The sequence below is a fragment of the Natribaculum luteum genome, from assembly GCF_023008545.1.
GTDB classification, from domain to species: Archaea; Halobacteriota; Halobacteria; order Halobacteriales; family Natrialbaceae; genus Natribaculum; species Natribaculum luteum.
This window is the reverse complement of the sequence record NZ_CP095397.1, coordinates 1,407,124-1,517,580: the sequence shown is the minus strand read 5'-3', so window position 1 is coordinate 1,517,580 and position 110,457 is coordinate 1,407,124. Positions and strand designations below refer to the sequence as shown.

At 65.2% G+C, this 110,457-nt stretch carries 116 protein-coding genes, 2 tRNA genes and 4 pseudogenes (1 of these 122 only partly in view); 60 read left to right on the top strand and 62 right to left on the bottom strand.

Going from position 1 to position 110,457, the window contains the following annotated elements; translation table 11 throughout:
• A protein-coding gene (locus tag MU558_RS07800) for a DUF1440 domain-containing protein (RefSeq protein ID WP_246973829.1) crosses the window boundary here: on the top strand, positions 1 to 432 show its 3' portion. It extends 39 nt beyond the left edge of the window; only the last 432 of its 471 coding nucleotides appear in the window; its start codon lies off the left edge, out of view; the stop codon is at positions 430 to 432.
• Positions 433 to 460: 28 nt separating this feature from the next.
• Here the strand turns inward: MU558_RS07800 and argF are convergent, their stop codons facing one another.
• The 10 genes from argF to MU558_RS07750 form a co-directional block, all read right to left on the bottom strand.
• Positions 461 to 1,396: an ornithine carbamoyltransferase gene (gene argF, locus MU558_RS07795; RefSeq protein WP_246973828.1), complete on the bottom strand. Its 936-nt coding sequence runs from the start codon at positions 1,394 to 1,396 to the stop codon at positions 461 to 463.
• A gap of 22 nt (positions 1,397 to 1,418) precedes the next feature.
• Positions 1,419 to 2,495 (bottom strand): [LysW]-lysine hydrolase, encoded by a 1,077-nt coding sequence (locus MU558_RS07790; RefSeq protein ID WP_246973826.1) that lies wholly within the window; start codon positions 2,493 to 2,495, stop codon positions 1,419 to 1,421.
• A complete protein-coding gene (locus tag MU558_RS07785) occupies positions 2,492 to 3,649 on the bottom strand; it encodes an aspartate aminotransferase family protein (RefSeq protein ID WP_246973822.1) in 1,158 nt (385 codons plus the stop codon). The genes MU558_RS07790 and MU558_RS07785 overlap by 4 nt, the downstream gene beginning before the upstream one ends.
• Positions 3,646 to 4,509 carry an acetylglutamate/acetylaminoadipate kinase gene (locus tag MU558_RS07780; protein WP_246973813.1) on the bottom strand — a complete coding sequence of 288 codons (864 nt, stop codon included), beginning with the start codon at positions 4,507 to 4,509 and terminating at the stop codon, positions 3,646 to 3,648. The genes MU558_RS07785 and MU558_RS07780 overlap by 4 nt, the downstream gene beginning before the upstream one ends.
• A 4-nt stretch (positions 4,510 to 4,513) precedes the next feature.
• Positions 4,514 to 5,590, bottom strand: coding sequence for an N-acetyl-gamma-glutamyl-phosphate reductase (argC, locus tag MU558_RS07775; protein WP_246973802.1), 1,077 nt, complete (start codon positions 5,588 to 5,590; stop codon positions 4,514 to 4,516).
• Positions 5,590 to 6,462: a lysine biosynthesis protein LysX gene (gene lysX / locus MU558_RS07770; RefSeq protein ID WP_246973792.1), complete on the bottom strand. Its 873-nt coding sequence runs from the start codon at positions 6,460 to 6,462 to the stop codon at positions 5,590 to 5,592. The genes argC and lysX overlap by 1 nt, the downstream gene beginning before the upstream one ends.
• Before the next feature lie 61 nt (positions 6,463 to 6,523).
• Positions 6,524 to 6,688, bottom strand: coding sequence for a lysine biosynthesis protein LysW (gene lysW / locus MU558_RS07765; protein ID WP_246973790.1), 165 nt, complete (start codon positions 6,686 to 6,688; stop codon positions 6,524 to 6,526).
• Positions 6,689 to 6,916: 228 nt separating this feature from the next.
• Positions 6,917 to 8,371, bottom strand: coding sequence for an argininosuccinate lyase (gene argH / locus MU558_RS07760; RefSeq protein WP_246973788.1), 1,455 nt, complete (start codon positions 8,369 to 8,371; stop codon positions 6,917 to 6,919).
• Between the two features lie 2 nt (positions 8,372 to 8,373).
• Complete coding sequence (locus tag MU558_RS07755; RefSeq protein ID WP_246973785.1) at positions 8,374 to 9,666, bottom strand: argininosuccinate synthase; 1,293 nt, start codon at positions 9,664 to 9,666, stop codon at positions 8,374 to 8,376.
• 282 nt (positions 9,667 to 9,948) lie between these two features.
• Positions 9,949 to 11,052 carry a helix-turn-helix transcriptional regulator gene (locus MU558_RS07750; protein ID WP_246973782.1) on the bottom strand — a complete coding sequence of 368 codons (1,104 nt, stop codon included), beginning with the start codon at positions 11,050 to 11,052 and terminating at the stop codon, positions 9,949 to 9,951.
• Positions 11,053 to 11,254: 202 nt separating this feature from the next.
• Between MU558_RS07750 and MU558_RS07745 the strand changes: the two genes are divergently transcribed.
• Together MU558_RS07745 and MU558_RS07740 are read left to right on the top strand one after the other, a co-directional pair.
• Positions 11,255 to 11,455 carry a DUF7554 family protein gene (locus MU558_RS07745; protein ID WP_246973779.1) on the top strand — a complete coding sequence of 67 codons (201 nt, stop codon included), beginning with the start codon at positions 11,255 to 11,257 and terminating at the stop codon, positions 11,453 to 11,455.
• Between the two features lie 63 nt (positions 11,456 to 11,518).
• Entirely contained in the window at positions 11,519 to 12,019 is a 501-nt protein-coding gene (locus MU558_RS07740) for a 2'-5' RNA ligase family protein (RefSeq protein ID WP_246973777.1), read from the top strand.
• 3 nt (positions 12,020 to 12,022) lie between these two features.
• Here MU558_RS07740 and MU558_RS23240 read toward each other — a convergent pair whose 3' ends face one another.
• The gene (locus tag MU558_RS23240; protein ID WP_322987041.1) at positions 12,023 to 12,178 is read right to left on the bottom strand and encodes a hypothetical protein; all 156 of its coding nucleotides are present in this window, start codon (positions 12,176 to 12,178) and stop codon (positions 12,023 to 12,025) included.
• Between the two features lie 5 nt (positions 12,179 to 12,183).
• Complete coding sequence (locus MU558_RS07730) at positions 12,184 to 14,358, bottom strand: ATP-dependent DNA helicase (RefSeq protein WP_246973775.1); 2,175 nt, start codon at positions 14,356 to 14,358, stop codon at positions 12,184 to 12,186.
• A 106-nt stretch (positions 14,359 to 14,464) separates the two neighbouring features.
• Between MU558_RS07730 and MU558_RS07725 the strand changes: the two genes are divergently transcribed.
• Positions 14,465 to 14,878, top strand: coding sequence for a hypothetical protein (locus MU558_RS07725; protein WP_246973772.1), 414 nt, complete (start codon positions 14,465 to 14,467; stop codon positions 14,876 to 14,878).
• A gap of 35 nt (positions 14,879 to 14,913) precedes the next feature.
• Here MU558_RS07725 and MU558_RS07720 read toward each other — a convergent pair whose 3' ends face one another.
• The gene (locus MU558_RS07720) at positions 14,914 to 15,864 is read right to left on the bottom strand and encodes a cation diffusion facilitator family transporter (RefSeq protein WP_246973769.1); all 951 of its coding nucleotides are present in this window, start codon (positions 15,862 to 15,864) and stop codon (positions 14,914 to 14,916) included.
• Positions 15,865 to 15,951: 87 nt separating this feature from the next.
• Between MU558_RS07720 and MU558_RS07715 the strand changes: the two genes are divergently transcribed.
• Positions 15,952 to 16,461 (top strand): metallophosphoesterase, encoded by a 510-nt coding sequence (locus tag MU558_RS07715; RefSeq protein ID WP_246973766.1) that lies wholly within the window; start codon positions 15,952 to 15,954, stop codon positions 16,459 to 16,461.
• A gap of 323 nt (positions 16,462 to 16,784) precedes the next feature.
• Entirely contained in the window at positions 16,785 to 16,913 is a 129-nt protein-coding gene (locus MU558_RS23150) for a DUF7859 family protein (protein WP_265781577.1), read from the top strand.
• A 6-nt stretch (positions 16,914 to 16,919) separates the two neighbouring features.
• Here the strand turns inward: MU558_RS23150 and MU558_RS07710 are convergent, their stop codons facing one another.
• The gene (locus tag MU558_RS07710) at positions 16,920 to 17,939 is read right to left on the bottom strand and encodes a threonine aldolase family protein (RefSeq protein ID WP_246973764.1); all 1,020 of its coding nucleotides are present in this window, start codon (positions 17,937 to 17,939) and stop codon (positions 16,920 to 16,922) included.
• 165 nt (positions 17,940 to 18,104) lie between these two features.
• On the opposite strand from MU558_RS07710, the gene MU558_RS07705 reads away from it, so the two are divergent.
• Positions 18,105 to 18,815: a class I SAM-dependent methyltransferase gene (locus MU558_RS07705; RefSeq protein ID WP_377071370.1), complete on the top strand. Its 711-nt coding sequence runs from the start codon at positions 18,105 to 18,107 to the stop codon at positions 18,813 to 18,815.
• Positions 18,816 to 18,830: 15 nt separating this feature from the next.
• Here MU558_RS07705 and MU558_RS07700 read toward each other — a convergent pair whose 3' ends face one another.
• A complete protein-coding gene (locus MU558_RS07700) occupies positions 18,831 to 19,475 on the bottom strand; it encodes a helix-turn-helix domain-containing protein (RefSeq protein ID WP_246973762.1) in 645 nt (214 codons plus the stop codon).
• 305 nt (positions 19,476 to 19,780) lie between these two features.
• Between MU558_RS07700 and MU558_RS07695 the strand changes: the two genes are divergently transcribed.
• On the top strand, positions 19,781 to 20,863 hold the full coding sequence (locus MU558_RS07695) for an aminopeptidase (RefSeq protein WP_246973760.1): 1,083 nt from the start codon (positions 19,781 to 19,783) through the stop codon (positions 20,861 to 20,863).
• 5 nt (positions 20,864 to 20,868) lie between these two features.
• Here MU558_RS07695 and MU558_RS07690 read toward each other — a convergent pair whose 3' ends face one another.
• Entirely contained in the window at positions 20,869 to 21,123 is a 255-nt protein-coding gene (locus tag MU558_RS07690; RefSeq protein WP_246973758.1) for a hypothetical protein, read from the bottom strand.
• Between the two features lie 157 nt (positions 21,124 to 21,280).
• On the opposite strand from MU558_RS07690, the pseudogene MU558_RS23525 reads away from it, so the two are divergent.
• A pseudogene (locus tag MU558_RS23525) lies at positions 21,281 to 21,434 on the top strand (PD-(D/E)XK family putative nuclease); the annotation flags it as partial.
• Between the two features lie 128 nt (positions 21,435 to 21,562).
• Here MU558_RS23525 and MU558_RS07685 read toward each other — a convergent pair.
• From MU558_RS07685 to MU558_RS07655, 7 genes and pseudogenes are all read right to left on the bottom strand, one after another.
• Positions 21,563 to 21,946: pseudogene (locus MU558_RS07685) on the bottom strand (site-specific integrase); the annotation flags it as partial.
• Between the two features lie 83 nt (positions 21,947 to 22,029).
• A complete protein-coding gene (locus MU558_RS07680; RefSeq protein WP_377071369.1) occupies positions 22,030 to 22,437 on the bottom strand; it encodes a type IV pilin N-terminal domain-containing protein in 408 nt (135 codons plus the stop codon).
• Positions 22,438 to 22,513: 76 nt separating this feature from the next.
• A complete protein-coding gene (locus MU558_RS07675) occupies positions 22,514 to 22,966 on the bottom strand; it encodes a type IV pilin domain-containing protein (protein ID WP_246973754.1) in 453 nt (150 codons plus the stop codon).
• A 394-nt stretch (positions 22,967 to 23,360) separates the two neighbouring features.
• Positions 23,361 to 23,468: pseudogene (locus MU558_RS23400) on the bottom strand (DUF7563 family protein); the annotation flags it as partial.
• Between the two features lie 171 nt (positions 23,469 to 23,639).
• Positions 23,640 to 23,714: transfer RNA gene (locus MU558_RS07665), tRNA-Arg, on the bottom strand.
• A 47-nt stretch (positions 23,715 to 23,761) separates the two neighbouring features.
• The gene (locus MU558_RS07660) at positions 23,762 to 24,139 is read right to left on the bottom strand and encodes a YccF domain-containing protein (protein ID WP_246973752.1); all 378 of its coding nucleotides are present in this window, start codon (positions 24,137 to 24,139) and stop codon (positions 23,762 to 23,764) included.
• A 133-nt stretch (positions 24,140 to 24,272) separates the two neighbouring features.
• Positions 24,273 to 24,656, bottom strand: coding sequence for a DNA polymerase V family protein (locus tag MU558_RS07655; protein ID WP_246973749.1), 384 nt, complete (start codon positions 24,654 to 24,656; stop codon positions 24,273 to 24,275).
• A 370-nt stretch (positions 24,657 to 25,026) separates the two neighbouring features.
• On the opposite strand from MU558_RS07655, the gene MU558_RS07650 reads away from it, so the two are divergent.
• A complete protein-coding gene (locus tag MU558_RS07650; RefSeq protein WP_246973746.1) occupies positions 25,027 to 25,608 on the top strand; it encodes an AAA family ATPase in 582 nt (193 codons plus the stop codon).
• Positions 25,605 to 26,018 carry an RNA-binding domain-containing protein gene (locus MU558_RS07645; RefSeq protein ID WP_246973744.1) on the top strand — a complete coding sequence of 138 codons (414 nt, stop codon included), beginning with the start codon at positions 25,605 to 25,607 and terminating at the stop codon, positions 26,016 to 26,018. Before MU558_RS07650 ends, MU558_RS07645 begins: the two co-directional genes overlap by 4 nt.
• A 63-nt stretch (positions 26,019 to 26,081) precedes the next feature.
• Here the strand turns inward: MU558_RS07645 and MU558_RS07640 are convergent, their stop codons facing one another.
• The 11 genes from MU558_RS07640 to thpR form a co-directional block, all read right to left on the bottom strand.
• On the bottom strand, positions 26,082 to 27,083 hold the full coding sequence (locus MU558_RS07640) for a hypothetical protein (RefSeq protein ID WP_246973741.1): 1,002 nt from the start codon (positions 27,081 to 27,083) through the stop codon (positions 26,082 to 26,084).
• A gap of 84 nt (positions 27,084 to 27,167) precedes the next feature.
• Entirely contained in the window at positions 27,168 to 28,553 is a 1,386-nt protein-coding gene (locus MU558_RS07635) for a signal recognition particle protein Srp54 (protein ID WP_246973738.1), read from the bottom strand.
• A gap of 339 nt (positions 28,554 to 28,892) precedes the next feature.
• Complete coding sequence (locus tag MU558_RS07630) at positions 28,893 to 29,306, bottom strand: hypothetical protein (RefSeq protein WP_246973729.1); 414 nt, start codon at positions 29,304 to 29,306, stop codon at positions 28,893 to 28,895.
• Positions 29,307 to 29,394: 88 nt separating this feature from the next.
• Complete coding sequence (locus MU558_RS07625) at positions 29,395 to 29,640, bottom strand: sulfurtransferase TusA family protein (RefSeq protein ID WP_246973727.1); 246 nt, start codon at positions 29,638 to 29,640, stop codon at positions 29,395 to 29,397.
• A 368-nt stretch (positions 29,641 to 30,008) separates the two neighbouring features.
• Entirely contained in the window at positions 30,009 to 31,238 is a 1,230-nt protein-coding gene (gene ftsY / locus MU558_RS07620) for a signal recognition particle-docking protein FtsY (protein ID WP_246973725.1), read from the bottom strand.
• 6 nt (positions 31,239 to 31,244) lie between these two features.
• On the bottom strand, positions 31,245 to 31,715 hold the full coding sequence (gene pfdA, locus MU558_RS07615) for a prefoldin subunit alpha (RefSeq protein ID WP_246973722.1): 471 nt from the start codon (positions 31,713 to 31,715) through the stop codon (positions 31,245 to 31,247).
• Positions 31,712 to 31,888: a 50S ribosomal protein L18Ae gene (gene rpl18a / locus MU558_RS07610; protein WP_246973719.1), complete on the bottom strand. Its 177-nt coding sequence runs from the start codon at positions 31,886 to 31,888 to the stop codon at positions 31,712 to 31,714. Before rpl18a ends, pfdA begins: the two co-directional genes overlap by 4 nt.
• An 88-nt stretch (positions 31,889 to 31,976) precedes the next feature.
• The gene (locus tag MU558_RS07605; RefSeq protein WP_246973716.1) at positions 31,977 to 32,642 is read right to left on the bottom strand and encodes a translation initiation factor IF-6; all 666 of its coding nucleotides are present in this window, start codon (positions 32,640 to 32,642) and stop codon (positions 31,977 to 31,979) included.
• Between the two features lies 1 nt (position 32,643).
• On the bottom strand, positions 32,644 to 32,922 hold the full coding sequence (locus tag MU558_RS07600) for a 50S ribosomal protein L31e (RefSeq protein ID WP_246973714.1): 279 nt from the start codon (positions 32,920 to 32,922) through the stop codon (positions 32,644 to 32,646).
• Positions 32,922 to 33,074 (bottom strand): 50S ribosomal protein L39e, encoded by a 153-nt coding sequence (locus MU558_RS07595; RefSeq protein ID WP_246973712.1) that lies wholly within the window; start codon positions 33,072 to 33,074, stop codon positions 32,922 to 32,924. The genes MU558_RS07600 and MU558_RS07595 overlap by 1 nt, the downstream gene beginning before the upstream one ends.
• Before the next feature lie 98 nt (positions 33,075 to 33,172).
• Complete coding sequence (gene thpR, locus MU558_RS07590; protein WP_246973710.1) at positions 33,173 to 33,730, bottom strand: RNA 2',3'-cyclic phosphodiesterase; 558 nt, start codon at positions 33,728 to 33,730, stop codon at positions 33,173 to 33,175.
• Positions 33,731 to 33,930: 200 nt separating this feature from the next.
• Between thpR and MU558_RS07585 the strand changes: the two genes are divergently transcribed.
• The 12 genes from MU558_RS07585 (at position 33,931) to MU558_RS07530 (ending at position 41,022) form a co-directional block, all read left to right on the top strand.
• Complete coding sequence (locus MU558_RS07585) at positions 33,931 to 34,692, top strand: tetratricopeptide repeat protein (protein ID WP_246973686.1); 762 nt, start codon at positions 33,931 to 33,933, stop codon at positions 34,690 to 34,692.
• 5 nt (positions 34,693 to 34,697) lie between these two features.
• Complete coding sequence (locus MU558_RS07580; RefSeq protein ID WP_246974873.1) at positions 34,698 to 34,991, top strand: DUF424 domain-containing protein; 294 nt, start codon at positions 34,698 to 34,700, stop codon at positions 34,989 to 34,991.
• A 179-nt stretch (positions 34,992 to 35,170) separates the two neighbouring features.
• Positions 35,171 to 35,512, top strand: coding sequence for an ArsR/SmtB family transcription factor (locus tag MU558_RS07575; RefSeq protein ID WP_246973681.1), 342 nt, complete (start codon positions 35,171 to 35,173; stop codon positions 35,510 to 35,512).
• 5 nt (positions 35,513 to 35,517) lie between these two features.
• A complete protein-coding gene (locus MU558_RS07570; protein WP_246973678.1) occupies positions 35,518 to 35,832 on the top strand; it encodes a DUF7521 family protein in 315 nt (104 codons plus the stop codon).
• 178 nt (positions 35,833 to 36,010) lie between these two features.
• Entirely contained in the window at positions 36,011 to 36,364 is a 354-nt protein-coding gene (locus tag MU558_RS07565; RefSeq protein ID WP_246973677.1) for a DUF7521 family protein, read from the top strand.
• A complete protein-coding gene (locus tag MU558_RS07560; RefSeq protein ID WP_246973675.1) occupies positions 36,361 to 36,513 on the top strand; it encodes a hypothetical protein in 153 nt (50 codons plus the stop codon). Before MU558_RS07565 ends, MU558_RS07560 begins: the two co-directional genes overlap by 4 nt.
• Positions 36,510 to 37,268, top strand: coding sequence for a sensor domain-containing protein (locus MU558_RS07555; RefSeq protein ID WP_246973673.1), 759 nt, complete (start codon positions 36,510 to 36,512; stop codon positions 37,266 to 37,268). The genes MU558_RS07560 and MU558_RS07555 overlap by 4 nt, the downstream gene beginning before the upstream one ends.
• 117 nt (positions 37,269 to 37,385) lie before the next feature.
• A complete protein-coding gene (locus MU558_RS07550) occupies positions 37,386 to 38,228 on the top strand; it encodes a DUF8054 domain-containing protein (RefSeq protein WP_246973671.1) in 843 nt (280 codons plus the stop codon).
• A 103-nt stretch (positions 38,229 to 38,331) separates the two neighbouring features.
• Positions 38,332 to 39,579, top strand: a complete 1,248-nt coding sequence (locus MU558_RS07545) for an aminotransferase class V-fold PLP-dependent enzyme (protein ID WP_246973669.1) — start codon at positions 38,332 to 38,334, stop codon at positions 39,577 to 39,579.
• A 114-nt stretch (positions 39,580 to 39,693) separates the two neighbouring features.
• Entirely contained in the window at positions 39,694 to 39,996 is a 303-nt protein-coding gene (locus MU558_RS07540) for a DUF8015 family protein (RefSeq protein WP_246973667.1), read from the top strand.
• Between the two features lie 136 nt (positions 39,997 to 40,132).
• Positions 40,133 to 40,555 carry a Fe-S cluster assembly sulfur transfer protein SufU gene (sufU, locus tag MU558_RS07535; protein ID WP_246973666.1) on the top strand — a complete coding sequence of 141 codons (423 nt, stop codon included), beginning with the start codon at positions 40,133 to 40,135 and terminating at the stop codon, positions 40,553 to 40,555.
• Between the two features lie 71 nt (positions 40,556 to 40,626).
• Positions 40,627 to 41,022, top strand: a complete 396-nt coding sequence (locus tag MU558_RS07530) for a hypothetical protein (protein ID WP_246973664.1) — start codon at positions 40,627 to 40,629, stop codon at positions 41,020 to 41,022.
• A 139-nt stretch (positions 41,023 to 41,161) separates the two neighbouring features.
• On the opposite strand, the gene radA is transcribed toward MU558_RS07530, so the two are convergent.
• Positions 41,162 to 42,193 (bottom strand): DNA repair and recombination protein RadA, encoded by a 1,032-nt coding sequence (gene radA / locus MU558_RS07525; RefSeq protein WP_246973654.1) that lies wholly within the window; start codon positions 42,191 to 42,193, stop codon positions 41,162 to 41,164.
• Positions 42,194 to 42,425: 232 nt separating this feature from the next.
• Here radA and MU558_RS07520 point away from each other — a divergent pair, with 232 nt between their 5' ends.
• Positions 42,426 to 43,163 (top strand): hypothetical protein, encoded by a 738-nt coding sequence (locus MU558_RS07520; RefSeq protein WP_246973653.1) that lies wholly within the window; start codon positions 42,426 to 42,428, stop codon positions 43,161 to 43,163.
• Here MU558_RS07520 and pspAB read toward each other — a convergent pair whose 3' ends face one another.
• Both pspAB and htpX read right to left on the bottom strand, forming a co-directional pair.
• The gene (gene pspAB / locus MU558_RS07515; protein ID WP_246973649.1) at positions 43,164 to 43,778 is read right to left on the bottom strand and encodes a PspA-associated protein PspAB; all 615 of its coding nucleotides are present in this window, start codon (positions 43,776 to 43,778) and stop codon (positions 43,164 to 43,166) included.
• 39 nt (positions 43,779 to 43,817) lie between these two features.
• On the bottom strand, positions 43,818 to 44,708 hold the full coding sequence (gene htpX / locus MU558_RS07510; protein WP_246973647.1) for a zinc metalloprotease HtpX: 891 nt from the start codon (positions 44,706 to 44,708) through the stop codon (positions 43,818 to 43,820).
• A 471-nt stretch (positions 44,709 to 45,179) separates the two neighbouring features.
• Between htpX and MU558_RS07505 the strand changes: the two genes are divergently transcribed.
• From MU558_RS07505 to MU558_RS07485, 5 genes are all read left to right on the top strand, one after another.
• On the top strand, positions 45,180 to 46,310 hold the full coding sequence (locus MU558_RS07505; RefSeq protein ID WP_246973645.1) for a 60S ribosomal export protein NMD3: 1,131 nt from the start codon (positions 45,180 to 45,182) through the stop codon (positions 46,308 to 46,310).
• A complete protein-coding gene (locus tag MU558_RS07500; protein WP_246973624.1) occupies positions 46,303 to 47,424 on the top strand; it encodes a class I SAM-dependent methyltransferase in 1,122 nt (373 codons plus the stop codon). Before MU558_RS07505 ends, MU558_RS07500 begins: the two co-directional genes overlap by 8 nt.
• A 524-nt stretch (positions 47,425 to 47,948) precedes the next feature.
• On the top strand, positions 47,949 to 53,150 hold the full coding sequence (locus tag MU558_RS07495; RefSeq protein ID WP_246973614.1) for a S8 family serine peptidase: 5,202 nt from the start codon (positions 47,949 to 47,951) through the stop codon (positions 53,148 to 53,150).
• 36 nt (positions 53,151 to 53,186) lie between these two features.
• A complete protein-coding gene (locus tag MU558_RS07490) occupies positions 53,187 to 53,957 on the top strand; it encodes a PGF-CTERM sorting domain-containing protein (protein ID WP_246973611.1) in 771 nt (256 codons plus the stop codon).
• A 514-nt stretch (positions 53,958 to 54,471) separates the two neighbouring features.
• Positions 54,472 to 55,269: a helix-turn-helix transcriptional regulator gene (locus MU558_RS07485; protein ID WP_246973608.1), complete on the top strand. Its 798-nt coding sequence runs from the start codon at positions 54,472 to 54,474 to the stop codon at positions 55,267 to 55,269.
• 164 nt (positions 55,270 to 55,433) lie between these two features.
• Here MU558_RS07485 and MU558_RS07480 read toward each other — a convergent pair whose 3' ends face one another.
• Positions 55,434 to 57,203, bottom strand: coding sequence for a helicase C-terminal domain-containing protein (locus MU558_RS07480; protein ID WP_246973605.1), 1,770 nt, complete (start codon positions 57,201 to 57,203; stop codon positions 55,434 to 55,436).
• Between the two features lie 160 nt (positions 57,204 to 57,363).
• Here MU558_RS07480 and MU558_RS07475 point away from each other — a divergent pair.
• Positions 57,364 to 57,451: transfer RNA gene (locus MU558_RS07475), tRNA-OTHER, on the top strand.
• Between the two features lies 1 nt (position 57,452).
• Here MU558_RS07475 and MU558_RS07470 read toward each other — a convergent pair.
• Positions 57,453 to 57,689, bottom strand: a complete 237-nt coding sequence (locus MU558_RS07470; protein WP_246973602.1) for a DUF7561 family protein — start codon at positions 57,687 to 57,689, stop codon at positions 57,453 to 57,455.
• A 79-nt stretch (positions 57,690 to 57,768) separates the two neighbouring features.
• Between MU558_RS07470 and MU558_RS07465 the strand changes: the two genes are divergently transcribed.
• Genes MU558_RS07465 through MU558_RS07455 form a run of 3 tightly spaced genes read left to right on the top strand, consistent with a single transcriptional unit; the run spans position 57,769 to position 60,372 of the window.
• A complete protein-coding gene (locus MU558_RS07465; protein WP_246974870.1) occupies positions 57,769 to 58,668 on the top strand; it encodes a YkgJ family cysteine cluster protein in 900 nt (299 codons plus the stop codon).
• A gap of 58 nt (positions 58,669 to 58,726) precedes the next feature.
• Positions 58,727 to 59,671, top strand: coding sequence for an NAD(P)H-binding protein (locus MU558_RS07460; RefSeq protein ID WP_246973599.1), 945 nt, complete (start codon positions 58,727 to 58,729; stop codon positions 59,669 to 59,671).
• The gene (locus MU558_RS07455; protein WP_246973597.1) at positions 59,671 to 60,372 is read left to right on the top strand and encodes a DUF7530 family protein; all 702 of its coding nucleotides are present in this window, start codon (positions 59,671 to 59,673) and stop codon (positions 60,370 to 60,372) included. Before MU558_RS07460 ends, MU558_RS07455 begins: the two co-directional genes overlap by 1 nt.
• Here MU558_RS07455 and MU558_RS07450 read toward each other — a convergent pair.
• Entirely contained in the window at positions 60,369 to 60,542 is a 174-nt protein-coding gene (locus MU558_RS07450) for a DUF5786 family protein (RefSeq protein ID WP_246973595.1), read from the bottom strand. The two genes, MU558_RS07455 and MU558_RS07450, sit on opposite strands and share 4 nt — an antisense overlap.
• A 106-nt stretch (positions 60,543 to 60,648) precedes the next feature.
• On the opposite strand from MU558_RS07450, the gene MU558_RS07445 reads away from it, so the two are divergent.
• Positions 60,649 to 61,656: a DUF5784 family protein gene (locus MU558_RS07445; protein WP_246973593.1), complete on the top strand. Its 1,008-nt coding sequence runs from the start codon at positions 60,649 to 60,651 to the stop codon at positions 61,654 to 61,656.
• A gap of 109 nt (positions 61,657 to 61,765) precedes the next feature.
• Here the strand turns inward: MU558_RS07445 and MU558_RS07440 are convergent, their stop codons facing one another.
• Positions 61,766 to 62,053 carry a DUF5789 family protein gene (locus MU558_RS07440; protein ID WP_246973591.1) on the bottom strand — a complete coding sequence of 96 codons (288 nt, stop codon included), beginning with the start codon at positions 62,051 to 62,053 and terminating at the stop codon, positions 61,766 to 61,768.
• A gap of 155 nt (positions 62,054 to 62,208) precedes the next feature.
• Here MU558_RS07440 and MU558_RS07435 point away from each other — a divergent pair, with 155 nt between their 5' ends.
• Together MU558_RS07435 and MU558_RS07430 are read left to right on the top strand one after the other, a co-directional pair.
• Positions 62,209 to 62,979 carry a PHP domain-containing protein gene (locus MU558_RS07435; protein WP_246973588.1) on the top strand — a complete coding sequence of 257 codons (771 nt, stop codon included), beginning with the start codon at positions 62,209 to 62,211 and terminating at the stop codon, positions 62,977 to 62,979.
• A gap of 184 nt (positions 62,980 to 63,163) precedes the next feature.
• Positions 63,164 to 63,328: a DUF6757 family protein gene (locus MU558_RS07430; protein ID WP_246973586.1), complete on the top strand. Its 165-nt coding sequence runs from the start codon at positions 63,164 to 63,166 to the stop codon at positions 63,326 to 63,328.
• 296 nt (positions 63,329 to 63,624) lie between these two features.
• On the opposite strand, the gene MU558_RS07425 is transcribed toward MU558_RS07430, so the two are convergent.
• Positions 63,625 to 63,948 carry a 4Fe-4S dicluster domain-containing protein gene (locus MU558_RS07425; RefSeq protein ID WP_246973584.1) on the bottom strand — a complete coding sequence of 108 codons (324 nt, stop codon included), beginning with the start codon at positions 63,946 to 63,948 and terminating at the stop codon, positions 63,625 to 63,627.
• A 112-nt stretch (positions 63,949 to 64,060) separates the two neighbouring features.
• On the opposite strand from MU558_RS07425, the gene MU558_RS07420 reads away from it, so the two are divergent.
• Positions 64,061 to 64,450, top strand: coding sequence for a thiol-disulfide oxidoreductase DCC family protein (locus tag MU558_RS07420; RefSeq protein ID WP_246973582.1), 390 nt, complete (start codon positions 64,061 to 64,063; stop codon positions 64,448 to 64,450).
• On the opposite strand, the gene MU558_RS07415 is transcribed toward MU558_RS07420, so the two are convergent.
• Complete coding sequence (locus MU558_RS07415) at positions 64,444 to 65,616, bottom strand: MFS transporter (RefSeq protein ID WP_246973580.1); 1,173 nt, start codon at positions 65,614 to 65,616, stop codon at positions 64,444 to 64,446. The two genes, MU558_RS07420 and MU558_RS07415, sit on opposite strands and share 7 nt — an antisense overlap.
• Positions 65,617 to 65,819: 203 nt before the next feature.
• Between MU558_RS07415 and MU558_RS07410 the strand changes: the two genes are divergently transcribed.
• Positions 65,820 to 66,818, top strand: coding sequence for an asparaginase (locus MU558_RS07410; protein WP_246973577.1), 999 nt, complete (start codon positions 65,820 to 65,822; stop codon positions 66,816 to 66,818).
• Positions 66,819 to 66,941: 123 nt separating this feature from the next.
• Here MU558_RS07410 and MU558_RS07405 read toward each other — a convergent pair whose 3' ends face one another.
• Positions 66,942 to 68,105, bottom strand: a complete 1,164-nt coding sequence (locus tag MU558_RS07405; RefSeq protein ID WP_246973562.1) for an acyl-CoA dehydrogenase family protein — start codon at positions 68,103 to 68,105, stop codon at positions 66,942 to 66,944.
• A 429-nt stretch (positions 68,106 to 68,534) separates the two neighbouring features.
• On the opposite strand from MU558_RS07405, the gene MU558_RS07400 reads away from it, so the two are divergent.
• The 7 genes from MU558_RS07400 (at position 68,535) to MU558_RS07370 (ending at position 75,510) form a co-directional block, all read left to right on the top strand.
• Positions 68,535 to 69,320, top strand: coding sequence for an alpha/beta fold hydrolase (locus tag MU558_RS07400; RefSeq protein WP_246974867.1), 786 nt, complete (start codon positions 68,535 to 68,537; stop codon positions 69,318 to 69,320).
• 43 nt (positions 69,321 to 69,363) lie between these two features.
• Positions 69,364 to 70,557, top strand: coding sequence for an AMP-binding protein (locus tag MU558_RS07395; RefSeq protein ID WP_246973560.1), 1,194 nt, complete (start codon positions 69,364 to 69,366; stop codon positions 70,555 to 70,557).
• A 97-nt stretch (positions 70,558 to 70,654) separates the two neighbouring features.
• On the top strand, positions 70,655 to 71,374 hold the full coding sequence (locus MU558_RS07390) for a type 1 glutamine amidotransferase (RefSeq protein ID WP_246973558.1): 720 nt from the start codon (positions 70,655 to 70,657) through the stop codon (positions 71,372 to 71,374).
• A 129-nt stretch (positions 71,375 to 71,503) separates the two neighbouring features.
• Complete coding sequence (locus tag MU558_RS07385) at positions 71,504 to 74,029, top strand: vWA domain-containing protein (RefSeq protein WP_246973556.1); 2,526 nt, start codon at positions 71,504 to 71,506, stop codon at positions 74,027 to 74,029.
• Positions 74,029 to 74,556, top strand: coding sequence for a hypothetical protein (locus tag MU558_RS07380; RefSeq protein WP_246973554.1), 528 nt, complete (start codon positions 74,029 to 74,031; stop codon positions 74,554 to 74,556). The genes MU558_RS07385 and MU558_RS07380 overlap by 1 nt, the downstream gene beginning before the upstream one ends.
• 67 nt (positions 74,557 to 74,623) lie before the next feature.
• Positions 74,624 to 75,202 (top strand): hypothetical protein, encoded by a 579-nt coding sequence (locus MU558_RS07375; protein ID WP_246973551.1) that lies wholly within the window; start codon positions 74,624 to 74,626, stop codon positions 75,200 to 75,202.
• Positions 75,202 to 75,510 carry a hypothetical protein gene (locus MU558_RS07370; RefSeq protein WP_246973549.1) on the top strand — a complete coding sequence of 103 codons (309 nt, stop codon included), beginning with the start codon at positions 75,202 to 75,204 and terminating at the stop codon, positions 75,508 to 75,510. Before MU558_RS07375 ends, MU558_RS07370 begins: the two co-directional genes overlap by 1 nt.
• A gap of 100 nt (positions 75,511 to 75,610) precedes the next feature.
• Here MU558_RS07370 and alaS read toward each other — a convergent pair whose 3' ends face one another.
• Entirely contained in the window at positions 75,611 to 78,385 is a 2,775-nt protein-coding gene (gene alaS / locus MU558_RS07365) for an alanine--tRNA ligase (RefSeq protein WP_246973546.1), read from the bottom strand.
• Positions 78,386 to 78,571: 186 nt separating this feature from the next.
• Here alaS and MU558_RS07360 point away from each other — a divergent pair, with 186 nt between their 5' ends.
• Together MU558_RS07360 and MU558_RS07355 are read left to right on the top strand one after the other, a co-directional pair.
• The gene (locus MU558_RS07360; RefSeq protein ID WP_246973543.1) at positions 78,572 to 79,096 is read left to right on the top strand and encodes a TspO/MBR family protein; all 525 of its coding nucleotides are present in this window, start codon (positions 78,572 to 78,574) and stop codon (positions 79,094 to 79,096) included.
• Between the two features lie 162 nt (positions 79,097 to 79,258).
• A complete protein-coding gene (locus tag MU558_RS07355; RefSeq protein WP_246973541.1) occupies positions 79,259 to 81,259 on the top strand; it encodes a sensor histidine kinase in 2,001 nt (666 codons plus the stop codon).
• Positions 81,260 to 81,263: 4 nt separating this feature from the next.
• Here MU558_RS07355 and MU558_RS07350 read toward each other — a convergent pair whose 3' ends face one another.
• The gene (locus tag MU558_RS07350; RefSeq protein WP_246973539.1) at positions 81,264 to 82,253 is read right to left on the bottom strand and encodes a replication factor C small subunit; all 990 of its coding nucleotides are present in this window, start codon (positions 82,251 to 82,253) and stop codon (positions 81,264 to 81,266) included.
• Positions 82,254 to 82,540: 287 nt separating this feature from the next.
• On the opposite strand from MU558_RS07350, the gene MU558_RS07345 reads away from it, so the two are divergent.
• The gene (locus tag MU558_RS07345; RefSeq protein WP_246973537.1) at positions 82,541 to 83,620 is read left to right on the top strand and encodes a bactofilin family protein; all 1,080 of its coding nucleotides are present in this window, start codon (positions 82,541 to 82,543) and stop codon (positions 83,618 to 83,620) included.
• 80 nt (positions 83,621 to 83,700) lie between these two features.
• On the top strand, positions 83,701 to 83,898 hold the full coding sequence (samp2, locus tag MU558_RS07340; protein WP_246973535.1) for a ubiquitin-like small modifier protein SAMP2: 198 nt from the start codon (positions 83,701 to 83,703) through the stop codon (positions 83,896 to 83,898).
• Between the two features lie 4 nt (positions 83,899 to 83,902).
• Here samp2 and MU558_RS07335 read toward each other — a convergent pair whose 3' ends face one another.
• Positions 83,903 to 84,283 carry a Rid family detoxifying hydrolase gene (locus MU558_RS07335; protein WP_246973533.1) on the bottom strand — a complete coding sequence of 127 codons (381 nt, stop codon included), beginning with the start codon at positions 84,281 to 84,283 and terminating at the stop codon, positions 83,903 to 83,905.
• Between the two features lie 182 nt (positions 84,284 to 84,465).
• On the opposite strand from MU558_RS07335, the gene glyA reads away from it, so the two are divergent.
• Both glyA and MU558_RS07325 read left to right on the top strand, forming a co-directional pair.
• A complete protein-coding gene (gene glyA, locus MU558_RS07330; RefSeq protein ID WP_246973522.1) occupies positions 84,466 to 85,710 on the top strand; it encodes a serine hydroxymethyltransferase in 1,245 nt (414 codons plus the stop codon).
• Positions 85,711 to 85,733: 23 nt separating this feature from the next.
• Positions 85,734 to 86,174, top strand: a complete 441-nt coding sequence (locus tag MU558_RS07325) for a universal stress protein (protein WP_246973520.1) — start codon at positions 85,734 to 85,736, stop codon at positions 86,172 to 86,174.
• A 68-nt stretch (positions 86,175 to 86,242) separates the two neighbouring features.
• Here MU558_RS07325 and MU558_RS07320 read toward each other — a convergent pair whose 3' ends face one another.
• The 4 genes from MU558_RS07320 to MU558_RS07305 form a co-directional block, all read right to left on the bottom strand.
• Positions 86,243 to 86,785 carry a DUF8130 domain-containing protein gene (locus tag MU558_RS07320; protein ID WP_246973517.1) on the bottom strand — a complete coding sequence of 181 codons (543 nt, stop codon included), beginning with the start codon at positions 86,783 to 86,785 and terminating at the stop codon, positions 86,243 to 86,245.
• Positions 86,786 to 86,847: 62 nt separating this feature from the next.
• Positions 86,848 to 88,491 carry a BCCT family transporter gene (locus tag MU558_RS07315; RefSeq protein WP_246973514.1) on the bottom strand — a complete coding sequence of 548 codons (1,644 nt, stop codon included), beginning with the start codon at positions 88,489 to 88,491 and terminating at the stop codon, positions 86,848 to 86,850.
• A gap of 397 nt (positions 88,492 to 88,888) precedes the next feature.
• Positions 88,889 to 90,115: a threonine ammonia-lyase gene (gene ilvA / locus MU558_RS07310; RefSeq protein ID WP_246973512.1), complete on the bottom strand. Its 1,227-nt coding sequence runs from the start codon at positions 90,113 to 90,115 to the stop codon at positions 88,889 to 88,891.
• A 4-nt stretch (positions 90,116 to 90,119) separates the two neighbouring features.
• Positions 90,120 to 92,630: a GcvT family protein gene (locus MU558_RS07305; protein ID WP_246973510.1), complete on the bottom strand. Its 2,511-nt coding sequence runs from the start codon at positions 92,628 to 92,630 to the stop codon at positions 90,120 to 90,122.
• 854 nt (positions 92,631 to 93,484) lie between these two features.
• Here MU558_RS07305 and MU558_RS07300 point away from each other — a divergent pair.
• Complete coding sequence (locus MU558_RS07300) at positions 93,485 to 94,291, top strand: mechanosensitive ion channel family protein (protein WP_246973508.1); 807 nt, start codon at positions 93,485 to 93,487, stop codon at positions 94,289 to 94,291.
• 15 nt (positions 94,292 to 94,306) lie between these two features.
• On the opposite strand, the gene MU558_RS07295 is transcribed toward MU558_RS07300, so the two are convergent.
• Positions 94,307 to 94,726 carry a hypothetical protein gene (locus MU558_RS07295; RefSeq protein WP_246973506.1) on the bottom strand — a complete coding sequence of 140 codons (420 nt, stop codon included), beginning with the start codon at positions 94,724 to 94,726 and terminating at the stop codon, positions 94,307 to 94,309.
• A 213-nt stretch (positions 94,727 to 94,939) separates the two neighbouring features.
• On the opposite strand from MU558_RS07295, the gene MU558_RS07290 reads away from it, so the two are divergent.
• Entirely contained in the window at positions 94,940 to 95,389 is a 450-nt protein-coding gene (locus tag MU558_RS07290) for a DUF1467 domain-containing protein (protein WP_377071391.1), read from the top strand.
• 47 nt (positions 95,390 to 95,436) lie between these two features.
• Here the strand turns inward: MU558_RS07290 and solA are convergent, their stop codons facing one another.
• A complete protein-coding gene (gene solA / locus MU558_RS07285) occupies positions 95,437 to 96,591 on the bottom strand; it encodes an N-methyl-L-tryptophan oxidase (protein WP_246973502.1) in 1,155 nt (384 codons plus the stop codon).
• 223 nt (positions 96,592 to 96,814) lie between these two features.
• Between solA and MU558_RS07280 the strand changes: the two genes are divergently transcribed.
• Both MU558_RS07280 and MU558_RS07275 read left to right on the top strand, forming a co-directional pair.
• Complete coding sequence (locus MU558_RS07280; RefSeq protein ID WP_246973488.1) at positions 96,815 to 97,954, top strand: aromatic ring-hydroxylating oxygenase subunit alpha; 1,140 nt, start codon at positions 96,815 to 96,817, stop codon at positions 97,952 to 97,954.
• Between the two features lie 9 nt (positions 97,955 to 97,963).
• Positions 97,964 to 98,320, top strand: a complete 357-nt coding sequence (locus MU558_RS07275; RefSeq protein ID WP_246973485.1) for a hypothetical protein — start codon at positions 97,964 to 97,966, stop codon at positions 98,318 to 98,320.
• A gap of 13 nt (positions 98,321 to 98,333) precedes the next feature.
• Here the strand turns inward: MU558_RS07275 and MU558_RS07270 are convergent, their stop codons facing one another.
• The gene (locus MU558_RS07270; protein ID WP_246973482.1) at positions 98,334 to 98,978 is read right to left on the bottom strand and encodes a helix-turn-helix domain-containing protein; all 645 of its coding nucleotides are present in this window, start codon (positions 98,976 to 98,978) and stop codon (positions 98,334 to 98,336) included.
• A 366-nt stretch (positions 98,979 to 99,344) separates the two neighbouring features.
• On the opposite strand from MU558_RS07270, the gene MU558_RS07265 reads away from it, so the two are divergent.
• Positions 99,345 to 100,124 carry a winged helix-turn-helix domain-containing protein gene (locus tag MU558_RS07265; RefSeq protein ID WP_246973479.1) on the top strand — a complete coding sequence of 260 codons (780 nt, stop codon included), beginning with the start codon at positions 99,345 to 99,347 and terminating at the stop codon, positions 100,122 to 100,124.
• Positions 100,125 to 100,257: 133 nt separating this feature from the next.
• Positions 100,258 to 101,343 (top strand): sodium:calcium antiporter, encoded by a 1,086-nt coding sequence (locus MU558_RS07260; RefSeq protein ID WP_246973477.1) that lies wholly within the window; start codon positions 100,258 to 100,260, stop codon positions 101,341 to 101,343.
• 64 nt (positions 101,344 to 101,407) lie between these two features.
• On the opposite strand, the gene MU558_RS07255 is transcribed toward MU558_RS07260, so the two are convergent.
• Entirely contained in the window at positions 101,408 to 102,172 is a 765-nt protein-coding gene (locus MU558_RS07255; RefSeq protein ID WP_246973474.1) for a class I SAM-dependent methyltransferase, read from the bottom strand.
• A 32-nt stretch (positions 102,173 to 102,204) separates the two neighbouring features.
• Positions 102,205 to 104,340 (bottom strand): formate dehydrogenase subunit alpha, encoded by a 2,136-nt coding sequence (gene fdhF, locus MU558_RS07250; RefSeq protein ID WP_246973471.1) that lies wholly within the window; start codon positions 104,338 to 104,340, stop codon positions 102,205 to 102,207.
• Positions 104,341 to 104,485: 145 nt separating this feature from the next.
• Here fdhF and MU558_RS07245 point away from each other — a divergent pair, with 145 nt between their 5' ends.
• The gene (locus MU558_RS07245; RefSeq protein ID WP_246973468.1) at positions 104,486 to 105,043 is read left to right on the top strand and encodes a hypothetical protein; all 558 of its coding nucleotides are present in this window, start codon (positions 104,486 to 104,488) and stop codon (positions 105,041 to 105,043) included.
• 108 nt (positions 105,044 to 105,151) lie between these two features.
• Entirely contained in the window at positions 105,152 to 105,553 is a 402-nt protein-coding gene (locus MU558_RS07240) for a GNAT family N-acetyltransferase (RefSeq protein WP_246973464.1), read from the top strand.
• Positions 105,554 to 105,613: 60 nt separating this feature from the next.
• Here MU558_RS07240 and MU558_RS07235 read toward each other — a convergent pair.
• A pseudogene (locus MU558_RS07235) lies at positions 105,614 to 105,901 on the bottom strand (hypothetical protein); the annotation flags it as partial.
• A gap of 58 nt (positions 105,902 to 105,959) precedes the next feature.
• Positions 105,960 to 107,333, bottom strand: a complete 1,374-nt coding sequence (locus tag MU558_RS07230) for a phosphoglucomutase/phosphomannomutase family protein (RefSeq protein WP_246973461.1) — start codon at positions 107,331 to 107,333, stop codon at positions 105,960 to 105,962.
• Between the two features lie 102 nt (positions 107,334 to 107,435).
• On the opposite strand from MU558_RS07230, the gene MU558_RS07225 reads away from it, so the two are divergent.
• On the top strand, positions 107,436 to 108,029 hold the full coding sequence (locus MU558_RS07225; RefSeq protein WP_246973457.1) for an NADPH-dependent FMN reductase: 594 nt from the start codon (positions 107,436 to 107,438) through the stop codon (positions 108,027 to 108,029).
• Between the two features lie 38 nt (positions 108,030 to 108,067).
• Here the strand turns inward: MU558_RS07225 and MU558_RS07220 are convergent, their stop codons facing one another.
• The 4 genes from MU558_RS07220 to larB all read right to left on the bottom strand — a co-directional run bounded on the left by MU558_RS07220 (position 108,068) and on the right by larB (position 110,240).
• Complete coding sequence (locus MU558_RS07220; protein WP_246973455.1) at positions 108,068 to 108,748, bottom strand: plastocyanin/azurin family copper-binding protein; 681 nt, start codon at positions 108,746 to 108,748, stop codon at positions 108,068 to 108,070.
• Between the two features lie 122 nt (positions 108,749 to 108,870).
• The gene (locus MU558_RS07215) at positions 108,871 to 109,119 is read right to left on the bottom strand and encodes a GIY-YIG nuclease family protein (protein WP_246973453.1); all 249 of its coding nucleotides are present in this window, start codon (positions 109,117 to 109,119) and stop codon (positions 108,871 to 108,873) included.
• 88 nt (positions 109,120 to 109,207) lie between these two features.
• The gene (locus tag MU558_RS23395; protein WP_247122539.1) at positions 109,208 to 109,357 is read right to left on the bottom strand and encodes a DUF7563 family protein; all 150 of its coding nucleotides are present in this window, start codon (positions 109,355 to 109,357) and stop codon (positions 109,208 to 109,210) included.
• 121 nt (positions 109,358 to 109,478) lie between these two features.
• Positions 109,479 to 110,240, bottom strand: a complete 762-nt coding sequence (gene larB, locus MU558_RS07210; protein ID WP_246973451.1) for a nickel pincer cofactor biosynthesis protein LarB — start codon at positions 110,238 to 110,240, stop codon at positions 109,479 to 109,481.
• Positions 110,241 to 110,457 lie beyond the last annotated feature (217 nt).

The following is a 110,457-nucleotide window of genomic DNA, read 5'->3' as shown; positions in this document are numbered from 1 at the left end:
GGAACGAACCTCGTCCCATGGCAGGCGGGCGTCGTCGGCGGGATCGCAGGCGGAATCGTCTTCGGCGTCATGATGACGATGCAGATGACTCCCGTCATCGAAAGCGCGATCCCCGCGATGTACGGCCTCGAGGGCGGACTCGCCGGGTGGATCGTCCACGTCTCCCACGGGGCGATCCTCGGCGTGGTCTTCGCGGCGTTGCTCGTCGCGGCGAAGAAACCAGACGTCGGCCTCGCGACGGGGGCAGGTGCCGGCGTCGCCTACGGCATCGTCGTCTGGGCGATCCTCGCCGTCGTCGTCATGCCGATCTGGCTGTCGGCGGTCGGCTTCGGGATGGCTCCCGAGGTGCCGAACGTCAGCACGCAGAGTCTCGTGGGACACGTGGTCTACGGGCTCGTCCTCGGCGTGGCCTACGTGGCGCTCTCCCGGTAGTCGACCCGGTCGTCGAAGATGGACGCCGTCAAAAGCCCTCGAGAAGCGAGACCAGCAGTGCTTTCTGGGCGTGGAGTCGGTTCTCGGCCTGGTCGAAGACGATCGACCGGTCGCTCTCTAGGACAGCGTCGGTGATCTCCTCGCCGCGGTGGGCGGGTAGACAGTGCATCACGACGGGATCGGCGGCGTGGGAGAGCAGTTCCTCGTTGACCTGAAAGCCGTCGAACTGCTGAAGGCGGATTTCGCGTTCGTCCTCCTGGCCCATGCTGACCCAGACGTCGGTGTAGACGACGTCGGCTCCAGCGACAGCCTCGACGGGGTCGGTCGTCGTCTCCGGCGCGGTCCCGAGTTCGGCCGCGCGCTCTATGGTCGCCTCGTCGACGGCGTGTTCCTCCGGAGTAGCGACGGTGAGGTCGACGCCCGCCATCGCACAGCCGAGGACGAACGACTGGGCGACGTTGTTGCCGTCGCCGATCCAGGTCGCGGAGACGCCCTCGAAGCCGCCGAACTGTTCGCGAATCGTCTGGAGGTCTGCGAGCGTCTGGCACGGGTGGGCGTCGTCGGTGAGGCCGTTGACCACGGGGACGTCGGCGTACTCCGCGAGTACCTCGACGTTCTCGTGTTTGAACACCCGCGCCATCACGACGTCGACGTACCGCGAGAGCGCCCGCGAGGTGTCTTTCAGCGGCTCGCCCCGGCCGAGCTGGATGTCGTCTTGCCCGAGGAAGATCGCGTGTCCGCCCAGCTGGGTCATGCCCGTTTCGAAGGAGACCCGGGTGCGGGTACTTGCCTTCTGGAAAAGCATTCCCAGCGTCTTCCCGGGTAACTCGGCGTGGTCCTCGCCGGTATCGACGGCGCGTTTGTACGTCGCTGCCCTGTCGAGAACCGCGAACAGTTCCTCCGCTGAGAGATCGTCGACGTCGAGGAAGTGCCTCGGCTGTGAATCGTCCGTATCTGTCGTCATTGTGTGTCGTGTAAAATCGTAGTCAGTCCTCGCTGAGCGTTCGTGAAACGTGCTCTAGGATCGCGACCGACTGGTCGAACTTCGACAGCGGGAGCCGCTCGTCGGGCGCGTGATCGAGGTCCGAGTTCCCGGGTCCGTAGGTCACCATCGGGCAATCCCACGCCCCGGCGTAGATGTTCATATCGCTCGTCCCGGTCTTTCGCAGCAGGCGCGGTTCGGCGTCTTCCTCGCGGATAGCGACGCGAAACGCCCGTGCGACCTCCGTGCGTGGGCTCATCATCACCGGCGGAACCTTGTCCTTCCAGGTGACGGTGCCGACCTCGAGTTCGGCCTCCGCGGCTTCGCGGACGGACTCGACGTCGAGGGCGGGCGGGACGCGAAGCTGGACGTCCATCGTCGCCTCGACGGAGAGGCCGTCCTCGCTGACGCCGCCTTCGATGTCGACCGGCTTGGTCGTCACCTGCTCGAAGATCGGTTCGTACTCGTCGCCCTCGAAGCGTTCCTCGACGGCCGACCACCAGCGGACGGCGTGCTGGATCGCGTTCGGGTCCGGCCGGGAGGTGTGCCCGGACTCGCTGGTCGCGACGTAGGTCCCGGCGATCAACCCGCGATAGCCCAGCGTGATACCGTTTGCCCCGGAGGGTTCGCCGTTGACGACGGCCTCGGGCGCATCGTCGCGGTCGTCGACGAGGTAGCGTGACCCTCTCGAGTCGACTTCCTCGCCGACGACGCCGACGAAGGAGACGCCCGTGCGAACCGCGGCGACTGCCATCGCGGCGAGCGGTCCCGTCGCGTCGACGCTGCCACGGCCCCAGAGGATCTCGTCGTCGCCCGTCTCTTCGACCTCGACCGGGATGTCTCCGGGGACGGTGTCGATGTGCGAGGTGAGGAGTACGGCGTCGTCCGCTGGCGCGCGGACGTTGCCGACCGCGTCGATCCAGACCTCGCGGTCGTGGGCCTCGAAGAAGTCGACGAGCCGTTTGGCCGCCTCGCGTTCCTCGCGGGAGGGCGAAGGAATCGAGACGAGGTCGACGAGCAGCTCCCGGGCCTCCTCGGTCGGGACGTCGCTCGTCGCCTCGGCGTCGGCGTTCGCGCTCATGTGTCGGATTCGGGTTCGTCAGGTGCGATGACCGCGCCCAGCGCGTCCACGAGCTGATCCACCTCGTCCTCGTCGGTCACCAGCGGCGGCAGCAGGCGCAGGACGGTCCGTCCCGCCGGCAGCGCCAGCACCTGGTGGTCGATCGCCAGGTCACGGGCGACGCGGTTGGCCCCGCGTTTCAACTCGATGCCGACGAGCAGCCCCGCACCGCGGACCTCGCGGACCTCGTCACCGAGTCTGGCCTCGAGTTCCGTCATGAGATAGTCGCCCATCGCGGCGGCGTGGACGGGCCACCCTTCCTCGACCAGCGTCGAGATGGTCGCGTGGACCGCCGCAGTGACGACGGGGCCGCCGCTGAACGTAGAGTTGTGCGAGGCCGCGCCGTCGGCGATCCAGTCCCGAACCGCGACGCCGCCGACCGGTAGACCGTTGCCGAGGCCTTTTGCGGTCGTGAGGATATCGGGTGTGACACCTGCGTTCTGGCAGGCCCACATCGACCCCGTCCGGCCCATCCCGGTCTGGACCTCGTCGAAGACGAGTGCTGCGCCGGCCTCGTCGGTGACCTCGCGGGCGGTCTCGAGGTAGCCCGCGGGCGGGACGTTGATCCCGCCTTCGCCCTGGATCGGCTCCAGGATGACGGCTGCCGTCTCGTCGTCGACGACGGCCGCGAGTTCCTCGCCGTCGCCGTAGGGGACGAACTCCACGCCGCCGGCCAGGGGTTCGAACGGCTTCTTGTACTTGTCCTTCCAGGTCGCTGCGAGCGAACCCATCGTCCGGCCGTGGAAGCTCCGGGTCGCGGCGACGATCTTCGAGTTACCGGTCGCCGAGCGGGCGAACTTCAGTGCAGCCTCGTTGGCCTCGGTCCCGGAGTTACAGAACCAGGCCGACTCGAGGCCGTCGGGCGTCGACGCGACGAACGCCGCGTAGGCGTCCTCGCGCGACTGGACGGGAAACGAAGAGTCGACGAACGTCAACTGACCGACCTGCTCCTGGACGGCCTCGACGACCGCCGGGTGGCTGTGTCCGAGCGGCGTGCAGGCGAAACTCGCGCCCGCGTCGATGTACTCCGTGCCGTCCGTGCTGTAGAGGTACGGTCCCTCGCCGCGCTCGATGCCGATCGGCTTGCTGCCGGAGACGAAATCGAGGTCGCTCATCGTGCAGCCTCCGGTTCCGCTTCGTCGTCCGCGAGCACGCCGGGTGCAAGGGTCGTGCCGTCGCCCTCGAGTGCGCTCGAGATCGGTTCCTCGCTGTTCGCATCCGCAACGACGACCGACGAGGCCCCGCCCTCGAGGGCCTCCTCGGCGGCCATGACCTTCTTGGTCATGAACCCCTCGGCGGCGTCCTCGACGGCCTCGAACTCCTCTGGCGTCTCCGCGGCGTCGATGCGGGTCGACTCGTCGTCGGGGTCCTCGTAGACGCCCGAGACGTCCGTCAGCAAGACGAGGTCGGCCTCGAGTGCGCCCGCGATTGCCGCGGCGGCGCGGTCGGCGTCGGCGTTGACCGCGGTGTAGCCGCCCGACTTCTCCTCTCCGAGCATCGGGACGGAGACGACGGGGGTGTAGCCGCCGGCGAGCAGCGTCTCGAGCAGGTCGGCGTTCACGGACTCGATCTTGCCCGAGTGGTCGCCGCGCTTGATCTTCTTCTTGCCGTCTTCTTTGACGCGGACGGCCGACTTGCGTTTGCCAGAGAGGAGCTTGCCGTCCGTGCCGGTGAGGCCGACGGCGTTTACGCCCTCGTTCTGGAGGCTTTCGACCAGGTCCGTGTTGAGTTTACCCGGCATGACCATCTTGAAGACGTCCATCGTGCGCTCGTCGGTGAAACGCCCGACGACGCCGCCGGGCGTCTCGACGTAGGTCGGTTCCTCGCCGAGTTCTTCCAGAGTCTCGTCGACGGCGGTCGAGCCGCCGTGTGTGAGGACGACGTCCTCGTCGTCTTCGACGAGTTGTGCGACGTCGGAAAGCGCACCCGCGGGGTCGACCGCGCGCGCACCACCTATTTTGACAACGGTTGTCATCGTTTCAGGGTGCTCCCACGGGGTGCAGCCCCGCAAAGTCGAGTCCAGCCGTCTCCTCGAAGCCGAGCGCGACGTTGGCGGCGTGGACCGCCTGCCCGGCCGATCCCTTCATCATGTTGTCGATGGCCGAGAAGACCACGACGCGCTTGTTCGAGGGGTCGAGTTCGAAGCCGACCTCGGCGTAGTTCGTGCCCGCGACGGCCTTGGGCTCGGGGTAGCGATAGACGCCCGAGCCGCCGGCGGCCATGCGGACGAACGGTTCGTCCTCGTACGCTCCCCTGTACGCTTTCCAGAGGTCGCCCTTCGAGACCGGCCCCGAGGGGAAGACATGGCTGGTCGCGCTCGCGCCACGGACCATGTCGACTGCGTGGCACGTGAACGCGACCGAAGTGTCGAGGAACTGCTCGATCTCGGCCTCGTGGCGGTGGCCAGTCGGCGCGTACGGCCGGACGACACCCGACCGCTCGGGGTGGCTCGAGGCCTCGCCGCCGCCCGCGCCTCCCTCCGAGGAGCCGACTTTCACGTCGACGACGATCTGCTGGTCGCCGTCGACGATGCCGGCCTCGACCAGCGGGTACAGCCCGAGGATCGTCGCGGTGGCGTTACAGCCGCCGCCGGCGATCAACTCGGCACCGGGGAGGTTCTCCCGGTTGATCTCGGGGAGAGCGTACTCCGCGCGCTCGAGGTACTCCGGCGCGTCGTGGCCGTCGTACCACTCGTCGTACTGTTCTTCGGTGTCGAGCCGAAAGTCGGCCGAGAGGTCGACGACGGTGTCGGCGACGTCGAAGAACTCGTCGATCTGCCCCATCGAGACGCCGTGTGGCGTCGCGGCGAAGAGGACGTCGACGGACTCGAGGTCGTCGGGTTCCGTAAATCGCAGGTCGGTCCCGCGAAGCGGCGGGTGCTTCGAGCCGACGCTCTTGCCGGCGTAGGAGCGACTCGTCGCCTCGGCAAGCTCGAAGTTGGGGTGGCCGGCCAGCAGCCGAAGCAGTTCGCCGCCGGTGAAGCCGCTCGCGCCGACGACCGACGCGGTGACGGTCTCCGCGGCGTCGTCCGTTTCGTGCTCCGTGTCGACCGCCATCAGGCGGTCACCTCGAGTTCGTCTTCGGCCGCCGCCTTCGCCTCGAGCCAGTCGACGACGGTTCCGGGGACGTCGACGTCGACGGCGTCGTTGAGCGCCTTGAACTCGACGGTGTGGTTGACCTCGTGGACCGTATAACTGTCGCCGGTTTCCATGAGGTCGACGCCGAGTAAGCCGCCGCCGACGGCGTCGCTCGCCTTCGCGACGAGTGCTTCGGCCTCGTCGTCGAGTTCGAGCGGCTCGGTCTCGGCACCTTTCGCCGCGTTCGTGAGCCAGTGGTCCGACGAGCGGGCCATCGCCGCGATCGGCTCGCCGTCGACGGCGAGCACACGGATGTCGCGGCCGGGCTTCTCGACGAACTCCTGGACGTAGAACACCTTGTGCTCGTAGTGGCCGAGCGTCGCCTTGTGCTCCAGGATCGCCTCGGCGGCGTCGCGGGAGTCGATCTTGGCCATCAGGCGTCCCCACGATCCCACGACGGGTTTGAGCACGCAGGGGTAGCCAAAGGATTCGATCGCCTCCATCGCCGACTCCTTCGTGAACGCCACTTTCGTCTCGGGCGTGGGCACGCCCGCGGTCTCGAGTGCGAGACTGTTTTTCACCTTGTCCGCACAGATCTCGGCCGTCTCGTGGCTGTTGACGACGGGCACGCCGTAGGCCTCACAAAACTGCGTGGCGTACAGGCTGCGGCTCGTCGCGAGACAGCGATCGACCGCCACGTCGAGGTCCTCGAAGGCCGCCGGCGGCTCGGACAGGTCGAACGTCACCTTCCGGACGTCGATCTTCTCGACGTCGTGGCCGCGCTCGCGAAGCTCCTCGAGGAGGAGTTTCTCGTCTTTGCGGATCCGGGAGTAGAGTACGCCGACGTTCACGTGAGCCACCTCCTATGGCGAGGGTGATCGGGGAGCGACGTCGTTTCGACCGTCTGCAAGGTCACTCACCCCAGTCCTCTTCGAGCTCCGGCGCTCGCTCGAGGACTGGCGGCTCGACGTCGACGACTTCCAGCTCTGCTCCGCAGGTGGTACAATCGACGATCTCTCCGACTTCCAGGTCGTCGTGCAGGGCCACGTCCGCCCCACACTCGGGACATTCGGTCATTGTACTCCAACGTCCGTGATCGTCTACCTTAAACCCTTCGGACTTGCCGAGAAGTTTACAGAAAAGATACCCGCCTCTAAGCGCGTTTCAGGCCGTTTTTACGAGCTTTTTCGTTCGGTATATCATATAGTAGGTAACTCGTCCCCTCGCGAGGGCGGCGGGAAGACTCGCGAGGGTGCTCGCAGTCGCGTCCGGCGCTTCCCCTCGAACGGAGCCAGAACAGGGGTCTCAGACATACCCGTTCACCTCCGCGCGGAGCGTCTCGTGGGCCGTCTCGAGTGACGCCTCGAGCGCCTCGAGCGACTCCTCGTCGGCCGCGAGCGCGTCGCGGGCCGCCTCGAGCTGTGTCTCGACGGCCACGGGAGCGGGACCGCCCTGCGAGTCGCGACTCGCCACGCTCTCGGTCGGATCGAGCGCCGCCGCCACGGCGTCGGGATCGACGTAGGTCTCGAGGCTCTCGCCGAGCACTTCCTCGGCGGCGGCCGCGATGGCGTCGTAGTCCGCGCCCCGTTCTGCGGCGATGGCGACCACTTCGTGGGCCGTCCGAAACGGCAGTCCGTTCGCCGCGAGCAGATCCGCGACGCCGGTCGCCGTCGAGAACCCTTCGCCGGCCGCGTCGGCGAGGACGTCCTCGGGCCAGTCGGCCGTGGCGACCGTCCCGGCGGCGACCTCGGTCGCCTCGCGGACGGCGTCGACCGTCTCCCAGGCGTGGGACGTCGCCCGCTGCAGGTCGCGGTTGTACGCGCGAGGCAGTCCCTTGAGCGTCGTCGTCAGCCCCTGGACGGCACCCGCCGCATCGCCCGCGATCGCCCGGACCAACTCGAGTGTGTCCGGGTTCTTCTTCTGGGGCATGATCGACGAGGTCGAGGCGTAGTCGTCCGAGAGGTCGACGAACCCGCGGTTGGCGAAGACGACGAGGTCCTCGGCGAGCCCCGACAGGGTCGTCGCGAGCGTCGACAGCGCCTGGGTCGTCTCGAGCAGGAAGTCCCGGCTCGAGGAGGCGTCCATCGAGTTCTCGATCACCGAGTCGAATCCGAGCAACTCGGCCGTCCGTTCGCGGTCGATGTCGAAGGTGGTGCCCGCGAAGGCCGCCCCGCCCAGCGGCGACTCGTTGATCCGTGCGTAGGCCTCGAGCAGCCGCGCCGTGTCGCGGCGGACGGCCGACTCGTAGGAGAGCGTCCAGTGGGCGACCGTGATGGGCTGGGCGGGCTGGAGGTGGGTGTAGCCGGGCATCACCGTCTCGGTGTGCTCGGCCGCCACCTCACAGAGCGCCTCGCGCAGCCCGAGGGTCGTCTCGAGCGCCTCGAGGACGTCCTCGCGCAGCCGGTAGCGGATGCAGGTCGCCACCTCGTCGTTGCGCGAGCGCGCGGTGTGCATCTTCCCGCCGTCGGGACCGACGCGCTCGATGACGGCGGTCTCGATCGCCTCGTGAACGTCCTCGCCGTCGGGCAACGCGGCGTGACCCTCGACTTCGATCGCGTCGAGGGCGGTGAGGATCTCGCCGACAGTCTCGTCGTCGACGATCCCACACTCTGCGAGCATCACCGCGTGTGCGCGGTCGACCTCGAGATCGGCCTCGAAGATGCGTTCGTCGGCGGCGAGCGAGGAGAGGAAGCTCCTGGCGGGGCCGCCGCTGAAGCGGTCGCGGCGAACGACGCCCTCGTCCGATCCCTCCTCGTCCATGGTCACTCCTCGTCCGCGTCGTTACCGCCGTCGGTGGCGAGTTCGACCGTCTCGTCGCCGTCGATCTTCTCGATCGCCTTGTTCGCGAGGCGACGCTGGAAGCCGTGGTACTTCGCGACGCCCGTGGCATCTTCCTGTTTGATCTTGCCGACGGTCTCGGTGTCGAAGGAGGCGTGGGCCGCCGAGTACGCCGCGTACTCGCTGTCGCGGGCCACCGGACGTGCCTGGCCGCCTTCGAAGCGGATCGTCACCGTCCCGGTGACGCGTTTCTGGGTCTCGTCGATGAAGCCCTCGAGTGCGTCCACGAGCGGGGCGTCGATCAGGCCCTCGTAGGCCTTCTGGGACCACTGGTTGTCGATCTGCTGTTTGAACTGGCGTTCCTCCTGGGTGAGGACGAGCCCCTCGAGCGCCTCGTGGGCGTTGAGCAGCGTCGTCGCCGCGGGGTGCTCGTAGTTCTCGCGAACCTTCAGCCCGAGCATGCGATCTTCCATCGTGTCGGTGCGCCCGACGCCGTGTGCGCCGGCGACCTCGTTCAGGTGCTCGACGAGCGAGACGGGGTCCATCTCCTTCCCGTCATCAGAAGCGTCCGCTTCTGATTGGCTCGCGGGAGCTTCGCTCCCGAGAACGTCGACGGCGACGGGATAGCCGTTCTCGAAGGCGATCTCGATCTCCTCGGTCTCGCCGGTCGGTTCGTCGGTCCACTCGTAGATATCAGTCGGCGGGACGTAGCTCGGGTCCTCCAGGTCGTCGCCCTCGATCGAGCGACTCCAGATGTTGGTGTCGATCGACCAGTCACCGCCGCTGCCGCCCTCGACGGGCAGGTCTTTCTCGGCGGCGTACTCCTGTTCCCACTCGCGCGTGAGCCCGAGTTCGCGGACGGGCGCGTAGACGTCGAGATCGGTGTCGCGCCAGACGGCCTCGAAGCGGAGCTGGTCGTTCCCCTTGCCAGTACAGCCGTGAGCCAGCGCGTCGCAGTCGTGTTCCTCCGCGACCTCGAGGATCGCCTCGGCGATCACCGGACGTGCGAGCGCGGTTCCGAGCGGATATCCCTGATAGGTGGCGTTCGCGCGAACGCTCTCGAGACAGAGCTGAGCGAATTCCTCTCGCGCGTCGACGACGTAGTGTTCGAGGCCCAGTGCCTCGGCAGTTTCTTCGGCTTCGTCGAACTCTTCTGCCGGCTGTCCGACGTCGACCGTGACGCCGATTACGTCGTCGTATCCGTATTCCTCCTCGAGCAGGGGGACACAGACAGTCGTGTCCAGCCCACCCGAGAACGCAAGTGCCACGCGGGTCATGTCGTACTCGATTGAATCGGACGTACGGCCTTAAATTTGCTGATTTAGATTTCGTAAAATACCTGCAGAGCGAACGCTAACCGGAGAATCGAGGATTCTCTGCAAGAAAGCACGGTGTGAGTGTCGAAAGTGAAATAAGTTCGGGCCTAACGGCCCGGTCGTCGTCGTCGCGAGAGGACGGTCGCGTCGCTACCGAAAGAGGCGATGCCGGTAGACGCGATGTACTGCATCTGGTGCTCTATAGCGCGAGAACCCTATTAAAACCTGTCGGGGTGGCAAATATTACTCCTCGGTCTGTTCGGTCTCCTCGGGGAGCGTCAGAACGTTCTCCCGACCGATCCGGAAGACGTCGACCTCCCCTTCCTCGCGGAGTCCACTCACGACCTGACTCGTCTTCGCCTCTGTCCAGTCGAGTTCGGAGACGACCTCCTGTTGTTTGATCCGTCCACCGTTCTCCTCGAGCAGTCGCAGGACTCGCTCCTCGTTGCTCAGCAGTTCCGGCGGCGGGCCGTCGGCAGGTGCCGATCGGCCGTCGGTCGCCATCTGCGGACTGGAAGCGCGCTCTCGCTCCCGATCTCGGACGACCCACCAGCCGACGCCGACGACCGCGAGGACGGCGATGCCGGCGATCGCGAGCCACGACAGCGGAACGACCCGATCCCGATCGTCGGGCGTCTGGACTGGTTGACCACCAGTGTCGATCAACTCGATGCGGGGCTCCTCGTCTAGAAACTCCGTCTGGCCGTTCCAGACGGCGGCCGTATCGCGCCGCTCGTCCGGTTCGGGTTCGATCGCTGTAGTGTTGTACGACTCCGGCCAGGAGACGATCAGCTGTCCCCGTTCGTCGAGGCTGAAGCCGACGAGCGCGTCGCCCGCCTCGATTCGGTTGACCTCGACGAGGGAGAACGAATCCCACTCGAACGTAAATCGAACGTAGCCGTACTCGTGTGGCGTCGTCTGGGCGTCCGTCTCGACCGAGAAGTTCGAGACCGTCATCTCCCGGCCAGTTGCGTTTTCGCCCTCCTGGACCATCCCGGCCCATCTCGCTCGCTCCGTCTCGATGTACTCGCCTCGACGCTGTTCGACGTCCGTCTGGAGTTCCTCCCAGTCGACGGTATCGTTGTCGTCGTCGAGTCGGAACTGGTACTCGACGGTCCACGCCGCAGAACCGTTGTCCGAGAGTTCGATCGTGATCTGTTTCACGTCATATCCGGAGGGCGAGGTCTCGTCTTGAACCGCAGCGTACGTCCCGGTTCGTTCGGCGACGACCGACGTGTCACTCGAAGAGACAGGAACCCCGTCGGCACCGGCCACCGGGATTCCCGCGACGACCCAGCCGACCACCATCATGCAACAGATGAGTACCCGAAGCCCCCTCCGGTCCATTACTCACTGATGAAATCCCTGGCCAGATATTTCTTTCCTACTGATGGTTCAAACAATCACTTGAATATTGATATATTTTTCTGTCATTCACTGAAATCGGTGGATCGAGACGATCCGCGGCTCGTTTCGGTCGCACGAACTGCTCGAGCGATCGAGAGCCCATTTCGATCAATTTTTGAACCGATCGCACCGACATGATCGTATGCCTGACAGTCGAGGTGAACTCGCGGTCGACCTCCGGACGCTGCTGGGGATCGTCCTCGCGCTCATCACCATCCTGCTGGTCCTCCAGATCGTCGGCAAGATCATCAGCACCATCGCGAGCCTGCTCGGACCGTTTTTCCTCGTCTTACCACTCGCGATCGCCGTCCTGATCGTCCTCTGGTTCCTCGACCGACTGTAGATCGGCGGGTCGAGACGCTGGAACCACCAGACTCATACCCGAACCTGGCGTACGTTCTGGTACGTGTACAGCGTCAACGTTCCGGTCCCCGGCCGCGTTCGCGAACTCGCAGCCGATCTCTACCCGTCGCTGCTGGGGTTCGACGCCGTCCGCGAGGACCACTCGTTTCTCCTCAAACGCCTCGGCGACGCCGACCACGTCGCCCAGCTCCAGCAGCGCGCCCACCGCGCGCTCGAGGGTGCCCCCGCCGTCGAGGCGCAGGTGACGGGCATCGACTACTTCGCCGATCCCCCGCTGGGGGAAGCGCCCGTCGTCTACCTCGCCGTCGAGAGTCCCGGCCTCGAGGCGATCCACGCCGACCTCGTCGACGCCTTCGGCGAAGTCGACGGGCTCGAGGCGGCCGACTACGTCCCCCACGTCACCTTAGCCCGCGGCGGCGACCTCGAGGACGCCCGCCGGCTCGCCCAGCGGGAGATCGAGCCGATCAGGTGGACTGTAAGCGAACTCGAGTTCTTCGATGGCTCCTACCGGCTGCCAGTGAGCCGGGTGTCGCTGCCGGCGTGACGATTACGGTTCGGGAAACGACACGACGACGGGAACCGTCGCTCGAGCCAGCAACTCGATCGTAGTCGAGCCGACGCCGGTCAGTCGAACCGGCGCGACGTTCAGCGGCTCCTGGCCGTCCCGTCTCGCCGTCGAATCGTTCGGCGAGACGACTGCCACGACGGTCAGGGCGTCGGCGGTTCGCCCGCGTAGGCGTCGTGGTCCGTATAGAAGTTGAGCATGGCGAACTTGAGCTTCTCGGGATCGATGTCGATCAGCTCCTCGCGTTCCTCGTGTGGGAAGGTGCCGTTGACGCTGTACTTGCCGAGCTCGGCTTTCGCCTCCCGCGAGTAGCGCCGGTCGAGCAGTGCCCGCACGCCGACGTCCTCCGGGGACCGAAGGACCCGCCCGAGCGCCTGGCGCGTCTTCCGGACAGTCGGAATCTCGACGGCGTAGCGCCAGCCCGTCTGCGTGCCGTCGAACGCCGCGTCGTAGGCATCCTGGACCGCTTCGGCACGGTCGTCGAGGTGCGGGTACGGGACGCCGACGACGAGGACGGTGCGTGCGTCCTCGCCGTCGAAGCTCACGCCCTCCGCGAGGGTGCCCCACAGTGACGTCAGCAAGACGGCGTCGTCGTCGTCGACGAACGTCGTCCGGAGGTCCTCGACTGCGACCCCGGGTTCGTCGAGGTAGACCGTCGACTCGAGGTCCGCCTGCTCGAGTCGACTCGCGTACCGGGCCGCCTCGGCGTAGTTGGGGAAAAAGGCGAGCGTGTTGCCAGGCGTAAAGCGGACGGCGTCGCAGATGGCCGACGCGACGGCCTCCTGGACCGCGGGATCGTCGCGCTCGCTCGCGAACAGCGCGGGCGTCTCGACGGCGTACGTGCGGCGGTTCTCCTCGGGGAACTGGAGCCCGTAGGCCATCGTCACCGGCTCCTCGAGCCCGAGGACGTCCTCGGTCACGTCGAACGGTTGCAGCGTCGCGCTCATCAGCACCGTCGCGTACACTTCCTCGAAGAGCCGACCGGTTACCTGTCGAGGCAGGCAGGTGTACAGCTCCGCCCGGCCGTAGATCTCGTCCGTGCCGGCGTCGCGGCGCACGGAGACGACGGGGTACAGTCCCTGCTTTGCCCCCTCGTTCATCCAGGCGCTGACGAACGCCGCCGCCTGCAGGGTCTGACACTCCGTGCGGGTGGCGCTCTCGCCGGATCGGTAGGCCTCCTCGTACTCCTCGTCCAGGCGCTGGCCCAGCGTCGTCGCCGCCTCGAGGTCGTCGTCGATCCCCTGGCCCGAGTACCGCTGCAGGAACGCGAGCGTGAGGTCGTCGCGCCGGTCTGCGTTGGCGATCGGGACGTCCTGCCAGTCCTCGCCGATCTGCTCACGGTGGCCGAACCCGAAGGCGTCCTCGTAGGTCTCGACTAACGCGTCTCGAAACGCCTCGAGGACGTTCGCCGCGTCCGCCGCCCGGGAGTCGTCGACGTCCTCGAGTTCGTCGAGCGCCGAGTCGAACGTCCGTTCGGAGCAGGTCCGGGTGGCGTGTTCGCGGGCGGCGTCCTCGACGTTGTGGGCCTCGTCGAAGACGGCGATGACGTCCTCGGGGTCGCGTCCCAGCCACCGGAAGAACTGCTCGCGGATCGTCGAGTCGAGCAGGTGGTGGTAGTTACAGACGACGAGGTCGACGCCCTCGAGTCCCTCCTTCAGGAGTTCGTAGCCACAGAGGTCGCGTTCGTCGGCGTAGGCGTAGATGTCCGCCGGCGTCCGAACGTCTTCGAACAGCCAGCCGAAGAACTCGTCGGTCTCTTCGGTCAGGTTGTTCCGGTAGTGCGTACAGACGTTTTGCTCCTCGAGGTCGTCGATCTCGTCTTCGATCGACTCGAGTTCGTCCATCACCGCGCTCCGGGCCTCGGCGGCGGAGCCGTCGCCGTCCTGGCTCTCCGCGAGGAGTTCGCGCTGGCGACGCTCGAGCTGGTCGCGATCGCGTTCGGCGTCGACTAGCGCGCGGGTGTTGTCGCGCAACGCCTGACACTCCTCGTAGCCGACGTCGATGTGACACATCGAGGCTTTGCCCTTGAAGACGACCGCCCGGATCTGCTCCTCGCGCGTGATCTCGCGTGCCTCGGCGACGAACTGGCGCATCTGCTGGTGGACGTTCGTCGTGATGACGACCGTCTTGTCCTGCTCGCGGGCGACCTCGAGCGCCGGGACGAGCGACGAGAGCGTCTTGCCCGTCCCACAGGCACCCTCGAAGAGGACGTCCTGTCCGCGGACCAGGGCGTTGTGAATCCGGTCCATCGCGTCGCGCTGGTTCTCGTACGGCTGTTCGTACGGGAAAAAGCGCATGTAGCCGGCAGTCTCCGACACACCGAGTGATTGGTTCCTGCTCCGATAAAAGCGTTCGTCTCACACGGGACCACGGCAGTCGATAGCCGGGGGTACAGCTACGTGCCTCGACGTTGGCGTGTCGACTATGGCGATTCCAGGCTACGATCCAGCGGACGTCGAAAACGCCCTGCTCGAGCGAGAGACGGAGGGAGCGGGAGCCAGCGCGTCGATCGTCGCCGCGGGCGTCCCAGACGAGTTCGACCTCGTCGCGAGCGACCTCGAGACCCCCGCCGACGCGCTCACCGATCCCGTCGACCTGGTCGGACTGGACGACGTGACGGGGCTGGACGCCCTCCGGGTCGTCCTCGAGTACGATCCCTCGGAACTGCCGCCGGGTGCCAGCCCGACGGACGTCGCGGTGGCCGTCGAGACCGAAAGCGAGCGAGTGGTGCTCGACTCGGCGGTCGACCTCGAGGAGACGACGGTGTCGGCGACGACGACGGAACGGCCACCGGGACAGACGTTCGTCGCGGTCAACGTCGAAAACGACGGTCTGTAGGACTCAGGCGGGTGTCCGGTTCGACGATCCGTCGGTCACTCCTCCGGTTCGACGTACACTTTCTCGATCTGGGAGTTGTGAGCGCGCAGCGCGTCTTCGATGGCGTCGACGGTGCGCTCGAGTGTTTCCGTCTCGAGGTCCGGGTCGAACGCGACGTCGGCCGTCACGAGGAGCTGTTCGGGGCCGAAGTAGACTGTACGAAAGTCGACGACGTCGTCTACGCCGTCGCTCTCGGCGACGAGTTCACGAAGCTCCGCCTCCTCGGGCGCGATGAGACTCTCACCCAGCAGGAGTCGCTTGTTCTCCCACGCCAGCGCGAGTGCAAAGCCCATGAGCAACAGGCCGATGAGCACCGCGGCCGTCGCGTCGTAGACCGGATCACCCGTCTGCCGCGTGAGGTAGACGCCAAACAGCGCGATGCCGGCGCCGGCGAGTGCGATTGTGTCCTCCGTGAGTGCCGTCAGCGTCGTCACGTCGGTCGTCTTCCGGAACGCCTCGCGAAAGCTCTCCCAGCCGTGTTCGTCCATCTGGAGACGGATCGCCTCGTACGCCTTCGCGAACGCGTAGGACTCGAAGCCGATCGCACCGAGCAAGACCGCGTAGTTGACGTAGACGCCATCGACCGCGCCGACGAGCGGAAGCGGCGGCGTCTGACTGCTCGAGACGTGGGCCTCGCCGTGGGCAAGCACCGAGTACCCGTGTGTGAGACTCTCCCAGCCAGCGATGCCAAAGAGCAACACGCTGACGAGGAAACTGTAGAAAAACTGTGCCTTGCCGTAGCCGAACGGGTGTGCCCGGGTCGGATCGCGCGCGCCGAACCGGATGCCGATCAGCAGGAAGACCTGGTTTCCCGTGTCCGAGATCGAGTGGTACGTCTCCGACAGCATCGCCGCGCTGCCGGTCAGCAGGAACCCGGCGAACTTCAGGACGGCGATCGCTCCGTTCGCGACCAGTGCGGCGAGTACGACCGACTTGCTACTTGCCATCTCGGTACACGTACGATCGATTATCAATTAAAACTGGATGAAACGGAAGACGAAAGAATCCTCATCCAGGTCGCCGTAGCCGGAGCCATGATCGCGATCTTCTCCGACACGCACAGCCACCGCGGACACGAACTCGAGGGCGAGGCGCTCGCCGCGGCACGCGAGGCTGATGCCGTGATCCACGCGGGCGACTTCACGACCGAGCGCGCACTCGAGGCGTTCCTCGAGGAGTGTTCGGTGCTGTACGCCGTCTACGGCAACGCCGACGAGCCGGCGGTTCGAGACCGGTTGCCGACCGACCGGATCGTCGAGGAGTCGGGGATTCGGGTCGCCGTCACTCACCGACGCGACGGCGGCGAGGTGGGCCTGGCGATGTTCGGTCGATCGCGAGACGCCGACGTGGTCGTCTCCGGACACAGCCACCGCCCGACGGTGGCAGAGACCGAAGACGTCCTGTTGCTCAACCCGGGCAGCCACGCCCAGCCGCGCGGAAACAGGCCGGGGTTCGCGACGCTCGAGTCGACAGAGGGCGGCCTCGAGGGGAGGCTGTGCGAACCAGATGGAACGGTCATCGAGACGTTCGAGCGAAAATCGTGACCGGTCGAGCAGTCGAGTGGCTTCCAGCCGACCGGCCTGTGAGAGGCACGATCAGGGGGACGATCAGGAGCGGTCCCGAACGCGATCGGGGTGGGGGCTGGCAGCGATCGGGACCGGGGGATGGCAGCAGTTTCGCCCCGGTTGTCGCCGGCCACGCGTCGGAGAGGGCCGAAGTTCGGGGCGCATCTGAACCTACGTGTCGGCTCGGAAAATAGTCACCGCAAGCTAAAAAGTCGATTTTAGCTAGAACGACCGACGGCGGGGGCCGTGATCGAGACGGCCCGTCGAAACGGTTTTGCCCTCCTGTCGTGTACACGTCTGCTATGCTGGGATTCATCCCCGACGACCCCGTCATCATCGCGGTCGTCGTCATCCTGCTCTCGCTCGTTTTCTTCTCGTACCTCCTCCTTCGCCGGACGATCCTCGAGTTCCGCGAAGGGATGGGCCGGTAGCGCAGACTACTCGAGTGCCGTCGCGACGCGGTCGACAGCGGTCTCGACGTCCTCGCGGTCGACGTCGCGGTGGGTGCAAAACCGGACCGTCGTCGGCCCAAACTGCGTGGCAAGCACCTCGTGGTCTCGAAGGCGGTCGATGACAGCCGCCGCGTCGAGGCCTGTTTCCGCGACGTCGGCGAGGACGATGTTCGTCTCCGGTTCTGCCACCGAGAGTCCCGCGACCGAATCGAGGCCGTCGGCGAGGACGCGCGCGTTCTCGTGGTCGGTCGCGAGGTCGTCGACGTTCTCGAGGGCACGCAGGCCGGGGCCGGCGATCACGCCGACCTGGCGCATGCCGCCGCCGAACAGTTTGCGGGTCCGGCGGGCGCGCTCGACGAACTCCTCGCTGCCCGCGAGCATCGATCCGACGGGCGCGCCAAGGCCCTTCGAGAGACAGAACATGACCGAATCGACCGGCTCCGTGATGTCGGTGACGGGAACGTCGAGGGCGACCGCGGCGTTGAACACCCGCGCGCCGTCGAGGTGGACCGGCACGCCGTGGTCGTGGGCCGCCTCGGCTGCAGCCGCGATCTCCCCCGATGGAATCGCGCGGCCGCCACGGGCGTTGTGGGTGTTCTCGAGACAGAGCAGCCCGGTGCCAGGCCGGTGGACGTCTTCGGCGACGTAGCCGTCGGCGACCTGTTCGGGCGTCGGAACCCCGTTCGGATCGGCGTCGAGCATCCGCACCTGCAGTCCCGAGTGCTGGGCGAGGCCACCGAGTTCGTACTTGACGACGTGGCTCTGCCGATCCGCGAGCACCTCCTGGCCGTGCTCCGTGTGGACGCGGGCGGCGACCTGGTTGCCCATCGTCCCGGTGGGAACGTACAGCGCGGCTTCCTTGCCCACGAGGTCGGCGGCGCGGGCCTCGAGTTCGTTCACCGTCGGATCCTCGCCGTAGACGTCGTCGCCGACCGCGGCGTCGCGTGCTACCTCGCGCATCTCCTCGTCTGGTTTCGTGACCGTGTCCGAACGCAGGTCGATCATGACTCGAGATGAGGGGCGCGAGCAGAAATAGGCGACGCCCTGGCGGTCGGAGGCGGTAGGACTCGAATCGGATTCCCGTCCGTTCAGGCGTCCCGATCGCCAGTATATAAAGAGGCGATACCTATCGGAGGTAGGCCTTCGTCGCTCCAACGCCAATCCACGAGTGTGAACGCCGAATCGAAGCAGCCTGGAGACGCAACGGAGTCGGCCACCCCTGACCCGACCGACCCGGGGTACGAGAGGCACCTCGAGCGCAGTCGGACGATGTGGAACCGCTGGAGTGACTGGTACACGATGAGCGAGCGCGACTTCGAACCGATACGGGAGGCGGCGATCGATCGACTGGGGCTCGAGTCCGGCGATCGCGTCCTGGAGATCGGCTGTGGTCCGGGCGTCAACTTCGCGCTCGTACGCGAGGCGATCGGCGAGACGGGGCGACTCGTCGCCATCGATTACAGCCCCGAGATGGTCGCGAAGGCTCGCGACCGGATCGAGCGACACGGGTGGGACAACGTCGAAGTTCACTGCGCCGATGCGACGAGAGTCGACATCGAGGGATCGTTCGACGCGGCCGTCGCGACGCTCTCGATGAGTATCATGCCGGACGTCCGGGCGGCGGTGGGGAACGTTCACCGTCACCTCGAGTCTGGCAAATCGTTCGTCGTGTTCGACCTCCGTCCCGTCCCGGAGGGTCCCGCGCGGATCGCAAACCCGTTTCTCCGATGGTTCCTCCGCTGGTACGCGAACTGGAACCCCGACGGCGACGTCCTCGCGTCGCTCCGTGCCGTCTTCACGGAGTGTACGGTCGGCGAGACGTACGCGGCGGGAACGGCGTATACCGTCCACTGTCGCAAGTCGGTCTCGCCGGAGGAGTAGTCGACTCGAGTTCGATCACTGGCGATCGAGTGCCCGGCCGACCACGTTGGCCTCCGCCCGTCGGAGGAGTTCGGACGCTGTCGAGACCGCACAGTCGAGTTCGTCCGCGACCGCCTCGATGCCGTTTCGGCGGGGAACGTCGTAGTAGCCGACGTCCCAGGCGGCCCGGAGCGCCGTCCGCTGCCGGTCGGAGGCCGGCGTCTCGGCAACCGACGCGCTGTCGCTCACCCACAGCACGTCGACCGTCACGCCGTCGGGAACGTTCTCGAGCACGCTCGCGAGATCCGTCGGGTGGCCGACGATCGTCAGCCGGATCGTCCGGTCCGAGCGGACCTCGATCGGCGGGACGACGACCACGGTGTCCCCTGCAAGCGCGTCCAGCAATGACCGCTCCCTGGAGCCGAGTTCCCGGCGGAGATACAGGAAGAACCCGTCGGTCGTCTCGGTCACGTCGTACTCCCGGACCGCCTCGCGGCCCTCCAGCAGGTCCTCGTACGCTGCGACGTCGCCGTAGACGAACGAAGTGATCGTTTCGACGCCGTCGACCGTCTGGCCGCCGAGGACGATTTCCCGGTCGATATCCGGCGACGAACAGATTCCCGCGTGTATCGACGACAGCGCCGCCACGTCGTGTCCGATCGAGACGCGCGCGGATTTCATCGATCGACGAAAGAATCGGTCGACACATAAAACTACGATAGGTTTCGGGGATTTCCCGACGGACGCTCGCCGGCTATCGGCGGACATGAACGACCACTCGAGACGGTGGTTGCGGCGGGAGTTCGTCCTCAAGTCGCCGTACACGCTCGCGTTCGGAACTGGCGTCGCCTGTGCGCTGGCGTCGATCTACCTCGGGGTCTTCCTTACTGTCCGACAGCGGCTTCCCGGTATCAGTGGCGGCACCAGACACCGATCCTGGATTTCGATTCGAAAAGGGTTTTTGATCTCTCGAATACCTGTGGTACATGGACCCGCGCATCCGCGAGCACGCAGAGATCATCGCGAACCACTCGGTCGACCTCCAGGAAGGCGACAACGTCGTCGTCGACGCCCACCCCGTCGCCGAGGACCTCGTCGTCGCCCTCCACGAGGTGATCGGCGATTACGGAGCGAACCCCGTCTCCACGAGCCAGCGGACGGGCAAACGTCAGCAACGGGCGTTCCTCCACGCGTCCGACGGCGAGTTCGAGACGCCCGAACACGAACTCGCGCTGATCGAGAACACGGACGTCTACATCGCCATCCGGGCGAGCGACAACGTCACCCAGACCAGCGACGTCGCCCCCGAGATCAGCGCCGCCTACCAGCAGGCCCACCGACCCATCCTCGAGGAACGGCTCTCGACGCGGTGGTGTCTCACGCAGTTCCCCGCGCCAGCGAACGCCCAGCTCGCCGAAATGAGCACCGAAGCCTACGAGAGCTTCGTCTGGGACGCCGTCAACAAAGACTGGGAAGCCCAGCGCGAACACCAGGCGAACATGGTCGAGATCATGGACGACGCCGACGAGATCCGCATCAAAAGCGGCGACACGACCGACGTGACGATGTCGATCGCGGGCAACCCGACGATCAACGACCACGGCGAACACAACCTGCCCGGTGGCGAGGTCTTCACCGCACCCGTCCCCGACAGCGTCGAGGGCGAGGTCCTGTTCGACATGCCGCTGTACCACCAGGGCCGGGAGATCACCGACGTCTACCTCGAGTTCGAGGGCGGCGAAGTCGTCTCTCACTCGGCGGCGAAAAACGAAGACCTCCTGACCGAGGTGCTCGAGACCGACGACGGCGCGCGCCGACTCGGTGAACTCGGCATCGGGATGAACCGCGACATCGACCAGTTCACGTACAACATGCTGTTCGACGAGAAGATGGGCGACACCGTCCACATGGCGGTCGGCCGCGCCTACGACGACACCGTCGGTGAGGGCAACGAGCAGAACGAAAGCGCCGTCCACGTCGATATGATCGTCGACATGAGCGAGAATTCGTTCATCGAGGTAGACGGCGAGCGCGTCCAGGAGGACGGAACGTTCGTCTTCGAAGAGTAGCAGTTCTACTGCGGGTCGGCGTCCGGCTCCGACGACTCACTCTGGTCGTCGATCCCATCTGTCTCGTAGCCGTACTGGCTTTCACCGTTTCCACTGTCGAACTCGGCGGCCCACTTCGGCGAGAGGTACGGCCCGATCGCGACGAACACCAGAAACGCGACCGAAAGCAACAGCATGAATCCGGCGACGAGCGTCACGATCAGTTTCGGACCCTGTTGTGCAAGCGCTACCGCGACGTCGAGACTCGCTGTTGCATTCATCGGAGACTACCTGTGTTAACGTATCGTACGGTAACATATTAGCATTTCCCCGCCTGCGGCGACGCTCGAGGACGAAGTCACGGACCACGTGACAGTCACCTCGAGTGACCTCGAGGCGACGAGTGCCGCGTCGTCGGGAATCACACTCGAGATGGGTCGGTCGGGAGACGCGTACCGCTCGAGTTGGCACGACGCGACGTTCGGCAACAGCACGCCCGTCGAGTTCGAGAGGACGATGCTCGAGCACGCCGACAGCCGGAAGCTGGACGGTCTATCGGCGGTACCACGAGAAGCTACGGCGGCACGATGGGATTCGAACCACGGTCGCAGCGAAGTTGCTCCCAGATTCGCTCCTCACGTCCGTTCGCCGCAGAATTACGGGCACGATGGGTAGAGATGCCCTGGTGCGATGCGACTCTCCGTTTCGCGTTCGTGTCTCTCATAGGTCCAGAAGGAAGTTACTGCGCTGTTCGGCCTGTTCGCGGTCGGAACGGCGGTCGTAATGGCGATCGAGGATGTCATCGCTCGCGTTGAGCCGATCCTTGACGATCCGTCGGGGAACGTCTTCTCGTCGATAGTAGGCCACCCGGCCACTACGGACGTCGTGGGGAGATCGCGACGACGGGCACGTGCTCGCGTGGTCCAGATGGACGGCTTCACACTCCTCGAGGTCGCGGTCGCGCGGGCACGGTTCGTCGCGCCAACAGGGACGAGTGACCCGGTACAACGTCTTCCGGATCGTGTTGCCCGGCAGACGGCCGTACTGAGTCGCGATCAGAGGTTTGCAGCCGTAGTCGTCGGTCACGTCCGGGCGGTGGTACTGTCTCATCATCCAAGTCGATCGTCGTCATCATCGGTCGAGGCTGACGGACGTGTCGGTGAAAATTGGTGAAGACTGCTACGACTTCAACTGAAGTCGTAGTCAACGGTTTGGATGGTGGTTTCTGTTCCGTCGTCTGTCACTCCGACAACTGAGAGAGTCCCCGAGTTAGACGACAAGTATACTTCCCCATCTGTTCTCGATCCCGTACTTTCCCATTCAAGCGTGGTAGATGCGCCTGTCGTAGATAGGGATGGTTCAGCATCGGCGAATGAACCGCTACCACCACCAGCAGGAACGTCCCACTCGCCTACGTCACCTCGGATGAGAACCTCTTCTGCGTTGTCTAACGACGTCACCGATATCTGCACCTCTTTTGCACTATCTGAGACGTCGACCTGAACACCGGCTCGAGCATTGTCTTGCTGGCCTTGTCCAAGATCAAGGACAAATGCAGCGATCACTGCTGCTAAGATTACAGTAATTGCTACCATCAGTATCACACCAATGACTGGCGATACTGCTCTTTCTTTTTCATTGCCCACGAGTGTAGCTTGCCAAGACATGCTTTTAGCTCATCTCGTGCGTTTGGATCGTGGTCGTGGTTTCAACATTGTCCTCGATGTTGGTACCAGCACCACTCGCATCACCAATATATGCAACAATACTCACAGTTCCAGACGCTCCCTGTGAGTCTAGATCGACAGTTGAGCCGACTTGATTCACTGTTGCATCATTACTATCGGTTGACCCAACGCTGATCGAACCCATCACGCCACTATTATCAACAAAGTAGATACCATCTGCATTATTGAGACTAGTGACAGTTACTTCATCACCGTCAATTGACACACCCGCCTGGGCATTCTCCTGCTGACCTTGTCCAAGATCAAGCACGAATGCCGCAATTACGGCTGCAAGAATAACCGTGATTGCGACCATAAGAATGACACCAATAACTGGCGATACTGCTCGTTCGTTTTCACTCCCGATGAGCTTCGATCTGAGTCGTGTAACGTCCATGGTTTGAATCATTTCGCATCGCCTGAACGGTAGGAAAGCTGATATTCGGACTTCTGGTTTGTCCGGTGGCACTCGAAGACTGGGGATAGACCCTGCGGCCACGCTTTCCGCCCCCGTTCGTTGCAGATGCTGATAACATCCAGTAGACTTGTACCATATATAGTTATGCGATCGTGAGGAGATATCTATCAGTCATTTGTCTTTAGACAGTTTCAGATCTGATAATCAAGGAGCTACAGAGGGGATTACAACACTACCTTGAACTGATTTTGCCTCGCGGTTTTCAAGTTCGACTACGCGGCCGATACTGATTTTACTCTCACGCGCCGGTCCAGACACAGGGACGATACCAGGTCCGGGTCGACGAACGTGCCTTCACACGCACGCGCGATCGCGAGTCGTCACCGAAGACGTGCCGGAACCGATCGGTGACGTGCGCGCCACAGTGGAGGCAGGTCGAGTGGTCCGTCGACGGCCACGGCGAGACCGTCACGCCGACCACCTCAGTGACCGCCCGACAACGAAAATTGCATGAGGGCGAGAGGGCGCGTTCAACCGTTGAACGGAATCCAGATTCGCAGGGTAGGAATCGAATCGGTAATCCACCGAATGTCGACGGTACCGGACGTCAGACGGACGGCCAGGTAAAACTCCTAAACAGACAGTTTTCGTACGGGCACGATGGGATTCGAACCCACGACCGTCGGATTAGAAGTCCGACGCTCTATCCGGACTGAGCTACGTGCCCTCGGTGTCCAGTCGTCGGTGAAACGGTATAAGCAGTGGGGATTTGCCCTAGCCGTCGAAGCGATACAGCGACGTGACGTACGGCAAGCGGTTGATCATCCAGATCGCGATCGGCAGCCCGACGATCGTCACCGCGAGAAACGCCGCGACGTTCGCCCAGAGAAAGCTCAACCACCAGCCGACGAAGACGAAGTAGACCGCCCGGATCACGAGCGAGGGCTGGCCGCGCGCCAGCTCCGGATCCGTAAACGAGCGTGGCTCTTTCAGGGTCAACACTGTCGGGACGAGGTTGATCAGTTTGATCCCGACTGGAGCGAGGACGACGGTCACGTTCAGCGCCCACGCGAGGTTGATCACGATCGGCGTCAGCCACCAGCCGACGAGGAGAAACCAGATCGCACGGACGAGCAAGGATCGCTGACTCATACCTGAATATCGGTCGGACGGAGAGATAACGTCGGCGGTCCGTCGGACGAGTGGCGCGACTGCTACTCAAGCGCTACTCGCCTCGAGTCACAGCCGAAAAGGAGGGCCGTTCTGCGCGCGTCAGCGACGCTCGTCAGCTTTCGTCGTCGCTGTCGTTTTCGGTATCGTCTCCGAATCCGCCGTCGCTGTCGTTTTCGGTGTCGCTGTCGTTTTCGGTATCGTCTCCGAATCCGCCGTCGCTGTCGTTTTCGGTGTCGCTGTCGTTTTCGGTGTCGCCCCCGAACACGCTGTCGTTTTCGGAGTCGTCGTCCTCGGTCTCCGTACTGTCGCTGTCGTCTTCGTCGTCGGTACCCAGACCACTGCTGTCGCCTTCCTCTTCGGTCTCCGTGCCGTCGCTGCCGTTTTCGTCGTCCGAGCCGCCACTACCGAGCGAGTCCGCACAGCCGGCGATCGCAACCATCGTGCCTGCACCGAGTAGTGTCGTGAATCGACGCCTGTTGAGTGACTGTTTTGTCATAGCGCGACAGCTACACCGCCACCGGAGTGATCAATAACAGCTAGACTCCGTTTCGACGATCAGTTCGGATTTGGATGAATTGTCGCGATTTGACCGCAGAGGAGCGAACAGTTCCAGACGCGACCGTCGTTGCGGCCTGCGAAACGGATTCGTCTCGGGCGGAGAACCGAGCCTAACGCGAGCGTAAGATCGCCGTCACGGCCCCTCAACGAGCGGATCCGGGCCGGTCGCGACGGACGGCGAGGTACCCGGACCCTACCGACGTTTCGCCAGGAACAATCGAGGCGTCGTGGCGACCGTCCTCAGGTGTCGCGTCGACCTCGAGCGTCGAACACAGTCCTTATGCGGGAGTCGCCTGTACCTCACCTCGATGGACGTCATCGGAACGGTGGGGTTGCCCGGCAGCGGCAAGGGCGAGGCCGCCACGGTCGCACGCGAGGAGGGCATTCCGGTGGTAACGATGGGCGACGTCGTCCGACAGGAAACGGAGGCCCGCGGGCTCGATCCCGCGAAAGACCACGGAACGGTCGCCCAGGCGTTGCGCGAGGAGGACGGTCCGACGGCGATCGCCGAACGATCGTTACCGATGATCGAAAACCGCCTCGAGGACCACGACGTGGTGGTCGTCGACGGCATCCGGTCCGACGTCGAGGTCGACGTCTTCGAGGACCGGTTCGGCGAGGACTTTACGCTCGTCAGCATCGAAGCGCCGTTCGAGGTCCGTGCCGAGCGAATCGACGCCCGTGGCCGCGACGCGGGCGAAGACGACGGTGGCGAGGGGCTGGCTGCCCGCGACGAGCGCGAACGCGGCTTCGGAATGGACGACGCGATGGACCGTGCCGACGTCGTCGTCGAGAACACGAACTCACTCGAGTCGTTCCACGAGCGGGTTCGAACGATCATCCGCGGCACCGACGATGAAAAACGTACGGAGGCCGAAGCCGACCCATGAGTGAAATCTACCGCGTCGACGTCGAGATTACGGCACCGGTCTACGACACCGAGGTCACGACACGGATCGCAGACGCCGTGGCGAACGTCTTTCCGAACGCCGAGATCGAAAAGCGCCACGGCGAGATTGCGGGGACTGCACACTCGCTCGATCACTTTTCGGACCTCCTGCACCGACAGGAGATCCTCGATACCGCTCGCGGCGAGTTCTTCTCGAACCGCGAGGGCGATACGTTCTCGTTTGCGCTGAAGAAACAGGCGGCGTTCGAAGAGCGCGTGAACTTCGCCGTGGGCGAACCGGACGAACTCGGCGAGATCGCGGTTCGCGTGCGAGTCCACGAGCCCACACTCGAGGAGTACGTCGATCACGTCGCACCACCGACGGAAGACGGCAGACCGATCGAGGGCTAACCGGGTCACCTCTGACTCGAATCGGTGACAGGCAGGGAGGTATGGCGGTGCCAAATCGACCGGCTAGTCCCCACACGCGTCTGCGTCGTCGATCAACGACGTCGCCTCGTCCTCGAGGTCACGGGCACTCGACACGTCGCCGTCGAGCGCCGCGTCGGCGCTGTCGACGAGGCGTACCGCAGCCTCCTCGAGGGTCTGGCTTCGACACCGTGCAGTCTCGATCTGGTTGGCGAGCGAGGACGGGACGTCGCCCCCGGACGCGAGCGTCTCGGTCGCGTCCGCGAACGCGTCTCGAGCGGCTTCGAACTCGCCACGTGCGGTCTCGTACTCGCGGTCGTCGGCGTCCGCCTGGCCCGACACGAGGCGTTCGTTCCCGGTGACGATCGCATCGTACGCCTCGAACAGCGTCGCGAGCGCGTCGAGGAGTCGATCGAGCGCCGACGCACCGTCTGCGATCGGCTCGAGGTCGACGACGTCCAGCGACTCGAGACGTTCTCCGTCGAGCGTCTCGATCGTCTCGTGGACGGGATCGAGGCGATCGCGCGCGTCGACGACCGTCTCCTGGCGAGTTCGAAGCGAGTCGCGTGCCTCGTCGAACCGTCGCTCGTCGATCGCCGTCTGCACGTCGTCGACGGCGAATTCGATCTCGGTGATCGCGACGGTAACGTCGACGAGCCGTTCGAGGACGTCGGCGAACGCCCGGAGTTCCTCGACGTCCGCCAGCCGGGCGTCGGTCGCGTCTTCCTCGGCCGTCTCGAGGTGGTCGCGTGCGGTCTCGAGTCGGGTTCGAGGCTCGTCGGCGTCGAATTCGATCGTTTCGGGGTCCTCGAGTCGTTCCTCGACCGCGTGGAGGGCGAGTCCCGCCTTGTTCAACTGGCCGACGGCGCGCCTGATCTCCCGGTCTGCCTCCCGGTCGCTATCCGAAGACTCGTCGGACGTGGAGTCGTCACTCCGGTCGTCCCGGGTCCCGTTCCGGTCGCCGAACTCGAGACTCCCGAGACAACCCGCAAGCGACACGACGCCGAGCACTGATGCAGATCGCGTGAGATAGTATCGCCGGTCCATACTGGCCGATAACGAGAGAACCCCTTGAGAATACCGACAGTGTCGAAAACTGAATCGATAGACGGGACGGGAAGAGCTGACGGTTCAGAACGGACCCATGCCGCCCATACCGCCGCCACCGCCTTGCTGTTGCATCTTCTTCATCATCCGCTGCATCTCCTGTTCGGAGCCCATCCCCTGGAACTGCTTGATTGTCCGTTCCATCATCTTGAACTGCTGGAGCAGTTCCCGGACGTCCTCCTCGTTCGTGCCCGAGCCGCGTGCGATGCGTTCGATCTGGCTCGCACCGATGGCGCGGGGGTACTCCTTCTCGGCGTCGGTCATCGAGTCCATGATGACCTCGAACTTGCGCATCCGCTCCTGGGTGACGTCCATCGCGTCGTCGGGCAGCTGGTCTTTGATCCCGCCGCCGAAGCCGGGGATCATGTCCATCACCTGGTCGAGCGGACCCATGTTGTTCATCGCCTCCATCTGCTTTTGCATGTCGTTCAAGGTGAACTGGCCCTTGAGCATGTCCTCGGGGTCCCAGTCTTCCTCTTCGACCTGGGTCTGCTCCATCGCGCGTTCGACGCGTTCTGCGAGCTGGCCCAGGTCTCCCATGCCGAGCAGCCGAGAGATGAAGCCGTTGGGCTCGAAGCGTTCGATGTCCTCGACCTCCTCGCCGGTGCCGAGGAAGGCGATCGACGAGTCGGTCTGGTCGACCGCCGTCAGCGCACCGCCACCTTTCGCGGTTCCGTCGAGTTTCGTGATGACGACGCCGTCGATGCCGATCGACTCGTCGAACTGCTGGGCCTGGTCTTTCGCGCCCTGCCCGATCGCCGCGTCGAGGACCAGAAGCGAGGTGTCGGGTTCGACGACCGACTCGATCTCCTCGATCTCCGCGATCAGGTCGTCCTCTAAGGCGTGGCGGCCGGCGGTGTCCACGATGTGGACGTCCGCCTCGCTGGTCGCCTCGAGGCCGTCGCGGGCGATCTGGACGGGGTCGTCGGCGTCGGGGTCGCCGTAGAAGTCGACCTCCGCCCGTTCGCACATCTGCTTTGCCTGGTCGTACGCGCCGGGACGGAAGGTGTCCGTCTGAATCACTGCCGGACGGAGCCCCTTCGTCGAGAACCACCACGCCATCTTCGCCGAGGACGTCGTCTTCCCCGACCCCTGCAGTCCAGCCAGCAGGATAGTCTGTTCCTCGAGTGGCAGCTCGGTCGACTCGCCGATGAGATCGACCAGTTCCTCGTAGACGATGCGCAAGACGAAATCGCGCGCCGGCGTCCCCGCTGGCGGCTCTTCCTCGAGTGCGCGTTCTTTGATCGAGTCCGACAGCTCCATCACGAGCGAGACGTCGACGTCGGCCTGCAGTAGCGACCGCTGGATCTCCTTGACGACCTCCTCGACGTCTTCTTCCGAAATGCGGGACTTCCCGCGAAGTTTGTCGAGGGTGCCTCGGAGAGAACTTCCGAGATCGTCGAGTACCATTTGCTCGATGTACGGGGCGACGGCGTTAAAGGCTTTATCTAGACTGCTGTTCGCGAATCGGCGGCCGAAGGCACGGCCGGTGACGACAACCGGTCAGACGGACGCTCGTCTACGACTCGAGAACGGACAGCGGGTCGTCACGCTATCGCCGAAATCGACGCCCTGGTGGCGAGCGAAATGATCGCGTGAGACTGCCTGCGATACCTGTGTCCCGAAAACCGCTGGACGAGTCGCGGCTGTTCGGGAACTGACGGACAGCAGACGGTGCGAGTCGGTCGAGGAGAACGTCGTCGGAAGGCGGTGCGTCGATCCGTCCACTGTAGCAGGGAGCCGTCGACCTCAGAACTGCAAGAAGAGGTCGGCGGTCTCGGCCTTCTCGGTGAGGAACCAGGTCGCGCCCTCGATGCCGTCGGCCTCGGGGATCAGCTTCTCCTCGGGGACGTCGAAGACGCGGGCGGCGCGGCTACAGCCGTAGAGGTTGACCTCGTCGGCAGCGCCGAGTTCGGCGACGATCTGGTCGAGTTCCGGCGGGAAGCCACCCGCCTCGACGCTCGCTTTCACCTCCTCGAGGGTCATCCCCCGATCTGCGGAGGCGGGCGAGAGGCGATCCTCGAGGCCGTCCTCGGAGAGCAGTCGCACCGCCCAGTTGACGAAGAGGACGTTCACCTCGTCGTAGACGGCCGAGCCGAGGTAGGCGTATGCCAGTGGCGTGATGACCTGGTCGTACGCGTCGACGCGGACGATGAGCGTCATCGAACTGTCGTCGGTCGATTCCTGCTGCTGCGTGTCGTCGGTTTCGGACATGGGTCGGAGTGTGGAAGTGGGAGAACGCTGCTGGCGTTTACTCGAGTTTCTTCACGTAGTGTTTGTAGACGCCGTCGCCGTCCTCCTGGTCCAGGAGTTCGACGCCGTCTGTGCCGTCGGCCCAGCCCTCGATGTCGCTCATGCTCCCGGAGTCGGTCGCGACGACCTCGAGGACCTCGTCTGCTGCCAGGTCGTCGATCGCCTGCTTCGTCCGGACGACCGGCATCGGACAACTTGCACCCTTTACGTCGAGCGAATCTGCGATGTCGAATTCCTTGCTCATGGTTCGTACCCGTGTTGTGAATTGGGGTAATTGTACAATACAAACACGACGCCATAAGCGTAGCGATCTCGATCTCGAATCGGACTTCCTGAGACAGTGGTCGAGACCAATACGATTCTGACGAGCTGTTTTGACGGGTGTACGGCGAATGATGGCCGTCCAACCCACCGCATAGTATTGCTAATATTGGAAAATACTCTGCGGGAGAACGCGAGACAGATTCGTCCTCGATAGGCAAGTGATAATGAGAGTGGTTGCCGACGCAACCGCAAGCCGGTTCGCGGTTGCGTCGGGACAGACTCACAGCTATCGGTACGAGTGACCGAGCGAGCGACGGGAGCGAGAAAACGGATCGCAGGTCGAGCGCGTTACTCCTCGTCGGTCTCGAGCAATCGATCCGCCATCTGCTCGGGATCGAACTGCTCTATGTCGTCGTACTCCTGGCCGACGCCGAGAAAGAGGATGGGTTTGCCAGTGACGTGGGCGATCGAGATCGCCGCGCCACCGTTGGAGTCGGCGTCGGCTTTCGTGAGGATCGCACCGTCGATCGCGATGGCGTCGTCGAACTCACGGGCGCGGTTGACAGCGTCCTGGCCCGCCACCGCTTCGTCGACGAACAGCGTCATGTCGGGGTCGACCACGCGGCCGATCTTCTCGAGTTGGTCCATCAGCCCTTCGTTCGTGTGGAGTCGACCCGCCGTATCGCCGAGGACGACGTCGACGTCGTTGGCCTCGGCGTACTCGACGGCGTCGTACAGCACCGCGGCGGGGTCGCCGCCCTGTTCGTGGGCGATCAGTTTCGTGTCGAGTGCCTCCGCGTGTTCGCGGATCTGTTCGTTGGCCCCCGCACGGTAGGTGTCGCCGTTTGCCATCACGGTCGAGTAGCCACGTTCCTCGAGATACTGCGACAGCTTCGCGATCGACGTCGTCTTGCCGACGCCGTTGACACCGGTAAAGACGATTACCAGTGGTTTGTCCTCGATCGCCACGCGCTCGTCGAAGTCGAACTGGCCGACGCTGATCACGTCGAGAATGGCGTCGCGAAGCGCCTCCTCGACGACGTCGCCCGTCGACGTGGTGAACTTCCGGGTCTCGCCGACCAGTTCGTCGCGGATGTTGTCGATGATCTCCTCGGAGACGGACATCTCGACGTCGCTCGAGAGCAAGGCGAGCTCGAGTTCGTGCAGCGGCCCCTCGAGGTCCTCTTCCTCGATGACGAACTTCCCGCGGACGAGCGACTTCGCCTTGCGACCGAAGCCAGTGGAGTTGTTCTCCTCGGCTTCCCCCTCGTCTTCTTCGGAGTCCGCCCGTTCTGCGGCCGCAACGACCTCGCCTGCCGACGGGTCCTCGTCGGGTTCTGCCGTGGGCTCGTCGGCGTCGGTGGATTCCCCGACATCTTCGGCGGGTTCTGCAGTGGACTCGACGGCGTCTTCGTCGGCTTCCGTCGCCGGCTCGAGCGACTCCTCCTCGAGTTCTGCCTCCGCTTCGAGTTCCTCCTCCTCGAGTTCTTCGTCGTCGACGGGTTCGGCTTTCTCCTCGGCCGTCTCCTCGACGTCTTTGCGGAAGCTCCCGAGTTTCTCCTTCAGACTGTCGAACATGGGGCCTTACTCGTCGGAGTCCTGCTGACCCGGACCCTGGCCCTGGCCCTGCATCTGCTGCATCTGCTGTTGCATCGCCTGCTGCTGGAGCTGCTGGGCCTGCTGTTCGAGCTGGGCGCTCTCGGCTTCGAGTTCCGAAATCTCCTCGGTCACGTCCTCGATTCGGTCGTCGAGTCGATCCTTCTTGTTCTCGAGTGCGTCGACGGCGTCGTCCTCGTCGAACTCGGCGGCGTAGTCGGCACCGAGTTCGACGATCACTTCGTCGATGTCCTCGACTTCCGCACGGAGGTACGCACCGCCGCCGAGCGGAACCTGGACGACCGACCCGCTCTCGAGAGTCTCGATCGCTTCGATCGCCTCGTCGACCTCGCTTTGTTCTTTACGGATAGCTTCGACCGTTTCCTCGAGTTCTTCGATCTGGCCCTGGATCTCCTGGAGCTGCTGGGAGAGTGCCTGGAGTTCTTGCTGGCTGCTCATCGTGCTTCGACCTCCGAGAGATCGATCTGCGTCCGTTTGAGTCCGTGGCGACTGCCGAGCTGTGAGAGGACGTGCTCGCGGGCGACGTCTTCGTTTTCGGCCTCGAGAGCCGTCTCGAACTCCGCGTAGCCGTCGCGATTCTTGAACCGACCGGTGACGGTGTACTGATTCATGTCTACCCATCCGTTGGGCAATCGGAAGAATGTTCCCTTCCCGTTCGATGGCGTCCCAGAAACTCGAGTGGCGCGTCGGCCGGCAGTACTACTCGAGGTAGCCCAGCGCGTCCTCGATACGGCCGAGTTCCGGACCCGTCGTGTCCTCCCCGACGACGTATCCCGCGTCGTTCGCGATCAGTCCCGACCCGACCAGCGGCGCACCGTAGTTTATCGTGCCGACGTCGGCTCGCACGTCGAGTGCGTCCTCGAGGAAGTCCAGTTCCTCGTCGGTCGCCTTCGGGTGACAGAGCACGCCCGAGTTCGTGGCGACCGCCGCGGTCCCGACAGTTCGGACGCCCGCGAGGTCGCCCCGTTCGACGGGGACCTCGAGCGCCTCTTTGACCGCCTGGACCGCCTCCCGTGGGAGGTCGGGATGGACGTACGCCCCGTAGTCGTTCGCGAGGACGACGTTACCGGCGGCGTTGATACTCCCAGGCAGTTCGACGATCGGGAGGTCCACCGCCTCTTCGAGGCGCTCGCGTTCGTACTCGAGGATGCGGCTGCTGACGAGCAGCCCGTTCTCGTTGCCGGTCGCGAGCGCGCCGACCGTCGAGGAGCCGCCGATCGTCGTCGAGACGGCGGGGGCCTCGAGTTCGTCCTCGAGGTCGGCGACGATGTCGTCGTCGACGTCGTGGCGAACCAGCACGTAGTCGTCGGTAGCACGCGCGAAGACGCCGACGTACGCCGAGCCGGCGAAGGAGACGCGTAGCAAGTTACTCGGCGAACTCGGCTTCGACGACCGGTTCGCCCTCCTCGTCGAAGCGGGCCGCGCGGACGCGGAGCTTCCGTGGCGGGTTGGACCGACCGTTCGACCAGACGGCCTCGTTGATCGAGGGGTCGAGTCTGATCGCGTCTTCGTCGACCGCGAAGTGCTTTGCGAGGTGTTCGCGGACGATCGTCATCGCGCGGTTGGCGGCCTCGTGGTTCGCCCCCGCCTTGACGTCGCGAAGCGGTACCGTTACGACCCGTTCTTCGAAGTCACTTGCGCTCATTATTCGTCAGTGTCGCTGCGTCGCCAGTTGCGCCGCTTGGGGTTTCGCTGCGTGTCCATGTCGGTCTTGAGCATGACCCAGGCCGGAACGCGGCTGTTCTGGTTCTCGAGTTTGGCCAGGCGCTTTTTCTTGGCCTTCGACTTCTTGCCCATAGTGGGCGGACGTAACCCACGCTGGCTTAAAATCTTGTCCATTCAGTCGAGCACCGACCCGTCGGAGCCGTCGTCGACGGTTTCGCCGCGCGCGGGGCTCACTCGAGTGGAAACGACTCGACGGTCGAGTAGACCGGGCCCTCGTCGGTGAGGGTACTCTCGGTCAGGCGAACCTCCTCGACGACCGTCTCGCCGACCGTCGGCGCTCGCTCGGTGACGAGCTCCTGGACCAGCTCTTTCCCGCCGGCGTGTTGCATCCGCGCGAGGGTGGCGTGGGGCGTGAAATCGTGGCTCTCCGGATCGAACCCTATCGCCGTCGTCCGGTCCTCGATCGCCTCGTAGAGGCACGTCAGCTCCTCGCTGCCCTCCTCGACCCCGAGCCAGAGGACGCGGATGTACTCGAGATCGGGGAAGACGCCCAGTCCGCCGAACCTGGCGGTGAACGGGTCGACGTCGGCGTCGGCGACTGCGGCCTCGAGTTCGCGCGTCAGCTCCGGCAGTTGCGCCTCCTCAACGTCGCCGAGAAACTTCAGGGTGACGTGGACCTGCTCGGGATCGGTGAAGTTCAGCCCGCTGGCGTCGGCGAACTCCTCCTGGAGCCGTGCGACCGGCTCCGTCAGCTCCGGCGGCAGGTCGACGCTGACGAATAGACGCATAGCGGACGTTCGCCGTCGGGTTCCTTGAAGCTATCCTGTACGGACCGCTGGACGTCCGTCCCGCAGCGACCGCGTCCCGGCGGGTGGTCGCTGCGAAAACGAGGGACAGCAGACCGTATGATCGGAGAGGCGATCCGCTCGAGCGATCCGACGGGTCGCGAGCGCAGACCTTAACCGGGACGCGGCCCAATTTCGCGTCGATGACCGAACGAGAGGGCGATCGCGACCACGAGCACCAGTTCTCCGAAGGTGCCGGCTTCGACGATCCCTACGACGAGTTCGACCTCGACCCGCCGGAGCTGGGCGTCGACCCCGCGAAGGTCGACCCCGTCGACTCCCGCGTCGTGACCGACTTGCTCGACGAGCGCAACGTCGCACTCGACGACGTCGACGCCGGAGAGCTGCTCGAGGTCGGCCTCAACTACATGCAGATCAATCGCTTCGAGCAGGCGACCGAGGCGTTCGAACGAACCGCCCGATTCGCCGCCGCCGACGACCTCGAGCAGGAGGCGTGGGTGAACAAGGGCGTCGCCCACGCCGAACTCGAGGAGTGGGACGAGGCGATCGGTGCACACCGCGAGGCGCTGCAGATCGACGACTCGAGCGAACACGCCGCGACGGCGGAGACGAACCTCGCCTACGCGCTCTGGGAGTTCGGCGAGACCGCACAGGCACTCGAGCACGCCGAACGGGCCGTCGAGATCGACGAGCGGTTCGCCGAGGGCTGGTTCAACCGCGCGTTCTTCCTCTCCGAGCGTGGTCTGGTCGAGGACGCCCTCCACTGCATCGACAACACGATCCGACTCGGCATGCGCAACGCGAAGGTACTCGAGGAGAAAGCCGAGATCCTGGAGGAACTCGGCGAGTACGACGAGGCCGAAGAGCTCGCCGAGGAGGCAAACGAGATGCGAGAACGTGCCGAGGAAGAACTCGTCGAGCAGCGAGAGCAACTTCAGGGATGAGCCGAATGCTCGTCAAGGAGCGCGAAACCGAAGAAGGGCTGTTGGTCGCCGTCTGTGACAGCGAGATTTTAGGCGAGACATTCGAGGAGGGCGAGGTCTCGCTGACCGTCACCGAGGAGTTCTACGGCGGCGACGAGGTCGACGACGGCGTCGTCGTCGACAGCCTCTCGCGGGCGACGGTCGCCAACATCGTCGGTACCGACGCCGTCGAACTGGCCGTCCGGGAGGGCTTCGTCGACGAGGCGAACGTCCTCGAGGTGGGGTCGACACGTCACGCGCAGTTGTTACGGATGTACTAGGATCCGAGACGGGGACGTCGGTGACGTCGCCAGACCGTTTCTCCGGTCCGTCAGTTCCGATCGCAGTCATCAGCCGGGGGTTCGAGTGCCGCGAGAGGAGACGATAATGGCCCGAACCCACGGTTTCACCGGGAGAAACTGTGGGTGCTTTTATATTATCTGTCCATACTAACGAGAAGATGACAGACGATGAGGAAGACGAGATACTCGCGTTACTCGAAGACGAGTACGCCAGGTCGATCCTCATCGAAGCGAGCGACGAACCGATGTCCGTCGATCGACTTACCGAGCGCTGTGATGCGTCGCCGCCGACGATCTATCGACGAATCGACCGCCTCGAGGAGCGAGACTTCGTCGAGTCCTACCAGGAACTCGACCCGGACGGGCATCACTACAAAGTGTACAGTACGCGACTCGAGCGCGTGGCGATCGAAGTGGCCGACGGCGAGATGGATCTCGAGGTTCGACGTCGCGAAGAAGACCCCGCGGATCGGTTCACCCGGCTGTTCGAGGATCTGTGATCGCCATGGACTGGACACCACTGCAGACGGGAACAAGCGCGGAAACCGCCGCCGTGCTCGTGCTTCTCGGCCGGGCGGTCGCGTTCGTCGTCGCGCTGTGGATCGCGAACAGGGCCTACCGTGGGTACCGACGAGCGAGCGATCCGGCGTTGCTCTGGCTCGCACTCGGCATCACGCTACTCGCAGCCGTTCCGACCGTCGTCCGATTCCTGGTACCGACGTTGACCGACACCTCCCAGTTGCTGACGACGGTCGCCGCGACCGGCAGCGAGATCGTCGGCCTCGCGGCGATTCTCTATGCGGTGTACGGACGACCGTGATCACGACTATACCGATGACCCCAACTACGATGACGACCACGACGGCAGACGGCGACGGCAGTGCGATCCCCCTCATTCGCTCCGTCGTCGCGGGCCGTCACGGGCGCTGTGGACGTCCGACGGCCTCGAGACCAGAAGTGGAGGTGAATGTGAGGTTAGGGAAGTGGAGGTGGGAGTCGTGAACGTCGACGCGAGGACTACCGCCGGATCCGTGGCAGCCACGGCCACGTTCGACGAGTGGACGACGATCTTCCTCGTGGGAGCAGCCAGCGCGATCCTCGGCGCGATCGTCGCGTGGACGGCCTACCGCGGCTACGTCCGCAACGACAGCCGGCCGATGCTATTTCTCGCCATCGGCGTCGTCTTCCTCACGACCGTTCCGTTCGTCCTTTCGTATACGATCGACTTGCTGCTGTCGGCGACCGACGCGCAGGTGCTGCTCTCGATCACCGCCTGTCACCTGCTCGGACTCCTCGCCATCGTCCGCTCGTTCAAGCGACCGAACCGATCGCGACCTCGAGATCGACCATGACCGCCGACTGTCACCCCGGAACCGGTCCCGGCCCGTTCCAGGCGAAACGAGGGGCGATCCTCGCCGCGTCCACAGACGGTCGCGAGACGGACGCGTGCCGACACCTCGAGCGACGAACAGCCGGCAGATTGCGAGGTGAGGTCGAATGAGCGCAAGCGAACTCGCAGGCGACTTCCGCCGGACCTGTCGCTGGTTCGTCGGAGTCGTCGTCCGCAAACAGACGTACTACAGCCTGCTGTATCTCTCGCTCGCGTTCCCGCTCGGCCTCGCGTACTTCGTGTTCCTGGTCGCAGGGGGGATCACGTCGGCCGCCCTCGTCGTCCTCCTCGTCGGGATTCCGATGCTGCTCACCATGCAGTTCGTCGTGATCGAGTTGACCGCCCTCGAGCGGTGGCTCGCCTCGAGCCTGCTCGACGCAGAGATACCGACGTCGGCACCGCCCGAGGACCTTCGCAAACGTGCGTGGCGACTGGTCTTCGATCTCGGGCCGTGGAGAGGGCTCGTCTTCCTCTTTTCCAGGTTCTTCATCGGTATCGGGACGTTCGTCGTCGTCGTCACCGGCCTCTCGGTCACGTTCACGCTCGTGACCGCACCGCTTCACTACCAGAACGAGCAGATCGGCATCCACGTCCTCAATCCGATCGAGGTCGTCCCGGAGATCGCCTACCAGCACGACGAGTGGGCCGTCGACGTCTCCTCGACGATCACGGTCGCCGGGGGCGAAGTCATCTCGAACTACGCCGATTCGCTCGGGGATGCGCTGGTCGTCTCGATCGTCGGCGTCGTCGTGGGAATCGTCGTCTTGCACCTGTTCAACGGGCTGGCGTGGCTCCAGGCGCGGTACGCCGAACTGCTACTCCGACGGACACAGCCGTCGGTGATCTCCGAACTCCGCTCGAAGTGAGCGCGCCAACGCGATCGACTGGACGAAAGCCGGACGAGCCGTCACGGACCAGTGCAAGGCCACGCGCGACCGCGAACGACCACGGGAATTTTGTCGGCTCGCGTCCTCGCAAGCAGTATGCAATCGAGACTGTCACGCACGATCGATCGATTTCGACGGCCGGAGTACACGGGTGAAAACAGGTGCCCGCCGTGTACGGTGGTCAACGTCGCGATCGCCGTCGCCCTCGCGATCGTCACCGCGGTCGTTTCGCCGCCGCTGGGGATCGTCGTCGGCCTCGTCTCCCTGCTCGCAATCTACCTGCGGGGCTACCTCGTCCCCGGCACGCCCACGCTGACCAAACGCTACTTCCCGGAGTGGCTGCTGGCGAAGTTCGAGAAGGCACCCGCCTCACCCGCCGTCGACCAGCGGGCGACCCAAGAGCGTCAGCGAGACGCCACCGACGCCGTCGAGGACGAGGACGTAGATCCCGAGCGAGTGCTCCTCGAGGCCGGCGTCGTCGCCGACTGCGTCGACGGGACCGACCTCTGTCTCGCCGACGACGTCGCCGAGCAGTTCCGGTCGCGGATCGACGATTTGCGAGGCGGCGACCGACAGGAACAACTCGCTGACCGTTTCGACATCGATCCCGAGCGGGTTCGACACCGCGACCTGGAGAGTCACGTCTTCGTGACTGTCGACGGTCGTCGCGCCGGCCGCTGGGAGTCCGACGCCGCGTTGCTGGCCGACCTCGCCGGGTTCGACGTCCTCGAGACGCGGCTGGCCGACTGGGAGACGTTCCCGCTCGAGACCCAGAGCCAGCTCGTCGCCAGTCTCCGGGTGTTCGTCGAGCGATGCCCGAGTTGCGAGGGGGAGATTTCGATCGGCGAGGAAACCGTCGAATCGTGCTGTCGGGCACACGAGGTCTACGCGATCACCTGCGACGACTGCGGGGCGCGAGTCATCGAAGTCACGCAGTGAGGGGTGTGGCTCGAACAGCGAGCGATCGGTCGTCGACCGGTCTTTCCCATCCAAACGGCCGCGACCGAAGGAGTGTTTTGTCTGCGGTTCTTCCTAGCCAGTAATGAGTCAACAGGACGTCGAGGATCTCGACGTGGAGCGGATCCGGACGGACTTCCCGATCCTCGAGCGGGAGGTAGACGGCAAGCAGGTGGTCTACCTCGACAACGCGGCGACGACCCACACGCCAGAGCCGGTCGTCGAGGCGATGAGCGACTACTACCGGCGGTACAACGCGAACGTCCACCGTGGCATCCACCACCTGAGCCAGGAAGCGTCGGTCGCCTACGAGGACGCCCACGACCGGGTCGCCGAGTTCGTCGGGGCGAGCGGCGGCCGCGAGGAGATGGTCTTCACCAAGAACACCACCGAATCGGAGAACCTGATCGCGTACTCGTGGGGGCTGTCCGAACTCGGCCCTGGCGACGAGGTCGTGCTGACGGAGATGGAACACCACGCCTCGCTGGTCACCTGGCAGCAGATCGCGAAGCGAACGGGTGCCGACGTCAAGTACGTCCGGGTCGACGAGACCGGCCGACTCGACATGGACCACGCTCGCGAGTGTATCACCGACGACACCGCCATGGTGAGCGTCGTCCACGTCTCGAACACCCTCGGGACGGTAAATCCCGTCTCGGAACTCGCCGACATCGCCCACGACCACGACGCGTACATCTTCGTCGACGGCGCACAGGCCGTCCCCACCCGGCCGGTCGACGTCGAGAAAATCGACGCCGACTTCTACGCCTTCTCCGGTCACAAGATGGTCGGACCGACCGGCATCGGCTGTCTGTACGGGAAAGCCGACATCCTCGAGGCCCTCGAGCCCTACCACTACGGCGGCGGCATGATCCGAAAGGTCACCTTCGAGGACTCCACGTGGGGCGACGTTCCCTGGAAGTTCGAACCCGGGACGCCGCCGATCGCCGAGGCGGTCGGCCTCCACGCCGCCGTCGACTACCTCGAGGAGATCGGCATGGAGCGGGTTCGCGACAGGGAGGAGACCCTGACCGAGTACGCCTACGACCGACTCGCCGCCGAGGACGACGTCGAGATCTACGGCCCCGAACCGGGACCAGAGCGAGGCGGCCTGGTCAGTTTCAACCTCGAGGGCGTCCACGCCCACGACCTCACCTCGATCCTGAACGACCACGCCGTCGCGATCCGCGCCGGCGACCACTGCACCCAGCCGCTGCACGACAAACTCGGCGTCGCCGCGTCGGCTCGTGCGTCCTTCTACGTCTACAACACCCGCGAGGAGATCGACGCGCTCGTCGAGGCGCTCGAGGACGCGCGGACGCTGTTCGCCTGACTTCCGTCGAGACGGCCGGTTGCGACTGCAGAGGGGGTATTAGCCCCTCTCGTGGAATCTAACACGTTATTCTTCAGCGTGGAAGTCGTACGTTCCCTCGCCGAGGTGAGAACGATGCACGAGAGAACCATCGGTCGTCCCGGCACGGACAGGGACCCGTTCGAGACCCTGGTCGACGTTCTCACCGCGGCGACCCGATACGATCTCGTTCTCGGGATCGTACCGCTTGCGTTCACGGTTGCGCTGGTCGTCGCGCACGTGGCGGGTGTTCCGCTGGCCTGGGCGCTCGCCCTGGCCGCCGTCGTCGGCCTCACTGCGATCGCCGACGCGGTGTTCCTGCACCCGCCCGTCGACCAGGAGGTGACGGATCGTTCGCCGACTACCCAGCGACCACGCGAGCGAGATCGACCGACGTAACTGGTCGCCGTTTCGGAGACCGGACCGTTGGTCATTTTTGTCGACCGTCGTCGCGAAGCACGACCGTCCGCAGGTACGCGTGTCGCTACTTGCCCCGGAATCCTTTTACAGCACACTTCCTTACGTGTGTTCAACGATGGGACTTGGCTCGGACATGTACCGACAGCAGATCCTCGACCACTACAAGAACCCCCGCAACTACGGGGAACTCGAGGATCCGACGTTCAGCCACGTCGGCGAGAACCCGATGTGTGGCGACGAGATTCGCATGGACATCCGTCTGGCCGACGACGGAGAGACGATCGAGAACGTCGCCTTCTCCGGGGACGGTTGTGCGATCAGCCAGGCCTCGGCGAGCATGCTCTCGACGAAACTCGCGGGCAAGACCGTCGACGAACTGCTCGAGATGGATCGCGACGACGTCATCGACATGCTCGGCGTCGACATCTCGCCGATGCGGGTCAAATGCGCCGTGCTGGCCGAGAAGGTCGCACAGGACGGCGCGGAGATCTATCGCGGCGAACTCGACAAGGAGAAGACGACGACGACCGAAGACTAGTTTTCCGCTGAAGTCGCTCGCGTTTTCGTCGCCGGCCACACGCTTACCCGTCGGTCTCGCATGACGTCCGTATGGTCGACACCGCCGTCGGCTTCGTGCTCGGCGCGATCGTCGGTGCGATCGCCACGGCAGCCGGCTCGTACCTCCTCTACTGGAAGCGCGAACGCGACGCCACCCGCCGACTCCGGCGAGCGTTCCTCGAGGAACTGCAGGCCTACGAGTACGTAGACGAGTTCGTCGCCGACGGCAGCTACGAGCGCGTCACTGAACGCGTCGAAGAGCCCGTGATTTACGAATCCGCAGCGGCCGACCTCGGGCTACTCACGGAGGCAGAGATCGGCCGCCTGGTGGCGTTCTACAGCGCGATCTACTGGCTGGAGGGACTCGAGGATCCGGAGGACAAGAAAGACCGAATCGAGGGCGTCGTCGAGAACCGGCGGGCGGCACTCGAGGCACTCGAGCGCTGACCCGGAGACGGGACGGAGTGCTCGAGTCGCGTGGCTTCGGTGGCGGGGTCCGTTCACGTCGGTTTCGGCCGTTTCCAGTCGGTTCGCTTCCAATTTCGTCGGATCGCGCTTTGCCGCGACGAGGACGGCGTAGCTCGGGTTACTCCGGCTTCAGCCCCTCGTCCTGGACGCGCATGACCGCCTCGCCGTCGGCGAGGTTCGGCGCGTCGACGAGGCGGACGATCCGCTTGTCGCCTTTGGACTTGCGGAGGTAGATCCGGAACGTCGACTTGTGGCCCAGGATGTTCCCGCCGATGGGCTGGGTCGGGTCGCCGAAGAACGAATCGGGGTTCGACGCGACCTGGTTCGTGACGATGACGGCGGCGTTGTAGAGGTTGCCGACCTTGTCGATGTCGTGGAGGTGCTTGTTGAGCTTCTGCTGGCGGTCGGCGAGTTCGCCACGGCCGACGTACTCCGCACGGAAGTGGGCGGTCAGCGAGTCGACACAGAGCAGGCGGACGGGATACTCGCCGTCCTCGTGTTCGCTCGCGAGTTCCTTCGCCTTCTCCGCCAGCAACATCTGGTGGTTGGAGTTGAACGCCTTCGCGACGTGGATCTTCTCGAGGAAGGCGTCGACGAGTTCGCCCATCGCCTCCTCGTCGTCCGGCGAGCCCTCGATCTCGCGGTCCTCGAGGGCGGCCTCGATCGCCTCATCGGGAAGCCCGCGGACCATGTCGTCGATGCGCTCGGGGCGGAACGTGTCCTCGGAGTCGACGAAGATGACACTGCCGTGGAGCCCGCCGACCTCCTTGGGGAGCTGGACGTTGACGGCCATCTGGTGGGTGACCTGGGACTTGCCCGCACCGAACTCGCCGTACACCTCGGTGATCGACTGGGTCTCGATCCCGCCGCCGAGCAGGTCGTCGACCTCGTCGATGTGCCAGGAGAGTTTGCCGATCTTGTTCCGTCGCTCGAGGACCGTCGAGCCGGTCTCGAAGCCGCCGACGTCGGCGGCGTCGCGAGCGGCCTTGACGATGTCCGCTGCCGTGGACTCGCCGACGTCAGCGGTGTTCGACAGTTCGGAGGGGGACGCGACGGCCAGACTCTGGAAGGAGTCAAAGCCCGCGTCGAGAAGTTTGTCTGCTGTCGCCGGTCCAACGCCGGGGAGGGTCTCGAGGTCTACGTCTGCCATGGTCGGTCGTTGCGCCGGACACCATATAAAGCCTCGTTAACAGGGGAGTGAAAGTGAAAGTGCAAGGTGGCGAGGGGATCATCTCGAGGCGAACGGGCACCTTTAGATAGGAAGACGAGCGGCGCGAGTCGATCTGTCGCCGCTCGAGCGGGACGGTTCGGTCGTCGAATCACACTGGGTGACTATCCTCGACTGCGATAGTTTAACTATCAGCAATCCAGAAATAGAGCCGATGAACGGCACCCGCAGACGAGCCCTCCAGACCATCGTCGTCGCGACCGGCAGCGTCGTCGGTCTCGCCGGCTGCCTCGAGAATCCGCTGGCCGCCAGCGACGTCGTCGACGAGACGCACTCGGTGACCGGCAGCGAGCTCCGATCGCCCGAGAAGACGACGGCGCGAATCGACGAGTCGATCGCCGACTACGGCGAGCACGGCGTCTGGGGGACGGCGATGACGGAACCGGACCACGGACTCGAGCTGGTCGGCGGAGGGTACGCGGAGACGGTCGACGAGGGGTCACTCGAGACGGACCACCTGCTCGCAGTCTACGAGAACCCGGCCCGGGCGAGCGGTGAGACGCGGACGTACAACCTCTGGTTCTGGAGCGGTGTTCGGCCGACCGCCGACGGGCCGACGGTCGAGCGGATCGAAACCGGCGTGGCTCTTTCGACCGATCAGTTCTCGATGGGACAGTACGCACCGGCGGGCGACGCCGGACGTGACGGCTCGGCCGCGGTCGGAATCGGGGTGTTCGACGTGGCGACACCGCGAGTCGAGTTCCCCACGGCGGGCGGGACCGTCGCACCGCGGGCCGACGGCACGGGAGTCGGCGACGGCGGCGGCTTTTACGCCACGTGGACCGGCGAGACGACGAGCACCCAGTCGCTACTCGCAACCTGCGAGATCGAGGGGCCGGGACTCGAGGCACTCGAGTTCGAGTGGACGACGACCATCACGATCGACGAGTGATCACTCCCAGGGGTGACGGCCGCTCGCGCTCGGCCACAGCGGGTACCAGTACTCCTTCTCCGGTTCGACCTCGAGTTCGCCGTCGAGGACGGACTCGAGTTTGAACTCGGCGCTCGAGTCGCGGTTCCGACCGGAGCGGGGTGCGAAGGGGTAGAACGCGCCGCGACGGAACGAGTAGATCCAGTAGGCACGTCCATCGGGGTCGTCCGGCTTCTCGAAGGCGAAGACGGCGGCGAGCAGTCGCGAGCCGTAGCCGCGCTCGATGAACGTGTCGGCGGCGAAGTGCAGGCTCGTGATCAGGTCCTCGGGATCGTCGTCCTCGATGACGACCCAGTGGTAGCCGTGGTCGTCCTCGGTCAGCGAGAACGTGCTGCCAGTTTCCTCGCTGCCGGCTTCGAGGATGGCCTCGACGTCGTCGACGGTTTCGGCGAAGTCGCTCGAGTCGACGCCGGCGAAACACAGCGCCCCGGCCCCGGCGAAGTCGTAGCCGAGGTCGGCTCCCATCGTGAGATAGGCGGTGCTCATCCCGAAGAGATCCTCGGGGTCGGCGTCGCGGCTGGCGTCCGTCTCGGCGCGAATGCCGAGGACGGCACGGAGTCCGTCGAGCAGTCCCATAGGTCCACTGACGGGTGCAGTTCCTTAATACGATCCGTATCAGGCGGCTTCCATCTCGCGCTCGAGCTGGCGGAGCTGGTCGACCCGGCGTTCGGTCGAGGGATGGGTCGAGAAGAGCCGACCGACGACGCCGGACTTGATCGGGATGATGAAGAAGGCGTTCATCTCGGCTTCCTCGCGCAAGTCGTCTTTCGGGACCTTGTCCATCTCCCCGGAAATCTTCAGCAGGGCGGAGGCGAGCGCCGAGGGTCGGCCCGTGATGGCGGCGGCCCCGCGGTCGGCGGCGAACTCGCGGTACCGCGAGAGCGCCCGGATCAGCAGGTAGCTGACGATCCAGACGATCAGCGAGACGAGGATCGCGACGACGATCCCACCACCGCCGCCGTTACGGCCGCCGCGACCGTGGCCGCCGCCGAAGAACGCGCCCCAGCGGACGATCATGAACGCGATCGTCGAGAGGAACGAGGCGATCGTCATCACCATCATGTCGCGGTTTTTCACGTGCGAGAGTTCGTGCGCGAGGACGCCGTCGAGTTCCTCCCGGTCGAGCGTCTGCATCAGCCCCGTCGTCACCGCGACGGCGGCGTTGCGCTGGTTGCGACCGGTTGCGAACGCGTTGGGCACCCGGCTGTCGACGACGGCGACTTTCGGCTTCGGCAGGTCGGCCTGCTGGGAGAGCCGTTCGATCGACGCGTGCAGCTGGGGGTACTCGTCGGCCGAGACCGTCTTCGCGCCCATGCTCCGGAGGGTGAGCGTGTCGCTGAAGTAGTACTGGACGAACGAGAAGCTCGCGAACAGCAGCGCGAAGACGAACAGGCCGCCATCGACGTAGGCGGTGATCACTCCGGCGAAGACGATGAACAGGGCGAACAGCAGGAACATCGTCAGGAACATCCGAAACCGCAATCCCCAGTCCGTCTGCCACTCCATAGGCGACGATACGTGCCGAGGCGGGATAAGTGTCGCCGAAGCGACCGCCACTCGGGGCGACGATCCGGACCCCCGTCGTTTCGCGTGGAGACCACCCCACGCGGCTCCGTCTGACGAGGTCGAACCCGTGAACCGTCCGACGACCGTCAGACTCGTCTCTCGACCGATCGGTTCCGGAGCCGACGGCGACGGCGACGACTCGTTCCACGATCAGTTCGTTCGAGCAAAAACCGCGATACGTGGCCGTCTCGAGCGACCACAAACTCGAGTCGGCGACGCTCACGGCCGACGGGACGACCTGCCGTGTACCGTGGCCGCAACCCCCTCGTTTCGGGTGGAGTTTTCCGCGGGTGAGAATTGGGATGCGATCGGACCCCTGCGTTTCGTGTGGAGATTTCGCACGAAACCGTGGTACTGCATAGCGCTCGAGCGAACGGGTCGCTTAACTCGATCGGTCACGTACCGTGGGTAATGACTGAGTCGCGTGCGTTCTGCCCTCGCTGTGGTGATCCGGTGCCCGACCGCACCGAGAGCGGCGCGTCGGACCCGCTGCGACCGGGTGCTGAGGTCGACCTCTGTGACGCCTGTTACTTCGAGGACTTCGAGTTCGTCGACGCGCCCGAGCGGATCGACGTCCGCGTCTGTTCGCAGTGTGGCGCGGTCTACCGCGGCAACCGCTGGGTCGACGTCGGCGCGAAAGACTACACCGACGTCGCGATCGAGGAGGTGAGCCAGGCCCTCGGCGTGCACGTCGACGTCGACGACGTCGCCTGGCAGGTCGAACCCGAGGAGGTCGACGAGAACACGATCCGGATGCACTGTTATTTCACCGGCGTGGTCCGCGGGACGCCGGTCGAAGAGCAGGTGACGATACCCGTGAAGATCTCCCGGCAGACCTGCACCCGATGTGGCCGGATCGCGGGCGACTACTACGCCAGCATCGTCCAGATTCGCGCCGAGGACCGCACCCCGACGACCGAGGAGACCGACCGGGCGCGAGAGATCGCGAACCAGGTCGTCGCCGACATGGAAGCGACGGGCGATCGCAACGCCTTCGTCACCGAGGTCGGCGAGGTCGACGAGGGGCTGAACATCAAGGTCTCGACCAACAAGATCGGCAAGAAGATCGCGAACAAGATGGTCGAGGAGTTCGGCGGCACCGTCACCGACGCCGAAACCCTCGTCACGGAGGACGAAGACGGCAACGAGGTCTACCGCGTGACGTTCGCCGTCCGCCTGCCACCGTACACGCCGGGCGACGTGATCGACCTGCGAGACGACGGGGACGGCCCCGTGCTCGTCCGCAGCGCCCACGGCAATCTCAAGGGAACCCGGGTGACGACCGGCGAGCGGTACGAGGCAGGCTACGAGGAGGGGAACTCCCCGGACGCGAGACGACTCGGCACGCTCGAGGACGCCGTCGAGACGTCCGTCGTCACCGTCGAAGACGAGAACGCCGTGCAGGTGCTCGATCCCGAAACCTACCAGGCCAAGACCGTCGCACGGCCGGATTACTTTGACCCGGACACCGAGACCGTCCCCGTGCTGAAAAGTCGCGCCGGACTCCACGTGTTGCCCGACGAGACCGAGACCGATGCGTGAGCGCGAGGACGACGCCCCCGCGCCGTCGCTCGCGGGCGAGGCCGACGCGCCGCTGGCTGCCGTCGTCGAGAAACGACGCTCCGAGACCGCCATCGAGTCCCTGCGGACCGAGGGCGTCTACGACGACTCGAGACGCGTCCGCGAGTACGACTCCGAGACCGTCGCCCTGCCGGTGAGCGAACCGCCGAGCGAGACCCGCGTTCGCGAGGTGATCAGGCAGATCGACCCCGACTTCCGAACCAGAGACCTCGAGGACGTCCTCAGAGAGCGCGGCTGGAGCGACGACGACCTCGAGGCGGTTCCCGGGTCGTGGGCTGTGATCGGCTCGGTCGTCCTCGTGCGGATTCCCGACGACTGTCCCGACGAGACGGCACTGGGCGAGGCGCTGCTCGAGTTCCACGGGGAGGCCGACGCCGTACTCGCGGACGAGGGGATCGAAAACGACGGCGAGTCGGGGACGTATCGGGAACCCAAGCGCCGACACGTCGCGGGAGAGCGAGACACCGAGACGATCCACGCGGAACACGGGACACGCTACGCTCTCGATCCCGCGAACGTCATGTTCTCGCCGGGCAATCAGGCCGAGCGCGTCCGCATGGGCGAGACGACGGCCGACGACGAGCACGTCTTCGACATGTTCGCCGGCATCGGCTACTTCACACTGCCGATGGCCCGCGCCGGCGCGCGGGTGACGGCGACCGAGATCAACCCGACTGCGTTCCGATATCTCCTCGAGAACGCGATGCTCAACGACGTCAGCGAGCGAGTCGACGCCTACCGGGCCGACTGTCGCGACCTCGCGAGCGACCTCGAGGCCGACCGCGTCGTCATGGGCTACTACGGCAGTGCCGACGGTACCGACGAGACGGGCCACGGTACGCGCACGGACGAAGCACACGAGTTTCTCGACCACGCACTCGAGGCACTCACGTCCGGCGGCGTCCTCCACTACCACGAGGCGACGCCGGAGTCGCAGCTGTGGGACCGGCCGCTCGCCAGACTCGAGTCCGCCGTCGACGCGGCGGGACGCTCGCTCGAGGTACTCGAGAAGCGACGAGTCAAGAGCCACAGCGCGGGCGTGGCACACGTCGTCGTAGACGCTCGCGTCGACTGATGCTGCCTGCTGTTCCCTGTTTCTCGAAACCCCCGAACTGTCCGGCGAGTGTGCCGGGACTGACGAACAGCAGACGGTATGACCGGACCCATCCGGCGGGCGGGGTCGAGCGTGGCGCGAACGTGTTCGAGTTACGGCGAGAGGAAAGTGTAACACATGATGAAAAAGCCGGCAATGCGGTCACGAATAAACGTTGTAACGATTGTAGATACTTCGGTTGAACCCGTATCGAAGTCGGAAACCTAAAGAAGTCTAATATTATCGCCTGTATTTAACATCTGATTGCTTGTATTTTGCCTGAGTCGTATTACAGTATTAGCTTTTATCTATAAACAAATATCGAGAGAAGAAGCTATTACCTATAGCCATAGCTAGTGGCTCCTTCATCGTTTGTAGGAGGTGATCGATTCGGATAGAGATATAGTACAACTGGTTGTAAATTCTACATATATTAAGTAAGAGAGTGTGGACAGTTGGTTTGCGTGACACGTTCCCGAGAGAATACGTGTCGACGCAATCGAGACATGAGCAACGAACGACGAGACGAGGCCATTCGAGCCATAGCGCTGGTGATCGCCGCCCTGATGATCACCTCCGTGATGGCCCCCGTCGCAGGGGCGACCGGATCGTCGGGCGGAGAGACGACACCGGACCTGCTATCGAATGTCCCCTCCACGACTGACGAACAGTACGCGATAACCGAGCAATCGAATTCGAGCACCGATCGGTCGATCGGGTCGGATCGGGCGACCGTCGACGACGCGGTGGTCGACGCCAACGGCACCGTCGACGTCGTCGTTCGCGTCGAAGAACTCGAGTTGCCGCTCGCCACGACCGCGTCCACGGAGGCGGTCGTCGACGAGCTGCAGACACACGCCGAACAGTCCCAACAGCCCGTCGTCGACTACGCCCAGTCGACCGACGGCGTCGAGCTAAAACAGCAGTTCTGGCTCACAAACGCCGTTCTCCTCGAGCTCGACACCGGGGAGGTCGACGTTCGAGAACTCGTCGCCCAGAAGGGTGTCACGAGCGTACACGCGAACTTCGAAGTCGAAGTTCCCGAACCCGTGGCCGACGTCTCGAGTGCCGAATACAACACGACCTACGGCCTCGAGCAGATCAACGCCACTGCCGTCTGGGACGAGTACGACACGATGGGCGCTGGCGCGAACGTCGCCGTCCTCGACACGGGCGTCGACGCGTCGCATCAGGACATCGACCTCTACACCGAGGACCCGGACGACCCTACCTACCCGGGTGGCTGGGCAGAGTTCGACGGTGACGGGAACCAGGTCGACAGCGAGCCGTACGACTCCGCCGAACACGGCACCCACACCTCGGGGACGGTCGCGGGCGGGAACGCGAGCGGCGAGTACGTCGGCGTCGCGCCCGAAGCCAACCTGATGCACGGGAAGGTGCTCGACGGCGGCTCCGGTTCGTTCGCCCAGATCATCGCCGGCATGGAGTGGGCCGTCGACGAAGACGCCGACGTCATCTCGATGAGTCTCGGTGCAAACGGCTACTACGCGGAGATGATCGAACCCGTCCGGAACGCCGAGAAAGCCGGAACGATCGTCGTCTCCTCGTCCGGCAACACCGGCGAGGGATCGAGTGGCTCCCCGGCGAACGTCTACGAGGCGTTCGCCATCGGCGCGTCGAACGAAGACGCCGACATCGCCGACTTCTCGAGTGGCGAACGCATCGAGACCGAATCCGCCTGGGGGTCAGACGCACCTGACGAGTGGCCAGACGAGTACGTCGTGCCGAACGTCGCCGCCCCCGGCGTCAACGTCAAGAGCACGGTTCCCGGAGGCGGCTACGACGACACCTTCTCTGGGACGTCGATGGCGGCCCCGCACGCCTCGGGAGCCATCGCGTTGATGCTCTCGGCGTCGGCCGACGAGCCGGACACCGAACTGGTCAAGACGAGCCTCGAGGAGACCGCCTGGAAACCAGACGGCGAAGACGACGATCAGGACGTCAGATACGGCCACGGCATCGTCGACGCCAAGGCCGCCACCGACCGCGTCGCCGCAGACAGCGGCGTCGAGGGAACGGTGACCGACGAGCACGGAGAGCCGATCGAAGGCGCGACGGTCGTCCTCGGCGGCGTTCCACGGACGACCGGCGAGAACGGCACGTACTTCCACCGGGCCGCCCCCGGCGAGTACGACGTGACGATCGACGCGTTCGGCTACGAGCGCGTGACGACGACCGTCACCGTCGAGGAGGACAACGTCACCGAGAAGAACGTCACGCTCGCCGATGCGTTCGACGCGCGCGTGCTGGCCGACCAGCCCGACTCGATCGAGAGCGGTCAGCAGTTTACCGTCACCGCCGAGGTCGCGAACCTCGAGTCGGCGACGATCGAGGCAGGCGGCGACTACGAGGGAGACCTCTCGCTCGAGGTCGACGGCACGTCGGCGACGTTCGGCGAGCCGGTCGAGTTCGACGATCCCTACACCGGCGAACTGACCGTTACCGTCGAGGCGAGCGAGAACGCGACGCGCAACGTGGAGTTGACGCACACGCTCTCGGGACTGGGCAACGAGACGACGGTGACGACGGGCCCGACCTACGTCGTCGGGGAGTTCACCGACGTCGCCGTCGTCGACGCGCCCGACGGCGCGTACGGCGCCCAGCTCGAGTCGTACCTCGAGCAAACCGTTCACCCGCGGTTCGACGTCGAACTGATCGAGACCGACGAGTTGCTGTCGGCCGTCGACGACGAGGCGTACGACGTCTACGTCGTCCAGAGTTTCGACGGCGACGACGAACTCGCCGAGTCGTTCGTCGAGGCGACGAACGAGCCACAGACCGGTGTGATCCTCCTCGACCAGTACGGAGACGCGAGCAACGCGATCGCCGACCAGTCGGAAGCGATCGGCGATCCGGGGACTGCGGGCGCAGCGTCGACGTTCGGCGCACCCGACGTCACCTACACCGTCGAGACCGACCACGAGATCCTCGACGGCGTCGCCGAAGAAGGCGAGACGATCACGGTCAGTCGGCCGGCACCGATCGTCTTCTTCGGTGGCTTCCACAGCTACTTCGACGACTACGAGGGGATCTACGACGGGACCGATCTCGCGACGGTGCAGACGCAAGGTGCGACTGCGCCCTCCGGAACCGGTCTCGCGGCCGACCCGTTCAGTCGAACGGTGCTGGCGTCCTCGCTGGGCATCGGTCCGTTCGTCGACCAGTCGATGCTCGCCGACGACGCCGACCAGATTCTCGCGAACGCCGTCGAGTACGCGAGCGACGCACCGCCGGTCGTCCCACTCGAGGGACAGCCGGAGAAGGTCGACCCCGGCGAGAGCGTCACGGCGACGGTCTCCGTCGAGGACCTGGAGAAAGTCAAAGTCGACGTCGCCGAGGAGAGTACGATCGACGAGGACGACCTGACGCTGTACGTCGGCGACACCATCAACGCCTTCGGCGAGTGGCGCGCCTACGATCCGTCGAAGACCGGCGAGTACGACATTCGCGTCGAGGTCGCCGACGACGCCGACGCCGGGACGCTCTCGCTCGATCACACGTTCGTCACCGGCGACGGTGAGGAGACGACGCTGACGACCGGTCCGACGGCCGTCTACGAGGGCGACACGCTCGACGTCGACGCCGGCGGCGACGGCGACGTCGAGACGCTCACCGAAGCAGCCTACATCGTCGAGGAAGGCGGCGAGATCGTCGTCGAAGCGGGGACGTACGACGAGAACGACACCGACTACGACGGAGTCGGCAGCGCAGCCGTCGTCGTCGACACCGACGGCGTGACGGTTCGCGCAGCCGAAAACGCGACTCCGACGGTCAACTACGACGGCGACGGCACGAGCGGCCAGGTGATGATGGTCGAAGGCGACGACGTGCACGTCGACGGCCTCACGGTCAACGTCGACAACGGGTCGGCAGACGAACCGATCTTCCACGGGATCGAGGTTCGAGACGGCGCGAGCGGGTTCTCCGCGACCGACGTGAAAGCAGGTGGCGTCACGGGCATCTTTCTGGACGCCGGCGTCTCAGACGTCCACGTCGAGAACGTCGTCGGCTACGACGCCTCGACCGTCGTCGGCACGGACTGGAACGGCGGGCCGGCGACGAACGTGACGATCGAGAACGTCTCGATCGGCGACGCCGGGAGCTTCATGTTCGACGGCGTCCGGATGGACAACTCCCAGAAGGTCACGATCGCCGACAGCGATCTCTCCGGGCTGGCGGCGAACACGCCCGGAATCCACACGGACGGCACAGGAGACGTGACGATCGCGAACAACGACCTCGCCGGCGTCGACGCCGACGCCATCTACGTCGACTGGATGAGCGGCGAGAGTCGCATCGTCAACAACAGCATCGACGGTGCCGACGCGGCGATCTGGACGAGTAGCATCCTCGGGTACGACCTGTTCGTCAGCGACAACAACGTCGCGAACGCCACGTCGGGACTGTTCGTCGACAGCGGCCCGAGCGTGACGGCGACCAACAACACCTTCGCCGCGGAGAACGGGTTCGCGTTCGACGCCTACAGCGGCTTCGACGCGAGCGACATCGCCGCGTTGACTTACAACGACCTCTCCGGATCGACGGTGCCGTTCCACGCGCTGACCGACGTCACGGACGGCAGCTACACCGACGAACCGGGCGCGATCGACGCCCGACTGAACTTCGTCGGCGATCGCACCGGCAACGAGTCGATCGCGGTCGTCGACGGCGAGATCGGCAGCGTCGTCTACCAGCCGTTCCTCACGACGACGCCGGACGACCTCGAAACGACACCCGGAGAGACCAGCGAGATCGGCGTCGACCTCCGCCTCGAGGGCGGCGAAACGTACGCCGTCGGCGTCCCCGGACCGTCCGAGACGCCGATCAGCGAGATGGTCGACGACGACTTCGAAGGCGCGATCTACGGCTTCGACGCCGAGTCGCAGTCGTGGTCGATGCTCACCGGCAACGACACGGTCGCGTCGCTGAACGCGATGCTGGTCGTCGCCGAGACCGACACCAGGCTGACACTCGACTTCCAGAGCCCGGAGAACGTGCCGCCGGGTCCCGCCCAGTACTCGATCGAAGAGGGGTGGAACTTCGTCTCGGCACCGGTGTACGGAAGCGCCGACGACGCCTACGGCGTCGGCTCGTTCGAGCCGGGACTACTGATGTCGATGTTCGAGAAGCCGGACGGTCAGCTCGGCCCCGCAAGCGGCGTCGAGGGAACCTACGTCTTCGGTGACGACGAGAGTCCGACCGTCAGTGCGTTCGAGGGCTACTTCGTCTACAGCGAGACCGACGGCACGATGCCCGCACGCATCGGTGCCGATCCGACGGTCGACGACCTGTACGACCGTCTCGGCGTCGACGACCAGTTCGCCGACGCCGACAGCGAAAACACGTCCGTCGAGGACATCCTCGAGCGAGCCGACCAGCGAGACCGCGATGTCGTCGAAGCGACGCTCTCGCAGGTCGTCTTCCACGACCTCGAGCAGGCACTCGAGAAAAGCGACGATCCACGACGCGCTCTCAACGAGACGGCGACGGCGATCCTCGAGGACGCGCCGGCCGAACACCGAGACCTCGTCGAGACGGCGACGGAAGACGCTCTCAGGCAACTGTTCGTCGAGCGGTTCGTCGGTGGACCGATGGGCGAGGACGCCGTCGTCGAAGCACAGCGGGAGCGACTCGCGAGCGACGATCCGTCGCCGAAGGTCACTGTCACCGCACCTATCGCGGGCTAGCGACTCGAGAACACCATTTTTCGTACGACACAACACATGATCCAACGAAACCGATCGAACGGCCTGCGAAGGGTAGTTGCGGTGATCGCGATCGCGGCGGTCGTGGTGGCGGGCGTCGCTGGCTCGCCAGTCGCGGCGAGTGACGACGGGCCGCCAGCACCGCCGGCGGCGTTCTACGGCGACGTGTACGTCGACGGCGAGCTCGCGCCGGACGGCACCGAGGTCGTCGCGATGATCGACGGTGAAGAGCGCGCCAGCACGACGACGGAAAACGGCAGCTACGGCGACTCGAGTGCGACTGCAGAGAAGCTCGTCGTCAGCGGCGACGAAAGCGACGCAGGAGCCGAGATCACGTTCTACGTGGACGGCCAGCAGGTCGACGCGACGGCGGAGTGGGAAGCAGGCACGATCACCGAACTCGATCTGTCCGTCGGCGACGTGCCAGCAGACGATCCCGACGAGGAGAACGACAGCGACGAGGGGCAACCGATCGGACTGCCGGGCGGACAGGAGAGCGACGACGGTGAGAGCGGAGAGCCTGACGACAGGGACGCGGACGAGAGCGAACGAGACGACGAGCCGGATGCGGAGAACGACGGTTCCGACGACGAGGCCAGCAACGAGTCGACCGGCGGCAACGAATCTGACGGCGAGAGCGAACGGACCAACGAGACGACTGTCGCGTCCACCGACGACGAGTCCGAAACGGACGGCGAAAGCGACGGGTCGCCGATGCCCGGCTTCGAGATCGGCGGAGCGCTGATCGCGTTGCTGTCGTTTGCCGGCGTCGTCTACCGGCGACGATAACGGTCAGCCACCACGGGTTTCCGGGCCGTCCGACCGTGGTGGCAGGCGGCAGAATCACGGCGGTCGCCGCTAGCGCCGTGGCGGCACTCGAGTGGCAGCCGGAGCGTCGCCCACCGTGGGATTCATACTGCCGGCGGCGAAACGGAATGTATGGACAGAAACCAGATCATCGCCCTGTTGTTTGCCGCGCTGATGGTGAGTTCGATGGTCGCCTGGTCCGCCTCGTATCTCTTTTGACCAGCGTCGCGGTAGCGTTCATTACGATCGGGAGTGGCTACGCTGACAGTGCGAAGACGAGCGCCTCCGTTCAGTCCTACTCGTTGTGGGGTGTCTCACCGATCTCGCGTGAGATGTAGCTGGAACTCACGGCTCACCGTGGCTGGACGTCAGACGAATGGGTGTACCTGTGTCCCGGCCCTCGCGGACACAGATACGCAATCACTGGAACGAGACGACAACCGTCCGTATCAACCAGATCACAACGATTTATTCAGTCGTTGAGAAATGTCGACCTATGAGCAAAAAACCGGACCGCGACATCGGATTCCTCGCCGGATCGCCCGTCAGAACGTCCCTCATAGAGCGGCTCACGACGGGACCTGCCCAGCCCGCCGACCTCGTCGCTCACACGGGTTCTTCGCGGACGACTGTCCACCGGACGCTCAACGAACTCGTCGACCGGGGCTGGGTCCGGCGAGTCGACGACGGGTACGCCATCACCGGAACCGGCGATCTCGCCCTCGAGACGTACCAGGACGCCAGGCGTCGGTTTCGAACGCTCGACCGGTTCGAGGCGTTCCTCGAGGGCGTCGACGACGCTCCCGAGATCGAACTCGAGTGGCTCGAGGGGGCGCGCCTCGAGACAGAAAGCGACGAGAACCCCCACCGGCCGATCGAGCGGTACGCCGACGGACTCGCGACGGCCGACGGCGAGGAGTTCTACGGCGTGACGCCGGTCATCACCCGCCAGTTCATCGACGTCCACGAGCCGATCATTCGAGGGGAGACGACGGTAAAACTCGTCATCAGCAACGCGACGTTGCGGGCGGTAGCCGACCAGTATCCGAGACAGTTGCGCGAGTCGCTCGAGTTCGACAACTACGAACTGTACGCGACAGACGAGACGCCGTCGATGGGAACGACGATCTACGGCGAGAGAGTCTTTCTCGGCGCGTACGACGACCGGCGGCGACTGGTCGCCGTCGTCGAGAGCACGGATCCCGACCTGCGGGCGTGGGCGACGGACTGCTACCAGCGCCTCCGGGAGAGCGCCACGCGGGTCACGGCCGACGCCGCGATCACGTCCGACTGACGACGGCACGGCGGAACTGTTGCACAGCGTGAAACAGATATCGGAGCATAGATAATTCACGGTCGAGCGGATTCGTCTACACGGCAGGCGTGGCATCGACGGTCCCCGATTGTTCCCTGATCCCCCATCATACGGATCGTCGACGGACGGTACGGAAACAAGTTCTACCCGTCCGTCTCCCAGACGTCTGCCAGTGGACTCGAGCGCGACGATCGACGTGACCGTCGGCGACGCGACGCGACCCGGTCGCTCTCGCTCGGTTCGTCGTTTCCGGACGTCGGCCCTCCGAGTGCCGCTCGTGGGTCGAACGCCGGCAGGTCCGGTTTGGACGTGCAGTCGACCTGTTGTGCGAACCAGTCGGGCATGTCCGTTCGTGCGCGCTCGAAGAGATCGAGGAGACTCGAGTCCGCGAGGTACGTGGCACCGTAATCGTCCGGCGCGCGGATCACGCGGCCACAGGCCTGGATCACGGTCCGAAGCGCCGTCCGGTAGTACCACGCCCACTGGCCCTGCTCGAGGCGGTGGGCGACTCTCGAGTCGCCGGTGTTGAGAAACGGCGCTTTACAGAGGACCTGGAACCGACAGCGGTCGCCTTTCAGGTCGAGCGCCTCCTCCATTTTCACCGAGAGGAAGACGTCGGGGTCGTCGGTGGCTTTCCAGGCCTCGAGGGCGTCGTCTCGATCCTCGCGACTGTGCGTTCGGATTCGCTCGCCGACGCCGAAGTCGGACAGCAGCGTGGCGAGTCGCTCCTGGATGTCGTAGGAGTGAGCGTGAACGAGTCCCTTCTCGTCGGGGTGGGTCTGCATGATCCGGACGACGGTCCGGGCGACTTTCGGGAGCGTCTCGTCGCGGTGCTCGTAGGTCATCTTCCCCTGCGTGACGTCGTAGAGCGGCCGGTTCTCGACCGGGAACGTGTGCCCGACGTCGACGAGAGCGACGGTCGCCGGGTTCAACCCGACCTGCCGGCAGAACGCCTCCTTGTTGAGGATCGTCGCCGACAGCAGCGCGAACGTGTTGCCGCGATCCCAGACCGTGTGCTGGAGGTATCGCTCTGGGTCCATCGGTTTGATCGTGAGCGGGCCACCCTCGTCGTCGGCCGGGGGATCGGCCTGGTCGACGAGCCACGTCGTCGGACTCTCGGGGTCGCGATAGTCAGAGACGAACCACTCGAGTTCGCCGATGAGCTCCTGCAAGCGGTCGCGCTCGCGGACTTCGGCGGGGGTGAGCTGATCCTGTGCGAGCAGGTCGTCTTTGCGTCGGGTACAGACCTGGGCGAGGTTCTCGGCGTAGCGAGCGGCACGGTCGACGCCGTCGACGTCGGGAATCCGGAGGTCGTCCCAGAACGGCACGGTCCGGGGACCGAGCTGGATCGTCGCGTACATCTCGGCCCACTCCGCCAGCCCGTGGGCTTCGTCGACGACGACCACGTCGCGCTTGCGAAACACCTCGCTGCCGGCCGTCTGCATGAAGTACGCGAGCGTCATCGCCGCGATCGATCGGTTGGAGGCGATCGCCCGGTCGGAGAAGTACGGACAGCGGTGTTTGACCGAGCAGTCGTAGCCGCGTTCTCGCACGCAGGGGGCCTGGTTGACCGGCGTGTCGAGTTCGCCGGGGAGGATGCAGGTGTAGTTCGACTTCCCGCGGATGACGTTCAGGTCGGCCAGCAGGTCGTCGCTCGCGACGTCGTCCAGTTGCGAGACCTGCGGCGTCGTGTAGTAGGCACCCGTCGCCTCACTGGGTTCGGCGTCGTCGATTCGCCGGGCACAGCCCGCGATTGCCCGGGCCAGGAGAGACTTGCCGCTCCCGGTCGGCGCACGCACCAGCACGACGTCGTTACCCGCGAGGAAGGCATCACGGATGTCACGGAGGGCAGCTTCCTGATTGCCGCGATAGCTCGGCGCGGGAAACTCGTCGAAGATCCGCTCGGGATTCACCGTTCGATGCACCGACTGGTGACACCCTAAAGCCTGCGGACCGTCTCGAGTGCTGTCGAATCGACCGCCGCGAGGTACGAATCCGCCAGCCGAAGTCGCTGCCTACCGGGCGAGTAACAGGTCGATTACTAATACGAACTCCGCCGACGGACTCGCGTACGGAAGGGTAGCTCAGTGGTAGAGCACCGTGGTGCCACCTGGCCCACGGCGGCCTCCGGCCTCGTGGCGTTCGAATCCCACCCCTTCCGCCTAGACCGACTCCTCGTCCGGATCGTACGGCTCGAGCGCGTCGACGTCGTCGGCGGTCGGGTGCTCCGGGAGCGACTCGATGCACGGAAAGCACAGCAGATAGCTCGTCCCGTCCTCGAACTCGAGGGTCATCCCCGTGGTCTCGCTCCCGGCGTTCCGGCCGAACGTCCAGATGTTGGCGATGCCGCCGGCGACCGAGATCGTTCGGCCACAGCCGTCGCAGGACTGCTTTGCCATGTGCGAGTGTCGGTCTCGAGCGGTGAAAGGCGTTCCCCGTTGCGTGGACGTTAAGGAGGTGTCAATCGTACGACGAACCATGGACGTCCACTGCGAGGGCTGTGCAGGGTGTTGTATCGACTGGCGGCCGCTCCTCGCAGCCGAGGGACGCGAGGCGATCGATCACGAACGCCGTGGGCCACGAGATCCCCTCGACGAGACGCACAACCTCGTCCCGCTGGCTCGCGACGAAGTTCGAGCGTTCCTCGAGACGGGCCTCGCCGACGCGCTGACGCCACGGCTGTGGAACGCGGCCGACGACGAGGACGGTCTCGAGATCGACGGCCGACGGGTGGCGACGATCGCCGGCCGGCCGGCCTTTTTCGTCGGCCTCCGCAAGCCCCCGAAGCCGGTCGCACCGTTCGACCGGGAGACGGAGTCGTGGCTCCCGACCTGCGTCTTCCTCGATCCGACGACGCTGCAGTGTCGGATCCACGACGACGATCGCTACCCGGCGGAGTGTGCGGACTACCCCGCCCACAACCTCGCACTCGAGCAGGAGACCGAGTGCGAGCGCGTCGAGGACGCCTTCGGCGGCGACCGCCTTCGCGACGCCGATCCCAGAGAGACCGACGGGCTCTTGCTCGGTCGGCAGGCGATCGGGAGTAAAGTGTTCACCCACCCTCGACCCGCGGACCTCGAAGGCGTCGTCGACCGGATCGCCCGCGGTGCGTCGACCGCAACGGACCGCGCAGAGTTCGTCGCCGTCGCCGCCGCCTCGAGCCCCGGGACGCTCGCGATCTCCGACGACCACTACGAGCGGGCGAAAGAACGGGCGCTCGCGGCCGACTCGTGGGCCAGGGAGGCAATCTGCGAGTGGGAGCGACGCCGCGACGACGGCGAATCGCCAGATTCCGACCTGGCGACGCGAATCGAAGACGACCGCGGCGCACCGACGACGCCCGGATGGGACGCCGTAACGGATCGGTCGTCCCGATAGCGGCGTCGCCGTCGGCAGACGAGCCCCTGTTTAAGACTACGCGTGTCCTAGCCGTGGTATGCGAACGCTCGTCACCGGCGCGACCGGCTTCGTCGGAAGCCGACTCGTCCCCGAACTCTGTGCGGCCGGTCGCGACGTGTCGGTCCTCGTCCGCGACGCCGAACGCTACGAGCCGCCAGCTGACGTGACCGTCTTCGAGGGCGACCTGCTCGAGCCGGGGAGCTTCGAGGACGCCCTCGAGGGGATCGACGTCGCCTACTACCTCGTCCACTCGATGGGTAGCGGCGCGGGGTTCGAAGAGCGAGACCGCCGGGCGGCACACAACTTCGAGCGCGCTGCGAGTGCGGCCGGGGTCGACCGGATCGTCTACCTCAGCGGGCTCGGCGACGACAGCGACCGGCTCTCGGAACACCTCCGCTCGCGCCGCGAGGTCGAGGCGATCCTCGCGGACGGAACCGCAGAACTCACCGTCCTCCGGGCTGCGATCGTCGTCGGCGACGGGAGCGCGAGCTTCCGGATGATCCGCCAGCTCGTCAAGCGACTGCCGGTGATGGTGACGCCGCGGTGGGTGCAGACGCCGTGTCAGCCGATCGCCGTCGACGACGTGATCGCCTACCTCGTCGGCATCCTCGACGTCCCGGAGACTGCGGGTGAGACCTACGAGATCGGCGGTCCCGACGTGCTCACCTACCGGGAGATGCTGGTCACGGTCGCTCGCATCTTCGAGGGGCGTGCGCCGCTGATCGTTCCGGTTCCCGTGCTGTCTCCCCGACTGTCCGCCTACTGGGTCGACCTCGTCACCGACGTCCCCGCGTCGGTCGCACACCCGCTGATCGAGGGACTCGAGAACCCGGTCGTCGTCACGGACTCGCGAATCGAGCGGCTCGTTCCCGTGGAGCTGACGCCGTTCGAGACGGCGGTTCGTCGCGTCCGCGAGGAACGATCGGCCGCCGAGGGCGGCGTCGGCGAACTCGAGCGACCGCCAGCGGACTCGAGTCGCTGATGGACGTCGAGTACGGCGAGACGTGGGTCTACGAGAGCATGGTCGGTGCGATCCCCGGCGTCGACGTCTCGGAACGGGTCGCACTCGCGATCCAGTTCGTCGCGTTCGAGGGGATTATCCTGGGGCTCGCGGCGATCTACGACCTCTGGACGGCGGCGATCGCGGGGACGGTCGCCGTCGTGGTTGCCGTCACCGGCAGCTGGCTCATGCTCCGGTTTAGCCGGACCGTGCGCACGCTTCCGATGCCGACGACGTACCGGCGACTCCTGTTCGGGTCGGGACTCGAGGTCGTCCTCGGCGTGCTGGCGTACGTCGCGTTCGTCACGTACCTGTTCGTCTACGATCCGCGGACCACCGGCGAGTCGCTCGTGGTCACCCTGTTCGGCCCCGAGCCGCCGATCGCCGTCGTCTACGTGACGTTGCTCGTCTGCTGGGATCTCGTCTATCGCATCGGTGCGAGCTGGTGGGCGAGCGTGACCGGCGTCTGGCGGGCGGTCTCGTACAGTTTCGACGCCGAGACGACGCGTCGCTACCGGCGCGTCGACGCACTGAACGTCGTCTTCGCCGCCACGCAGTTGCTGCTGGTGCCGTTCGTCACAGACCAGCCGGTGTTACTGGTGGCGCTCGTCGGCCACGTCGTGGCAGTGACTGCAGCGACGGTGCTTTCCGTACGCACGCAGGGACGAGAAATCGGCACCTAGTTCGACTTGATCTCCTCGAACTTGTTCAGGAGCGCCTCTGCAGAGTCGCCGGAGTCGTACTCGACTTTCCCGTGATAGATCGTCCGCTCGTCGTCGAAGTCGGTGTCGACTTTCGAGGCCTGTTTCTCACGGCGCTCGTGTTCGTCTTCGTCATAGGCACCCATTGACATGGTAGATACACCCATAGATTGGAAGCTAGCGCTTATCAATGTAACGGTTGTTCATGATGCGTGCACGGACGGAAGACGTATCACGCCGCCGTGCCTACGAACGACCGTGGCACGGCCGCTTCGCTTTCGATACTCGCCCCAGTCGTGGAGCGAGCAACGGGTTCGACGAGAGATTCTCCAGCCGCTCCGGAGCAACATCGGCGCACGCGCCGTCTCCCCCCAGTTCGACGTCAACGGTGGGTGGGAGACACACCGCTTCGAGATGCAAAACGGCGACGTCGCGCTGTTCGCCCGCCGGGACGACGAGGCCTACTGGATGGGCAACACCGAGACGCCGAGTGCGCTCTGGAAGACCGACAAGTACGGCTGGCGTGAGATTCCCTACCACGTCTCGAGATGGGCCCAGCGCGAACTGCTCGCCGACCTCCACGACGGCGACCCGTGGCTTGCAGACTACCCGCACCTCTCGTGGTACTTCCTCCCCGTGTTCATGTCGAAAGACGGCCGAGAGTCGACCCGGGCGTTCTTTCGCGAGCACGCCGCCGGCTTCCCCGACGCCGGCCGCCGGGAGGCGACTCGCTTCTTCGAGGAGTTCCTCTCGACCGGCACACTCGACGAGTACCGACACGTCATGTCGGGGAAACTCGGCACCAGCGACCACGTCGACCGCGTGCGCATGAGCGCCGCGATGGGCGAGTTCGTCGCGGCGAAGGTCCTCGTCGACGCGGGCTACGACGTCGTCCCCGAGATCGAGGTGACGACCGGACACTCGCTCGACTTCCGGGCGACCGACGACGAGACGAACGTCTTGGTCGAGGTCACGCGCCCCCAGCCGCCGGCGAACCGCGCCGCCGCCGGTCCCGTGGCCGCCGTCCGGGACACCGCCGAGACCAAGACTAACGGCCAGCTCGCCGAACACGGCGGCGGCGCGACCCTGTTCGTCGACTGCTCGAGTTTCCGTGACGACGCCTGGGCCGCCGTCCGCGACGAACGACCCGACGTCCGTCACCGGCCGGCCGTCGTCTACCGCGCCCGACCGAACGGGCGAGTCGAGGGCTACAGCAAGGGATCGGTGCCACTCGAGCTAGCCGACGCGATCGAGTTCGTCGACTGATACTGCCCAAGTACGAGCAGGCACTCGAGCCGTCAAGACGGGCGAAACCGCACGCACGAGCAGCAGCTATCGGGACGATCGGTTCGGCCAATGAAAAGAGACGAGACGCCTAGAACGACATCGCGTCGGGGGCGTACGGGCTCCCGAGCGGCGTCGGGTCGCGGTCGCTGTAGCCGACGCGGCCGACGGCCTTGTCGCTCACCGCGGAGTAGACCGCAAAGCGGGCGTCTTCCGGCGACTCGAACGTCTCGGATTCGAGGCGGCCGAGTACCTCTTCGACCGTTTCGGTCCCGTTCGGGAGTTCGAGACGGTGCTCGCCGCACGTCTCGATCAGTTCCTCGGTAGTCGCAGGGTACTCGTGGTCGTCGATGACCTCGCCGGTGCCATTGAGCAGCATTACACGCGAACAGTCGTGAACGATAATTATAAACATTGTCCATAGACGTTCTTTAGGACTGGGAGTGTCCTTTCTTCCCTTAATCGTCCTAGAATGGGCCGTGACAGCACGCTCGAGTGATAACGGCTATACGGTGTCCGACGCTCGAGACGAACATGCCCTACGCCGATCTCCACGTCCATACGACCCGGTCGGACGGCACGCTCGAGTTCGAGGACGTCCCCGACGCGGCGCGGCGCGCCGGCGTCTCGGTCGTCGCACTCACAGATCACGATCGGCTGCAGCCGCTCTCGGACCCGGTCGTCGAGCGCGACGGCGTGACGATCGTCCACGGGATCGAACTCCGCGTCGAGCCTCCCGAAGGTGATCGGGTGGACCTGCTCGGCTACGGCGTCACACCCACGGCTGCGCTCGAACGGACGGTCGAAGATGTCCAGCGAAATCGGAAAGAACGCGGTCGCACGATCGTCGACTGCGTTGAGGATCGGCTGGGGATCGATCTCGAGGTCGACGTGGAGCCGGGGTTCGGCCGGCCACACGTCGCGCGAGCGATCGCCGACCACCCCGAGTCAGGGTACGACTACCAGGACGCGTTCGACCAGCTCATCGGGTTCGGCGAGCCCTGTTACGTACCACAGGAGGTCCCGTCGTTCGAGCGAGGACGACGCGTCCTCTCGGAGGCCTGCACTGTCGTCTCGCTCGCCCACCCGCTGCGGTACCGCGACCCGGCGCGCGCACTCGAGTTAACGAGTGACCTCGACGCGGTCGAACGCCACTACGCCTACGACCGGGACGTCGACTGCGAACCGATCGAGCGGGCGATCGACCGCAACGGACTGCTCGTCACCGGCGGCAGCGACGCCCACGACGATCGACTCGGCCTCGCCGGCCTCTCGGAGGCGGCGTACCGACGGCTCGAATTATAGTACCCGTTGAAACGATTTACACCCGATCACAGCCAAGCGGCCAGCCTCGGTAACGAGACCGAGGCTGGCTGTCGATGTTCGTGATCGGGTACGCGACGACTTTCACCGGGCACTATACCCACGCCTGACGGTAGCGCCGTCCGATAGCGGAGGGTTCAAACCGGTTCACCAACTATGGAATGGTATGAACTGCCACTACTGCGACCGCGAGGCCGCCTTCGCTGCTGAATCCGAGGGTATCAGAGTCGGTCTCTGTGAGGAACACTTCCGCGAGCGGTTGCAGGAACTCGCCGAGGCCGACGGGCTCGAGGCGCTCAAAGAGCAGGTCGACGTCGACCGCGCCGAGTGATAATGCCTGCTGTACCTATTCTCGGCGCAACCGCAAGCTGGCCGGCGGTTGCGCCGAGAACGACGGACAGCAGGCGTTACGAAGAGAGTGGATCGCCCGCAGGGTACGTTCTCCGTCCTCGCTGACGGGACGTCAGCACGGTAGTTCGACGGCGTGGTGACTCGAGTGGGTCTGGCCGTATTTTCGATCGTCGACCGACGTTCGACGGCAGGTACTACCTACTTCTCGAACGGTAGGTACTCGAGATCGGCAGAGACGCGTCTCCGGGAATCGCCACCGTGATGGCAAAAATGTCTTCAGGCCGTCCGTCCCGCGTCGACGTCGATCGCGTCGACCGGACAGACGTCGACACAGAGCATGCAGTCGATACACTGGGCCTCGTGGGTCGGCTCTGCTTTCTTCTCGCTTTCGGGATGGTCCGGCGTGTCGACCCACTCGAAGACGTCGACCGGGCAGTCCTCGAGACAGGCACCGTCGGCGATACAGAGGTCGTAGTCGACAGCGACGTGCGTGCCGTGGATGCCGAGTTGCTCGGGTTCGTCGACCGGCCCCCAGACGGCGACGCCGTTTTCTTCACCGACCTTCTCACGGTTTTCGTGGAACTGCGGATCTATGGCCATTGCTAGGGGCGAAAAACGGGTGAAACGTACTTAAATGTACGTATCCGCCAGCGACGCTGCCGTCGCCTCGAGCGAGACGGGCGCTTTTGGATTCCCGGCCCGTTCGTTCGGTATGGGACGCGAGCATTCGCCGCGGCTAGTCTACGACGACGACTGCGGCTTCTGTACGTGGAGTGCGGAGTACGCCGTCGCTCGCGGCGAGTTCGAACTCGTCGGCTTCTCCGAACTCACGCCCGACCAGCGCGCCCGCCTGCCGACGGACTACGAGGAGTGTGCGCACCTGCTGACCGACGACGCCGTCTACTCCTGTGGCGAGGCGATCGAGGAGACCCTCTCGCGACTCGAGTCACCCTCGCGGTACGCCGTCGCGGTCTTCCGTCGGCTGCCCGGTCACGAGCGCGTTCGCGAACCGCTGTACCGACAGGTCGCCGACCACCGGGCGCTGTTCGGACGACTCTTTCACCGGGAGCCGCCGGCGTGTCGCGAGTCGCAGGGTCAGTAACCGAGCGAGAACGCCCGGTTCACGACGAGAGCGACGAACGCGAGCGCGAGCAGCGTCGCGAGGACGCCGAAGGAGACGCCCCAGCCGAAGACGTCCGCCACGAACCCCGTCGCGACGGAACCGACAGAGCCGACGACGCCGTAGACGGTTCGGACGAGCCCGAAGCCGGCCCCGCGTTCGGCTTCGGAGAGTTCGTCCATGAACCGGGGCAACAGCGCCGCGCCCCAGCCAAGGCCCGTGCCGATCAGCAAGACGGCGGCCCCGACCGCAAGGACGCCAGGAACGGCGATCAACAGGACGAACCCGGACGCGGCGAGGATCATACAGCCTGCAGTCGCGACATCGCGTCCGTACCGGTCTGACACCGCGCCGACGCCGACCTGCGTGATCGCCTGGACGACGAAGTACGCCGAGAAGACGACGCCGGCGGTCGTCTCCGCCTGGCCGCGGTGGTCCACGAGAAACGTCGGGAGAAACGAGGCAGTCGCCTGCCAGACGAACGCCCCGGCGACGGCCAGACAGACGGTAAAGGCGATCTTCGGCCGCGAGAGCAGTTCGAGGACCGACTCGAGTTCGAACCGCTCGCGCATCGGCTGGTCGGGGCGGCGCGGCTCGGTCGGGCGGACGCGCCAGGCGAACAGGACGAAGATGGGAACGGCGGTGGCGACGCCGATCGCGATCGCGAGCCGCCAGCCGTACCGGACGCCGATCCACGCCGCGACGACCGGCGCGACGAGTCCGGCAGCCGGCCCACCGCTGTTGTGGACCCCGATCGCGGTGCCGATGTCGTCGTAGATGCGCGTCAGTAGCGTGGTCGCGACGCTGTAGTGAAGCCCGGCGAAGGCACCGAGAACGACGGTACTGAGCACGAAGACGGGAAAGACGGGGGAGAGCGCGAGCAGCAGGCTCGCGAGCGCGGTCCCGCCGACGGAGACGAGAATGACGGATCGTTCGCCGTACCGGTCGGCGAACACGCCGCTGGGAAACTGCGAGAGGAAGTAAAACATCCACAGCCCCGTAAGCGAGATTCCGATCACCGTGTTCGAGATGCCGAACTCGTCGGTGATCGCCGGCACGACCGGGCTGATCGCCAGTCTGGCGACCATCGTCGCGAAGAAGGCCAGCGTACTCAGCGTGAGAACGGTCTCTCTGTATCTCCAGCGCATGGGTCACCCGCCGGTCGTCGCGTCGCGGCAGTTCACCTATCCGTCATGCGGGCGAGGCCATGAGGGTGTTGATATCGGCAGCCGACGCCTCGAGCGAGAGAAACAGATCACCTACTCGAGCAGTTCCGAGCGGTGGCGTGAACTGTGGCGAGCGATTCGCCGAACTGGACAGACACTTGTCGCCTCGACTCGAGGGCTCTCGTATGCCACCGCACGTCAGGATCGTCAGCACCGGCGGTACGATCGCGAGCACGTCCGCAGACGAGGCAGACGAGTCGGGGAAGACGCCCTCGGAGTCGGGTGACGACCTCGTCGAGGCAGTCCCCGAGATCGCCGACCACGCCGAGATCGACGTCGTCGACGTCTGTCAGGTCTCGGGCTTCCAGATGGACTTCGAGAACGCCGGGAAGATCGTCGACGCCGTCGAACGCGCCGCCGAGGACGGGGCCGACGGCGTCGTCGTCACCCACGGGACCGACACGATGGCCGAGTCGGCGTACTACGTCGACCTCGCCTGCGAGGTAGACCTCCCCGTCGTCTTCACGGGCGCACAGCGACCGTTCGACCAGCTGGGAACCGACGGACCGACGAACCTCCTCGCGGCGGTCCGTGCCGCCGCCCACGAGCGGTTTCAAAACGGCGCGTACCTCGCGTTCAACGACGCCGTCCACGCCGCCCGCTGGGTCGTGAAAGGCCACACGAGCAAACTCGAAACGTTCGAATCGCCGGACGCGAACCCGGTCGCCGAGTTCACGCCGAACGGCGTCCGGTTCCTCCGGGAGCCACGGAGCTACTCGGCGTCGGTTCCGGGTGCGAGAGTCGACGGCGACGTTCGCGTCGAACTCGTCACGAACGCGATGGGCGTCGACGGACGGCAAGTCGAGCGCGCACTCGAGGACGGCGTCGACGGCGTCGTCGTCGCGGGTACCGGACTCGGCAACACGACGGGCGCGCTCGGCGACGCCCTCGAGTCGGCGATCGACGAGGGCGTTCCCGTCGTGCTCACCTCCCGCTGTCACGCCGGGACGACGGCCGGACTGTACGGCGGTCCCGGCGGCGGGCAGACGCTCCGCGAGGCGGGCGCGATCCCGGGTGGCGACCTCCAGCCGTGGAAAGCCCGGATCAAACTGGCGCTCGCGCTGTCGGCAGACGGCGGCCTCGAGGACGTTCGCGACCTGTTCGACGAAACGGAAACGCTCTAACGGATCGGAGACTCGAGTGGGCAACGGTCACCGGATCGCGCCGTCTCTCGAGCCGACCTCGTCACTCGAAGGCCGCGATACCGGCCAACTCACCGGATCGCGCCGTCTCTCGAGCCAGCTTCGTCACTCGAAGGCCGCGATACCGGTGAGATCCTGACCCAGAATCAACGTATGGATGTCGTGGGTCCCCTCGTAGGTGTAGACGGTCTCAATGTTCGCGAGGTGGCGCATCGGCGAGTAATCCGTAGTGATGCCGTTGCCGCCGAGCATCTCGCGGGCGACGCGGGCCTGCTCGCGGGCCATCTGCACGTTGTTGCGTTTCGCCAGCGAGACGTGCTGTGGACGGAGGTCACCACGTTCCTTGAGGTCCGCCAGCCGGTGGACCAGGAGCTGGCCGAGCGTGATCTGAGACGCCATCTCCGCGAGTTTCTCCTGCTGGAGCTGGAAACGTGCGATCGGCCCACCGAACTGCTCGCGATCCGTCGCGTACTGCCGTGCCTCCTCGAAGCAGTCTCGCGCCGCGCCGACAGCGCCCCAGGCGATGCCGTAGCGGGCCTGTGTGAGACACGACAGCGGCCCCTTCATGCCCTCGACGTTCGGCAGGACGTTCTCCTCGGGGACGCGCACGTCGTTTAAGCCGATCTCGCCCGTGATCGACGCGCGCAAGGAGAGTTTCTCGTCGATCTTGTTGGTCGTCACGCCGTCGCGGTCGGTCTCGACCAGAAAACCCCGCACCGGAGACCCCTCGCTCGAGTGGTCTTTCGCCCAGACGACGGCGACGTCGGCGATCGGCGAGTTCGTGATCCACGTCTTCGAGCCGTTGAGCACGTAGCCGTCGGAATCGCGTTCGGCCCGCGTCTCCATCGCCGACGGGTTCGAGCCGTGCTCGGGTTCGGTCAGCCCGAAACAGCCCACCGCCTCGCCCGCACCCAGTTTCGGCAGCCACTCTTCTTTCTGGTCCTCGCTGCCGAAGGCGTGAATCGGATACATCACCAGTGCGCCCTGCACCGACGCCATCGAACGCAGCCCCGAGTCACACGCCTCGAGTTCCTGCATCAACAGCCCGTAGGCCGTCTCCGACACGTTCGGCGAGCCATACCCCTCGAGATTCGGCGCGTAAAACCCCATCTCGCCCATCTCCGGGATCAGCTCGGTTGGGAACGTACCCGCTTCGAAGTGGTCGCCGATCTCCGGGCGGACCTCCTCGTCGACGAACTCGCGGGCGGTGTCGCGGATCAGCCGTTCCTCTTCGTCGAGGTCGGCCTCGAGTTGCACGTAGTCGAGCATGGGTAGGTTCTGAAACTGGAAAGGTGAAAAAGACTCGCGTTCGAAGACGACGATCGTTCTGGAACGTCACACGGACGCAGTCGTATCTCGTCACCGTCGAACGTCAGATATCGCCGGTGACGTCCGTCGACCGGCCATCGATCGTTTTTCGCAGATCTTATCACTCGCCGACAGTATTATGTTATATGATAACTAATAACAGTATGCCTGTCTGTGGGTAGGGGTACACGACCCGCGACGGGCCGCCCTCGCGCGAACGCAGGGAGTACGCAGGCCGCCCGGCCCACCTGCCAGCGACCGCGAGAGCGTCTTCCTGTCGGCGCTCGAGCGGTCCGGTCGCCGCTTTTCTCCGGTCGAACGGCACCACCGAGGAGGGAACGCTCGAGTGGAACCGAAACCGTCGTCCCGAACGAACTCCTCGAGTCGACTATGCCGACAGCCTCGAACGGATCCGTCTCGCTGTACTACGAGACCGCCGGTGACGGCGATCCCGTTGCGTTCGTCCCCGAGGCCGGTCTCGGCGGCTGGTCGTGGGGGTGGCAACATGCCGCCCTCGCCGGCCCATTCGATGTCGTCGTCTTCGATCCTCGTGGGACAGGCAGATCGGACGCCCCACCAGGCCCGTACGACCTGGAGACGCTCGCAGCCGACCTCGAAGCCGTCCTCGCCGACGTCGGGGCGCGAAACGCCCACGTCGTCGGCGCTGGCCTCGGCGGTGCCGTCGCCCTCGAGGCCGCCCGGACCTCGACGCGGGTCGAGACGCTGACGCTGTTCGGAGCCGGCGCGCGTGGCGACGACTTCGACCTCGACCCGCTCTACGCACCGCTGGACGATCGCGACGCACTCCGTGCCTCGCTCGAGGGCGTCCTCTCGGCTGACTTCCTCGCGGAACAGCCCGAGGACCTCCTCGAGGGGATCGTCGACTGGCGAGCCGACGGCGACGCGACCCGCGAGGGATGGGAGGCACAGACCGCCGCTCTCGAGTCGTTCGACGCGACGGCGTGGGGACTCGAGGTGACCCAGCCTGCGCTCGTCTTTCACGGAACCGACGACGACCTCGTCCCGCCGGAGTCGGGCCGAACGCTCGCCGAGCAGCTCCCACGCGGGCAGTTCCAGCCCCTCGAGGGCGCAGGCCACCTCTCGTTCGTCGAGCGCTCTCGCGAGGTAAACGACCAGATCGTGGGCTTTCTCGAGGAGCACGCACTCGAGGAGTAGATCCTGCTACACTACTACGTAGCGGGACGTCGTAGCTCGAGTCGTGACACTCTCGATCCGGCGTCGGGCGGAGTTGTGGGGTGATCGAACGGCGATCGTCGACGTCTCGGAGTCACGATTCTACGCATCCGCGAAGACGGTCGACGGGACGCGAGTCTCGTATACCGAACTCGCTGCCCTCGCCGACCGGGTCGCGACCGGGCTCGTAGCAACGGGAATCGGTGCCGGCGACGTCGTCTGCGTCGTCAGCCGGAACCGGGTCGCCTCACTCGCCCTGTTTTTCGCCTGCCATCGACTCGGTGTGACGTTCGCGCCGCTCTCCCACCGGTCGACGCCTGCGACCGTCGGCGACCCGATCGACCGAATCGATCCCGACCTCGTCGTCCACGAACCGGCCCAGCGCGACCTGGTTCGGGCGCTGTCTCGAGAAGCGACGGCCACGTTCGACGACGTCGTGGTGGACGAATCGACGGGGGTCGCTCCCGAAACGGCCACCGCAAGCGAGGACGGGCCGCTGTGTTACCTGCACGACGACGGTGGATCCCCGGTCGTCGCGTTCTCCCGCGAGACCGTCGAGCGAAACTGCATCGCGAGCGCTGCCACGTGGGGGCTCGGTCGGACCGATCGCGTGCCGCTTTTCCTCCCGCTGTCGACGTTCGACGGGCTGTTCCGGGTCACACTCCCGCTGCTTTACGTCGGCGGGACGATCCTGCTCGACCGGGCGTTCGATCCCGGCGACGCACTCGAGGCGATCCGCCAGGAGGACGCGACCCTGCTCGTCGGACGAGCCGTGGAGTTCCGGGAACTCGCCGCTCGCGGGTTCGACGACGGGCTCGGGTCGGTCTCGCGGGCCATCAGCGAAACGTCCGTCGACGACGAGATCCACGAGGCGTTTCGCGAACGAGGCGTTCCACTGACTCGCGCCCGTGGTTTCCTCGAGTGTCCAAACGCCCTGACGGAGCCGTTAGCGGGCGTCGACGAGACCCGTTTCCGGCCGGTTCTCGGCTGTGAGGCGCGACTCGTCGACGATGGCGTCCTCGAGGGCGCGGGTGAGGGACGCCTGCAGCTGTCGGGACCGGTCGTCGCCGACGGGTACGTAAGTCCTGCCAGTATCGGCGACGGTGACGACGCTGTGGACTCGAGTGTCGACCGCGACGGTGGCGCGTTCGTCGACGGCTGGTTCGAGACGGGCAAACGGTTCCGTCGTGACGAGGACGGACGGTACGCGCCATCCTGACGACGTGACCGGCTTCGGCCGCCGCCGCGCTCGCGGCTCGCGGCAACGCCGACACCGGGCGGAAGGTCTATTTTCACGGAGCCATCAGAAACGTGTGATGAGTCGACCCCGAATCGCCGTCCTCAACGCGGCCCACGAGGACGCGAACACGACGCGGAACTTTCGGCGCGAACTCGACGCCTCGCTGGCGGAGTTCGACGCCACCGCCGGCCACACGCCCGAGACGTTCGACTTCGACGCCGTCGCCGTCACGGGCTCACGGTCGTCGGTCTACGACGACGAGGCATGGATTTCCCCCACCAGAGAGTGGGTGAGCGGCGCGATCGATCGCGGACTCCCGTGTCTCGGCGTCTGCTGGGGCCACCAGCTGCTGGCCGACGTCCTCGGGGGCACCGTCTGTGACATGGGTGCCTACGAGATCGGCTACAGCGAGATCGAGCAGGTCGGCGATTCGCGGCTGTTCGAGGGGATCGACGAGCGGTTCGTCGCGTTCACCTCCCACCAGGACGAGGTCGCGACGCTCCCGCCGGGGGCCGACCCGCTCGCGACGAACGAGTACTCGAACCACGGCTTCCGAAAGGACCACGTCTTCGGCGTCCAGTTTCATCCCGAGTACGATCGAAAGACGGCCCGCGAACTGGTCCAGCGCAAGGAGTTCGACGAGGACCGCAAGCAGCGCGTCCTCGAGAGCATCACCGCCGAGAATCACGCCCGGACCGGTCAGGCGAAACTCGTCTTCGAGAACTTCCTCGAGTACGTCCGGGAGGTGCGACCGTCGACGGCCGCGACCGACGGCGACCACGACGCGTCGACCTGACGCTCGGCCGACCTCGAGCATCGACGATCTAAACGCCTGCAGGTCGACGAATACGGGTTCTGTGCTACAGGCGGCACTCGCGAATTCGGGCGCAACGGCTGGGACAACCGTTCCCAGACGATCATCTTGTTGTCCGACGGCTACACCAATCGTGGACCGGACCCGATCGGTATCGCCGAAACGGCCGCCGAGCGCGACGTCGAGATCAGCACCATCGGCGTCGGCGGCGGCATCGACGAGAACGAACTCCGGGAGATCGCCGGCATTACCGGTGGTGACTTCTATCACGTCCAGGACGCCGACGACCTGCCCGACACCTTCGAGCGGGTCGCCGAGAACCAGACCGGCGTCGACCTCGAGGACACCAACGGCGACGGCATTCCCGACCGGGTTGCGGAGATGGACCTGGCGATGCCGACCGGCGAACCCGGCGTCGTCGGCGAACCGCTGAACCTCGATCCGATCGCGCTGGACACGAGTGGCGACGGCATCCGCGACAACGAGACGGTCGACATCAACTATCGCGTCTTCCAGGAGGACAACGAGACGAAACTGCACGCGTCGGTCACCTACGCCGAACACCACCCCGCCCGGATCGACACGACCGGTGATGGGCTGACGGACCGAGAACAGTTCGAGGGATGGGAGATCGAGGTCGTCGACGATCACGAAGATGCACAAGAATTGATGGCACCGCTCATTTCAGACGATGATCGTGCTACGTCCTCGTATTTCGACTCGCGGAGCGTCTCTGCGAATCCACTGGTATCCGATACGAACGGTGACGGACTAACCGACCTCGAGGAACACGACCTCGGCACCGATCCCAAACGCACCGCTACGGTCGCCGACGGCATTTCCGACGTCGAGGCACTCTATCGTCCCGAGGAAGATCCGACAGTCTTCACGACGACACCGCCTGAAGCACACCTCCTCGAGTTTAATCGCCGGCTGACCAAAGGCAACCTCGACGTCGAGGGAGGTTTCAGTGTCGGGTGGGACGGGGTCGAGACCCCGTCGGTTGATGTCGACCGGCCTGGCTACGTCTACGAGTTCGATCTCCTCGTGGTAGATTCACTTGGTGTCGACCGTGTCGAACTACAGCAATCTGGAGTCACGGAGTTCGCGAAAACCTATCCATCTGTCTCGCCCGTTCGGGAGGGCGATATCTCGTTTTATGCCGAAGGCGAGCGAGTACTGACAGAGTTCCGTGGGGCAGAAACCGATGTAACGACCGAAGATGCGGTCGGAAACACCGGTACCGAGATCGTCCAAACCGAACGGTCGATCGCCGGCAGGGTAGCTACCGAATACTCCTGGATGGACCAGCGGGATCTCGGCACTGTTTCGGGACTTACGCACGGTGCAGCAGAGGTCCCTGATTTCGTTCGGTTGCTCGTCGGCGATCCCGAGCAACTGGCCGAGGCAGTCACGGCGTTCACCGAGGAGTACCTTGCAGTCCAGCAAGACCCCACCAGATCTGACGCTGAATTCTGGGTTCAGGTTGCGCGAAACATGGGTGCGAACGTCCACCGAACCCAGGCACAAGACAATCCGGAGCAGTCGCCGACTGGTTCACCGACTGGAGACGTCACGTACTGTACAGACCAGTACCTCGACGACGATCAACCCACGTCCGACTACTGCCAGTTCGCCGCGGGCTGGTACGAGGGGTACACCACTTATCTCGTCGTCGAATTCCTCGTCGGATCGAAGGGTACGCTGAAAGGCGTCTCGAGTGCCGACGACCTCCGCCACGTACTCGACGACGCTGGAGACAACATCGACACCGCTCGAGGTCTTCGTCAGCTCGATGGGCCGGAGACGACAACCGGAAAAATCACGTATCGGATCGTCACCGACGGCGGTACACCACACGTCGATGCACCGACTGTGGCGCGACACCTCCGTGACGATCACGGTATCGATACCGCCGGCGGCATTAAGCGTGCCTTCGACCACCTCGACGAGGACCTGCGTCACCTCGAGGACCTGTCCTCGAGCGAGCAGGCAGCGCTCGCGGCACGCCTCTCGAAGAGCTCGGATCCGAGTGCGGCACGGGCGTTCGTCGATGAACTGGACACTGCAGGCGATGTGCGTCGGTTGCTCGATCAGGATCAGATGACGACGAACCGGATGACAGATGTCTACGTCAATCGTGGTACTGATGCACGCCAATACCGAAATATTGATCCTGATCTGGAACCAGCCAATATACTTCACGTCGCCGAAGAAGGAAATATACATGGAACGAATGTTATCGTAAAAAGAGATGGTGACGTAAGATGGCTTGAACAGGGCACTAGTGACTTTGGATGGAGACATATTGAACAACGCCATATCCAGGGAGTGGGAAAAGATGCAGTCTCTGAAGATGGAATAACAAGCTTCTGGCCAGTAGGTCAAAAAATAGAGGGGAAAACATTACCAAATAAAATGACAACAAACGAAATTGATGACCTAATCTACGAAGCTATTAAAAGCGGTGACTCCTCGGGTGGTAGTGCTATCGGGAAAACAGAATATATGCTTACGCCGGTCCCTCAAGAAGGAATTGAACGGATGCGCGTCGTGGTAAAACAGGATGGATCAATAGAAACAGCATATCCTGAGACTGGAACTGCTGTTGAAAAATGGAACGAGGGGTGGATCTGATGGATAACACTACTATAAAAATAGAATTCCGGGACGACGATGAGTTCCGAGCGTCGATCAAAAATGGTAATCCGGATCCGATCGGTGGTGTCCGAATTAGTGCCAACGATCGATATCTGGTTGGAAATGCAGACGAGTATCTGCCAACGTGGGTCTCGGATTTTGTGTTCCGAATAGTTGATAGTAGTATTGCTGTTCTTGACGGTGAACGACAGACGGTCATCAACCACAACGGACCCTCGTATCTGGTACTTAATCCTGTTGACGAGACGACCGTGGAACTCTCTCATCGGTTAATTTGGGAAGCAGTCGAGAATCCGGATGAATATCCCGAACTAGTCAACACAGCAACCACCACGACTGATGAATTCATCTCAGCCGTTGAGAGGGCCGGGAGCCAATTGGTGGAATGTCTGACAGAGTACAACCCACAACTCGAGGAGACAGATACTATTTCTGAGATGGAGGATGCTCTTGAGCAACTGATGGAACACAAACACGAGAACGAGAATAACAATACAAATTAGTAGAATAGACAGATCTTTGGGAAGATAACGGTAAAGGTGGACGGAAATAAGGTGAACCACACAATCCATGGCGATCGAGGCAAATATCGTAGATATCCCCCCACACTGTGAGTATCAGGGAACTATCTACGAACAACGGGTCGTCCTGCAGGCGGCGTCTGTCGAGCTCGGGTGCTTCGACCCGGACATGCACGCTTCCGAGTCAATAATCGGCGAACGCTGTGAGATAGATTTCTATCCAGCGCTGCCGACTGCCGTTGAACGGGCAGTCGAAACCGATGTCGGGATCAAGCCCAATCCAGACGAGCCACAGGACTACACTGACCACCAGTTCTCCGGTCACGTGGTCTCCGTGTCCAGCGGCTGGCCGAAGTCGGTCGAACTGGACGTCGACGTCGTCGGTGAGTCACTCGAGCTCGATCCGATCGCCCTCGATACGAGCGGCGACGGCATCCGCGACAACGAGACGGTCGACATCAACTATCGCGTCTTCCAGGAGGACAACGAGACGAAACTGCACGCGTGGGTCATCTACGCCGAACACCACCCCGCCCGGATCGACACGACCGGTGATGGGCTGACGGACCGAGAACAGCTCGAGGGCTGGGAGATCGAGACGATCCCGATGATCCCGCCGCATTCATGATGGCGATGCTCGAGGACGTCCCTGCGGATGCCGCTGCCGACGAGCTGATGGTCTCGACGTTACTGCGAGGAGTCCCTCCGGCGTTCGTCCGCCTCGACGATCGGGACGACGAGACCATCGTTTCGAAGGTCATAGCTCTCGACGTCGACGTCGCCAAAGTGGATCTGTTCATCAGCCTCGGCCGTGTCGCTCGCGAGGGCGTCCTCACGGAGGAGAGTCTCCGAGAAATGGATCGGTTCCTCGAGAATCTCGGGGGGCTCGAGGATGTCGAGGGGATCGAGCAGCGCATCCGAGACCGCCTGCTCTGATCGAATCTATCGCGCCTCTTGATGGGTGATGAGAAGGCTCGAGATCTCCGTCGCAATAACACGCTATCGGAACCGATACCGGAGAAGAACTCGCGAACGCTTACGCGTTCAGCACCTGCCGCAACACGTCGGGTGCCTCCTCGAGGGCGTCGTCGAGCGCCTCGACGTCGGGGCCGCCACCCTGTGCGAAGTCCGGCGGGCCGCCGCCGCCGCCGCCGACTTTCTGGGCGAGTTCGCCGACGACCTCGCCGGCGTTGACGCCGGTGCCGTCGGGGACGGCGACGACGAACTGGGCACCGTCGGCACCGCTGCCGAGGACGGCAATCTTGCCGTCGTCGACCAGCGCGTTCGCCGTGGCACGGAGTTCGTCCATGTCGGCGTCGATCCGCTGGACCACCGCGGTCGCGTCGCCGACGTCGACCTCCTCGCCGCCACCGCCGCCACCGGCACGGGCCGCCGCGAGCTGTTCTTTCAGGTCCTCGATCTGCTTGCCCCGATCCTTCCACTCCTCGAAGAACCGTTCTGCGGTCTCGGGGACCTCCTCGGGCGAGACGTCTAAGACGTCTGCGGCCTCGTAGAGGGCGTCTTCGGTGCGCTGGGTCGCTTCGATCGCGGCGTCGCCGGCGGCGAAGGTGATGCGTTCGACGCCGTCCTGGACGCGCTCGGTCGAGCGAATCTTGATCGCGCCGATGTCGCCGGTGCGGGCGACGTGGGTGCCACCGCAGGCCTGGACGTCTTCGGCGACGTGGATCAGCCGGATGTTCGTCCCCGGCGGAATGCCGCCCTGGTAGAGGTCGAAGCCGTGTTCGGCCTCGGCCTCGTGGCGGTGGGGCCACTCCTGGCTGACGGAGGTGTTCTCCATCACGATGCCGTTTGCGACGCGTTCGATCCGTTTGACGTCCTCTCGAGAGATGCGCTCGTAGTGGCGCAGGTCGATCCGCGAGGACTCGACACCCTTCTGGGCACCGGCCTGTCGGACGTGCTCGCCGAGGACCTGCCGGGCCGAGTGGATGATGACGTGGGTGGCCGTGTGGTGGCGCATCAGCTGGCGACGGCGGGTAGCGTCGATCTGCCCGTTGACGAACTCGCCTTTGCTCAGCGGCTCGTCGGTCCGGTGGAGGATGACGTCGTCGTCGATCTGGACGTCGCGAACGTCGACGGTCGTCTCGTCGGTCGAGAGCGTCCCCCGGTCTGCGGGCTGGCCACCGCCTTCGGGGTAGAACATCGTCTGATCGAGGACGACGTCGTAGCCGTCTTCGCGCTCGAAGACGTCGAGGACGACCGCCTCGAACTGGGTTCGCTGCTGGTCGTCGTAGTAGAGTTTCTCCGTCTTCGGGAGGTCCTCGAACCGTTCGTCTTCGCTCTCTTCGTCCACCTCGAGTTCGCCGGCGGTGTCGTGGCGCTCGGCGACGAGGCTGTAGAAGTCGTCCGGCACCTGGACGTCCGCGCCAACGTCGCTCGCGATCTCCTCGACCATGTCCGGCTGGATGCCGTGGCTGTCGTAGAGTTCGATCAGTTCGGTCGTCGGGATCGCCTCGCCGCGTTCGGCGTACTCCCGGGCCAGCTGTTCGACGCGACGGCCGCCACGCTCCAGGGTCTCGCGGTACTTTTCGACCTCGTTGCGGACGATGTCGCGGATCGTGTCCCGGTTTTCGTACTCGAGGCGTTCGGCCTGCATGTCGACGAGTTCGTCAAGCGGCGCGTCGACGCCGACGTTGTCACAGAGCCGTTTCGTCCGCCGGAGAACCATCCGCGCCAGGTAGCCGGTGCCGACGTTCGAGGGGACGATGCCGTCGCCGAACATGTACGCCAGCGTCCGGCAGTGGTCTGCGATGGCGTAGATGTCCTCGAGGGGTTCCATCAGTTCCTCGAGTCGCTCGCGGTCGACGTCGAGGCGGTCTGCGATGTCACCGCGGGCGGTCTCCATGTCCTCGGCCTCGTCGATGTCCATGTAGCCCGCGAGCTTCGAGGCGCGGTGGAGCAGCGCCTCCTCCTCGTCGGTGTACTCGAGTCCGGCGTTGTCCTTCAGAAACTCGATCGCGTCGGGGTAGACGGCCTCGTAGACGGTCGGCGTCCCCTGGGACACCCACGTCCACCGCTCTAACCCGTAGCCGGTGTCGACGATGTAGGTGTCCATCGGGCTGTAGCGGTTGCCGTCTTTCATCTCGTACTCGCCGTCGGGATCCTGCTCCATCGACATGAAAACGAGCGTGGCGAGTTCGACGCCCCGGAAGATGACCTCGATCGCCGGCCCCGCGTTGCCGCCGCCGACCCACGGGTCCTCGATGTAGATCACTTCCTCGAGGTCGACGCCCAGCGAGTCGAAAAAGCGGTCACAGAGTTCGACGGTGCGGTCCTTCCAGTAGACTTCGCCCTCGTAGGCGTACTCCTCGTCGGCGTCTTCGCGCGTGTTGAACGCGTGGTGGGCCATCATCTCGAAGGCCATCGTGTGTCGGCCCGTCTTGCCGACGTTGTCGATGTCCTGCATCCGGATACAGGGCTGCGAGATGGTCAGCGGGTTCGCCGGCGGCGGCGTCTCCCCGCTCGTGACGAGCGGCTGGAAGTCGTAGATCGACGCCTGCGTCAACAGGACGTCGTCGCGCCAGCGGTTCGCCGCGACGGGGTAGGGGTCGATGCGCTCGTGGTCGTGCTCTTCGAAAAACGAGAGGAACGTCTCGCGCATCTCTTCCAGGCTGTACTCGTCGTCGAACCCCGGGTTGTCGATGAAGCTGTAGTCCTCACACGGCGGTTCCCCACACGTCGTGCGGTCGTGATCGCGCGTCCAGAAGTGCGCGCCACACTTCGAGCACTCCTTTCGCTCGAAGCCTTCCTCCTCGAAATAGTCGAGGCGGTACTCTTCCTCGAGTTCGCTCATTAGACTCACATGACCATGCAGCGGGTAAAACAGTTCCGGGACGGAGACCCGAACGCGGGCGTCTCGCCGTGCAAGGCGTCGATTCACCGACGATCGTCCGCTGGATGCCGCCGGCGGCCGGGAAGACGCAGGCGGCACTCGAGTCGGGGCCAACGACTACGGTCGTGGTCGACGTACGCTCTCGTGATGGGATCGCAAGAATCCGCTCACGCCGGCGATGTAGACTCGAGCCGTCCGAGATGGCGCGAGGTTCTCACCGCGATCGCGTTCGTCGTCGGCGTCAACGCCGTCGGTGCAGCACCCGCCCTCCTCGGGGGTCCGAACTCGGCGTGGTTCCGGGCGCTCGAGAAGCCGGCGTTTTACCCGCCCGGCTGGCTGTTCGGCGTCGTCTGGACGATTCTCTTTACGCTGCTGGGCGTCGCGTGCTACCTGGTCTATCGGCGAGGACTCGAGCGACGTGCGGTCAGGATCGCACTCGGTGCGTTCGTCGTGCAGATGGCCGTCAACGTCACCTGGACGCCCACCTTTTTCACGCTGCAGGAACCACTTCTCGCGCTCGGCATCGTCGCCGTGCTGTTCGTCCTCGTCGCCGCGACGATCGCGGCGTTCGCCCGCGTCGATCGGCTGGCGGCCGTCCTCCTCGTTCCGTACCTGCTGTGGGTCGGTTTCGCGACCCTGCTTAACTACATGATCTGGTCGATAAACGCGTGAGATCGACCACGGCGATCGGCGGGTCGACGACGACGTCAGAACGGGTGTGAGCCGGCCCCTCGAGTCCGGGCCAAGTTCATTGTTCGAATACGATAAATTATTAAAGTAGATTGCCTCCGTATCGGTAAGATCGAACACACCGCTCTCGAGGAACCAACACGGATGACCGAAACGGTCCTGTACGTCGCCGCGTCGCACGAGGACGCCCACGAGGGAGCGACCGCACTCGAGCGGGCCGGATCGACCCTCACAGTCGAACCGGCCGTCTCCCTGGCGAAGGTCCACGAGTGCGTTCCCGCCGTCGACTGCGTCGTCTTCGCCGAAACGCCGACGACCGCCGACGGCGCACACTTGCTCGAGGTGGTCGACGCGTGCGGGTCGAAACCGCTCGTCCTGTTCACGGACGCTGCGTACAGTCCGAAAGCGGCCAGGGCGACCGACGGAATCGACGGCTACGTTCGTCGCGAGGGCGAGGCGGCAGTCGCCCACCTGGCCGACGAAATCGCCTGGATGTGCAACGCCACAGGCGACGACGGGGGACTCACCGCCGGGCCGGGCATGACGGACGCGGAAGCCGTCACGGACGACTCGGCCGAGGTGGCGGCGACGCTGGAGAACCACGAGCGGCGATCGAAGCAGCGACGTCGCGATCGCAGAGAGTGCGTGCTCGACTTCCACGAGGCGACCGTCCAGATCGTCGCTGCAGCAGACGAAGCCGAACTGTACGACCGGGCCGTCGCGACCGCCGAGAACTGTCTCGCGTTCGATTGCTGTCGGGTGCTGACCGACGACGACGGCGAGTTCGTCACGCGGGCGTCGGCCGTGGGCGACTGCGACCGGTCGTGGCCACTCGAGGACGACCACGATCTCGCAGCGGAGACGCTCGAGACCGGCGAGTCAGTGCTAGTCGACGACGTCAGGGAGTCCGCACTCGTCGAAACCGACGGTGGCCCCTGGTCGATCGTCAGCGTCCCGATCGGCGAGGTCGGCGTCTTCCAGGCGGTCACCGCCGGCCCCGACGCGTTCGACGACGCGGCGCTCGAACTCGTCGAGTCGCTCGTCGCCCACGTCACCGAAACGGTCGCCAGACTCCGGACCGAGGCGGCGCTCGTCTCCGAGCGCGACCGACTCTCGGCGCTGTTCGACAACGTCCCGGACCCCACAGTCCGATACGAGTTCGTCGACGGCGACGCCGTCGTCCGCGACGTAAACGACGCCTTCGAGGAGGCATTCGGCTACGATCGCGAGGCGGTGCTCGACGAGAACGTCGACGAGTACGTCGTGCCGCCGAATCTCGACGACGAGGCCAGACAGCTCAACGAGACGCTACTGGCCGGCGAGTGTCTCCAGGTCGTCAGCCGTCGCCAGACCGCCGACGGCATCAGAGACTTCCTGATCAACGTCGTTCCGCTCGCGCTGGGCAAGCGTGGCGTCGAGGGGTTCTCGATCTACACGGACATCACCGAGCAAAAGCGCCGCGAGCGCGAACTCGCCGCCCAGAACGAACGCCTCGACGAGTTCGCCAGCATCGTCAGCCACGACCTCCGCAGTCCGCTGAACGTCGCCCGGGGCTACCTCGAGCTGGCGAAAGAGACCGGCGACGACGAACACGTCGCCGAGGTCGAGGCCGCACACGAACGCATGCGTTCGCTCATCGACGAACTCCTGGCGCTCTCCCGGCGGGGGTCGGTGATCGGCGAGACCGAACCCGTCGCCGTCCACGACGTCGCGAGACGTGCCTGGGCCACCGTCGATACCGGAGACGCCGAACTCGTCCTCGAGAACGACGCCATCGTCGAGGCCGACAAGGCACGACTGATCGAGATCCTCGAGAATTTGATCCGGAACGCGACCGACCACGGCGACGACGCCGTCACCGTCCGGCTCGGTGCGACCGAGGGCGGCTTCTTCGTCGCCGACGACGGACCGGGGATTCCAGCGGCCGAGCGGGACGCTGTCTTCGACTCCGGATACACGACCGCCGACGACGGCACCGGACTGGGGCTCAGCATCGTCGAGGAGATCGTCGACGCACACGGCTGGACCGTCGAGGTGACAGACGGCGACGATGGCGGCGCTCGGTTCGAGATCCGGGGCGTAGAGACCGACGCGGTGGATTCTGCGGACCTCGAAGACGACCAGCGGCGGAGCCGCGACCACTAACAGCTCACTCGTCTTCGAGCGCGAGCGACGCGAGCATCGCCTCGAGTTGCAGCCGTTCGTTCGCACCCTCCGTAATTCGGTAGTCGACCTCGCCAAGACGCTCGAGCAGCCGGACGGTGGCCTGTTCGGGGAGGTCGAACTCCCAGGCCGAGCGGTGGAGCTGGTCGATGACGTCGCCGCCGGCGAGTCCGCGGTCGGTAAGCAGGGTCTCGAGGGTCGCACGAGCGGCGGTGAAGTCGCCCGCGATCGCCTGTTCGACCATCTCCTCGACCTCCTCGGGGCGGGCGGTGGCAGTAATGGCGAAGACGGCCTCCTCGTCGACGGTCTCGCCCATGACGGCGGCAGCCTGCAGGCCGTTGATCGCTTTCCGCATGTCGCCGTCGGCGGCGTAGACCAGCGCGTCGACGCCGTCGTCGGTCAGTTCGATCCCCTCCTCGGCGGCGATCTCCCGGATCTGGGCCTCGACGGCGTCGTCCGACAGCTGGGTGAAGCGGAAGACGGCACACCGCGACTGGATCGGGTCGATGATCTGACTCGAGTAGTTACACGAGAGGATAAAACGGGTGTTGTTCGAGAACTGCTCCATCGTCCGGCGCAGCGCGGACTGGGCGTCGCTGGTCAGCGCGTCGGCCTCGTCTAAGAAGATGATCCGATAGTCGTAGCCGCCGAAACTCGAGCGGGCGAAGTTCTTGATCCGGTCGCGAACGACGTCGATGCCGCGCTGGTCTGAGGCGTTCAACTCGAGGAAGTTCTCTCGCCAGTCGTCGCCGTAGATTTCGCGAGCGATCGCCTGGGCTGCGGTCGTTTTACCGGTTCCAGCCGGCCCCGCGAACATGAGGTGGGGCAGGTCGTCTTGCTCGACGTAGCGTTTCAGCCGGGGGACGACGTTCTCGTGGCCTTTGACGTCGTCTAACCCCTCCGGACGATACTTTTCGATCCAGATCCCGGATCGGCCCCCCGCAGGCTCCGCGGTTTCGGCGTCGGCCTCGCTCATACTGTGAGACAGACTCCTCGGAGTGATAAATTCCCCGAGAACGATCGTCCTCGAGGGTCCGATTCGCGGGCCGGACTCGAGCGGAGATCGATCCGGCCTCGGGCGGACGTCGACTGCTTCATGGACGGTCGAGGCGATACCCCGACCCTCGAGAGTCGGGGTTGTTGACCACGTCTGCAGGTGCCGTATGGACCTGTAGACGCACACGATAGTCCGCAGAGAAATACGTTCACAGGACGTGTTAGTCAGCATACATATTTAATCCCGTATAGAGCGTAGGAGGGCGTATGAACGGCTCGAGAAGCACGACCCAGCAGATCGCTGTCGCCGTCGTGGTCGCCACCATCGTGCTCGGCGCCGTCCCCGGCACGGCGCTGGCGCAGTCGGGGGCGAACGCGGGCGGCACCGTCGTCGTCGAGGAAGGCGAGACCGTCGACGAGATCAACGCCCTCGCCGGGACCGTGATCGTCCGCGGGACCGTCACCGGCGACGTCAGTGCCGCCGCCGGCAACATCTATATCTACGGCGACGTCGGCGGTGACGTCGAGACCGCCTCCGGCAACCTCGAGATCACCGGCACCGTCGGCGGAGACGTAAACACCGCAGCCGGGAACATCGTCGTCGCGGAGGGCGCGACGATCGGCGGGTCGCTGCAGGCCAGCACGGGACACGTCGAGATCGACGGGGCGATCGAGGACGACGCGGCGATCGGCGCGGAGACGATCGTCCTGGGTGACAACGCGACCATCGGTGGCGACCTCCGGTATGCGGGCTCGCTCGAGGGCAACACCGACGCCGTCGCGGGCGAGATCACGCGCGATGCGACGCTCGGAATCGACGTGGCACCGACGATTCAGCCGATCGCAGGCTGGCTGTTTGCCGTCTACACGTTCGTTCTGAACCTGCTGCTCGGTGTGGCGTTACTCGGGCTGTTCCCGCGGTTCTCGGCCGCCGTCGCCGACCGCGTGGCGACCGACCCGGTTCGGTCGGGACTGGTCGGCCTGGGCGTGCTCGTGGGAATCCCCATCCTGCTGGCCGCGATCGCGATCACGATCGTCGGCATCCCCATCACGTTCGTCGGCGCGTTCGTCTTCGCGCTGTTGATCTGGGTCGGGATCGTCTACGGCCGATTCGCCGTCGCGGCGTGGCTGCTCTCGTACGCCAGCCTCGACAACCGGTGGCTCGCGCTCGTCGTCGGGCTCCTCGGCGGGGCGATCCTCGCACAGATCCCCATCGTCGGCGGACTTCTCAACTTCCTGATCTTCCTGCTCGGCTTCGGCGCGCTCTCGATGGGGCTGTACGGGCGCAGGCGGCGGGGCCGTACGTCTCCCGAAGCAGCGGAATCGGAGGGGACGACGGTGGACTGAGACGGGTCGGTCGTTCGAGCGGACCTGGTTCGGGCGGCCACGAGCGACGCGCTCAAGTCCCGTCGCCAGCAAGGACGGCCATGCGCGTCACCGTCGACGTCAAAGGCGAGGGGACCCACGAGGTCGACCTCGAGGCACCGACCTACGCCGACCTGCTGGCCGAGGTCGAGTTGAGCCCCCACGAGGTGAGCGTCCTCGTCGACGGTCGGCCCGTCCCCGAGGATCAGCCGGTCGAGACCGACCACGTCACCGTGTTGCGGCTCATCAAGGGAGGGTAGGCGGTCACTCGGTCGCCGCGACGACCTCGATCTCGAGGGCAGCACCTTTCGGGACGTTCCCGACTTCGACCGCGCTTCTGGCCGGCGGCTGCTCGTCGAAGAAACTCGCGTACGTCTCGTTCATCTCCTCGAAGTCCTCGATGTCGTCGAGAAATACCGTCACCTTGAGGACAGCAGAGAGGTCGAGTCCTTCGGTCGCGAGGATGGCCTCGACGTTCTCGAGACACTGGCGGGTCTGCTCGGCGACAGACGCGTCCTCGAGCAGGTCGCCGTCGGGGGTCAGCGGGAGCTGTCCGGCGGTGAAGAGGAGCCCGTTCGCGACGGTCGCCTGGCTGTACGCGCCGACCGCGGCTGGAGCGTCGTCGGTGCTGATGGTTCGTTTCACGAGTGCGAATGTATGTTGCAGTACGTAAACGTGTAAATCAGGACCTGTGACAATACAGAGTATTAAGTCGGCGCGAGCCCGGGGAGCGCGGCGTCGGCCGGCAACCGGTCGGACGACCGTCTTTTGAACGGGTCGATTACCTGTGATCAAGATACTTGCGTGGATTCCTCGATGGTATCGGTATGACAGACCATATCAAACAGGTCGATCCGGCGGTCGCCGACGCCGTCGAACGCGAACGCGATCGACAAGAGTCGACGCTGGGCATGATCGCCTCGGAGAACCACGTCTCCGAAGCGGTCCTCGAGGCACAGGGGACGGTCCTGACGAACAAGTACGCCGAGGGCTACCCCGGGGCGCGCTACTACGGCGGCTGCGAGTACGTCGACGAAGTCGAGCGACTCGCGATCGACCGGGCGAAAGAGCTGTGGGGGACAGACCACGTCAACGTCCAGCCCCACTCGGGCACACAGGCGAACATGGGCGTCTACTTCGCCGTCCTCGAGCCGGGCGACAGAATCCTCTCGCTGGATCTCACCCACGGCGGCCACCTCAGTCACGGCCACCACGTCAACTTCTCCGGACAGCTCTACGAGGTCGAACAGTACGAGGTCGACCCCGAGACGGGCTACGTCGACTACGACGACCTCGAGGCGCAGGCCCGCGAGTTCGACCCCGACCTGATCGTCAGCGGCTCCTCGGCGTACCCCCGCGAGTTCGACTGGGCGCGGATCGGCGAGGTCGCCGACGCAGTCGACGCCTACAACCTAGCGGACATCGCCCACATCACGGGGCTGGTGGCGGCGGGCGTCCACTCGAGTCCGGTCGCCCACGCCGACTTCGTCACCGGGAGCACGCACAAGACGATCCGCGCGGGGCGTGGCGGGATCATCATGTGCGACGAGGAGTACGCCGACGACGTCGACTCGGCGGTGTTCCCCGGCAGCCAGGGTGGGCCGCTGTTGCACAACGTCGCGGGGAAGGCCGTCGGCTTCGCGGAGGCGCTGACCCCCGATTTCGAGGAGTACGCCGAGCGGACGGTCGAGAACGCGACGGTGCTGGCGGACGTCTTCCGCGAGCGCGGCCTGTCGATGGTCTCCGGCGGCACCGACAAACACCTCGTGCTCGTCGACCTCCGGGACTCCCACCCGGACCTGACGGGCAAAGACGCCGAGGAGGCGCTCTCGGCAGTCGACATCGTCGTCAACAAGAACACGGTGCCGGGCGAGACCCGGAGCCCGTTCGTCACCAGCGGCGTTCGGATCGGCACGCCCGCGCTGACCACTCGCGGGTTCGGTCCCGAGGAGATCGAACGGGTCGGCCACTGCATCGTCGACGTCCTCGACGCGCCGGAAGACGAGGACGTTCGCGCCGAGGTACGGGCGGACGTCGAGCGACTCTGTGCAGAGCATCCGATCTACGACTGAACCACCGATACGAAATGGAGACCATGTACGACAGCATACTCGTTCCGACCGACGGAAGCACGGAAGCACAGAACGCGGCCGAACACGGCGTCGACCTCGCGGCGGAACTCGGCGCGACGGTCCACGCGCTGTACGTCGTCGAGTCCAGGGTGACGGCACTGCCCTCCGACTCGATGGCCCAGGCTGCGGAACACGACGAGTGGAAACGCTACGGCGAGGACGTGACCGACGAGGTCGTCGCCATGGCCGACGAGCGCAGACTCGAGGGCGTCGGCGCCGTCAGAAGCGGGAAGGCCCACGAGGAGATCGTCGACTACGCCGAGGAGGCAGACGTCGATGCGATCGTCATGGGGACCCAGGGTCGCGACGGCGTCGGCGACGTGATCCTCGGCAGCGTCGCCGAGCGAGTCGTCAGGACCGCCGGGGTTCCCGTACTGTCGATCAGACAGGCGAAACTCGAGTGACTCGAGCGGTCGGTGGGCGGCGACCGATCCGGTACCGTCGCGACGGCACGCTCGTCACCGGGCGCTCGTCACTTCTCGAAGACCCGTAGCGTGACAGCGTAGCCGACTCCGTCGAGTTCGAACGGGTTGCCGTGTCTCGAGACGCGGTACTCGCCGGGCGACGCGGCGAACGCGTAGGTCTCGTCGACCGTCTCGCCCGCCCGGACCGGCTGGACGAGGCCGACGTCGTCGACGCTGGTCACGGTTCGTAACAGCCGACTGCCGTCGACGTGCTCGCTCTCGACGTAGGCGTCCGTCCAGAGCGTCGCGCCGCCGGCCGCGAGGACGCCCAGCGGCGGCGGCACGCCGGTTCCGTAGTCGACGTCGCGGTCGCCCCGGTTTCGCACCGCGAGGCGCAGACGGGCGGGGCTCGAGACGGTCACCTCGTCGTCGACCAGCGTTCCGGACACCTCGAGCGGCGAGTTGCCGTCGCGATCCCGATCGATCGTCAGGTCCACGCCGCGTGGTCCGTGGAACGCGGCGCGGAGAGACGGACGCGAAAATCCGACGAGTGCGCCGGCGAGCGCGATCGTTCCGGCTCCCGACGCGGCGATGTACGCCCGTCGTTTCATGGCTCGTTGGACACGTCACGCAGGCAAAACGTTTGTGAAGAATCGGTACGAGGCGGTAGGCGTCAGTCGTCGTCCTGTGGCTCGCCCGCGACCTCGGGTTCGCGGCCGATCACACCGCTCGAGCCGGGGAGGTCGACGCCGTCTTCCTCGCGGAGGAACAGCGCGCGTCGCCGGCCGAAGGAGACGGCCATCGACGCGACGGCGAGCACCGCGACGACCGAGAACGGGCCGCCGGTGATGATGGCGGCCGCCTGCAGGGCGTCGACGCCGCCGGTGACCATCAGAAGCGACGCGAGCGCACCGATGAGAAAGCCCCAGATGACGCGGTTGATCGTCGAGGGCCGTTCCGCGCCGCCAGTGGTGAGCATTCCCAGTGCCAGCGTCGAGGAGTCGGCCGACGTGACGAGGAACGTCGTCACGAGCACGAGGAACATCGCCGTCAACAGCCCGCCGAGCGGGAGCGCCTCGAACAGCGGGTAGCCAGACGCGGCCTCGCCGAGGTTGCCGACGACGGTGAGGATGTCGGCCTGGCCGCTATTTTGCAGGAAGATGGCCGTCCCGCCCATCGTCGCGAACCAGGGGATCGTGACGCCGGTGGAGGCGAGAACGCCCGTGACGGCGACCTGGCGAACCGTCCGACCCCTCGAGATGCGGGCGATGAACAGCCCGACGAACGGCGTCCAGGAGAACCACCACGCCCAGTAGAAGATCGTCCAGCCGCCGACCCAGCCGGCGACGCCCCCGCTCGCGCTCTGGGCGGCACCGGTGTAGAAGCTCATCGTGACGAACTGATTCAGGTACGCGCCGAGGGCCTCGGTGCCGGTCGACATGATGTACGTCGTCGGCCCGAGCAGGAAGGTCGCGACGGTCATCACCGCGAACAGGGCCATGTTGAAGTACGAGACCCGACGAATGCCGCGTTCGACGCCGAGGGCGACCGACAGGGTGAACGCGACGGTGAGGCCAGTGATCACGAGGATCGTCCCGAGGTCGCCGACGCTCGTCCCGGTAGTCCACTCGACGCCGACGAGGAACTGGCTCCCGACCAGTCCCAGGGTGGTCGCGACGCCGCCGATCGTCGCGAACACCGCGAGGATGTCGATGAGTTTCGCGAGCGGGCTATCGAGGTTGTCGAGGCCGATCCACGGGGCGATCACCGTCGAGATGCGCAACGGCGCGTCGTAGCGGTAGGCGTAGTACGCGATGGGCAGGCCCATGACCACGTACGCCGTCCACGCCGAGATCCCCCAGTGGAAGAACGTGTACTGGATCGCGCCGACGGCGGCCGCCGGCGTCTGTGACTCCGCGCCGACGAACGGCGAGACGGCGTCGTAGTGGAAGATCGCCTCGGCAGGCCCCCAGAAGACGATGCCGGCGGCGATCCCCGCCGAGTACAGCATCGCGAAGTACGCGAGGAACGTAAACTCCGGCTCTTCGTCTTCGTCGCCGAGTTTGATGTTCCCCCACGGGCCGAATATCAGGAATCCGACAAACACGACGAGGACGAACATCGCGAGCAGGTACCACCAGCCGAGGGCGGTCCACAGGAAGTCGTTCGCGTCGTTCATGTACGTCGACGCGGTGTCGGGTCTGAGGATGAACGCGACCACGGCGATGGCCGCGACCGCGAACCCGATGCCGAAGACGGTGTGGTCGAGTTCGTCGACGAACTCGCCGATCGCACCGCGTGCATCTGATTCACTCATGGAAACTCACCGTCTTCCGTCGTGTATACAGCGTTCCCTCGAGCGATAGACCGCGAGCGCGGCCGGATCGCACTGTACCCCCTCCGTGTCACGAGCAACCGTGTTACTAGGCATCACGATAATACTTGACAAAGCACCGCTTCAAGGTTCACGTTCATCACCTGTGTGATTTTTAAATGAACCAGCAGAATTTTCCGGCGGTACCGAGTTCGCGACCGTTTCCCGCATCGACGGACGCGTTTCGCACCGTCGGTCGTTTCCGTTCTCCAGCACACTCGCCCGACGGTCTTCGGAAAACGGGTGCGGCAGGCAGTATCATACGGTCTGCTGTGCCGATGTACCGGTGCAACCGCAGGACGGTCGCGGTTGCACCTGGAATGACTTGCAGTAGTCCGTATCAGGCGTTGACGTGCCTGACCTCGTAGCCATGATCGCGAATCGACCGGATGATCGCCCGTGCCTGTCCCGCGCCGCTGGTCTCGATCTGGAAGACGAGGTAGGCCTCGCCGACGTCGAGTTCGGGTTCCGACCGGTCGTGGCGGACGGTCTGGATGTTGGCGTTGTGCTCGGCGATGATCCCCGAGATCTCCTGCATCTTGCCGGGCCGGTCGTCGATCCGCACGCGCAGTCGCAACAGCTGTTCGCGGTCGGTCAACGCGTGGACGAGCACTGTCTGTAGCATCGTCATATCGAGGTTCCCGCCACAGAGCAACGGCATCACCGTCTCGCCGTCCACGTCGAGTTCGTCGCTGACGACCGCAGCGACCGAGGCCGCACCTGCGCCCTCGACGACCTGCTTCGCCCGCTCGAGCAACAGCAGGATCGCCCGGGCGATCTCGCCGTCCGTGACCGTGACCACCTCGTCGACGTGCGCGTCGATCAGCGAGAGCGTCAGCTCCGAGATGCCGCCCGTTGCGATGCCGTCGGCGATGGTGTCGACGGACTCGAGCGAGACGGGCGTGCCCTTCTGGAGACTGTCCGGGACGGTCGCGGCACCCGAGGCCTGGACGCCGACGACGCGCGTCTCCGGCGACAGTTCGGCGAAGGCGGTGGCGATACCGGAGACGAGCCCGCCGCCGCCGATCGGGACGACGACGGTGTCGACGTCGGGGAGGTCCTCGTACATCTCGATCCCGAGGGTTCCCTGGCCGGCGACGATGGCCGGGTCGTCGTAGGCGTGGACGAACTCGGCGTCGTCGTCGACGAGTCCCTGAGCGTGGACCATCGCCTCTCGGAAGTCGCTCCCGACGAGTTCGACGTCTGCACCGTAGTCTCGGGTCGCGTCGACTTTGGCCTGTGGCGCACTCCGGGGCATGACGATGGTCGACTCCACTCCGAGTTTGGTCGCCGCGAGCGCGACGCCCTGGGCGTGATTTCCGGCGCTCGCCGCGACGACGCGATCGACGTCGTCGGCACACTGGGCAATCTTGTTGTACGCGCCGCGGGTCTTGAACGAGCCCGTCCACTGGAGGTGTTCCATCTTCAGGTGCACCTCGCCGCCGGTTAGTTCGTCGAGCGAGGTGCTCCGCTCGACCGGCGTGTGCTTGACGACCGACTCGTCGTCGAGTCGCTCGCGGGCGGCCTCGACGTCCTCGTACGCGACGGTCCGGTAGTCCTGGCTCATGGCGTCAGCGGAGCATCTTCTCGCGGTCGGGATCGAACAGCGGTTCGTCCCGCACCGTCGCCGGGAGACGTTCGTTCTCGTAGCTGATCTCGAGGGCTCGACCGGCTTCGGCGTACTCGGCCGGCAGGTAGGCGTAGGCGATCCCGGCGTCGATCGCGTAGCCGTAGTCCGCGCGAGCGACGTAGCCGAGCACGTCGTCGCCGTCCATCACGGGGTGGCCCGCGTCGACGACGGCCCCGGGTTCGTCGAGCGTGATCGGCGTGATCTGCCGGTCGATCCCCGCCTCGCGAGTCTCGAGCAGCGCCTCCTTGCCCACGAAGTCGGTCTCGAGGTCGACGGCGAAGCCGATCCCGGCCTCGTAGGGATCGTACTCGGGTGTGACGTCGGTTCCCCACAGCCGGAACCCTTTCTCCATGCTCGTCGAGTCGAGGGCCGCCCAGCCCATCGGGACGATTCCGTGCTCCTCGCCGGCGTCTTCGATCGCCTCCCAGAGCTGTGCGCCGTACTCCATCGGCGCGTACAGTTCCCAGCCCAGTTCGCCCGCGTAGGAGAGCCTGAGCATCGTCACTGGGATGCTCTCGAGGTACGTCTCCTGGGCGGTGTAGAAGGGGAAGGCGTCGTTCGAGAGGTCGGCCTCGACGAGCGACGACAGGACGTTTCGCGCCTCGGGACCGAAGACGCCGATCCCGCACATACTCGAGTCGTGGGTCGTCACCGAGACGGAGCCGTCGTCGGGGGCGTGCTCGCGGATCCACCGCGAGTGCAGCGTCGCGGAGTTGCCCCCGCCCGTAAACACCATATAGCGGTCGGCCGCGAGCCGTGCGACCGTCACGTCGGCGAGGATCCCCCCGTCCTCATTGCACATCGCCGCGTAGCGAATCCGGCCCGGCGAGACGTCGACGTCGTTCGTCAGGAGTCCCTGGAGGAGGTCGGTCGCGCCGTCGCCGGTCACCTCGATCCCGGTGTAGGTGGTCATGTCGACCATCGCGACGCGGTCACGGACGGCCTGGTGTTCGACGCCCTGTGCTTTCGACCAGTTGCGGTCGAGCCAGTCCGGCCTGTCGGGCACGTCGTACTCCTCGAGCAGCGCCTCGTTGGTCTCGTACCACTGCGGCACTTCCCAGCCGCCCGCGTCGTAGAACTCCGCACCGAGTTCTTTCTGGCGGTCGTAGAAGGGACTCCGGCGGAGCGAGCGCTGTCCCTGGGGCTGTTCGCGCGGGTGAATCAGCTGGTAGACCTCCTGGTACTGCTGTGCGCCCCGGCCTCGGGTGTACGCCTGCGACCCCGCGTGGGGCTGGAACCGCGAGACGTGCGCGGGCGTCGCGTCGACGCGCTCGCCGTCGAGGCGGGGGACGCCGTCTTCCATCCAGTGGGCGACGAGGTTCCCCGCGCCGCCGGACTGGGTGACCCAGATCGCAAGCGCCCACCAGAGGCCGTCGATCTCTTCCGTGGGTCCCAGGATCGGCATACCGTCGGGCGTGAAACAGAACATGCCGTTGATCGCGGACTCGAACTCGGCGTCCCGGAGTTCGGGAACGAGTTCGCAGGCCGCGTCGTAGGCCGCCCGGTCGTGGTCGGGGTGGGTGTTCTCGTAGAAGTGCTCCTCGGTGAACTCCCGCAGCGAGGGGTACTCGAGGCCGAGATCCTCGAGTTTCTCGGGGCCGTAGATGTCCTCGGGATCGACCAAAAGCGGTTCGTGGTTGTACGAGCCGATGCCGTAGGACTCGCCGTGCTGGCGGAAGTAAAGCGACTGGTCCTGGTGGCGCAAGATCGGCTGTTCGATCTCCTGGCTCGCGCCGTCGAGCGCCTCGAGTTCGTCCGAGACGAGATACTGGTGGGCACAGGGCACGAGCGGGATATCGACGTCGACCATCTCACCGAACAGCGGGCCCCAGATGTTGGTCGCGACGAGCACCTCGTCGGCCTCGATCCGGCCGCGGTCGGTGACGACGGCCTCGAGCTCGCCGCCGCTGGTCTCGAGGTCCGTCACCGTCGTCTCCCCGAAGAAGCGCGCTCCCCGCTCTCGGGCGCGTTCCGCCATCGTCGCCGAGGCGTCGACGGCGTGGGCCTTCCCGTCGGTGGGAACGTAGTAACCGCCGTGGATGGCGTCCTCGTTCACCTGCGGAACGTACTCTGTGACCTCCGCAGGCGAGAGTAGCCGACCCCCCTCGAGACCGTAGGATCGGCCCCACTCGCGCTTTCGTTTCAGGTACTCCCAGCGGTCGTCGGTCGCGGCGACCTCGATCCCGCCACAGGTTCGAAAGCCGTCGAGGTCCGAGTAGAGGTCGCGGGTGTACGACGCCATCCGCGTCATCAGCTTGCCGCCGGTGGTCTGAAACACCAGCCCGGGTGCGTGCGAGGTGGAGCCGCCGGTCTCGAACAGCGGCCCCTGATCGACGACGACGACGTCCTCGCGACCGAGTTCGGTGAGGTGGTAGGCGGCGCTACAGCCGACACAGCCCGCACCGACGATGACGGTTCCTGCGCTCTCTGGTATCGTGTTCCCTGTACTCATGTGACATGGACACTGCCACCCGTTCCCGCATAGCTATCAGGGTGTATAATCTGTGCCGTATAACAGCCGGCGACGCGACAGGAACGGTCTGCACTCGAGAACGAGGTCATGTCTTCTCGACGCCGGAGCTCGGATTCATACCGCCAGACGACACGGATCACACACCGCCCGTACACGAGCCGCCGTCGCCGGCGGCGACACACTCGAGTCGCGATCGGGTGTGTACTCACCGTCGTCCAGTAGTATCAGGCGACGTCGGTCAGGACGTCTATCTCGGGCTCGAGAGATGGGCGTGGAGTGCCGGTAATAGCTTGTTACTGGAACCGTCGGAATCGACGACGGTCTCGCACGACGTTCGCACTTCGATGCCGTCGTGCGACGCTTGGGCGGCATGCGAACCGTCGTACCACAATCGGCGGGGGCTCTCGGCGGAGGTGGCCTCGTCCGGGTTCGAACCGTCGATCGACGATCGAGAGAGGTCGCAAACGGCCAACGAGGGTCGTCGAACGATCTCGTATCGTATTCCCACGTGGACAGTGAGCGAAAACTGAGACGTTCGGTCGATCGGAGGCGATCCGAGTCGTCGAACTCGAGCGGGGCTCCGTCGCCGCGTTCGCGACCCACCGCCAATAAACTGTTATCGGCGTCCAGCCCTGTAGTCTCGACGATACTCACGTTCGTTCGCGCGCCGACAGCGTTTCGGTTCGGTGCCAGATCGTCACTGTCCGTACGTCGTACAGTTCGTCGTAATAGAGTCTTTACTCGTCGTGTCGGCTATGTTGTCTGACTGTTTTTTCCAACCCTGAGAGTGCCTGCACAAACCCGAAGAGCGGAAAACGGCGACCACGACGTGCATGGTACGACTTCAACCCGCTCAACAGGTGCAGGTTCCCGAGTGGTTGCAGGATCCTGTGGCCGAGTTGGTCACGTTCCTGCCACGGCTGATCGGGGCAGTAGTCATCCTCCTCATCGGCTGGATCATCGGTCGCCTCGCCGCAGGGGTCGTCCGACGGATCGCCGACGGCGTCGAACTCGACCGGATGGTCCTCGAGACGCCGCTCGGACGAATGCTCGGCGGAACCGAACGGGCCGTCTCCGGCGCGTTCGGAAAGCTGGCGAAGTGGTTCGTCTACGCGCTCGCCATCCTGGCGGCCGCGAACGCCCTGGCGATCCCGACCCTCTCGGAGTGGATCTCGACGGCAGTCTCGTACCTGCCGGCGTTCGTCGCTGGCCTGCTCGTCATCGTCCTCGGGTTCGTCGTCGCCGACTTCATCGGTGACGTCATCGAGCGAACCCGGGCTGCGACGGAGATGGCGTACACGAACTGGTTCGCCAACGGCGCGAGGATATTCCTCTACTTCACGGCGATCGTCATCGGTCTCGACACGATGGGCATCGACGTCGGCATCCTGTACGTCTTCGCTCGAGCGCTCGCGTGGGGACTGGCGGCCGCCGTAGCCATCGGCGCTGGCGTCGCCTTCGGCTGGGGCGGCAAAGACTACGTCGCCGACAACATCGACCGGTGGATGGGTCGCACGAGTTCGATCACGCCGACCGAGAGCAGTCCGCGAAGCGAGAGCCCCACCGGCAGCGAATCGCCCGGTCGCGACCGGGAGCCCGGCTCCGAACCCGGCCCCGGACCGGGCGCAGAAGACGACTGAAGCCGCTTCGACCGGTCACTCGGCCTCGGCCGGAGACGCGAGTTGCTCCGACTGATCGGTCCGGTCGCGCGGAAATAGCGGTTTGACCGGAACGACGACGTACGACTTGACGAGCCGACCGTCGATCCGTCGCCACTTTTCCAGCCGCGCGAGTCGATGCGTCTCGGCGTATGCGTCCTCGATTCGCTCGAGGATCGCCTCGAACGCTTCCGGGTCGAAGTGCTCGGCCGGGACGCGGTCGGTGACGACCGCGAGGGCCCCCACTCGAGCGTAGACGTCGAGTCGACCCTCGAAGGCGAACTCCAGTTCTTCGATCCGATCGTGGACCTCGCCGACCGGTGGTCGGTCAGCCTGTGCCGGGAAGGAGACGTACGCCTGGTACTGATCGGGACGGCCCGAGACGTGACGTTTCCAGAGGTGGCGTAGCAGTTTCATCTGTCCAGCAGAGGGTGTGACCGGCGCGTCCGTCGGTACGCACGGCCGGTTCGTTCGGAGACCAGTCGCATTCGTTCTCACGTTCGTCTCGTCCGCGCCGGTAATACGTTCTTTGTTGTTCGGCGAGGGAGGTCAGCGAACCGTTTCTTCACCGAAAGTGACGGTTCGGCGGTTCGCGAGAGTTTTGTACGATCCAGCGTAACCAGGATTACCGTGCGTCACAGATTCCCCGCATTGTCGACGCTCCTCCTGGCGGTTTCTGCTGGGGTCGTCGCACTCGGCGTCACAGTTAACGACGGCTTTGCTCCCACCCTCCGAACGATTCCTGCGCTCTTGCTGGTCGTCGCTGGCCTCTTCGGCATCGCCAGTTCCGTCAGCGACTGGCCCGTCGATACCCTCCGCCGCGCCACGAGGCGGTGGTGGATACTCGCGTTCGCCGCCTTCCTCCCGTACGGCCTCGCGACGGCACCCTCGAACGAGAGTGCCGCGGCGGTCGGCGACGCGTTCTCCGGGCCTGCCGTCGCCGCGCTCGAGGCGGTCGCCGGGGCGGCGGCCCTGTGTGCAGTCACTGTCACGGTGCTCTACTTGTTCGCGAGCTACGGCATCCACCCGGGGCGGCCGACGCCCGAGGAGCGCGTCCTGGGCGACCGGGGAAGCGAGTAGCGAGCGAGAGCGTCGGAGAAGTCCGCGAGAGTACCCGCGTTTCGCGACTACTCTGGACCGTCGTCGAACCGCTCGAGTCGGAACATCTCGATCGGGTGATCGGTGTCGCCGTCGGCGGCGAGGTCGGCCAGGATCTCGCCGATCACGCTGGCGAACTTGAAGCCGTGGCCGGAGAAACCGGCACCGACGGCGACCTGTGGGTGGTCGGGGAGGGTATCGAGGATGAAGTGTTCGTCCGGGGAGTTGGTGAACATACAGGTCGCCAGTCGCATCGTCGGGCCGGCGGCCTCGGGGAAGTAGTTTTCCGTAACCTCCCGCAGCAACTGTTCGTCCTCGGGCTGGGGGTCGGTCTCGTAGTCGTCCGGGTCCACCTGCTCGTCGCGGTGGTGGTACTTGCCGAGTTTCATCCCCGGGACGTCGTAGATCGGCAGTCCGTAGAAGCGGCCCTCGGGGACGCGCAGGTTCCAGACGGGGAAGTTCTCGGGTTCGAACGTCGAGGGCGTCTCCGGCTGGAACCAGCCGAGCACCTGTCGCTCCGGGACGGCCAGCCCCTCGAGTGCGTCGGCGAGTTTGTAGTTCCACGCGCCGGCCGCGAGCACCAGCCGGTCGGCCTCGTACGTGCCCCGGTCGGTCTCGACGCGGACGCCGCCGTCGGGCGTCTCCGTCCAGTCGTGGACCTGCTCGCGTCCGTGAACGTCTGCGCCTGCGGCCTGGGCCGCCTCGACGTGGCCGACGATCGCCTGCTCCGGGACGACGAAGCCGCCGTCGGGCTGGTAGACCGCCATGTGCTCTTCTGGAAGCTGGTAGCCCGGGAAGCGCTCGGTCACTTCCTCGCTCGTGAGCACCTCGTGGGGGATGTCGTGTTGCTCACAGGAGCGGCGCGACCCTTCGAAGACGACGTTCCCTTCGGGGCCGGCGTCGATCGACCCCGTGCGGTGGATGACGTCACGACCGGTCTCGGCGGCGAGGTCGTCCCAGAGGTCGTACGCGCGCTCGACGAGCGGGATGTAGGAGGGGTGTTCGTAGTACGCCCGGCGGATGATTCGCGTGATCCCGTGGGACGAGCCCATGGTGTGGGGAATATCGTATCGCTCGAGTCCCAGCACGTCGAGGCCCCGCCGTGCGAGGTGGTAGGTCGTCGCGCTGCCCATCCCGCCGACGCCGATCACGACGACGTCGTATCGATCTCCAGTCTCGGTCATGTGCTGGCCGATTCGACGACGGGGATCTTGATAGTTAGTATGTCTCACGTCGGACCTATAAATAATGATGAACGACGCTCCGTTCGCTACACACCGGAGCGCCGGTGGCGAAACGAGGCGTTCGAGCATTTCGGCTGGATCGTGAGCGCCCGCCGTCACTTATAGGTGCGAACTACCTGCGATCAACCCTTATTGGACGTTACGCCATGCCATGGCATACAGCATGACCAGGTGGAACGACGGTCTCGACGAGGTAGAACGCGTCAGCCCGGACATCACCGACGAGACGAACGCGCTGCCGGCGAGATACTTCACCGATCCTGACGTCTACGAGATGGAGAAAGAGAAGGTGTTCGGCCAGTACTGGATCTACGCTGGCCACGCAAACTGCATCCCCGAGGTGGGCGATTACTACACCCGGACGATCGGCGACCGCGAGATCATCGTCGTCCGCAACCACGACGACGAAGTGCGGGCGTTCTACAACGTCTGTGCCCACCGCGGTTCGGCGATGGTCGACGAGACGCCGATGACCGACCCCGACAACGCACGGCGCATCCGGTGTCCGTACCACCTCTGGACGTACGACCTCGACGGCTCGCTCACGAGTACGCCCGCGAGCTTCGAGGACGCACGGCTGAACCCGGACCTCGAGGACGAGGACGTCGCCGAACTCGACGCCGGGGAGAACGCGCTCATGGAAGTCCGCAGCGACCGAATCGGGCCGTTCGTCTTCGTCAACTTCGCCGAGGAGCCGATGAGCCTCGACGAGCAGGCCGGGAAGATGAAAGCCGAACTCGAGGCGTTGCCACTCGAGGAGTACCAGCTCGCTCGTCGAATCGTCTCGGAAGTCGAGTGCAACTGGAAGACCTTCGGTGGGAACTACTCCGAGTGTGACCACTGTCAGGCGAACCACCAGGACTGGATCACGGGCATCGCCCTCGACGAATCCGAACTCGAGGTCAACGACTACCACTGGGTGTTACACTACACGCACGCCGAGGACGTCGACGACGAGATGCGCATCCACGACGAACACGAGGCGAAGTTCTACTATCTGTGGCCGAACTTCACGGTCAACATGTACGGGACAGCCGACGGCTACGGGACCTACCTCATCGACCCGATCGACGAGGAACGGTTCCAGCTCGTCGCAGACTACTACTTCAAAGATTCCGAGCTGAGCGAGGAAGAAGCGGAGTTCGTCCGAACGAGCCGCCAGCTCCAGGAGGAGGACTTCGAGCTGGTCGAGCGCCAGTACCGCGGGCTCAAATCCGGCGCGCTCGCACAGGCGCAACTTGGCCCCAACGAGCACACCGTCCACAAGTTCCACCTCCTCGCACAGGAGGCCTACGAGGCCTGAGTCGAACGCATGAGCCAGCAACGACAGACGCCGTTCGCCGCCACGTGCACGGCATGTGGCGTCGACCGGGAGACGGCAAGTGCGAACGAGATCGTCGCGTTCTACCGGCGACACCACCGCCACACCGGACACGACGTCGAGGTGACTCGAGCCGACGTCGACGGCGACGTCCCGGACACGGACGACCTCGAGATGGTCGTCGCCGAACTCGAGGCGGAGTACGAGGAGGGCGTCCCGATCGGCGTCGTCGCCGCGGCGATGGCCAGGCGAGGCCGCTCCGTCGGCGAGACGCTCGAGGAGATCCACGAGGTGCGAATGACCGGGGCGCTATACGAGCCGCGCCACGACCACCTCGCCGCGTTTTGACCGCTCCAGGAAATCACTCCTCTAACAACGTCGTCGAGACGAGCTGCCCGGTACCACGACGGATTCGGCCGCCGACGGCCGTCGGCGAGATGTCGAGCACGTCGGCGAGTTCCTCGAGAGAGGTTTCACGCGGCTCCTCGAAGTAGCCCTCCTCGTAAGCGGTCACCAGTGCGACGCGCTGTTCGTCGGTCAGTTCCGGCGAGATGCCCTCAGACCACTCCTCGCGACGGAACATCCGGTAGAGTTCGAAGGAGATGCCTTCGTGCTCGCAGTACTCCCACAGCGTCGCGAGTTCCTCTCGATCGGGGAGGTGGAGTCGGACGGTCCAGCCGCGGTCGTTGCTCTCGGCTCGCAGCAGCAGGCCACCGAGTTCTGTGGTCTTCGGCGAGACGAGTTTCGTCCCCTCCGTGTGCTGGAGGCGGTAGAGGCGCGTCGAACCGAGGTCGTCGACGAGCGACCACGCTGCGACCGTGTGGTCTCGCTCGAGGGCCTCGTCGAACGTCTCGTCTGCACCCTCGACGAGGAAGAAGAACATTCCCGTCTCGGGATCCGTCGTGCTGTGTGAGACGGCTTCGATAGACACGTCCGGGCACGCGCGGATCGTCGGCGTCAACGCGAGGTCGGGGTGTGCGATGTCGACGATCGCGATCAGACTCACGCTCGGCCACCTCGCCGGTCTCGACGTGACGGTTCGCGACGGACGAGCAGTGCATCGGGTGAGTGCGTGCAGGCTCGATGACGACCGGCCGACGAGATCCTGGCCGACGGATCGACGGGTCGGCGGCCGGCTGCAGACTTCCGGCGGTCTCGGCCGGTCGAGACGCCGGAAGCAGAATCGGACAACATATTGGTAGACGATAGCATGTATCGGCCCTTAATCGTTTGTTCTCCCCTTGAACTCGAGTAAACCAACAGGAAGTTCATCACTTGAAATTAGGTATTCAAGATCTGTACCTCCCCGATAACTATTTTATGTGTTGTTAGAGACATAGAGTCACGCCAACATGGGGCATTGATGGGAGTTATGAGTAAAACGTCACAGAAGACAACAATAAAACGCGACCGATCATCGATCCCGCGAGCGATCGTTCACAAACAGATCCTCGATGCCGCAGAGAAGCGGCCGGACGCGTCAGTAGAGGAGATCGCGGTAGCGGTTAGTGGTGCATCACCGGATCTCGTACAGCAGGTGTTCGAAGAGTACGGCGATCCGGCGGCAGACGACGTGCCGCCCGACGCACCGACTCCCGATGAGGAGGAAAGCGACGGCGAGGAAACCGACGCCGGTCCGATGACGGACGAGCCATCACCAGCGGACGCGGACCACAGTCAGAGAGGAATCGACGAGGACATCCAGTTGAACGACAAGCAACGCCAGACGTTGCGTGCAATTTACGAAACTCCAGAGGCGACACAGCGCGATCTCGGAGAACGGTTCGACGTCACCGGCGCGACGATTAACAAGCGCGTAAATTCCATCGACGGATTCGACTGGGAAACTCGAGAGGAGTTCGTCACGTCGCTATTCGAGACCGAAAACGGAGAATCCATGCAACAAGAACAATCCACCGAATTTACAGCAGAACAGCACTCCATCGACGAGCTTCAGGAACGCGTAACCGAACTCACTGAGACCGTACGAACCCTCGAGTCCCAACTCGAGGACGTGAGCGATCCGTCCCGGGAGAGCATCGAGGACCCGGAGCTCGTACAGAAAATCGTCCACGCCTGCTTTCGCTCCGATCAGATCAGCGACGACGAGGAGTTACAGATCATCGAGATGGTTCTCTCGAACGATAGGTGAACCGATCCGCGGCCGCTTTCCGGACGCGCCTGCGTTTTCGAACGCGGACGGGAGGGCGGCGGCAGCGTCCCGGTACCGGGAGCGCTGGCAGCGTGTCCGGACTTAAGTCGGTCCGTGTCATCTAGTCACACGTATGGTCGTTTCGGGGTCCGTCGTCGCCATGGCCGCCCTGTTTCTCCTCGGAGTGGCGCTGGTCATCTGGTGCGTCGAGGTCTTCATCGAGGCGGTCGCCCAGAGTGCCGTCTCGCTCGGTATCTCCGGGTTCTTCCTCGCGGTCGTCCTCGCGGGCGTCGACCTCGAGAATGGAGTACTCGGCGTGACGGCGGCCGTCGTCGAACTGCCGGAACTGGCGCTCGGAACGGTGTTCGGCGAGGCGCTGTTCGTGCTCGCCGTCGCCGTCGGCGTCGCGGGCGTTCTCGTCCCGTTCCAAATGGACGTCCCTCGAGCCTACCTGCTCGTGCTCGTGTTCGTCCCGCTGCCGGCGTTCGCGGCCTCTATCGGCGGGACGATCGGCCTGGTGGAGGGTGTGGTTCTCGGCGGGCTGTTCGTCCCGCTGCTGGCGTACGTCTACTGGCACGAGCGCCGCTCGGAGACGACGTACCTGCTCGCAGAGGAGGTCGAAGAGGTCGTCGACCTCGAGGAGGCGGCGGCGGAAAGAACGACGAACGGGGGGCCGATCGCCGACCGAGACGACGCGCCAGAGGGGAATGGGTGGGGATGGGGCGTCGACCTGGACCTGGACGGAGACGAGTTCGTCCCCGAACTCGCACACCGCAGCGGGCCGTTCACCCTCGGCGTGGCCGTGCTCGCGACCGTCGGGTTGACGGTCGGCTCGCTGCTCACCGTCCTCAGCGCCGAAGGGATCTTCGTCGCGCTTGGCATCTCGGAACTCGCGTTCGGCGCGACGGTGTTGAGTTTCGTCGCCTCGATCGAGGAACTGGCGCTCACCGTCGAACCGGTCCGGAAGGGACGACCTCACCTCGCAGTGGGGAACGTCGTGGGCAGTACGGCGTTCTACGTGACGGCGAACGTCGGCATCGTCGCGGTACTCCATCCGGTGAGCACCGACGGAGCCGTGATGGCGGTCCACTGGCCGATCTTCGCCGCGTGTCTGCTCGTCGTGGCGGTCATGCTGGCACGCGGTCGCGTGACCCGCCTGGGCGGCGTCGCGCTGCTCGGCCTCTACGCCGCCTACTGGATCGCAAACTACGCGCTGTAGAACCGGACGCGTGCGACTCCTCGAGATCAGCCACTCGCCGCGTCGCTACCGACGACGGTTCCGGTCACGACTCGGCGACCGGTGTTCCGACGATCACGAGGTACGGCTCGTCGGATCGGTCGCGGTCGATTCGCTCGACGGTATCGATCCGGAAGCCGGCCGTCGACACGCGGTCCAGCCAGTACGTCTCGGGGTCACTCGAGACGTCCTCGGGGACGAGCGGGAGCTCGAGGACGCCGATCGAGCCGTCTGGCGCGCAGACGCGGTGCATCTCGGCCAGCGTTCGATCGGCGGCCGTCGAATCGAGGTCGTGCAGGACGCGACTGGCGGTGACGACGTCGATCGAGTCGTCTGCAAACGGGAGTCTCGCCGCGTCGCCGGCGACCGGCGTCACCGCCAGTCCGGCCCGCTCGGCGTTGCGCCGTGCGAGCACCGCGCCGTTGCCGAGGATGACGCGATCGTCGAAGACGTCGAGACCGAACACCTCCCGGCCGGGCGGGACGTGCGGTGCGAGACCGACGAGCGACCGACCGGTGCCACAGCCGACGTCGAGGACCCGCTGTGCGCGCTCGAGCGGGAGCAGCGCCGCGAGCGCGTCGTACTTCTTCCGCTCGATCGCCCACGGCGGCGGCGACAGCAGCCGAGTCACCACTCGAGTCGCGTACACCGCGGCCCCGACGCTCGCGACCGTCGCGGCGAGGCGACGCCAGCGCCGATCCGTCCGTCGCCGGTACGCAGCAGCGAGGGCAATCGCGACGACGGCAGCCCCGATCGACGCGAACCGTCGTCGCCAGTGATAGATTCCGAAGTTGTATCGAAACGGCGTCACGGGTGGCTACGAGAGGACGTCGGGCAGACGACTCAGTCGTCGGCCGCCGAGTCGGCGTCGGCGGGGTCGAGTCCGACCGCGATCTCGGCAGCCGCAGCCTTGTACTCGGGGATCTTCGCCCGCTCGTCGAGCACGTCGTTCGTGAGTTTGTTGGCGGAGGCGGCCGCGAAGTGTGGCGTCGTCCAGACGACGCCCTCCTTGGTGTCCTCGGTGACGTGCGCCTCGACGGTGATCTCGCCGCGTCGCGACCGGAGTTGCACCTGGTCGCCGTCCTCGATGCCGTACCGTTCGGCGTCGGTCGGGTGCACGTCGACGAAGTTCTCCGGCGTCTGGCGGTTGAGCGTCGGCGAGCGCCTGCTCATCGTGCCCGTGTTGTAGTGTTCCTCGAGTCGGGCGGTCGTGAGGATCAGCGGGTACTCCTCGTCGGGCGTCTCCGCGGGCGGCGTGTGCCGGACGCCCTCGATGTGGCCGAGACCGCTCTCGGTGTCGAACTCCTCTTCGTAGAGGAACGGGTCGCCCTCGTCGCCGGGTTCGTAGCAGGGCCAGTGGAGCCCCTCCTCGCCGAGTAAGTCGTAGGTCATCCCGTGGTAGATCGGACAGACCTGCCGCAGTTCCTCGAAGACCTCCTCGGGATCGTCGAAGTCGAACTCGTCCGGGCCGAACAGCCGCATGCCGATCTCGGAGACGATCTCGAGGTCGTGTTTGGTGTTCTCGTGGACTTTCTCGACGCCGCGCATCCGCTGGACGCGTCGGTCCGTGTTGGTGACGGTGCCGCCGCGTTCGGCCCAGGTCGTCGCGGGCAAGATCACGTCGGCGTACTCGGCGGTCTCGGTCAGGAAGATGTCCTGGGCGACGACGAACTCGAGGTCCGCGATCCGTTCGGCGACGCGGTTGGCGTCGGGTTCGCTCATCACGGGGTTTTCGCCCATCACGTAGAGTCCGTGGACGGTCTCGCCGAACTCGTGTGAGAGTTCGACGTTCGTCAGCCCCGGTTCGGGCGGCACCTCGAAGCCCCACACCTCCTCGACGCTCTCGCGGGCCTCGTCGTCGTCGACCAGCTGGTAGCCAGGCAAGACGTTCGGCATCGCGCCGACGTCACAGGTCCCCTGGACGTTGTTCTGGCCGCGCAGCGGGTTGACGCCCGTTCCAGGGCGACCGACGTTGCCCGTGATCAGCGCCAGGTTGATCTCGTTCTGGACGTTGTCGACACCGCAGGCGTGCTGACTCATCCCCATCCCCGTGAAGATGGCGGCGTTGTCGGCCGCGGCGTACTTCTCGGCGGCGAGTTCGATCTCCTCGAGTTCGAGGCCACACTCCGCCGCCGCGGCCTCCTTGTCGAACTCCTCGAGGGTCTCTTTCAGGTGGTCGAAGCCCTCCGTACGTTCCTCGACGAACGCCTCGTCGATCCAGCCGTCCTCGGGATGAGCCTCGTGGTGCTCGAGGATCGTCTTGAGGACGATGTTCAGGAGCGGGATGTCGGTCCCCGGGTTCAACTGGAGGTGCTGGTGGCGATCGGTGTCGTCGATCTGAAACGACCGCGTCGTCTTGTTCGCGTGCGGGTCGACCTGGATGACGGTCGCGCCGTCGAGCACCGCCTGCCGGAAGTACTGGCTGTTGGCGATCGGGTGTTGCTCGCCCGGGTTCGCCCCCTGGATCCAGAACACGTCGGCCTCCTCGCGGAGGTCGCGCATGCTGTTTGTCATCGCACCCGCCCCCAGACTCGTGCGAAGCGCCCAGACCGTCGAGGCGTGGCACATCCGGGTGCAGTTGTCGACGTTGTTCGTGCCGTACCGGCGCGCGAGTTTTTGGAGGAGGTAGTTCTCCTCGTTCATCACCTTCGAGGAGCCGTAAAAGCCCAGCGCGTCCGGGCCGTACTCATCGCGGATTCGCTCGAGTTCGGAGACGACGCGCTCGTAGGCCTCCTCCCAGGTGGCCTCGCGGAACTCGCCGTCTTCTTTGATCAGCGGCTCCGTGAGTCGATCCTCGTGATCGACGACCTCCGTCGCCGCGCCGCCTTTGATACAGACCCGCCCCTCGTTGACCGGTGCGTCACCCCAGGGCATAAAGCGCATCTCCCCGGGCTCCTCGCCCGGCTGGACCTGGATACCACAGCCGACGCCACAGTAGGGACAGATCGTCTTGACCGGATCGCGTTTGTCACTGGACATTGTGTACACCCTCTCGATGGGAACCCCATCTCGTACTGCTAGATGTGCTCACGCCACAATAAGATGTCCCCGACGGGCGAGGCGGACGCGAACGGCGAAGCCGACGGAAACGTTGACCAGCGTGGCCGTCGAAGGAATCGACACGATGGAGCTGACTCACTCGGTCGTGCAAGCGAGAGCCGAGGAGTACCAGCAGGAAGAGCCCCTGTACACCGTCGAACAGGAGCAGATCGATCTGCTCCCGAAGGCGTTTGCGGACGGCGAGTTCGGCTGGCGGGACGCCGAGTGGGTCGTCAGGTGGTACTACCGGCGGTTCCTCGGCGAGTTTCCGAACGCCGAGCGTCGCGAACTCGAGGAACAGTTCGGCCGAAACGACTTCGAGACGGTCCGGGAGACGATCGTGACCGTCGCGTCGACACCCGACCTCGACGAGCAGGTCGACCGGCTGACCGCCCTCGAGGGCGTCGACGTCCCGGTGGCCGCCGCGTTTCTGTTCTTCATCGATCCGGACGAGTACGTGGTCCTCGGGGAACGGGAGTGGACGGTCCTCCGGGAGGCGGGCGAACTGGACGAACCGTACCCCGACTCGCCGTCGATCGCGGACTACGAGCGGTACCTCGAGCGCTGTCGGTCGGTGGCCGACCGCCTCGAGTGTGACCTGTGGACGCTCTACCGGGCTCTCTGGCGGCTCTGGAAGGAGTGAGACGGTCTGCCGTACAATTGCTTCGAAAGTTATAGTAAAACGATTCTAAAATCGTAGTAAAGGAACGAAGGACGAGCGTTTTGAGCACTCGAGTCGTACCGGCGAGCGATGATCGTCCGCGAAGCGCGAGCGGAGGAGGCACTCGACGTCCGGCGTATCCTCGACGCCGCGATGCTCGAGACGGGAGACGTCGAGGGCCGGATCGCGGCCGGCGACGTGCTGGTGGCCGTCACAGACGGCGACGATCGGCTGCTCGGAACGCTCGTCCTCGAACCGCGCGAGCACGGCGCGTACGTCTCGGCGATCGCCGTCCGTCGACGACGCCGCGATCGCGGCGTCGGAACCGCCCTCGTCGACCGGGCACTCGAGCGCGAGGGACGGCTGACCGCGCGGTTCGACGAGGGCGTCCGGCCGTTCTACGAGTCGCTCGACTTCTCGCTCGAGGCGATCGACGGGAGACGGTATCAGGGGTACAAGAGCGCCCCTCCGGCCGGACGGGGTACCGACTGATACTACTGGACAATGGTCAGTACATCGTTCACTGACTGTCGTCCGAGGATGTCAGTTCCCGTCGCCGACGGCCTCGTCGGTCGCCACTTCCTCGGGATCGGAGACGTAGCCGAGTTCGAACCAGAGTTTCGCCGTACAGTCCATCGCCTGCTCGTCGAGTTCCGTCTCGCTCTCGCGCTGGTCGAGGTAGCCGTTACACCGGCCGTGTTTGACCACGTTCATCAGGGTCGCGGCCGACCCGCACTCGGGGCAGTCGATGTAGTAGTTCCCCTCGTCGTTCTGGTGCCAGGTATCCGGCGTCAGTTCCATGTACGCCGCGTCGTCGTTGTGCCGCTCGCGTCCGCTCATACGAACGTCGAGGGGTGCGAGCCCGGTAAACGTCGGCCCGGCGATGGCAAACCCAGGGTTACAGAACCTCCTCGAGCAGGTCCTCGCCGGCCTCGAGGAGGTCGCCGACGCGGGCGTCGTCTTCGGCCTCGGCGTAGATCCGGAGGACCGGTTCGGTCCCGCTGGGACGGACGAGCAGCCAGGAGCCGTCTGCGAGCAGGAGTTTGAAGCCGTCGGCGGTGTTGACGTTCTCGACCGTCGTCCCGGCGACGGCGTCCGGGATCGCACCCTCGAGGTCGGCCAGCACCCGCTCTTTCTCCGCGTCGGGACAGGCGACGCTCGTCTTGTCCTGGACGACGGTGCCGTGTTCGTCGAGCAGCCGGTCGACGCGCTCGTCGATCGGTTCCGCGGCGTGCATCGCCGCAGCGACGAGCGCCATCAACACGCCGTCTTTCTCGCGGACGTGACCGCGGATCGTGAAGCCGCCGGACTCCTCGCCGCCGACGAGCGCGTCGGTCTCGGCCATCGCCTCGGCGACCCACTTGAAGCCGACGGGCACCGCCTCGACGCGCTCGCCGTGGGCCTCGGCAATCCGGTCGATCAGGTACGTCGTCGAGACGGTCCGGACCGCAGGCCCCGCGTCGTCCTCGAGCAGGTAGTCGTACAGCGCGGCGAAAAAGAGGTTCTCGTCGAGGTAGCCCCGCTCGGGCGTGACGACGGCGAGTCGATCGGCGTCGCCGTCGTTTGCGATCCCGAGGTCGGCCTCGCCCGACCGGACGCGGTCGATCAGTTCCTCGAGGTGCTCCGGCGCGGGTTCGGGCGGCGAGCCGCCGAACTCGGGATCACGCGCACAGCGCAGCCGAGAGAGGGAGGCGCCGGCGCGCTCGAGGACGGCGTCGGTCGTCTCGCGGCCGCTGCCGTGCATAGCGTCGTAGGCGACCGACAGTCCCTCGAGGTCGGCGTCGACGAGCTCGAGGACGGCCTCGGCGTGGGAGGGAGCGAAGTCGACCTCGCGGATCGTGCCGTGGTCCGACTCGGGGAGCGGGTCGGGTTCCGCGAGTCGGTCGGCGATCGCCTCGGTCACGTCGGGCAGCGCGGGCGCGCCGTCGGCCGGCACGAACTTCACGCCGTTGTACTCCGGCGGGTTGTGCGAGGCGGTGACGACGAGCGCGCCGGCGAGGTCGCGGTCGACGATCCCGTAGGCGACGAGCGGCGTCGGCCGGTCTCGGTCGGACAGCAACACGTCGAACCCGTTGGCGGCGAGCACCCGCGCCAGTTCCTCGGCGAACCCGCGCGAACTCTCGCGAGCGTCGTAGCCGATCGCGACCGGCCGCTCGAACTCCTCGTCTCGCAGGTACGACGCGACCGCCTGTCCAACCGCACGGACCCGCGGCGTGGTGAACTCCTCGAGCGTCGCCCGCCAGCCGTCGGTCCCGAAACTGATCGTCTCCATACGCCCCCCATCGCGGTGCGGTCCGAAAAAGCCGACGGCAGACGTGCCGCGGCGTCCGCCGAATGCGAGAACGATTTACGAAGCGAAACCCGACGCTCGAGTATGAGTTCCGCCCCAAACGTGGTCGCCGTCTGTGGCAGCCTCCGAGAGGAGAGTTACACCCGGACGGCACTGCGGTACGTCCTCCGTGCCGCCGAGGAAGCCGGTGCGGAGACGACGCTGCTCGATCTCCGCGAGTACGACCTCCCCGTCTACGATCCCGACGTCGACGAGCAGGGCGACGCCGAGGAAGTCACGCGCATCGTCCGCGAGGCCGACGCCGTCGCACTCGGGACGCCAGTCTACCACGGCTCGTACTCGGGCGCGCTGAAGAACTTCCACGACTACTGCAGTTTCGAGGAGTACGAGGACACCACCGTCGGCCTGCTCGCGACCGCCGGTGGCGGCACCTACGGCTCGACGCTCGATCATCTCCGGATCACGGTCCGTGGCGTCCACGGCTGGGTTCTCCCACACCAGATCGGCATCCGAAAAGCCTACGACGCCTTCGTGGACGACCCCGAGGCGATCGACGGCCGCCAGTTCGTCGACGCCGACCTCGAGGAGCGCGTCGAGACGCTCGGTCGATCACTCGTCGAGTACGCCGCCATCGAACCGGAGGTCACGACCTCGCGGACGGCTGCTGCGGACGACTGACCGCCGACCGAGTTGGGCGGTCGCTCGAGGGCGACGGGTCACTCACCTGCCGTCCCGCCGTACTTCATGAAGACGTACGACAGGCTCAACACTGCGACCAGGCCCACGATCGTCGCGATCAGCAGGGTCAGCGCCTCGTCCGGGACGAGTTTGGCTGGCCCTGCCTCACCACCACCACCGCCACCGCCGCCGGCGTCCTGGGTGACCTCGATCGTCCCCTCCATCCCCAGGCTGACGTGGGGCGTGCAGTGGAACTCGTAGGTCCCCTCGGTCTCGAAGGTGTGTTCGTACTCGAACGGCGAGTTCTCGATCGGTTCGTGGCCCTCCCAGCCGGCACCATCGGGCTGGCTGTCGACGACGATGTTGTGGTTGTCCGTCACCCAGACGAAGTTCACCGTCGTCCCCGGCTGGATCTGTAGCGGACTCTCGGTGCCGGGTTCGTACGCGTAGTCGACGAGTTCGACCGTCTGGGTGCCACCGCCGCCACCGCCGCCCCCGCCCTCGGTTTCGTTGCCACCGGCGGTCTCGTTACCGCCGGCAGTTTCGTTCCCGCCGCCGGCGGTTTCGTTCCCGCCACCGTCGGTCTCGTTTTCCTCCTGTGCGACCGCCGGCATCGCCGTCGCCGACGCGAGCCCTGCACCGGCGAGCAAGAGCGTCTCGCGGCGACCGAACCGACGCCGGTCGGACTCTACGCTGCCGTCGTGACCTGGATCGACCATCTCGAGACACCTACGACCTCGAGCGGTAAAGAACGGATAGGGAGGCTCAGTCCCGATAGCAGTCGAAAAAAGACCGTCTCGACGATCTAATAATCACGACAGCCGAGAGGAGACGCCACAGCTCATCCGAGTCCGACGAGTCGCTCTTTCTGCACTCGCGTCAACTCCTTGATCTCGTACTCGCGTGACATCGCCGCCGACCGCGTCTCGTAGCGTTCGTGATAGACGAGGTCGACCGGCGTCCGCCCGCGGGTGTACTTCGCACCCTCCCCGGCGTCGTGTTCGGCGACGCGGCGCTCGAGGTCGGTCGTGTAGCCAGTGTACAGGGAGCCGTCGGCACACTCGAGGACGTAGACGAAGTGCTCGCTCATCGGTTCGGGGTACGACCGTCGGCACAAAAAGACTCGCCTGGCCAGGGGGTCCGTCCGGTGGTTCTGTACGGTACAGTCCTCGGGAGGGTCAGGTGCTTCGGGCGCGTTCTCTCGCGACTTCCGCGATTCCGGCGTTTGCCGAGCAGCTAATACACGCGTGGATCTCGCCGTGCTCGTCTGCGAAGACGCGCGCGAAGCGCTCGGACACGTGCGCACCGCAGTGGTTACACTTTGGCATAGTCACACCGGCGTCGGCCGGTACCGGGATATATCCAGAGAGACGTTAAATAAGCTTTCCCAAACGACGTATGGAGTTGTGATTTTGGTAGAATTATTTCTGGTATTCGGGTAGCTCCACGTCAACAGTCGACATTATTATCGATCGCACGGGCGATCAACGCAGCCTGGCCGCCGGCGACGAATCCGGCGTCGACGTTGACCACGGAGAGGACCGTACACGACTGGAGCATACCGGTGAGTGCAGCCTCGCCGTCGCCGCCGTAGCCGTACCCACTCGAGACGGGAACCCCGATCACGGGCGTATCGACGAGGCCGGCGACAACAGTCGGTAGCGCGCCTTCCCGTCCGGCGACGACGATCAGCACGTCCGCCTCGCGGAGCCGGTCGACCTGATCGAGTACCCGGTCGAGTGCGGCGACACCGACGTCGTCGATCCGGTCGACCGTCGCGCCGGCGTCCTCGCAGACGACCTGCGCCTCGTCGGCGATCGGCCCGTCGACCGTACCGGCGGTGACGATCCCGACCGTCGCCTCGAGTGACGGCGGTTCGTAGTCGGCAGTCCGGACGACCAGCGTCGAACTTCGGTGCTCGACGTCGGCGTCCGCGTCGAGTGCCTCGAGTCGGGACGTCGTCGCCGCGATCTGTTCGTCGGATACCCGGGTGACGAGCGCTCGCCCGGTCGTTTCGACTGCAGTCGTCGCGAGTCTCGCGACCTGTTCGGGCGTCTTTCCGGCGGCGAAAATCGCCTCGGGGATGCCGCGTCGCTTGTCTCTCACCGCATCGAACCGACCCGCGTCGCCGGTGACGTACCCGCGAAGCTCGGCTTCCGCCTCGGCCGGCGACCGCTCGCCAGCGGCGACAGCCTCGAGTAGCTCACGCATACCGTTCGCTATCACGCGGACACACTCGAATGCGTCGTCAGGGATCGTGTCCACAGACTGGGTCGAGAAGCGCGCGCGAGCGGTTTTCCGCCCGTCGAGCCCATCGACATAGCGGCAGGCAATTCATCGGACATATACTTTCCGGTGGCGAGCAGGGGAGAAACCCCCGTTTCAGCCGGCAGAGACCCGGTATCGGCGATATTAAACAGAACGCTTA

Excerpts from the sequence above, each read along its gene's own strand:
- argF (WP_246973828.1), bottom strand. The coding sequence starts at position 1,396 with ATGACGACAGATACGGACGATTCACAGCCGAGGCACTTCCTCGACGTC.
- MU558_RS07790 (WP_246973826.1), bottom strand. The coding sequence starts at position 2,495 with ATGAGCGCGAACGCCGACGCCGAGGCGACGAGCGACGTCCCGACCGAG.
- MU558_RS07785 (WP_246973822.1), bottom strand. The coding sequence starts at position 3,649 with ATGAGCGACCTCGATTTCGTCTCCGGCAGCAAGCCGATCGGCATCGAG.
- MU558_RS07780 (WP_246973813.1), bottom strand. The coding sequence starts at position 4,509 with ATGACAACCGTTGTCAAAATAGGTGGTGCGCGCGCGGTCGACCCCGCG.
- argC (WP_246973802.1), bottom strand. The coding sequence starts at position 5,590 with ATGGCGGTCGACACGGAGCACGAAACGGACGACGCCGCGGAGACCGTC.
- lysW (WP_246973790.1), bottom strand. The coding sequence starts at position 6,688 with ATGACCGAATGTCCCGAGTGTGGGGCGGACGTGGCCCTGCACGACGAC.
- argH (WP_246973788.1), bottom strand. The coding sequence starts at position 8,371 with ATGGACGAGGAGGGATCGGACGAGGGCGTCGTTCGCCGCGACCGCTTC.
- MU558_RS07755 (WP_246973785.1), bottom strand. The coding sequence starts at position 9,666 with ATGACCCGCGTGGCACTTGCGTTCTCGGGTGGGCTGGACACGACTGTC.
- MU558_RS07750 (WP_246973782.1), bottom strand. The coding sequence starts at position 11,052 with ATGGACCGGAGGGGGCTTCGGGTACTCATCTGTTGCATGATGGTGGTC.
- MU558_RS07745 (WP_246973779.1), top strand. The coding sequence starts at position 11,255 with ATGCCTGACAGTCGAGGTGAACTCGCGGTCGACCTCCGGACGCTGCTG.
- MU558_RS07725 (WP_246973772.1), top strand. The coding sequence starts at position 14,465 with ATGGCGATTCCAGGCTACGATCCAGCGGACGTCGAAAACGCCCTGCTC.
- MU558_RS07720 (WP_246973769.1), bottom strand. The coding sequence starts at position 15,864 with ATGGCAAGTAGCAAGTCGGTCGTACTCGCCGCACTGGTCGCGAACGGA.
- MU558_RS07715 (WP_246973766.1), top strand. The coding sequence starts at position 15,952 with ATGATCGCGATCTTCTCCGACACGCACAGCCACCGCGGACACGAACTC.
- MU558_RS23150 (WP_265781577.1), top strand. The coding sequence starts at position 16,785 with ATGCTGGGATTCATCCCCGACGACCCCGTCATCATCGCGGTCGTCGTC.
- MU558_RS07710 (WP_246973764.1), bottom strand. The coding sequence starts at position 17,939 with ATGATCGACCTGCGTTCGGACACGGTCACGAAACCAGACGAGGAGATG.
- MU558_RS07700 (WP_246973762.1), bottom strand. The coding sequence starts at position 19,475 with ATGAAATCCGCGCGCGTCTCGATCGGACACGACGTGGCGGCGCTGTCG.
- MU558_RS07695 (WP_246973760.1), top strand. The coding sequence starts at position 19,781 with ATGGACCCGCGCATCCGCGAGCACGCAGAGATCATCGCGAACCACTCG.
- MU558_RS07690 (WP_246973758.1), bottom strand. The coding sequence starts at position 21,123 with ATGAATGCAACAGCGAGTCTCGACGTCGCGGTAGCGCTTGCACAACAG.
- MU558_RS07680 (WP_377071369.1), bottom strand. The coding sequence starts at position 22,437 with ATGGTAGCAATTACTGTAATCTTAGCAGCAGTGATCGCTGCATTTGTC.
- MU558_RS07675 (WP_246973754.1), bottom strand. The coding sequence starts at position 22,966 with ATGGACGTTACACGACTCAGATCGAAGCTCATCGGGAGTGAAAACGAA.
- MU558_RS07660 (WP_246973752.1), bottom strand. The coding sequence starts at position 24,139 with ATGAGTCAGCGATCCTTGCTCGTCCGTGCGATCTGGTTTCTCCTCGTC.
- MU558_RS07655 (WP_246973749.1), bottom strand. The coding sequence starts at position 24,656 with ATGACAAAACAGTCACTCAACAGGCGTCGATTCACGACACTACTCGGT.
- MU558_RS07650 (WP_246973746.1), top strand. The coding sequence starts at position 25,027 with ATGGACGTCATCGGAACGGTGGGGTTGCCCGGCAGCGGCAAGGGCGAG.
- MU558_RS07645 (WP_246973744.1), top strand. The coding sequence starts at position 25,605 with ATGAGTGAAATCTACCGCGTCGACGTCGAGATTACGGCACCGGTCTAC.
- MU558_RS07640 (WP_246973741.1), bottom strand. The coding sequence starts at position 27,083 with ATGGACCGGCGATACTATCTCACGCGATCTGCATCAGTGCTCGGCGTC.
- MU558_RS07635 (WP_246973738.1), bottom strand. The coding sequence starts at position 28,553 with ATGGTACTCGACGATCTCGGAAGTTCTCTCCGAGGCACCCTCGACAAA.
- MU558_RS07630 (WP_246973729.1), bottom strand. The coding sequence starts at position 29,306 with ATGACGCTCATCGTCCGCGTCGACGCGTACGACCAGGTCATCACGCCA.
- MU558_RS07625 (WP_246973727.1), bottom strand. The coding sequence starts at position 29,640 with ATGAGCAAGGAATTCGACATCGCAGATTCGCTCGACGTAAAGGGTGCA.
- ftsY (WP_246973725.1), bottom strand. The coding sequence starts at position 31,238 with ATGTTCGACAGTCTGAAGGAGAAACTCGGGAGCTTCCGCAAAGACGTC.
- pfdA (WP_246973722.1), bottom strand. The coding sequence starts at position 31,715 with ATGAGCAGCCAGCAAGAACTCCAGGCACTCTCCCAGCAGCTCCAGGAG.
- rpl18a (WP_246973719.1), bottom strand. The coding sequence starts at position 31,888 with ATGAATCAGTACACCGTCACCGGTCGGTTCAAGAATCGCGACGGCTAC.
- MU558_RS07600 (WP_246973714.1), bottom strand. The coding sequence starts at position 32,922 with ATGAGCGCAAGTGACTTCGAAGAACGGGTCGTAACGGTACCGCTTCGC.
- MU558_RS07595 (WP_246973712.1), bottom strand. The coding sequence starts at position 33,074 with ATGGGCAAGAAGTCGAAGGCCAAGAAAAAGCGCCTGGCCAAACTCGAG.
- thpR (WP_246973710.1), bottom strand. The coding sequence starts at position 33,730 with ATGCGTCTATTCGTCAGCGTCGACCTGCCGCCGGAGCTGACGGAGCCG.
- MU558_RS07585 (WP_246973686.1), top strand. The coding sequence starts at position 33,931 with ATGACCGAACGAGAGGGCGATCGCGACCACGAGCACCAGTTCTCCGAA.
- MU558_RS07580 (WP_246974873.1), top strand. The coding sequence starts at position 34,698 with ATGCTCGTCAAGGAGCGCGAAACCGAAGAAGGGCTGTTGGTCGCCGTC.
- MU558_RS07575 (WP_246973681.1), top strand. The coding sequence starts at position 35,171 with ATGACAGACGATGAGGAAGACGAGATACTCGCGTTACTCGAAGACGAG.
- MU558_RS07570 (WP_246973678.1), top strand. The coding sequence starts at position 35,518 with ATGGACTGGACACCACTGCAGACGGGAACAAGCGCGGAAACCGCCGCC.
- MU558_RS07560 (WP_246973675.1), top strand. The coding sequence starts at position 36,361 with ATGACCGCCGACTGTCACCCCGGAACCGGTCCCGGCCCGTTCCAGGCG.
- MU558_RS07555 (WP_246973673.1), top strand. The coding sequence starts at position 36,510 with ATGAGCGCAAGCGAACTCGCAGGCGACTTCCGCCGGACCTGTCGCTGG.
- MU558_RS07550 (WP_246973671.1), top strand. The coding sequence starts at position 37,386 with ATGCAATCGAGACTGTCACGCACGATCGATCGATTTCGACGGCCGGAG.
- MU558_RS07545 (WP_246973669.1), top strand. The coding sequence starts at position 38,332 with ATGAGTCAACAGGACGTCGAGGATCTCGACGTGGAGCGGATCCGGACG.
- MU558_RS07540 (WP_246973667.1), top strand. The coding sequence starts at position 39,694 with ATGCACGAGAGAACCATCGGTCGTCCCGGCACGGACAGGGACCCGTTC.
- sufU (WP_246973666.1), top strand. The coding sequence starts at position 40,133 with ATGGGACTTGGCTCGGACATGTACCGACAGCAGATCCTCGACCACTAC.
- MU558_RS07530 (WP_246973664.1), top strand. The coding sequence starts at position 40,627 with ATGGTCGACACCGCCGTCGGCTTCGTGCTCGGCGCGATCGTCGGTGCG.
- radA (WP_246973654.1), bottom strand. The coding sequence starts at position 42,193 with ATGGCAGACGTAGACCTCGAGACCCTCCCCGGCGTTGGACCGGCGACA.
- MU558_RS07520 (WP_246973653.1), top strand. The coding sequence starts at position 42,426 with ATGAACGGCACCCGCAGACGAGCCCTCCAGACCATCGTCGTCGCGACC.
- pspAB (WP_246973649.1), bottom strand. The coding sequence starts at position 43,778 with ATGGGACTGCTCGACGGACTCCGTGCCGTCCTCGGCATTCGCGCCGAG.
- htpX (WP_246973647.1), bottom strand. The coding sequence starts at position 44,708 with ATGGAGTGGCAGACGGACTGGGGATTGCGGTTTCGGATGTTCCTGACG.
- MU558_RS07505 (WP_246973645.1), top strand. The coding sequence starts at position 45,180 with ATGACTGAGTCGCGTGCGTTCTGCCCTCGCTGTGGTGATCCGGTGCCC.
- MU558_RS07500 (WP_246973624.1), top strand. The coding sequence starts at position 46,303 with ATGCGTGAGCGCGAGGACGACGCCCCCGCGCCGTCGCTCGCGGGCGAG.
- MU558_RS07495 (WP_246973614.1), top strand. The coding sequence starts at position 47,949 with ATGAGCAACGAACGACGAGACGAGGCCATTCGAGCCATAGCGCTGGTG.
- MU558_RS07490 (WP_246973611.1), top strand. The coding sequence starts at position 53,187 with ATGATCCAACGAAACCGATCGAACGGCCTGCGAAGGGTAGTTGCGGTG.
- MU558_RS07485 (WP_246973608.1), top strand. The coding sequence starts at position 54,472 with ATGAGCAAAAAACCGGACCGCGACATCGGATTCCTCGCCGGATCGCCC.
- MU558_RS07470 (WP_246973602.1), bottom strand. The coding sequence starts at position 57,689 with ATGGCAAAGCAGTCCTGCGACGGCTGTGGCCGAACGATCTCGGTCGCC.
- MU558_RS07465 (WP_246974870.1), top strand. The coding sequence starts at position 57,769 with ATGGACGTCCACTGCGAGGGCTGTGCAGGGTGTTGTATCGACTGGCGG.
- MU558_RS07460 (WP_246973599.1), top strand. The coding sequence starts at position 58,727 with ATGCGAACGCTCGTCACCGGCGCGACCGGCTTCGTCGGAAGCCGACTC.
- MU558_RS07455 (WP_246973597.1), top strand. The coding sequence starts at position 59,671 with ATGGACGTCGAGTACGGCGAGACGTGGGTCTACGAGAGCATGGTCGGT.
- MU558_RS07450 (WP_246973595.1), bottom strand. The coding sequence starts at position 60,542 with ATGTCAATGGGTGCCTATGACGAAGACGAACACGAGCGCCGTGAGAAA.
- MU558_RS07440 (WP_246973591.1), bottom strand. The coding sequence starts at position 62,053 with ATGCTGCTCAATGGCACCGGCGAGGTCATCGACGACCACGAGTACCCT.
- MU558_RS07435 (WP_246973588.1), top strand. The coding sequence starts at position 62,209 with ATGCCCTACGCCGATCTCCACGTCCATACGACCCGGTCGGACGGCACG.
- MU558_RS07430 (WP_246973586.1), top strand. The coding sequence starts at position 63,164 with ATGAACTGCCACTACTGCGACCGCGAGGCCGCCTTCGCTGCTGAATCC.
- MU558_RS07425 (WP_246973584.1), bottom strand. The coding sequence starts at position 63,948 with ATGGCCATAGATCCGCAGTTCCACGAAAACCGTGAGAAGGTCGGTGAA.
- MU558_RS07420 (WP_246973582.1), top strand. The coding sequence starts at position 64,061 with ATGGGACGCGAGCATTCGCCGCGGCTAGTCTACGACGACGACTGCGGC.
- MU558_RS07415 (WP_246973580.1), bottom strand. The coding sequence starts at position 65,616 with ATGCGCTGGAGATACAGAGAGACCGTTCTCACGCTGAGTACGCTGGCC.
- MU558_RS07410 (WP_246973577.1), top strand. The coding sequence starts at position 65,820 with ATGCCACCGCACGTCAGGATCGTCAGCACCGGCGGTACGATCGCGAGC.
- MU558_RS07405 (WP_246973562.1), bottom strand. The coding sequence starts at position 68,105 with ATGCTCGACTACGTGCAACTCGAGGCCGACCTCGACGAAGAGGAACGG.
- MU558_RS07400 (WP_246974867.1), top strand. The coding sequence starts at position 68,535 with ATGCCGACAGCCTCGAACGGATCCGTCTCGCTGTACTACGAGACCGCC.
- MU558_RS07390 (WP_246973558.1), top strand. The coding sequence starts at position 70,655 with ATGAGTCGACCCCGAATCGCCGTCCTCAACGCGGCCCACGAGGACGCG.
- MU558_RS07380 (WP_246973554.1), top strand. The coding sequence starts at position 74,029 with ATGGATAACACTACTATAAAAATAGAATTCCGGGACGACGATGAGTTC.
- MU558_RS07375 (WP_246973551.1), top strand. The coding sequence starts at position 74,624 with ATGGCGATCGAGGCAAATATCGTAGATATCCCCCCACACTGTGAGTAT.
- MU558_RS07370 (WP_246973549.1), top strand. The coding sequence starts at position 75,202 with ATGGCGATGCTCGAGGACGTCCCTGCGGATGCCGCTGCCGACGAGCTG.
- alaS (WP_246973546.1), bottom strand. The coding sequence starts at position 78,385 with ATGAGCGAACTCGAGGAAGAGTACCGCCTCGACTATTTCGAGGAGGAA.
- MU558_RS07360 (WP_246973543.1), top strand. The coding sequence starts at position 78,572 with ATGGGATCGCAAGAATCCGCTCACGCCGGCGATGTAGACTCGAGCCGT.
- MU558_RS07355 (WP_246973541.1), top strand. The coding sequence starts at position 79,259 with ATGACCGAAACGGTCCTGTACGTCGCCGCGTCGCACGAGGACGCCCAC.
- MU558_RS07350 (WP_246973539.1), bottom strand. The coding sequence starts at position 82,253 with ATGAGCGAGGCCGACGCCGAAACCGCGGAGCCTGCGGGGGGCCGATCC.
- MU558_RS07345 (WP_246973537.1), top strand. The coding sequence starts at position 82,541 with ATGAACGGCTCGAGAAGCACGACCCAGCAGATCGCTGTCGCCGTCGTG.
- samp2 (WP_246973535.1), top strand. The coding sequence starts at position 83,701 with ATGCGCGTCACCGTCGACGTCAAAGGCGAGGGGACCCACGAGGTCGAC.
- glyA (WP_246973522.1), top strand. The coding sequence starts at position 84,466 with ATGACAGACCATATCAAACAGGTCGATCCGGCGGTCGCCGACGCCGTC.
- MU558_RS07325 (WP_246973520.1), top strand. The coding sequence starts at position 85,734 with ATGTACGACAGCATACTCGTTCCGACCGACGGAAGCACGGAAGCACAG.
- MU558_RS07320 (WP_246973517.1), bottom strand. The coding sequence starts at position 86,785 with ATGAAACGACGGGCGTACATCGCCGCGTCGGGAGCCGGAACGATCGCG.
- MU558_RS07315 (WP_246973514.1), bottom strand. The coding sequence starts at position 88,491 with ATGAGTGAATCAGATGCACGCGGTGCGATCGGCGAGTTCGTCGACGAA.
- ilvA (WP_246973512.1), bottom strand. The coding sequence starts at position 90,115 with ATGAGCCAGGACTACCGGACCGTCGCGTACGAGGACGTCGAGGCCGCC.
- MU558_RS07305 (WP_246973510.1), bottom strand. The coding sequence starts at position 92,630 with ATGAGTACAGGGAACACGATACCAGAGAGCGCAGGAACCGTCATCGTC.
- MU558_RS07300 (WP_246973508.1), top strand. The coding sequence starts at position 93,485 with ATGGTACGACTTCAACCCGCTCAACAGGTGCAGGTTCCCGAGTGGTTG.
- MU558_RS07295 (WP_246973506.1), bottom strand. The coding sequence starts at position 94,726 with ATGAAACTGCTACGCCACCTCTGGAAACGTCACGTCTCGGGCCGTCCC.
- solA (WP_246973502.1), bottom strand. The coding sequence starts at position 96,591 with ATGACCGAGACTGGAGATCGATACGACGTCGTCGTGATCGGCGTCGGC.
- MU558_RS07280 (WP_246973488.1), top strand. The coding sequence starts at position 96,815 with ATGACCAGGTGGAACGACGGTCTCGACGAGGTAGAACGCGTCAGCCCG.
- MU558_RS07275 (WP_246973485.1), top strand. The coding sequence starts at position 97,964 with ATGAGCCAGCAACGACAGACGCCGTTCGCCGCCACGTGCACGGCATGT.
- MU558_RS07265 (WP_246973479.1), top strand. The coding sequence starts at position 99,345 with ATGAGTAAAACGTCACAGAAGACAACAATAAAACGCGACCGATCATCG.
- MU558_RS07260 (WP_246973477.1), top strand. The coding sequence starts at position 100,258 with ATGGTCGTTTCGGGGTCCGTCGTCGCCATGGCCGCCCTGTTTCTCCTC.
- fdhF (WP_246973471.1), bottom strand. The coding sequence starts at position 104,340 with ATGTCCAGTGACAAACGCGATCCGGTCAAGACGATCTGTCCCTACTGT.
- MU558_RS07245 (WP_246973468.1), top strand. The coding sequence starts at position 104,486 with ATGGAGCTGACTCACTCGGTCGTGCAAGCGAGAGCCGAGGAGTACCAG.
- MU558_RS07240 (WP_246973464.1), top strand. The coding sequence starts at position 105,152 with ATGATCGTCCGCGAAGCGCGAGCGGAGGAGGCACTCGACGTCCGGCGT.
- MU558_RS07230 (WP_246973461.1), bottom strand. The coding sequence starts at position 107,333 with ATGGAGACGATCAGTTTCGGGACCGACGGCTGGCGGGCGACGCTCGAG.
- MU558_RS07225 (WP_246973457.1), top strand. The coding sequence starts at position 107,436 with ATGAGTTCCGCCCCAAACGTGGTCGCCGTCTGTGGCAGCCTCCGAGAG.
- MU558_RS07220 (WP_246973455.1), bottom strand. The coding sequence starts at position 108,748 with ATGGTCGATCCAGGTCACGACGGCAGCGTAGAGTCCGACCGGCGTCGG.
- MU558_RS07215 (WP_246973453.1), bottom strand. The coding sequence starts at position 109,119 with ATGAGCGAGCACTTCGTCTACGTCCTCGAGTGTGCCGACGGCTCCCTG.
- MU558_RS23395 (WP_247122539.1), bottom strand. The coding sequence starts at position 109,357 with ATGCCAAAGTGTAACCACTGCGGTGCGCACGTGTCCGAGCGCTTCGCG.
- larB (WP_246973451.1), bottom strand. The coding sequence starts at position 110,240 with ATGCGTGAGCTACTCGAGGCTGTCGCCGCTGGCGAGCGGTCGCCGGCC.